The sequence below is a fragment of the Streptomyces sp. NPDC048644 genome, assembly GCF_043199105.1.
Lineage (GTDB): Bacteria > Actinomycetota > Actinomycetes > Streptomycetales > Streptomycetaceae > Streptomyces.
The window spans coordinates 115,012-227,663 of the sequence record NZ_JBICVO010000006.1 but is presented as its reverse complement, the minus strand read 5'-3'; the positions used below and the strand labels follow the sequence as shown (position 1 = coordinate 227,663).

The 112,652-nt window shown below is 70.5% G+C and carries 106 protein-coding genes, 1 tRNA gene, 1 pseudogene and 1 riboswitch (2 of these 109 only partly in view); of the genes and pseudogenes, 62 read left to right on the top strand and 46 right to left on the bottom strand.

The annotated features are described in order from the left end of the window. From ACGFNI_RS16120 to tsaD, 3 genes are all read right to left on the bottom strand, one after another. Positions 1 to 378, bottom strand: partial view of a roadblock/LC7 domain-containing protein gene (locus ACGFNI_RS16120; protein ID WP_227047172.1) — the 5' portion only. Its footprint begins 54 nt before the window's first position; 378 of the gene's 432 nt are visible here — the first part of the coding sequence; its start codon is at positions 376 to 378; the stop codon falls past the left edge of the window. Beyond that, entirely contained in the window at positions 375 to 1,949 is a 1,575-nt protein-coding gene (locus tag ACGFNI_RS16115) for a sensor histidine kinase (protein ID WP_393684218.1), read from the bottom strand. The genes ACGFNI_RS16120 and ACGFNI_RS16115 overlap by 4 nt, the downstream gene beginning before the upstream one ends. Before the next feature lie 352 nt (positions 1,950 to 2,301). Further along, positions 2,302 to 3,375 carry a tRNA (adenosine(37)-N6)-threonylcarbamoyltransferase complex transferase subunit TsaD gene (tsaD, locus tag ACGFNI_RS16110; RefSeq protein ID WP_393684216.1) on the bottom strand — a complete coding sequence of 358 codons (1,074 nt, stop codon included), beginning with the start codon at positions 3,373 to 3,375 and terminating at the stop codon, positions 2,302 to 2,304. Positions 3,376 to 3,589: 214 nt separating this feature from the next. Here tsaD and cbiE point away from each other — a divergent pair, with 214 nt between their 5' ends. Both cbiE and cobM read left to right on the top strand, forming a co-directional pair. After that, entirely contained in the window at positions 3,590 to 4,942 is a 1,353-nt protein-coding gene (gene cbiE / locus ACGFNI_RS16105; RefSeq protein WP_393684215.1) for a precorrin-6y C5,15-methyltransferase (decarboxylating) subunit CbiE, read from the top strand. Further along, the gene (gene cobM, locus ACGFNI_RS16100; protein ID WP_393684214.1) at positions 4,939 to 5,724 is read left to right on the top strand and encodes a precorrin-4 C(11)-methyltransferase; all 786 of its coding nucleotides are present in this window, start codon (positions 4,939 to 4,941) and stop codon (positions 5,722 to 5,724) included. Before cbiE ends, cobM begins: the two co-directional genes overlap by 4 nt. 50 nt (positions 5,725 to 5,774) lie before the next feature. Here cobM and ACGFNI_RS16095 read toward each other — a convergent pair whose 3' ends face one another. Genes ACGFNI_RS16095 through ACGFNI_RS16080 form a run of 4 tightly spaced genes read right to left on the bottom strand, consistent with a single transcriptional unit; the run spans position 5,775 to position 7,493 of the window. Next, positions 5,775 to 6,089 carry a DUF1330 domain-containing protein gene (locus ACGFNI_RS16095; protein ID WP_393684212.1) on the bottom strand — a complete coding sequence of 105 codons (315 nt, stop codon included), beginning with the start codon at positions 6,087 to 6,089 and terminating at the stop codon, positions 5,775 to 5,777. 50 nt (positions 6,090 to 6,139) lie between these two features. Further along, on the bottom strand, positions 6,140 to 6,637 hold the full coding sequence (locus tag ACGFNI_RS16090; RefSeq protein ID WP_393684210.1) for a hypothetical protein: 498 nt from the start codon (positions 6,635 to 6,637) through the stop codon (positions 6,140 to 6,142). After that, positions 6,634 to 7,014 (bottom strand): hypothetical protein, encoded by a 381-nt coding sequence (locus ACGFNI_RS16085; RefSeq protein ID WP_393684209.1) that lies wholly within the window; start codon positions 7,012 to 7,014, stop codon positions 6,634 to 6,636. Before ACGFNI_RS16085 ends, ACGFNI_RS16090 begins: the two co-directional genes overlap by 4 nt. Then, the gene (locus ACGFNI_RS16080; protein ID WP_393684645.1) at positions 7,011 to 7,493 is read right to left on the bottom strand and encodes an ATP-binding protein; all 483 of its coding nucleotides are present in this window, start codon (positions 7,491 to 7,493) and stop codon (positions 7,011 to 7,013) included. Before ACGFNI_RS16080 ends, ACGFNI_RS16085 begins: the two co-directional genes overlap by 4 nt. A 207-nt stretch (positions 7,494 to 7,700) precedes the next feature. Here ACGFNI_RS16080 and ACGFNI_RS16075 point away from each other — a divergent pair, with 207 nt between their 5' ends. The 4 genes from ACGFNI_RS16075 to ACGFNI_RS16060 all read left to right on the top strand — a co-directional run bounded on the left by ACGFNI_RS16075 (position 7,701) and on the right by ACGFNI_RS16060 (position 10,573). Beyond that, positions 7,701 to 8,588, top strand: coding sequence for a helix-turn-helix domain-containing protein (locus ACGFNI_RS16075; RefSeq protein WP_393684207.1), 888 nt, complete (start codon positions 7,701 to 7,703; stop codon positions 8,586 to 8,588). Next, positions 8,578 to 8,781, top strand: coding sequence for a DUF397 domain-containing protein (locus ACGFNI_RS16070; protein ID WP_393684206.1), 204 nt, complete (start codon positions 8,578 to 8,580; stop codon positions 8,779 to 8,781). The genes ACGFNI_RS16075 and ACGFNI_RS16070 overlap by 11 nt, the downstream gene beginning before the upstream one ends. 238 nt (positions 8,782 to 9,019) lie before the next feature. After that, positions 9,020 to 9,745, top strand: a complete 726-nt coding sequence (locus ACGFNI_RS16065; RefSeq protein WP_393684204.1) for a GntR family transcriptional regulator — start codon at positions 9,020 to 9,022, stop codon at positions 9,743 to 9,745. Positions 9,746 to 9,901: 156 nt separating this feature from the next. Then, positions 9,902 to 10,573: a YdcF family protein gene (locus ACGFNI_RS16060; RefSeq protein ID WP_393684202.1), complete on the top strand. Its 672-nt coding sequence runs from the start codon at positions 9,902 to 9,904 to the stop codon at positions 10,571 to 10,573. A 6-nt stretch (positions 10,574 to 10,579) separates the two neighbouring features. Here ACGFNI_RS16060 and ACGFNI_RS16055 read toward each other — a convergent pair whose 3' ends face one another. Continuing rightward, positions 10,580 to 11,725, bottom strand: a complete 1,146-nt coding sequence (locus ACGFNI_RS16055) for a cobalt-precorrin-5B (C(1))-methyltransferase (protein ID WP_393684200.1) — start codon at positions 11,723 to 11,725, stop codon at positions 10,580 to 10,582. A 65-nt stretch (positions 11,726 to 11,790) separates the two neighbouring features. Between ACGFNI_RS16055 and ACGFNI_RS16050 the strand changes: the two genes are divergently transcribed. After that, positions 11,791 to 12,558 carry a cobalt-precorrin-6A reductase gene (locus tag ACGFNI_RS16050; RefSeq protein ID WP_393684643.1) on the top strand — a complete coding sequence of 256 codons (768 nt, stop codon included), beginning with the start codon at positions 11,791 to 11,793 and terminating at the stop codon, positions 12,556 to 12,558. 20 nt (positions 12,559 to 12,578) lie between these two features. Here ACGFNI_RS16050 and ACGFNI_RS16045 read toward each other — a convergent pair whose 3' ends face one another. The 4 genes from ACGFNI_RS16045 to cobG all read right to left on the bottom strand — a co-directional run bounded on the left by ACGFNI_RS16045 (position 12,579) and on the right by cobG (position 17,484). Next, a complete protein-coding gene (locus ACGFNI_RS16045; RefSeq protein ID WP_393684199.1) occupies positions 12,579 to 12,983 on the bottom strand; it encodes a hypothetical protein in 405 nt (134 codons plus the stop codon). Positions 12,984 to 13,797: 814 nt separating this feature from the next. Beyond that, the gene (locus ACGFNI_RS16040; protein WP_393684198.1) at positions 13,798 to 15,393 is read right to left on the bottom strand and encodes a precorrin-2 C(20)-methyltransferase; all 1,596 of its coding nucleotides are present in this window, start codon (positions 15,391 to 15,393) and stop codon (positions 13,798 to 13,800) included. A gap of 2 nt (positions 15,394 to 15,395) precedes the next feature. Next, positions 15,396 to 16,022, bottom strand: a complete 627-nt coding sequence (locus tag ACGFNI_RS16035; RefSeq protein ID WP_393684196.1) for a precorrin-8X methylmutase — start codon at positions 16,020 to 16,022, stop codon at positions 15,396 to 15,398. Positions 16,023 to 16,080: 58 nt separating this feature from the next. Further along, positions 16,081 to 17,484, bottom strand: coding sequence for a precorrin-3B synthase (gene cobG / locus ACGFNI_RS16030; protein ID WP_393684194.1), 1,404 nt, complete (start codon positions 17,482 to 17,484; stop codon positions 16,081 to 16,083). Between the two features lie 124 nt (positions 17,485 to 17,608). After that, a riboswitch (cobalamin riboswitch) is annotated at positions 17,609 to 17,744 on the top strand. A gap of 37 nt (positions 17,745 to 17,781) precedes the next feature. Between cobG and cobN the strand changes: the two genes are divergently transcribed. The 5 genes from cobN (at position 17,782) to ACGFNI_RS16005 (ending at position 24,519) form a co-directional block, all read left to right on the top strand. After that, on the top strand, positions 17,782 to 21,420 hold the full coding sequence (gene cobN, locus ACGFNI_RS16025; protein WP_393684193.1) for a cobaltochelatase subunit CobN: 3,639 nt from the start codon (positions 17,782 to 17,784) through the stop codon (positions 21,418 to 21,420). Between the two features lie 101 nt (positions 21,421 to 21,521). Beyond that, entirely contained in the window at positions 21,522 to 21,755 is a 234-nt protein-coding gene (locus ACGFNI_RS16020) for a hypothetical protein (RefSeq protein ID WP_393684191.1), read from the top strand. Then, the gene (locus ACGFNI_RS16015; RefSeq protein ID WP_393684190.1) at positions 21,736 to 22,260 is read left to right on the top strand and encodes a DUF6879 family protein; all 525 of its coding nucleotides are present in this window, start codon (positions 21,736 to 21,738) and stop codon (positions 22,258 to 22,260) included. The genes ACGFNI_RS16020 and ACGFNI_RS16015 overlap by 20 nt, the downstream gene beginning before the upstream one ends. A 15-nt stretch (positions 22,261 to 22,275) precedes the next feature. Beyond that, positions 22,276 to 23,124: a helix-turn-helix domain-containing protein gene (locus tag ACGFNI_RS16010; protein WP_393684188.1), complete on the top strand. Its 849-nt coding sequence runs from the start codon at positions 22,276 to 22,278 to the stop codon at positions 23,122 to 23,124. 285 nt (positions 23,125 to 23,409) lie between these two features. Beyond that, positions 23,410 to 24,519, top strand: coding sequence for a methyltransferase domain-containing protein (locus ACGFNI_RS16005; protein WP_393684187.1), 1,110 nt, complete (start codon positions 23,410 to 23,412; stop codon positions 24,517 to 24,519). Between the two features lie 81 nt (positions 24,520 to 24,600). On the opposite strand, the gene ACGFNI_RS16000 is transcribed toward ACGFNI_RS16005, so the two are convergent. Together ACGFNI_RS16000 and ACGFNI_RS15995 are read right to left on the bottom strand one after the other, a co-directional pair. Next, on the bottom strand, positions 24,601 to 24,795 hold the full coding sequence (locus tag ACGFNI_RS16000) for a DUF397 domain-containing protein (RefSeq protein WP_393684185.1): 195 nt from the start codon (positions 24,793 to 24,795) through the stop codon (positions 24,601 to 24,603). Then, positions 24,792 to 25,652, bottom strand: coding sequence for a helix-turn-helix domain-containing protein (locus ACGFNI_RS15995; protein ID WP_393684183.1), 861 nt, complete (start codon positions 25,650 to 25,652; stop codon positions 24,792 to 24,794). Before ACGFNI_RS15995 ends, ACGFNI_RS16000 begins: the two co-directional genes overlap by 4 nt. Positions 25,653 to 25,952: 300 nt before the next feature. Here ACGFNI_RS15995 and ACGFNI_RS15990 point away from each other — a divergent pair, with 300 nt between their 5' ends. From ACGFNI_RS15990 to ACGFNI_RS15975, 4 genes are read left to right on the top strand one after another with little or no spacing between them, the layout of a single operon-like run. Further along, positions 25,953 to 26,348, top strand: coding sequence for an ATP-binding protein (locus ACGFNI_RS15990; protein WP_393684181.1), 396 nt, complete (start codon positions 25,953 to 25,955; stop codon positions 26,346 to 26,348). Beyond that, positions 26,345 to 26,587, top strand: coding sequence for a hypothetical protein (locus ACGFNI_RS15985; RefSeq protein WP_393684179.1), 243 nt, complete (start codon positions 26,345 to 26,347; stop codon positions 26,585 to 26,587). The genes ACGFNI_RS15990 and ACGFNI_RS15985 overlap by 4 nt, the downstream gene beginning before the upstream one ends. Further along, the gene (locus ACGFNI_RS15980) at positions 26,584 to 27,054 is read left to right on the top strand and encodes a hypothetical protein (protein ID WP_393684178.1); all 471 of its coding nucleotides are present in this window, start codon (positions 26,584 to 26,586) and stop codon (positions 27,052 to 27,054) included. The genes ACGFNI_RS15985 and ACGFNI_RS15980 overlap by 4 nt, the downstream gene beginning before the upstream one ends. A gap of 15 nt (positions 27,055 to 27,069) precedes the next feature. After that, positions 27,070 to 27,303 carry a hypothetical protein gene (locus ACGFNI_RS15975; protein ID WP_393684176.1) on the top strand — a complete coding sequence of 78 codons (234 nt, stop codon included), beginning with the start codon at positions 27,070 to 27,072 and terminating at the stop codon, positions 27,301 to 27,303. 105 nt (positions 27,304 to 27,408) lie between these two features. On the opposite strand, the gene ACGFNI_RS15970 is transcribed toward ACGFNI_RS15975, so the two are convergent. The 6 genes from ACGFNI_RS15970 to ACGFNI_RS15945 all read right to left on the bottom strand — a co-directional run bounded on the left by ACGFNI_RS15970 (position 27,409) and on the right by ACGFNI_RS15945 (position 33,141). Then, a complete protein-coding gene (locus ACGFNI_RS15970; RefSeq protein WP_393684174.1) occupies positions 27,409 to 28,467 on the bottom strand; it encodes an aldo/keto reductase in 1,059 nt (352 codons plus the stop codon). Between the two features lie 459 nt (positions 28,468 to 28,926). After that, complete coding sequence (locus ACGFNI_RS15965; protein ID WP_393684173.1) at positions 28,927 to 29,412, bottom strand: hypothetical protein; 486 nt, start codon at positions 29,410 to 29,412, stop codon at positions 28,927 to 28,929. A 185-nt stretch (positions 29,413 to 29,597) separates the two neighbouring features. Then, positions 29,598 to 30,926, bottom strand: a complete 1,329-nt coding sequence (locus ACGFNI_RS15960) for an LCP family protein (RefSeq protein WP_393684642.1) — start codon at positions 30,924 to 30,926, stop codon at positions 29,598 to 29,600. A gap of 192 nt (positions 30,927 to 31,118) precedes the next feature. After that, the gene (locus ACGFNI_RS15955; protein WP_393684172.1) at positions 31,119 to 31,367 is read right to left on the bottom strand and encodes a hypothetical protein; all 249 of its coding nucleotides are present in this window, start codon (positions 31,365 to 31,367) and stop codon (positions 31,119 to 31,121) included. Between the two features lie 283 nt (positions 31,368 to 31,650). Beyond that, the gene (locus ACGFNI_RS15950) at positions 31,651 to 32,598 is read right to left on the bottom strand and encodes a M56 family metallopeptidase (RefSeq protein WP_393684171.1); all 948 of its coding nucleotides are present in this window, start codon (positions 32,596 to 32,598) and stop codon (positions 31,651 to 31,653) included. Positions 32,599 to 32,601: 3 nt separating this feature from the next. Continuing rightward, the gene (locus ACGFNI_RS15945) at positions 32,602 to 33,141 is read right to left on the bottom strand and encodes a BlaI/MecI/CopY family transcriptional regulator (RefSeq protein ID WP_393684170.1); all 540 of its coding nucleotides are present in this window, start codon (positions 33,139 to 33,141) and stop codon (positions 32,602 to 32,604) included. Positions 33,142 to 33,362: 221 nt separating this feature from the next. On the opposite strand from ACGFNI_RS15945, the gene ACGFNI_RS15940 reads away from it, so the two are divergent. Next, positions 33,363 to 33,938 carry a TerD family protein gene (locus ACGFNI_RS15940; RefSeq protein WP_393684168.1) on the top strand — a complete coding sequence of 192 codons (576 nt, stop codon included), beginning with the start codon at positions 33,363 to 33,365 and terminating at the stop codon, positions 33,936 to 33,938. Between the two features lie 103 nt (positions 33,939 to 34,041). Here the strand turns inward: ACGFNI_RS15940 and ACGFNI_RS15935 are convergent, their stop codons facing one another. Next, positions 34,042 to 34,497: a tellurite resistance TerB family protein gene (locus ACGFNI_RS15935; protein ID WP_393684640.1), complete on the bottom strand. Its 456-nt coding sequence runs from the start codon at positions 34,495 to 34,497 to the stop codon at positions 34,042 to 34,044. 282 nt (positions 34,498 to 34,779) lie between these two features. Between ACGFNI_RS15935 and ACGFNI_RS15930 the strand changes: the two genes are divergently transcribed. From ACGFNI_RS15930 to ACGFNI_RS15915, 4 genes are all read left to right on the top strand, one after another. Continuing rightward, positions 34,780 to 35,019, top strand: a complete 240-nt coding sequence (locus tag ACGFNI_RS15930) for a hypothetical protein (protein WP_393684166.1) — start codon at positions 34,780 to 34,782, stop codon at positions 35,017 to 35,019. A 21-nt stretch (positions 35,020 to 35,040) separates the two neighbouring features. Continuing rightward, the gene (locus tag ACGFNI_RS15925) at positions 35,041 to 36,057 is read left to right on the top strand and encodes an acyl-CoA desaturase (protein ID WP_393684164.1); all 1,017 of its coding nucleotides are present in this window, start codon (positions 35,041 to 35,043) and stop codon (positions 36,055 to 36,057) included. A 19-nt stretch (positions 36,058 to 36,076) separates the two neighbouring features. Next, on the top strand, positions 36,077 to 36,514 hold the full coding sequence (locus tag ACGFNI_RS15920; protein ID WP_393684163.1) for a DUF5994 family protein: 438 nt from the start codon (positions 36,077 to 36,079) through the stop codon (positions 36,512 to 36,514). 246 nt (positions 36,515 to 36,760) lie between these two features. Then, entirely contained in the window at positions 36,761 to 37,333 is a 573-nt protein-coding gene (locus ACGFNI_RS15915; protein WP_393684161.1) for a DUF6344 domain-containing protein, read from the top strand. 387 nt (positions 37,334 to 37,720) lie between these two features. Here the strand turns inward: ACGFNI_RS15915 and ACGFNI_RS15910 are convergent, their stop codons facing one another. Next, on the bottom strand, positions 37,721 to 38,446 hold the full coding sequence (locus tag ACGFNI_RS15910; protein ID WP_393684160.1) for an aspartate/glutamate racemase family protein: 726 nt from the start codon (positions 38,444 to 38,446) through the stop codon (positions 37,721 to 37,723). A 342-nt stretch (positions 38,447 to 38,788) separates the two neighbouring features. Here ACGFNI_RS15910 and ACGFNI_RS15905 point away from each other — a divergent pair, with 342 nt between their 5' ends. Further along, on the top strand, positions 38,789 to 39,502 hold the full coding sequence (locus tag ACGFNI_RS15905; RefSeq protein WP_393684159.1) for a transglycosylase family protein: 714 nt from the start codon (positions 38,789 to 38,791) through the stop codon (positions 39,500 to 39,502). Positions 39,503 to 39,779: 277 nt separating this feature from the next. On the opposite strand, the gene ACGFNI_RS15900 is transcribed toward ACGFNI_RS15905, so the two are convergent. After that, on the bottom strand, positions 39,780 to 40,490 hold the full coding sequence (locus tag ACGFNI_RS15900) for a DUF4232 domain-containing protein (RefSeq protein ID WP_393684158.1): 711 nt from the start codon (positions 40,488 to 40,490) through the stop codon (positions 39,780 to 39,782). A gap of 324 nt (positions 40,491 to 40,814) precedes the next feature. Between ACGFNI_RS15900 and ACGFNI_RS15895 the strand changes: the two genes are divergently transcribed. The 4 genes from ACGFNI_RS15895 to ACGFNI_RS15880 are packed head-to-tail and all read left to right on the top strand — an operon-like array spanning position 40,815 to position 44,380. Beyond that, entirely contained in the window at positions 40,815 to 41,699 is an 885-nt protein-coding gene (locus ACGFNI_RS15895; RefSeq protein WP_393684157.1) for a hypothetical protein, read from the top strand. Then, the gene (locus ACGFNI_RS15890; RefSeq protein ID WP_393684156.1) at positions 41,696 to 42,850 is read left to right on the top strand and encodes a hypothetical protein; all 1,155 of its coding nucleotides are present in this window, start codon (positions 41,696 to 41,698) and stop codon (positions 42,848 to 42,850) included. The genes ACGFNI_RS15895 and ACGFNI_RS15890 overlap by 4 nt, the downstream gene beginning before the upstream one ends. A gap of 32 nt (positions 42,851 to 42,882) precedes the next feature. Continuing rightward, positions 42,883 to 43,275 carry a hypothetical protein gene (locus ACGFNI_RS15885; RefSeq protein ID WP_393684155.1) on the top strand — a complete coding sequence of 131 codons (393 nt, stop codon included), beginning with the start codon at positions 42,883 to 42,885 and terminating at the stop codon, positions 43,273 to 43,275. Between the two features lie 10 nt (positions 43,276 to 43,285). Beyond that, positions 43,286 to 44,380, top strand: a complete 1,095-nt coding sequence (locus ACGFNI_RS15880; protein WP_393684154.1) for a hypothetical protein — start codon at positions 43,286 to 43,288, stop codon at positions 44,378 to 44,380. 27 nt (positions 44,381 to 44,407) lie between these two features. Here the strand turns inward: ACGFNI_RS15880 and ACGFNI_RS15875 are convergent, their stop codons facing one another. After that, complete coding sequence (locus ACGFNI_RS15875; protein ID WP_393684153.1) at positions 44,408 to 45,280, bottom strand: HpcH/HpaI aldolase/citrate lyase family protein; 873 nt, start codon at positions 45,278 to 45,280, stop codon at positions 44,408 to 44,410. A 5-nt stretch (positions 45,281 to 45,285) separates the two neighbouring features. Beyond that, complete coding sequence (locus ACGFNI_RS15870; RefSeq protein ID WP_393684152.1) at positions 45,286 to 46,347, bottom strand: HpcH/HpaI aldolase/citrate lyase family protein; 1,062 nt, start codon at positions 46,345 to 46,347, stop codon at positions 45,286 to 45,288. A gap of 377 nt (positions 46,348 to 46,724) precedes the next feature. On the opposite strand from ACGFNI_RS15870, the pseudogene ACGFNI_RS15865 reads away from it, so the two are divergent. From ACGFNI_RS15865 to ACGFNI_RS15850, 4 genes and pseudogenes are all read left to right on the top strand, one after another. Further along, positions 46,725 to 47,774, top strand: a pseudogene (locus ACGFNI_RS15865) (chitinase); the annotation flags it as partial. A 352-nt stretch (positions 47,775 to 48,126) separates the two neighbouring features. Further along, positions 48,127 to 48,591: a CBS domain-containing protein gene (locus tag ACGFNI_RS15860; RefSeq protein WP_393684638.1), complete on the top strand. Its 465-nt coding sequence runs from the start codon at positions 48,127 to 48,129 to the stop codon at positions 48,589 to 48,591. After that, positions 48,588 to 49,886 (top strand): SLC13 family permease, encoded by a 1,299-nt coding sequence (locus ACGFNI_RS15855; protein ID WP_393684151.1) that lies wholly within the window; start codon positions 48,588 to 48,590, stop codon positions 49,884 to 49,886. The genes ACGFNI_RS15860 and ACGFNI_RS15855 overlap by 4 nt, the downstream gene beginning before the upstream one ends. 130 nt (positions 49,887 to 50,016) lie before the next feature. Then, entirely contained in the window at positions 50,017 to 52,089 is a 2,073-nt protein-coding gene (locus ACGFNI_RS15850) for an APC family permease (RefSeq protein WP_393684149.1), read from the top strand. 19 nt (positions 52,090 to 52,108) lie between these two features. Here ACGFNI_RS15850 and ACGFNI_RS15845 read toward each other — a convergent pair whose 3' ends face one another. The 3 genes from ACGFNI_RS15845 to ACGFNI_RS15835 are packed head-to-tail and all read right to left on the bottom strand — an operon-like array spanning position 52,109 to position 55,015. Next, entirely contained in the window at positions 52,109 to 52,819 is a 711-nt protein-coding gene (locus ACGFNI_RS15845; protein WP_393684148.1) for a DUF3558 family protein, read from the bottom strand. 10 nt (positions 52,820 to 52,829) lie between these two features. After that, positions 52,830 to 53,414, bottom strand: a complete 585-nt coding sequence (locus tag ACGFNI_RS15840; protein WP_393684147.1) for a hypothetical protein — start codon at positions 53,412 to 53,414, stop codon at positions 52,830 to 52,832. Continuing rightward, positions 53,411 to 55,015: a hypothetical protein gene (locus tag ACGFNI_RS15835; RefSeq protein WP_393684145.1), complete on the bottom strand. Its 1,605-nt coding sequence runs from the start codon at positions 55,013 to 55,015 to the stop codon at positions 53,411 to 53,413. Before ACGFNI_RS15835 ends, ACGFNI_RS15840 begins: the two co-directional genes overlap by 4 nt. 618 nt (positions 55,016 to 55,633) lie before the next feature. Between ACGFNI_RS15835 and ACGFNI_RS15830 the strand changes: the two genes are divergently transcribed. The 8 genes from ACGFNI_RS15830 (at position 55,634) to ACGFNI_RS15795 (ending at position 65,971) form a co-directional block, all read left to right on the top strand. Continuing rightward, the gene (locus ACGFNI_RS15830; RefSeq protein WP_393684143.1) at positions 55,634 to 55,762 is read left to right on the top strand and encodes a hypothetical protein; all 129 of its coding nucleotides are present in this window, start codon (positions 55,634 to 55,636) and stop codon (positions 55,760 to 55,762) included. 123 nt (positions 55,763 to 55,885) lie between these two features. Further along, positions 55,886 to 59,101: a lantibiotic dehydratase gene (locus tag ACGFNI_RS15825; RefSeq protein ID WP_393684141.1), complete on the top strand. Its 3,216-nt coding sequence runs from the start codon at positions 55,886 to 55,888 to the stop codon at positions 59,099 to 59,101. Beyond that, positions 59,098 to 60,318, top strand: coding sequence for a lanthionine synthetase C family protein (locus ACGFNI_RS15820; RefSeq protein ID WP_393684140.1), 1,221 nt, complete (start codon positions 59,098 to 59,100; stop codon positions 60,316 to 60,318). Before ACGFNI_RS15825 ends, ACGFNI_RS15820 begins: the two co-directional genes overlap by 4 nt. A 233-nt stretch (positions 60,319 to 60,551) precedes the next feature. Next, entirely contained in the window at positions 60,552 to 62,174 is a 1,623-nt protein-coding gene (locus ACGFNI_RS15815) for a BCCT family transporter (protein WP_393684138.1), read from the top strand. A 78-nt stretch (positions 62,175 to 62,252) separates the two neighbouring features. Beyond that, positions 62,253 to 62,777: a hypothetical protein gene (locus ACGFNI_RS15810; RefSeq protein ID WP_393684137.1), complete on the top strand. Its 525-nt coding sequence runs from the start codon at positions 62,253 to 62,255 to the stop codon at positions 62,775 to 62,777. A gap of 88 nt (positions 62,778 to 62,865) precedes the next feature. Next, positions 62,866 to 63,864 (top strand): ATP-binding cassette domain-containing protein, encoded by a 999-nt coding sequence (locus tag ACGFNI_RS15805; RefSeq protein WP_393684135.1) that lies wholly within the window; start codon positions 62,866 to 62,868, stop codon positions 63,862 to 63,864. After that, a complete protein-coding gene (locus ACGFNI_RS15800; RefSeq protein WP_393684133.1) occupies positions 63,861 to 64,652 on the top strand; it encodes an ABC transporter permease in 792 nt (263 codons plus the stop codon). Before ACGFNI_RS15805 ends, ACGFNI_RS15800 begins: the two co-directional genes overlap by 4 nt. An 86-nt stretch (positions 64,653 to 64,738) precedes the next feature. Further along, positions 64,739 to 65,971: a cytochrome P450 gene (locus tag ACGFNI_RS15795; protein WP_393684131.1), complete on the top strand. Its 1,233-nt coding sequence runs from the start codon at positions 64,739 to 64,741 to the stop codon at positions 65,969 to 65,971. On the opposite strand, the gene ACGFNI_RS15790 is transcribed toward ACGFNI_RS15795, so the two are convergent. Next, positions 65,952 to 66,995: an asparaginase gene (locus ACGFNI_RS15790; protein WP_393684129.1), complete on the bottom strand. Its 1,044-nt coding sequence runs from the start codon at positions 66,993 to 66,995 to the stop codon at positions 65,952 to 65,954. The two genes, ACGFNI_RS15795 and ACGFNI_RS15790, sit on opposite strands and share 20 nt — an antisense overlap. Positions 66,996 to 67,256: 261 nt before the next feature. On the opposite strand from ACGFNI_RS15790, the gene ACGFNI_RS15785 reads away from it, so the two are divergent. From ACGFNI_RS15785 to ACGFNI_RS15765, 5 genes are all read left to right on the top strand, one after another. Beyond that, a complete protein-coding gene (locus ACGFNI_RS15785) occupies positions 67,257 to 67,958 on the top strand; it encodes a GntR family transcriptional regulator (RefSeq protein WP_393684127.1) in 702 nt (233 codons plus the stop codon). Continuing rightward, a complete protein-coding gene (locus ACGFNI_RS15780) occupies positions 67,955 to 69,088 on the top strand; it encodes a P1 family peptidase (protein WP_393684126.1) in 1,134 nt (377 codons plus the stop codon). Before ACGFNI_RS15785 ends, ACGFNI_RS15780 begins: the two co-directional genes overlap by 4 nt. 109 nt (positions 69,089 to 69,197) lie before the next feature. Next, entirely contained in the window at positions 69,198 to 70,673 is a 1,476-nt protein-coding gene (gene nhaC, locus ACGFNI_RS15775) for a Na+/H+ antiporter NhaC (RefSeq protein WP_393684124.1), read from the top strand. A gap of 440 nt (positions 70,674 to 71,113) precedes the next feature. Next, complete coding sequence (locus tag ACGFNI_RS15770) at positions 71,114 to 72,256, top strand: hypothetical protein (protein WP_393684123.1); 1,143 nt, start codon at positions 71,114 to 71,116, stop codon at positions 72,254 to 72,256. A 622-nt stretch (positions 72,257 to 72,878) separates the two neighbouring features. Continuing rightward, entirely contained in the window at positions 72,879 to 73,925 is a 1,047-nt protein-coding gene (locus ACGFNI_RS15765; protein WP_393684122.1) for a fatty acid desaturase, read from the top strand. A gap of 41 nt (positions 73,926 to 73,966) precedes the next feature. On the opposite strand, the gene ACGFNI_RS15760 is transcribed toward ACGFNI_RS15765, so the two are convergent. Both ACGFNI_RS15760 and ACGFNI_RS15755 read right to left on the bottom strand, forming a co-directional pair. Beyond that, a complete protein-coding gene (locus tag ACGFNI_RS15760) occupies positions 73,967 to 74,860 on the bottom strand; it encodes a hypothetical protein (RefSeq protein WP_393684120.1) in 894 nt (297 codons plus the stop codon). Positions 74,861 to 74,939: 79 nt separating this feature from the next. Beyond that, the gene (locus ACGFNI_RS15755; RefSeq protein WP_393684119.1) at positions 74,940 to 75,692 is read right to left on the bottom strand and encodes a GntR family transcriptional regulator; all 753 of its coding nucleotides are present in this window, start codon (positions 75,690 to 75,692) and stop codon (positions 74,940 to 74,942) included. A gap of 210 nt (positions 75,693 to 75,902) precedes the next feature. Between ACGFNI_RS15755 and ACGFNI_RS15750 the strand changes: the two genes are divergently transcribed. Together ACGFNI_RS15750 and dapF are read left to right on the top strand one after the other, a co-directional pair. Next, positions 75,903 to 76,046 carry a hypothetical protein gene (locus tag ACGFNI_RS15750; protein WP_393684117.1) on the top strand — a complete coding sequence of 48 codons (144 nt, stop codon included), beginning with the start codon at positions 75,903 to 75,905 and terminating at the stop codon, positions 76,044 to 76,046. Further along, a complete protein-coding gene (dapF, locus tag ACGFNI_RS15745; protein ID WP_393684115.1) occupies positions 76,043 to 76,930 on the top strand; it encodes a diaminopimelate epimerase in 888 nt (295 codons plus the stop codon). The genes ACGFNI_RS15750 and dapF overlap by 4 nt, the downstream gene beginning before the upstream one ends. Positions 76,931 to 76,976: 46 nt before the next feature. On the opposite strand, the gene ACGFNI_RS15740 is transcribed toward dapF, so the two are convergent. From ACGFNI_RS15740 to ACGFNI_RS15725, 4 genes are all read right to left on the bottom strand, one after another. Continuing rightward, a complete protein-coding gene (locus ACGFNI_RS15740; RefSeq protein ID WP_393684113.1) occupies positions 76,977 to 77,858 on the bottom strand; it encodes a Scr1 family TA system antitoxin-like transcriptional regulator in 882 nt (293 codons plus the stop codon). Between the two features lie 98 nt (positions 77,859 to 77,956). Continuing rightward, complete coding sequence (locus ACGFNI_RS15735) at positions 77,957 to 78,232, bottom strand: hypothetical protein (protein WP_393684112.1); 276 nt, start codon at positions 78,230 to 78,232, stop codon at positions 77,957 to 77,959. A 724-nt stretch (positions 78,233 to 78,956) separates the two neighbouring features. After that, on the bottom strand, positions 78,957 to 81,059 hold the full coding sequence (locus ACGFNI_RS15730; RefSeq protein WP_393684110.1) for a TIR domain-containing protein: 2,103 nt from the start codon (positions 81,057 to 81,059) through the stop codon (positions 78,957 to 78,959). 1,029 nt (positions 81,060 to 82,088) lie between these two features. After that, entirely contained in the window at positions 82,089 to 82,826 is a 738-nt protein-coding gene (locus ACGFNI_RS15725) for a hypothetical protein (protein WP_393684109.1), read from the bottom strand. A 1,247-nt stretch (positions 82,827 to 84,073) separates the two neighbouring features. Here ACGFNI_RS15725 and ACGFNI_RS15720 point away from each other — a divergent pair. Then, positions 84,074 to 85,168 (top strand): hypothetical protein, encoded by a 1,095-nt coding sequence (locus ACGFNI_RS15720; protein ID WP_393684108.1) that lies wholly within the window; start codon positions 84,074 to 84,076, stop codon positions 85,166 to 85,168. A 573-nt stretch (positions 85,169 to 85,741) separates the two neighbouring features. Here the strand turns inward: ACGFNI_RS15720 and ACGFNI_RS15715 are convergent. Beyond that, the gene (locus ACGFNI_RS15715; RefSeq protein ID WP_393684106.1) at positions 85,742 to 86,737 is read right to left on the bottom strand and encodes a transcriptional regulator; all 996 of its coding nucleotides are present in this window, start codon (positions 86,735 to 86,737) and stop codon (positions 85,742 to 85,744) included. Between the two features lie 465 nt (positions 86,738 to 87,202). On the opposite strand from ACGFNI_RS15715, the gene ACGFNI_RS15710 reads away from it, so the two are divergent. From ACGFNI_RS15710 to ACGFNI_RS15700, 3 genes are all read left to right on the top strand, one after another. After that, positions 87,203 to 87,760 carry an ATP-binding protein gene (locus ACGFNI_RS15710; protein ID WP_393684104.1) on the top strand — a complete coding sequence of 186 codons (558 nt, stop codon included), beginning with the start codon at positions 87,203 to 87,205 and terminating at the stop codon, positions 87,758 to 87,760. Positions 87,761 to 88,266: 506 nt separating this feature from the next. Then, complete coding sequence (locus ACGFNI_RS15705; protein WP_393684102.1) at positions 88,267 to 89,361, top strand: radical SAM protein; 1,095 nt, start codon at positions 88,267 to 88,269, stop codon at positions 89,359 to 89,361. 26 nt (positions 89,362 to 89,387) lie between these two features. After that, a complete protein-coding gene (locus tag ACGFNI_RS15700) occupies positions 89,388 to 89,933 on the top strand; it encodes a class IV adenylate cyclase (protein ID WP_393684101.1) in 546 nt (181 codons plus the stop codon). A gap of 90 nt (positions 89,934 to 90,023) precedes the next feature. Here the strand turns inward: ACGFNI_RS15700 and ACGFNI_RS15695 are convergent, their stop codons facing one another. From ACGFNI_RS15695 to ACGFNI_RS15675, 5 genes are all read right to left on the bottom strand, one after another. Further along, entirely contained in the window at positions 90,024 to 91,733 is a 1,710-nt protein-coding gene (locus tag ACGFNI_RS15695) for a relaxase/mobilization nuclease domain-containing protein (RefSeq protein ID WP_393684100.1), read from the bottom strand. Beyond that, positions 91,730 to 92,074 carry a plasmid mobilization relaxosome protein MobC gene (locus ACGFNI_RS15690; RefSeq protein ID WP_393684098.1) on the bottom strand — a complete coding sequence of 115 codons (345 nt, stop codon included), beginning with the start codon at positions 92,072 to 92,074 and terminating at the stop codon, positions 91,730 to 91,732. Before ACGFNI_RS15690 ends, ACGFNI_RS15695 begins: the two co-directional genes overlap by 4 nt. A 368-nt stretch (positions 92,075 to 92,442) precedes the next feature. Continuing rightward, positions 92,443 to 93,270: a DUF2637 domain-containing protein gene (locus tag ACGFNI_RS15685; protein WP_393684637.1), complete on the bottom strand. Its 828-nt coding sequence runs from the start codon at positions 93,268 to 93,270 to the stop codon at positions 92,443 to 92,445. 145 nt (positions 93,271 to 93,415) lie between these two features. Beyond that, entirely contained in the window at positions 93,416 to 94,123 is a 708-nt protein-coding gene (locus tag ACGFNI_RS15680; protein ID WP_393684097.1) for an ATP-binding protein, read from the bottom strand. Beyond that, complete coding sequence (locus ACGFNI_RS15675; protein ID WP_393684095.1) at positions 94,120 to 95,034, bottom strand: hypothetical protein; 915 nt, start codon at positions 95,032 to 95,034, stop codon at positions 94,120 to 94,122. Before ACGFNI_RS15675 ends, ACGFNI_RS15680 begins: the two co-directional genes overlap by 4 nt. A gap of 349 nt (positions 95,035 to 95,383) precedes the next feature. Between ACGFNI_RS15675 and ACGFNI_RS15670 the strand changes: the two genes are divergently transcribed. The 5 genes from ACGFNI_RS15670 to ACGFNI_RS15650 all read left to right on the top strand — a co-directional run bounded on the left by ACGFNI_RS15670 (position 95,384) and on the right by ACGFNI_RS15650 (position 99,672). Beyond that, complete coding sequence (locus ACGFNI_RS15670; protein ID WP_393684094.1) at positions 95,384 to 95,917, top strand: helix-turn-helix transcriptional regulator; 534 nt, start codon at positions 95,384 to 95,386, stop codon at positions 95,915 to 95,917. Positions 95,918 to 96,098: 181 nt separating this feature from the next. Then, positions 96,099 to 96,332: a helix-turn-helix domain-containing protein gene (locus ACGFNI_RS15665; RefSeq protein ID WP_393684093.1), complete on the top strand. Its 234-nt coding sequence runs from the start codon at positions 96,099 to 96,101 to the stop codon at positions 96,330 to 96,332. After that, a complete protein-coding gene (locus ACGFNI_RS15660; protein ID WP_393684092.1) occupies positions 96,332 to 97,549 on the top strand; it encodes a tyrosine-type recombinase/integrase in 1,218 nt (405 codons plus the stop codon). Before ACGFNI_RS15665 ends, ACGFNI_RS15660 begins: the two co-directional genes overlap by 1 nt. Positions 97,550 to 97,670: 121 nt before the next feature. Further along, a protein-coding gene (locus tag ACGFNI_RS15655; protein WP_393684090.1) for an IS5 family transposase occupies positions 97,671 to 98,551 on the top strand; the annotation gives its coding sequence in 2 pieces (ribosomal slippage) (positions 97,671 to 98,232 and positions 98,232 to 98,551; 882 coding nt in all). A gap of 113 nt (positions 98,552 to 98,664) precedes the next feature. Then, positions 98,665 to 99,672 (top strand): hypothetical protein, encoded by a 1,008-nt coding sequence (locus ACGFNI_RS15650; protein ID WP_393684088.1) that lies wholly within the window; start codon positions 98,665 to 98,667, stop codon positions 99,670 to 99,672. Positions 99,673 to 100,057: 385 nt separating this feature from the next. Here the strand turns inward: ACGFNI_RS15650 and ACGFNI_RS15645 are convergent. Next, a tRNA-Gly gene (locus ACGFNI_RS15645) sits at positions 100,058 to 100,131 on the bottom strand. Between the two features lie 219 nt (positions 100,132 to 100,350). Here ACGFNI_RS15645 and ACGFNI_RS15640 point away from each other — a divergent pair. From ACGFNI_RS15640 to ACGFNI_RS15625, 4 genes are all read left to right on the top strand, one after another. Continuing rightward, positions 100,351 to 100,536, top strand: a complete 186-nt coding sequence (locus tag ACGFNI_RS15640; RefSeq protein WP_345089704.1) for a hypothetical protein — start codon at positions 100,351 to 100,353, stop codon at positions 100,534 to 100,536. A 232-nt stretch (positions 100,537 to 100,768) separates the two neighbouring features. After that, positions 100,769 to 101,344, top strand: a complete 576-nt coding sequence (dcd, locus tag ACGFNI_RS15635; RefSeq protein ID WP_393684086.1) for a dCTP deaminase — start codon at positions 100,769 to 100,771, stop codon at positions 101,342 to 101,344. 125 nt (positions 101,345 to 101,469) lie between these two features. Then, positions 101,470 to 101,967, top strand: coding sequence for a phosphoribosyltransferase (locus ACGFNI_RS15630; RefSeq protein WP_393684084.1), 498 nt, complete (start codon positions 101,470 to 101,472; stop codon positions 101,965 to 101,967). Between the two features lie 168 nt (positions 101,968 to 102,135). Then, positions 102,136 to 103,695, top strand: coding sequence for a ricin-type beta-trefoil lectin domain protein (locus ACGFNI_RS15625; RefSeq protein ID WP_393684082.1), 1,560 nt, complete (start codon positions 102,136 to 102,138; stop codon positions 103,693 to 103,695). Between the two features lie 72 nt (positions 103,696 to 103,767). On the opposite strand, the gene ACGFNI_RS15620 is transcribed toward ACGFNI_RS15625, so the two are convergent. The 3 genes from ACGFNI_RS15620 to ACGFNI_RS15610 all read right to left on the bottom strand — a co-directional run bounded on the left by ACGFNI_RS15620 (position 103,768) and on the right by ACGFNI_RS15610 (position 107,754). Then, positions 103,768 to 104,715, bottom strand: coding sequence for a Yip1 family protein (locus ACGFNI_RS15620; RefSeq protein ID WP_393684636.1), 948 nt, complete (start codon positions 104,713 to 104,715; stop codon positions 103,768 to 103,770). Between the two features lie 142 nt (positions 104,716 to 104,857). Next, positions 104,858 to 105,322, bottom strand: a complete 465-nt coding sequence (locus ACGFNI_RS15615) for a GNAT family N-acetyltransferase (RefSeq protein WP_393684080.1) — start codon at positions 105,320 to 105,322, stop codon at positions 104,858 to 104,860. A gap of 149 nt (positions 105,323 to 105,471) precedes the next feature. Beyond that, a complete protein-coding gene (locus tag ACGFNI_RS15610; protein WP_393684078.1) occupies positions 105,472 to 107,754 on the bottom strand; it encodes a heterodisulfide reductase-related iron-sulfur binding cluster in 2,283 nt (760 codons plus the stop codon). Between the two features lie 310 nt (positions 107,755 to 108,064). Between ACGFNI_RS15610 and dnaK the strand changes: the two genes are divergently transcribed. From dnaK to ACGFNI_RS15590, 4 genes are read left to right on the top strand one after another with little or no spacing between them, the layout of a single operon-like run. Next, entirely contained in the window at positions 108,065 to 109,921 is a 1,857-nt protein-coding gene (dnaK, locus tag ACGFNI_RS15605; protein ID WP_393684077.1) for a molecular chaperone DnaK, read from the top strand. Next, positions 109,918 to 110,595, top strand: coding sequence for a nucleotide exchange factor GrpE (gene grpE / locus ACGFNI_RS15600; protein WP_393684075.1), 678 nt, complete (start codon positions 109,918 to 109,920; stop codon positions 110,593 to 110,595). Before dnaK ends, grpE begins: the two co-directional genes overlap by 4 nt. 45 nt (positions 110,596 to 110,640) lie before the next feature. Then, entirely contained in the window at positions 110,641 to 111,819 is a 1,179-nt protein-coding gene (gene dnaJ / locus ACGFNI_RS15595; protein ID WP_393684073.1) for a molecular chaperone DnaJ, read from the top strand. A 1-nt stretch (position 111,820) separates the two neighbouring features. Next, positions 111,821 to 112,273 carry a heat shock protein transcriptional repressor HspR gene (locus tag ACGFNI_RS15590; RefSeq protein ID WP_227047113.1) on the top strand — a complete coding sequence of 151 codons (453 nt, stop codon included), beginning with the start codon at positions 111,821 to 111,823 and terminating at the stop codon, positions 112,271 to 112,273. Positions 112,274 to 112,332: 59 nt separating this feature from the next. Here the strand turns inward: ACGFNI_RS15590 and ACGFNI_RS15585 are convergent, their stop codons facing one another. Next, positions 112,333 to 112,652, bottom strand: the 3' portion of a protein-coding gene (locus tag ACGFNI_RS15585) for a hypothetical protein (RefSeq protein ID WP_393684070.1). It continues 85 nt past the right edge of the window; the window shows 320 of its 405 coding nt (coding positions 86-405); the start codon falls outside the window, past its right edge; the stop codon is at positions 112,333 to 112,335.

Sequence of the window (112,652 nt, the reverse complement as noted above, 5' to 3'; positions counted from 1 at the left end):
GAGGTAGTCGCCGATCTGCTCGACGAGTTCGTTCATGTTGAAGCCGATCAGGCCGACGTCGGCGTCCTCGACGGCCAGCAGCGCCAGGTGGGCGCCGTGCCCGGCTTCCACGATGAACAGGATCCCGCCGTGGAACTCCGTCATCGCCTGCCGGACGCCGCCGGTGCCGTCGCCGAACTCGACCGATGCGCCGTGCGACAGGCTCTGTATGCCCGAGGCGATGGCGGCGAGCTGGTCGGCCTGGTCGACGGTCAGGCCCGGCGAGTGGCAGAGCTTGAGGCCGTCCCGGGAGAGCACCAGCGCGTGCCGGGCACCCGGCGTCTTCTGGAGGAGGTTTTCCAGCATCCAGTCGAGGCTGCGGTCGGTCGTGTTCGTCATCGGATGTCGTCCTCCGGACGTGCGGGAGCGGGAGCGGGGGGTGATGCGGGCGGGCCGTCGGGGGCCGGGGTGGGGTCGCCGGGGGCGGGGGTGCCCTGGACGGCCCGGCGGAAGGTGCGGAAGCGTTCCGCGGCCTCTTCCCGGGAGCGGGCCGGGCGGGGGGTCGCGGGACGGGCCGCCGGTGCCCGGCCCGTGCCGGACGGCGCGGTGGTGCCCAGGGTCTGGCCGCGGCGCCGCTTGGGCAGGCCGCTCTCGCCGAACTCGGGCGCGGGGGTGGCGCGTGCGGCCTGGGGCGGCACGGTGGGCGCCGCCGGCGCGGGAGGCGCCACGGGGGCGGGCGGCGCGGCCGGTGCGGACGGGGCCACGGGGGCGACGGGCTCGGAGGGGGCCCGCACCGCCTGCGGCCCGGGTGCCGGGGCCGCCTCGTGCACGGTGTCCCGCACCGCGTCACGGCCCGCAGGACGCGCCTCGGTGATCAGCTGCTGCGGGATCAGCACCACGACGCCGGTGCCGCCGCGTGCCGACGGCCGGAACGAGACGTGCAGTCCGTGCTTGCGGGCCAGGCAGCCGACGACGGCGAGGCCGAGCCGGGTGCCGGACAGCGACATCAGGTCGAGGGTGGCGGCGGAGACCGCGCTCTCGGCGCGGCGCAGCGCCGTCTCGCTCATCACCAGGCCGCTGTCCTCGACGGAGACCACCACACCGGCCTGCGCCTCCTCGACGTACACGTGCACCGGCGAGGTGGGCGGCGAGAAGGAGGCGGCGTTGTCCATCACTTCGGCGAGCGCGTGCATGATGCCTTCGGCGGCGTGGCCGGCGACCGCGGCGGTGCTGCTGTTGTGCAGCTGGACCCTGCGGTAGGCGCTGATCCGGCCCATCGCGCCGCGCAGGATGCTCTCCATCGCGATCGGCTTGTTCCAGCGGCGTCCCGAGCGGGCGCCGGTCAGCACGGCTATGGAGTCCGCGAGCCGGCCGGCCTGTGCGGTGGAGTGGTCCAGCCTCAGCAGGTCGCCCAGGACTTCCTCGCCGTGCCGGTTCTCCATCTCGCGCAGGTCGGCGAGCATGCCGGTGGCCAGGGCCTGGACCCGGCCGGCGGCGTTGGCGCAGGCGGACATCGCAGCCGCCCGCATCCGCTCGCCGCGCCCGACCTCGACCGCCAGGGTCCGCATGATCCGCCGGTGCGCGGCGTTGGCGGGCTGCGCGGTGCGGCCCAGCGCGGTGTCGGCCGATGCGCCGTCGCGGAGCCGGTCGACCAGCGCGGGCAGCGTCTCGTCGGCGAGCAGTTCGGCCTCGGCCCGTACGGCGTCGGCTTCGGCCCGTACCGCGTCCGCCTCGGCGAGGTGGCGCCTGGACTGCCGCTGTCCGTGGACCGCGACGGTGACGGCGGCGCTCAGCAGGACGGCTGCCGCGCCGCCGCACCAGGCCAGCGGCGTCCTGACGGTGTCGGGCGCGGTGAGCACGGCCCACAGGCACAGCCCGCCGGAGACCAGGAGCGCGGCCGGCAGGGTGAGCAGCGCGTCGCCGAGCGGTGAGCGCGCTGCCTGATGGCGGGAGGGTGGCTGTGGTGGCATCGGACAGGTCCTCGGAGCGATGGCGGCGGCGATACGGAAAAGGGGTGTGAGGCTTGGGGTGGCGGGCAGGATGTGGCGGGCCGTCCGATGGGCTGTGGCCGGCCGGATCGCGGCGCGCGCTCACGGCGTAAGCGGAAGATCGACTGCACTTTATCCGCTCGGCGGCCTCCGGCAACCCTGTGCTCAGCAGGCAGATTCAGCGCCTGACGCGGGCCGTGCGGGGGTGGTGCACGGGGCAGTTCGGGAGCTGTCCGCATATACGCGCTGATGGCGCATCAGGCCAAGCGTCACATACGGGGTGATGCCGTATCAGGCGTTTCCCGGATCTGCTCGCGGGCGGTCCGCCCGGCGCTCACGCCCGGCGCGCGCCGGCTCCCGCGACAGGATGCAACAAGGCGTACTCCAGCGGCGCCGACGGGTCGACCGAGACGTCGAGCGGCGCCGGTGCGGTGCCCGCCTGCACCAGGAGGTCGCCGACCGCGGCGATCATGGCGCCGTTGTCCGTGCACAGCCGCAGCGGCGGCACCCGCAGCGTGATCCCGGCCGCCGTGCAGCGCTCCTCGGCCAGCGACCGCACCCGGGAGTTGGCGGCCACCCCGCCCACCACGACCAGCGTCCGTACGTCGTGCTCGGCGCAGGCGGCCACCGCCTTGCGGGTCAGGACGTCGGCGACCGCCTCCTGGAGGGATGCCGCGCCGTCCGCGAGCGGCAGCGGGCCGCCCGCCGCGCGATGGCGCTCCGCCCAGCGGGCCGCCGCGGTCTTCAGACCGGAGAAGGAGAAGGCGAAGCGGGTGTCGTGCGTGCCGGAGGTCAGCGGCCGGGGAAAGGGGACAGCGCGCGGATCCCCCGCGCGCGCTGCCCGGTCGATGGCGGGCCCGCCCGGGTAGGGCAGCCCGAAGACCCGCGCGACCTTGTCGAAGCACTCGCCCGCCGCGTCGTCGATGGTGTCGCCGAGGTGCACGATCGGATCGCGTGCCAGGTCACGGACGAGCAGCAGCGAGGTGTGGCCGCCGGAGACGATCAGCACCATGCAGGGGTCGGGCAGCGGGCCGTGTGCGAGGGTGTCGGCCGCGACGTGCCCGGCGAGGTGGTGCACGCCGTACAGCGGGACGCCCAGCGCGTAGGCGAGCCCCTTGGCGCCGGCCAGGCCCACCTGGAGCGCGCCGGAGAGCCCGGGTCCTGTGGTGACGGCGACGGCACCGATGTCGGCGGCGCGCAGCCCCGCGTCGTCCAGGGCGCGGCGCACCACGGGGGTCAGGGCGTGCACATGGGCGCGGGCGGCGATCTCCGGGACCACGCCGCCGAACCGCGCGTGCTCGTCCATGCTCGACGCCAGCGCGTGCCCGAGCAGCCGGCCGCCCTGCACCAGGCCGGCGCCCGTCTCGTCGCAGGACGACTCGATCCCCAGCACCACCGGCGAGCCCATCGGCGGTCCTCCTTCCACGTCCCTGCGCCCCCGCAAGCCCTTCTTGCCTGCTCTGCGCTCTTGCAAACTATAGGCAATAAGCCCTGCCCCGACTCCCCGGCGGCGGAGCGGAGCGCACCGCTCAGTAGAGTGCGGCAGCGTCCCCAGCAGCCCATGACGCCCCTTCCATCCCGCCCGCCGGCCCGGCGGATCCCGAGGTACGAGGTACTCGGCAGTGCCCTCCCAGGTTCCTTCCCCACCCCCCGCGCTCACCGTCGTCGGCATCGGCGCCGACGGCTGGGACGGGCTGCCCGCCGTCTCCCGTGACGCCCTGCGCGACGCGGAAACCCTGATCGGCGGGGCGCGCCAGCTCGCCCTGCTGCCGGACACCTGCGCGGGCACCCGCGTCCCCTGGCCCACGCCGCTGCGCCCCGCCGTCCGCGGCCTGCTCGCCGCCCACGCGGGCCGCCGCATCTGCGTGCTGGCCAGCGGCGACCCGATGTTCTACGGCATCGGCAGAACGCTGACCGAGGTACTGGCCGATGAGCCCGACGGGCCCGACGACCCCGACGGCGACGCCGCCCGCCCCCGCCTCCGCGTCCTCCCGCACCCTTCCTCCGTCTCATACGCCGCCGCCAGGCTCGGCTGGCCGGTGGAGGACACCGAGGTGGTCACGCTGGTCGGGCGCCCGGTGGCACGGCTGGCCGCTGCGCTGCACGACGGGCGCCGGGTCCTGGTCCTGTCGGCGGGCGCCGGCACCCCCGCCGAGGTCGCCGCGCTGCTGCGGGCGCGCGGCTTCGGGCCGTCCCGGATGCGGGTGCTGGAACAGCTCGGCGGCGCGGGCGAGGCCCTGGCCGACGGCACCGCCGCCACCTGGTCACGTCCGCCCGGCGACCCGCTCAACGTCATCGCCCTGGACTGCGCACGCGCCCCGGACGCCCCGCGCCTGTCCGCCGTCCCCGGCCTCCCGGACACCGCGTACGAGCACGACGGCCAGCTCACCAAGCGGCACGTCCGCGCCGCCACCCTCGCCGCGCTGGCCCCGGCCCCCGGCGAACTCCTCTGGGACATCGGCGGCGGCTCAGGCTCCATCGCCATCGAGTGGCTGCGCACCCACCCCGCCTGCCGCGCCGTCACCGTCGAACGCGACGCCGCACGCGCCGCCCGCATCGCCCGCAACGCCGACACCCTGGGCGTCCCCGCCCTGCGCGTGGTCCAGGGCGCGGCCCCCGCCGCACTGGCCCAACTGCCCACCCCCGACGCGGTGTTCATCGGTGGCGGCCTCACCGCCCCCGGTCTGCTCGACGCCTGCTGGGCCGCGCTGCCGCCCGGCGGCCGGATCGTCGCCAACACCGTGACGCTGGAGTCGGAGGCGCTGCTCGCCGACCACTACCGGCGCCACGGCGGGGAGCTGGTGCGGCTCGCGGTCGCGCACGCGGTGCCGGTCGGCGGCTTCACCGGCTGGCGGCAGGCGATGCCGGTCACCCAGTGGGCGGCGGTCAAACCGGCGCCCGGCCGCCCGGCGGACGTTGCGCCGCCCGCATCCCCCGCACATCCCGTCCGCCCCCAGGAGACCGAAGAACCATGACCGTCCACTTCATCGGCGCGGGCCCAGGCGCCGCCGACCTGATCACCGTGCGCGGCGCCAGGACCCTGGCCGCATGCGGCGTCTGCCTCTACGCCGGCAGCCTGGTGCCGCGCGAACTCCTCGACTCCTGCCCGCCCGGCGCCCGGCTGATCGACACCGCCCAGCTCGACCTGGACGCCATCACGGCGGAACTGGTGCGCGCCCACGAGGAGGGCCACGACGTCGCCCGGCTGCACTCCGGCGACCCGTCCGTCTTCAGCGCCGTCGCCGAACAGATGCGCCGCCTGGACGCGGCGGGCGTCCCTTACGACGTGGTGCCCGGCGTGCCCGCCTTCGCCGCCGCAGCCGCCGCGCTGGGCCGCGAACTGACCGTCCCCACCGTCGGCCAGACCGTCATCCTCACCCGCATCGCCCAGCGCGCCACCGCCATGCCCGAGGGCGAGGACCTGGCCACGCTCGGCGCGAGCGGCGCCCTGCTGGTGCTGCACCTCGCCGCGATGTACGTCGACCGCGTCGTCGACGAACTGCTGCCGCACTACGGCGCCGACTGCCCCGCCGCCGTCGTCGCGATGGCCTCACGCCCCGACGAACTGGTCCTGCGCGGCACCCTGTCCGACATCGCGGACCAGGTGAAGTCCGCCGGAGTGGTCCGCACCGCCGTCATCATGGTCGGCCGCACCCTGGCCGCTGAACAGTTCCCCGACAGCCATCTGTATTCGACGGAACGGGAACGGGGGCACGGGGATTGCGGGGCGCCGGGGACGGTCGGCGCGGACGGCTGACGGGGCGGCCACGAGGGCCGCCCGCACACACCGGCACCGGCTGGCTATAGCTAGGCCGGAAGAGAGAAGCCCTCGGGCGGCGACCCCTCGACGAACAGCATGCTCACCCGCACCTTCCCCTCCCGTATCTCCCGGGCCCGCCGGTACTCGGGGGAGTCGTACCACTCCCGGATCCGGTCCAGGTCGGGAAACTCGATGACCACGATCCGGGCGGAGTCCCAGGTGCCTTCGACGGGCTCGGGCGTGGCGCCCGCGACCAGGTAACGGCCGCCGTGGCCGAGGATGGACTTCTGAGCCACGGCTGCGTAGGCAAGCCCGGCCTCCTCGTCGAGCACATCGACGGTGATGATGACGTAAGCGGACATGGGATTCCCCGTTCCCTCGGATACGGCGTGTTCTGTTGTCACGGTGGACATTACTGACCACCCCCGCCCTGCTCGGCATCAATAACCTCAAGGCATTCATCCAACTCCGCACCTGACCGCACGGATGCACTCCGCTCCACCCCATCCGTAGCCACCAACGGCGGCCCGAACCCCTCCGGCACCCCGCCCCGCAGCGGGCACGCCGCCCCCGCAGGCCCCGCCATCCGCAGGAACCGCACCGGATGCGCCGACCACTCCACCCACGCCGCTCCGCACCGGAGGGCGAGCCCGCAGGGCAGGCCCAGATGCAGCGCGATGATGGCATCGACCCGCTCCCGCACCGTCACCTTGCCGAGCAGCCGCCGCCGGTCGAGTTCGGGGAGCCCGGCGGCCATCTCGTGCGCGTCGGCCGCTATATGGGAGAGCGCGAACACGGGGTCGCTCGCGGCGGTCGCGGTCCACGAGGCGAGCTGATCGGCCTCCACCGACCGGTACACATACCGCTCGCACCAGAACCCACTGGTGACGAGGCCGCCCGCTGCCGTCACGCCGTGCTCCACGCCACCGCCGCCTTCCTGGCGGACCGGCCCCGGAGCCGGTACGTCCGCACGGCGGTGGCCGCTTCCGGCCGCGCCAGGACCGTATACGTGCACCCGTCCCCGTCCACCGCCCGCACCGCGAACGGAATCCCGGCCGCCAGCGCCTGACGCGCCCACCGCTGCTCGGCCGGACTCTCCAGCCACACCCGCACCGCCCGGTCATACGGCGCACCCAACTGCTGCGCCACCTGCTCCGCCCGCGTCCGCGCCCAGGCCAGCACCCCACCCGGCGCCTGCGACACCCAGCCACCGAGCCCGATCTCCCCACCGTCCGGCCGCCGGACCGTGGCCTGCGCCCGGTAGCTGAGCAGTTCCGGCCTTGTCACGGCACCGGCCGGGCGGTCTGCGGGTACGTCAACCCACCTCCCCCGACGGCTACTTCCACCTCGACGGCCACTTCCACCCACACGGTCTTTCCGATGACGTGCCGCACGACGCCCCAGCCATCGGCCAGTACGTCCACCAGCATCAAGCCACGCCCACATTCCTCGTCCTCCTCAACTTGCCTGTGCAGCAAGGGCTGTTCCTCGCTCGTGTCCTGCACCTCCAGGCGCAGTCGGCCTCCCACCACCGCGCACCGCACCCCGACCACCGGAATGGCGGGCCCCGGCGCCTTGACCGCATTGGTCACCAATTCCGACACGAGCAACTCGGCCACACCTGCCGGTTCCGCCCCGACGCCCCACTCCGGCAACCGACGCCGCAACGCTTTGCGGGCGCGGGTGACGCTTCGGGGGTCTATCGGTAAGTGACAGACCAGGGGCGGGAGTTGGGTGACTGCGGCGTACGGGGCGCGTGCGGACATGGTGATCCCCTTGGTGCGCGTGACGAAGTGCCAGCAGTACGCACCGCAGTTGGCTGTGCGCACTCCGTTATGCAAGCCAAGCTAGGGGTGCGTGAGCACCATTGCAAGTACGAGATTGCAAACTTGCAGCGACTGTGTGTGATCGACGAGATTGGCTGTGTAGTACGTCAACACGGCAAACTGGTACGGCCCTTGAAAGGAGCGAGCATGCCCGCAGGTGGGAAGCCAACAGTGCGCAGCCGCACGCTTGGGACTGCTCTGAAGCGCCACCGGGAAGCGGCCGGCTTGGATCAAGCTGACGGTGCTGAGGCGATCATGAAGTCCGTCGCCAAGGTCAGTCGCATGGAGAGCGGGCAGACGTCCGCTTCGGCCCTGGAGGTCAGTACACTGCTGGACCGCTACGGAGTGCAGGACCCGGAGGAGCGGGCCCGGCTGATGGAGTGGGCGCGCAAGAGCAACCAGCGCGGCTGGTGGGTGGACTATCCAGAGGCGGGCCGGTACGGCTATGCCGACCACATCTCACTGGAAAGCGACGCCACTTACATCCGGGCCTGGGGTCCGATGCTGATTCCTGGGCTGTTGCAGACCCCTGACTACACAGAGGCTGTCATCCGCATAGGGCCCAGGTTCACCTTGCCGGAGCGGATGGCGGAGCTGGTGAAGCTTCGCCAGGAGCGACAACGCAGAATCGAGGAAGGCGGGGCGCACTTCACGGCGATCATCTGGGAGCCCGCCATTACCGCGCTGACCTGCAGCCGCGATGTGCGTGCCGGTCAGCTTGAGCACCTTCTCGAAGTGGGAGAGAGGCAGAACGTAACGGTTCAGCTCCTGCCGACGGCGGCGAACATGGCTGCGGGCATGTCGGGTGCCTTCGTGGCCTTCTCGTTCGGAGTGGAAGCGAACGTGGAGGCCGTATCACTGGAGAACCCTGCCAACACAAACTTCGTTGAAGCACCGGCGGATCTGGCCCTCTATGTCGACATCTTCGATCAGCTACGCTCGGCGGCGCTACCGCCCGATGAGACTGCCAAGCGAATCCGGCGAGTTCTTGAAGACAGCCATCAGCGCAGGGAGAAGAGGGATCGTGAAGCCTGAGATCGTCAGCGAGTTTCGGAAGTCGTCCTACTCGGGCCAGAACGGCGACTGTGTAGAGGTCGCCCACACCGCCACCAACGCCCGCGCCGTGCGTGACAGCAAGAACCCCACCGGCCCCCACCTCCTTGTCGGTGCCGACGCCTGGGGTTCGTTTGTGGAGACGTTGAAGAGCGACGACGGTGCGGCCTTCTGAGCCGCGCCGCTTTCTTCCCTGAGCCCCCGGTCCGCTTCTTGAGGGCTGGGGGCTTCTCCGTTGGGGAACACCGGCTGGTCCGAGGTGCCGGAACTTTGCCGACCACGCGGTGATGAGGCCCCGGAAGGTCTCCCGCTTTTCACCCATCTGATGGCGCCTGTCCTAGTACGCTCAACAGTCAGCCAGGACACCGCCGTTGGGAGTCGCCATGCCGGAGACCAGTCCGCAAGCGCCGTACATGCAGGTCGCCGAGCGCATCCGGCGCCGCATCCTGGACGGGGAGCTGGAAGAAGGAGCGAAGCTGCCGCCCATTCGGGAACTGGCCCGGCAGGAAGGCGTGGCCGTCGCCACGCTCGGGCGTTCGCTCGACCATCTGCAAGTGGAGGGGTACATCACGACCTCCAGGCGTGGCACGTTCGTCGCCAACGCCCCGGAAGTGGCGCCCAGTTCCTACGACCGCATCACCCGTGTTCTGCGGACCGGTTCCGTGCTGAGCGAGGGCGAGACCCTCACCGTCACCGCTGCGGAGCTGGTCGTTCCCCCGTTGTACATCGCGGACATCTTCGCCTTGGACGAAGGAGATCAGGTCGTCAGGCGTCAGTGGCACACGGGGAAGGGGCGGCAGCGCCTCATGCTCGCCGTGAACTGGTATCCGGCCGCCTTCGCCGCCTCTGTGCCAGAGCTTCTTTCGACGGCTGCCGGTAAATCGGTCAACCTGCTGCCGCGCATCCAGGAAGCGATCGGCCGCCGTGTCACCGCAGGGCGCGACGACCTCCATGGGCGCGATGCGGACGCGCGCGAAGCGAACTTCCTGGGCGTCAGGGTCGGCAGCCCGATTCTGGCCGGTGCCCATCGCCTCTGGGACGACGAGGGCGTCATCGAGTACGGGGAGTGGTGCCTGCCCCACCGCCTCGTCGTCGGATACGAGTACCGCTTCGACGCGGCCCCGGGCGAACAGGGGTGACCCTGCGGTCAGCCCGGCAGCAAGCGGCCGGGCTGACCGCTGTCGTCCGGGTCCGGATCGGCGACAGTATCGAGGGCATCCGGCGGTGGTACGACGGTCCGCCGGCCGCCCTGTCGAGGTGAGTGGCCAACAGCAACAACGAACCAGGGAGCCCCCTTGCCGGACCCCGGACAGCGCACCATCACCGACACGCAGTGGAACGACGCCCACCTGATCTGGCAGTACCACCGGATGGGACACGAGCCACGCCCCTGCTCGGCGGCGATCGGCCTCGGCAGTCACGATCTCGGCGTGGCGACGGCCGCCGCCGGGCTGTACCGCGCGGGGCTCTTCCCCGTGATCGTGTTCAGCGGCGGCAACAGCCCGACCACGGCGGCCCGCTTTCCGCGCGGTGAGGCGGTCCACTACCGCGAGTACGCGCTCGATCTGGGCGTGCCCGACGACGCGATCCTCCTGGAGACCGAGGCGGGTAACACCGGGCAGAACATCACGCTCTCGCGCGAAGTGCTGCGCACGGCAGGTGTCGAGGCCGACTCCCTGCTCCTGATCTCCAAGCCGTACATGGAGCGCCGCTCCTACGCCACCTGCCGCAAGCTGTGGCCGGAGGTGGAGGTCGTCTGCGCTTCCGCACCGCTCGCGTTCGACGCCTACGTCAAGTCCATCGGCGACGCGAAGCTCGTCGTGGACATGCTCGTCGGCGACCTGCAACGGGTGATCGAGTACCCGCGGCTCGGGTTCGCCGTCGAGCAGGAAGTGCCGGGGGGCGTGCGGGACGCCTACGAACGGCTCGTGCGCGCCGGGTTCGACAGTCGGCTCGTCACGTTCTGAGAGGGCCTACGCCCCAGGCCCCCGCGCCTCCGACCGCCCCACCACCAGCCCCGCCCGGTCGATGCAGATGACGTCGACGGTGACGGGAGCGCCGCGCAGTACGGACAGGGCCTCGTCGCGGGCGGTGAGGGCCACCAGGTCGCCGAGTGGGACGCCGGCCGCGGCGCACAGTTGGAGGGCGGCGAGGCCGGTGTTGGCGTCGGCGACGGCGGATGACAGTGCCTCGTCGGCGCCGCCGCGGCGGGCCAGTTCGGCGAGGAAGCCCTTGTCCACCTGGGAGCGGGCGGAGTGCAGGTCCAGGTGGCCGGCCGCCAGTTTGGACAGCTTGGCGAAGCCGCCGCAGATGGTGAGGCGGTCGACGGGGTGGCGCCGTACGTACTTGAGCACCGCGCCCGCGAAGTCGCCCATGTCCAGCAGGGCGTCATCGGGCAGGTGGTGCAGGGCGACGGCGACCTTCTCGGACGTGGAACCCGTACAGCCCGCCACGTGGCGCCGGCCCGCCGCGCGTGCCACGTCCACGCCGCGCCGGATGGAGTCGATCCACGCCGAGCAGGAGTACGGCACGACGATGCCGGTCGTGCCGAGGATGGAAAGACCGCCGAGAATGCCGAGCCGCGGGTTCCAGGTGCTGCGGGCGATCTCCTCGCCGTGGTCGACCGAGATCTCCACCTCGGCGTCGCCGCGCCCGCCGTGCCGGGCGGCCACCTCGGCCAGATGACCGGTGATCAGCTGCCGCGGCACCGGGTTGATCGCCGGCTCGCCGACGTCCAGCGGCAGCCCGGGGCGGGTGACGGTCCCGACGCCTGGACCGGCCCGGAAGACCACACCGGAACCGGCAGGCAGCTCGCGCACGGTGGCCCGGATCAGCGCGCCGTGCGTGACGTCCGGATCGTCGCCCGCGTCCTTCACCACCGCCGCCATCGCCCGCCGCCCGCCGTCGGCCAGCTCCTCCTTGGCCAGCGCGAAGGCGGGGGTCTGGCCCTTGGGCAGGGTGATGGTCACCGGGTCGGGGAAGTCGCCGGTCAGCAGCGCGGTGTAGGCGGCGGTACTGGCTGCCGTCGCGCACGCGCCGGTCGTCCAGCCGTGCCGCAGCCCGGTGTGCGCGAGCTGGGCGCTGCGCCCTCCCGTACCCTGCGGTTGCGCTTCAGCCATGGAGGAATCCGGAAGTGAGGAATGACGACGTGACCGACGCGGACGACGTGACCGACGGCCGTGCGGTGCCTGCCGTCCCGCGTCCCGGCCGCCACGTACTGGTGCTCGGCGGCACCACGGAGGCGCGTGAGCTGGCCGCCGAGCTGGCCGCGACCGCCCCGGAGGTGCGGGTCACGTCCTCGCTCGCCGGGCGGGTCGGCACCCCGCGGCTGCCCGTGGGGGAAGTCCGCATCGGAGGGTTCGGCGGCCCCGACGGCCTTGCCCGCTGGCTGCGCGAGCACGCGGTGGACGTGCTCATCGACGCCACCCATCCTTTCGCCAACACGATCAGTCTGCACGCGGCGCAGGCCGCCGCCACCGCCCATGTTCCCCTGCTGTCCCTGCGGCGCCCCGGCTGGGTGCCGGGACCTGGCGACGACTGGCACCCGGTGGCCTCGCTGGACGAGGCCGCCGCCGCGCTGCCCGCCCTCGGCAGCCGCATCTTCCTCACCACAGGGCGCATGGGCCTCGCGCACTTCGCGCACCTCACGGACCTCTGGTTCCTCGTACGCTCCGTCGACGCACCCGAGGCCCCGCACCCGCCCCGGATGCGCACCCTGCTCGACCGCGGCCCCTTCACCCTCGACGGCGAACGCGCGCTCATCGCCGCCCACCGCATCGACGTCCTCGTCACCAAGGACAGCGGCGCCGCGGCCACCGCACCCAAGCTCGCCGCGGCCCGCGAGGCCGGGATCCCGGTCGTCCTCGTCACCCGCCCCCCGGCGCCGGACGGCGTGCCGACGGTGGCCGGTCCTGCCGAAGCGGCCCGGTGGGTGCGGCGGCAGCTGTCCTGACCGCCGCACTCCTCCGCGGCTCAGCGCTTACGGGGCGGACGGCGGCGGCGCGGGCCGCGGCAGGCGCAGCCCAGACCCTCGTCACGGACCTGACGGTAGGTGGGGGTGACCTCGTTGCCGCAGTGCGTACAGCGGCACGGCCACGGCTCGTAGGCGCCGGGGCAGGCGATGAGCGGCACCAGACCCGCCGCGTACATGGTCCGCTCGGCGACGGTGGCGGGCTGCCCGGCCGGCGCCGGAGGCGTGGGTGACGGCGCCGGAGGGGCGGGTGACGGCGCCGACTGCGGGGCCGGGCCGGGCTGCGGCTGGGCGGTGGGCGGTTGCTGCTGGGGCAACGGGCCGGTGTCCGGCGCGGGCGGGGGCAGCGGGACGGGACCGGACAGCGGCACGGGCCCGGCCAGCGGCACGGGCGCCAGCGGAGGCATCGGGGCCGAGGTGCTCCGGGCGGGAGGCGGCAGGGGGATGCCAGGCTCCGGGGGACGTGCCGCCGGGGGACCGGCCACCGGGAGGCTCGATGCCGGGGGGCTTGGCTCCGGCTCGTACGGCTCCGGCTCGTACGGCTCAGGAACGTACGGCTCCGATACGTACGGCTCCGATACATACGGCTCCGGCACATATGCATCCGAAGCACCCGGTTCCGTCACGTACGTATACGCATACGCATACGCATCCGAAGGACCCGGGCCAGGAACGTACGGTTCCGGAAGTCGCCGCTCCAGTGCGGGAGTTCCCGCCTCCGGAACCGGTTCCGGCCTCGGCGGCACCGGCGACGGCGCCTGGGCCGGACCCGGCAACCCCGGTCCCGCGCCCGCTCCTTGAGGCGGTGGCAGGAGCCGCTGGGACGGTACCGGTGGTGGGTGGTCGCCGGCATGCCACTGGTGCAGGCAGTCGGCGCACCACCACAGCAGTGCGCCGCCGCCGTAGACGCCCTCGTCCTCCCAGAGGAGGTCGGTGCCGCCACAGGACGGGCAGGGAGTGGCCGGGGTGCGGCGTCGCCTTGCGCGAAGGCTCATGAGTGAGACCTGGTCATGGTTCTCCGACTTCATCTGTTTCGAGCCGTGATGGCAAGGGCACACCCCGCCGATGCACGTGGTGCGTGCGTGGCTTCCGTGGGGGCGGACGCGGTGGATCCGCCCTCACGGGGAGCCTGCACAGCAACAATGTGCCACCCGTCCGTGCACAACAGCCGACAGTTCGGTCAATTTGGAGAACTGGCGCCGGGCCACCGGCACACCGGGCTCACCCCTCCGGATACCGCCGCGGCGTCCACACGATCTCGGTGCCGTCACCGCGCCGTACCGCCCGGGTCTGGGACGAGCCGATCAGCAGGATCGTGCGCATGTCGACCTGGCCGGGATCCAGGTCGGCGAGCCGCACGATCCGTACGGACTCCTCGGGGCCACCGACGTCCCGGCCGAGTACGACCGGGGTGTCAGGGGCGCGGTGCTCCAGCAGGAGTTCGCGGGTCTTGCCGACCTGCCAGGTGCGGCTGCGCGAACCGGGGTTGTACAGGGCCAGCACCAGATCAGCCGAGGCCGCGGCCCGCAGGCGTTCGGCGATGACCTCCCACGGCTTGAGGCGGTCGGACAGCGAGATCACCGCGTAGTCGTGGCCGAGCGGTGCGCCCGCCTTGGCCGCCGCGGCGTTGGCGGCGGTGACGCCGGGCAGCACGCGGACCGGGACCGAGCGGTAGGGCTCCTGCGCGGCGACTTCGAGCACCGCCGTGGCCATCGCGAAGACCCCGGGGTCGCCGCCCGATACGACCGCCACCCGACGGCCGCGGCGGGCCAGATCGAGGGCGAGTTCGGCGCGTTCGGACTCCACCTTGTTGTCCGAACCGTGCCGCAGCTGGCCGGGACGGACCGGCACCCGGTCCAGATAGGTGGTGTAGCCGACCAGGTCGTCGGCCGCGGCCAGCGCGCCCCGCGACTCGGGCGTCAGCCACAGCGGCCCGGCGGGCCCGGTGCCGACGACCACGACCTCGCCCGTGCCCGTATCCGCAGCGGTATCCGTATCGGTTTCGGTGCCCGTGCCGGGCGTCGTCGCCTCCGGTACGGCCTGGGCGGCGATCCGGCTGGGTACCACCGCGACCGCGAAGTACGGGACGGAGTCCGCATCGACGTCCGCCAGCGGGCCGGTGCGCTCGCCCGCCATGGTGGCGCGCTCGACGTACCGGGCCTCCGGCAGCCGGCCGGAGCGCTCCATCGCCCCGCGCACGGCGGGGAAGGTGCGGCCCAGCTTCATGACCACGGCCGCGTCGGTGGCGGCGAGGCGGGCCGTCAGCTCCTCCTCCGGGAGGGTGCCGGGCAGGATCGTCAGGACCTCGTCGGCCTCGGCGAGCGGCGTGCCGAGCCGGGCCGCCGCCGCGCTGACGGACGTCACGCCGGGGATGACCTCGGTCGGATAGCGGTGCGCGAGCCGCTTGTGCATGTGCTGGTACGAGCCGTAGAAGAGCGGGTCGCCCTCGGAGATGACGGCGACCGTGCGGCCCGCGTCGAGGTGCACGGCGAGCCGGGCCGCGGACTCCTCGTAGAACGCGTCCAGCGCGCCCCGGTAGCCGCCGGGGTGATCGGTCGACTCCGTGGTGACCGGGTAGACCAGCGCCTCTTCGATGTGGTCGGCGCGCAGGTGCTCGGCCGCTATGGACCGCGCGATGGACCGGCCGTGCCGGGCGCTGTGGTACGCCACCACGTCCGCATCGGCGATGACCTGCACGGCCCGCACGGTCATCAGGGACGGGTCGCCTGGGCCGAGCCCCACGCCGTACAGACGGCCCGCAGGCCGCTCCCCGCGCACGCCGCCGTCGGACTGCCCATCGGGCTGCTGCTCGCTCACGCTTACTCTTCCTCGCTCGCCATGGCGTTGATCGCGGCTGCGGTCATGGCGCTGCCGCCGCGCCGCCCGCGCACCACGATGTGGTCCAGCTTCGACGGATGGGCGGCGAGCGCGTCCTTGGACTCGGCCGCGCCGATGAAGCCGACGGGGATGCCGACGACCGCCGCCGGGCGCGGTGCGCCCTCCTCGATCATTTCCAGCAGGCGGAACAGCGCGGTGGGCGCGTTCCCGATGGCGACCACCGCGCCGTCCAGCTTCTCCCGCCACAGCTCCATCGCCGCGGCGCTGCGGGTGGTGCCCAGGTCGGCGGCGAGCGCGGGCACCGACGGGTCGGCGAGGGTGCACAGCACCTCGTTGTCCGCAGGCAGCCGCTTGCGGGTGATGCCGCTGGCGACCATGTTGGCGTCGCACAGGATCGGCGCTCCGGCGTGCAGTGCCTCGCGCGCGCTCGCCACCACGCCGGGTGTGTAGGCGAGGTCGCGTACGAGGTCGACCATGCCGCAGGCGTGGATCATGCGGACCGCGACCCGGCTGACGTCGGCGGGCAGCCCCGCGAGGTCCGCCTCGGCGCGGATGGTGGCAAAGGACTGGCGGTAGATCGCCGCCCCGTCCTTCTCGTAGTCGAACACGGTGCCCTCGGTGTGGTGGGTCGGTGGTGGGTGGGTGGCAAACGGCGGGTGGGCGCGGTCAGTGGCCCGACGGCGCCGGGGAGGCCGCGGCCCTGGCGGCGGCGACGGCGCCTGCCGCCTGCCGCGCGGTGACGCCGGATGCGACCGGCGCCGGTGGTGCCCCGGGCCGTACGACGGACACCCGGTAGCCGTCGCCGGCGGCCAGGACGTCGATCCAGGTGCCGTGCGGGTGGCCGCAGCGGCGCGCGCAGCCGGACCACTGGACGGGCAGCAGCCCTTCGGCCCCGGTGGCATCGGCCGCGACGGCTGCCGCGGCGTCCGCCCGTACGTCCGTCAGGGACTTGGCGCAGCCGGGGCGGCCGGTGCAGGCGCCGATCCGGTGCCAGGGGGAGGCGGGGTCGGTGATCAGCCCGGCGGCGGCCAGTTCCGGCAGCCGCCGTGCGGCGGTGGCGGGCGCGAGGCCGGGGACGATCACCCCGCGCCAGGGGGTCAGGCGCAGCGTGCCGTCGCCGTCGGTGGCCGCCACGTCGGTCAGCAGCCGCCACTGGGCGCAGGTCAGCCGGCCCAGCGGCGGCTGCACGCTGAGCGCCGAGCCGCCGGGTCCTTCGACGATGCCGGGCGCGGCGGCCTCTCCGTACGACGGCGCCTCGCGGTATGCGGGTACGTCGCCGGGCGGCACGTACGCGGCGGCGACGCCGGCCGCCCGCAGCCGCTCGCCGGTTTCGCGGACGGTCGGCATCCGGTCGGCCGGCAGGTCGCGGACCCGCCAGGCGCCGGTGCCGTCCGCCGCCGCCAGGAAGTGCTCGGCGGCGGTGAGCGCGGCCCGCGGCACGTCGGGTCCTGCGATCCGCAGGGCAGCGGGGGAGCCGTCGGCGGTGTCCAGGACGTCGTCGGGGGTGCCCAGGAAGAGGAGGGCGCCGCCGGTCGTCCCGGCCGACTCGGTGGCTTCTGCGACCAAGGTCACATCGCCGCCGAGCGCCGCCACATCGCCCCTGCCGTCGTCCAGGACGAAGAGGAATCGGCCCGACAGCTGCGGCGCGACGTCGCTCGCGCACAGCAGCCCGTCCAGCTCTCCGGCCCAGCGCCGCACGTCAGCGGGGGTGCGGCGGTCGAGGCCCGCGAGCGGTGAGGCGAGGATGTTGCGGACGCGTTCGTGGCGGGCGGAGGGCAGCAGCCCGGCGCCTGACAGCAGTGCAGCCAGCTCCTGGCCGCAGCCGTCGGACAGGCCGCGCAGTTCGGCGTTGCCGCGCGAGGTGAGGGAGATCCGGCCGTCCCCGAGCCGTTCGGCCGCGTCCGCGAGCGCCGCCGTCTGACGCAGCGTCAACTGCCCGGCCGGTACCCGGACTCGGGCCAGCGCACCGTCCGCCGCCGCGTGCAGCCGCAGCGCTCCCGGGCAGGCGTCACCGCGGTCGCGCGGCGGCGTCGTGGCCCGCTGGGGCCGGAGGGAGGGGGAGGGCGGCATGGCGGCGAGCATACCGACGTCGGGTGCGGGTCAGGTCGTGAGCCGGGCCGCCAGGGGAGGGGGCGGACGGCCGGTGCGGATGCGGCCTCCCGCACGTCGGGCGCAGCCCTTACTATGCAGGTCGGTGGGTCAGCTGGCCCACCGGACGCCAGCGACGGCGCCAGGGAGGAAGCCCGGTGAGAATCCGGCGCGGTCCCGCCACTGTGAACCCGGACACCCTCCGGGCGAGCCAGGAACTCCCGCCGTCTCTACGACCCACCCGGGGCGCGGACACCCCGAGGAAGGCCCTGCGCTCGCATGCTTCTGCTGCTGTCGACATCCGACACCGACCTGCTCAGCGCCCGCGCTGCCACCGGTCCCGTGCCGTTCCGGCTCGCCAACCCCGCCCGGCTCGACATCGGTGAGCTGCCCGCGCTGCTGGAGGGCACCGACCTCGTCGTCGTGCGTCTCCTGGGTGGCATCCGCGCCTGGGAAGAGGGCCTGGAGGTGCTGCTCGCCGCAGGCCAGCACCGCCCGGTCGTCGTCCTCACCGGCGAACAGGCCCCCGACGCGCAGCTGATGGAGGCGTCCACGGTCCCGGTCGGCATCGCGGCCGAGGCGCACGCCTACCTCGCGCACGGCGGCCCCGCCAACCTCGGCCGGCTCGCCCGCTTCCTGTCCGACACGGTCCTGCTGACCGGCCACGGCTTCGAGCCGCCGGAGCCCGCCCCGTCCTGGGGAGAGCTGGAGCGCCCCGGCGCCCGTACGGACCTCGCAGGGCCGCTGGTCGCGGTGCTCTACTACCGCGCCCACCACATGAGCGGCAACACCGGCTTCGTCGACGCCCTGTGCGCGCAGATCGAGCAGGCCGGCGGCCGTCCGCTGCCGCTCTTCGTCGCCTCGCTGCGGGCGCCGGAGCCCGAGCTGATCGACGCGCTGCGCCCGGCCGACGCCATCGTCACCACCGTCCTGGCCGCCGGCGGCACCAAGCCCGCCGAGGCGTCCGCGGGCGGCGACGACGAGTCCTGGGACGCGGGCGCGCTGGCAGGACTGGACGTCCCGATCCTCCAGGCCCTGTGCCTGACCGGCACCCGCGCCGCCTGGGAGGAGAACGACGAGGGCCTGTCCCCGCTCGACGCCGCCACCCAGATCGCGGTCCCGGAGTTCGACGGCCGCCTGATCACCGTCCCGTTCTCGTTCAAGGAGATCGACGAGGACGGCCTGCCGACCTACGCCGCCGACCCCGAGCGCGCCGCCCGCGTCGCCGGCATCGCGGTCAGGCACGCCCGCCTGCGCCACATCCCGGCCGCCGACAAGCGCCTCGCGCTGGTGCTGTCCGCGTACCCCACCAAGCACTCCCGCATCGGCAACGCCGTCGGCCTTGACACCCCCGCGTCGGCCGTGGCCCTGCTGCGCCGACTGCGCGATGAGGGCTACGACTTCGGCACCGAAGAGGTGCCGGGCCTGGCGTCGGGCGACGGCGACGAGCTGATCTACGCCCTGATCGAGGCCGGCGGCCACGACCAGGAATGGCTCACCGAGGAGCAGCTGGCCCGCAACCCCGTCCGCATCCCGGCCGCCGACTACAAGCGCTGGTACGCCACGCTCCCGCAGGAACTGCGCGCATCGGTCGAGCAGCACTGGGGCCCGCCGCCCGGCGAGATGTTCCTGGACCGCAGCCACGCCGGCGAGCCGGGACGCGACCCCGAGGGCGACATCGTCCTCGCCGCCCTGCGCCGCGGCAATCTCCTCGTCCTCATCCAGCCGCCGCGCGGCTTCGGCGAGAACCCGATCGCGATCTACCACGACCCCGATCTGCCGCCCTCGCACCACTACCTGGCGGCCTACCGCTGGATCGCCGCGTCCGCCGACGACGGCGGCTTCGGCGCCGACGCCATGGTCCACCTCGGCAAGCACGGCAACCTGGAGTGGCTGCCGGGCAAGAACGCCGGCCTGTCCGCCGCCTGCGGCCCGGATGCCGCACTCGGCGACCTCCCCCTCATCTACCCCTTCCTGGTCAACGACCCGGGCGAGGGCACCCAGGCCAAGCGCCGCGTCCACGCCACCCTCGTCGACCACCTCGTCCCGCCGATGGCGCGCGCGGAGTCGTACGGCGACATCGCCCGCCTGGAACAGCTCCTCGACGAGTACGCCGCGATCTCCGCCATGGACCCGGCCAAGCTGCCCGCCATCCGCGCGCAGATCTGGACCCTCATCCAGGCCGCCAAGCTCGACCACGACCTCGGCCTCGAAGCCCGCCCGGACGACGACGGCTTCGACGACTTCCTGCTGCACGTCGACGGCTGGCTGTGCGAGGTCAAGGACGCCCAGATCCGCGACGGCCTGCACGTCCTGGGCGGCGCCCCCACCGGCGCGGCCCGCGTCAACCTCGTCCTGGCCATCCTCCGCGCCCGCCAGATCTGGGGCGGCACCTCCGCCCTCCCCGGCCTGCGCGAGGCACTCGGCCTCGACGAGTCCGCGGCGACCCGCACCGCCGCCGACGACACCGAGGAGCGTGCCCGCGCCCTCGTCCAGGCGATGGAGGACGCCGCCTGGGATCCGGCCGCTGCGGAGCGCGTGACCGCCGGACTCCCGCCCGCCCAGCGGGAACCGGTCACCGCCATCCTCACCTTCGCGGCCCAGGAGGTCGTGCCCCGCCTGGCCGGCACCACCGACGAGATCGCCCACGCCGTCCACGCGCTCAACGGCGGCTTCGTCCCCGCGGGCCCGTCGGGCTCCCCCCTCCGCGGTCTGGTCAACGTCCTGCCGACCGGCCGCAACTTCTACTCCGTCGACCCGAAGGCCGTCCCGTCCCGCCTCGCCTGGGAGACCGGCCAGGCGCTGGCCGACTCCCTCCTGGAGCGCTACCGCTCCGACAACGGTGACTGGCCCACCTCCGTCGGCCTCTCCCTCTGGGGCACCAGCGCCATGCGCACCTCGGGCGACGACGTGGCCGAGGCGCTCGCCCTGCTGGGTGTCCGCCCGGTCTGGGACGACGCATCCCGCCGCGTCACCGGCCTGGAGGCCATCCCCGCCGCCGAGCTGGGCCGCCCCCGCGTCGACGTCACGCTCCGCATCTCCGGCTTCTTCCGCGACGCGTTCCCGCACGTCATCGGCCTCCTGGACGACGCCGTACGGCTCGCGGCCGGGCTGGACGAGCCGGCGTCCGAGAACTACATCCGCGCCCACGCCCAGGCCGACATCGCCGCCCACGGCGACGAACGCCGCGCCACCACCCGCATCTTCGGCTCCCGCCCCGGCACATACGGCGCGGGCCTCCTCCAGCTCATCGACTCCCGCGACTGGCGCACCGACGCCGACCTCGCCGAGGTCTACACCGTCTGGGGCGGCTACGCCTACGGCCGTGGCCTCGAAGGCCGCCCGGCCCGCGACGAGATGGAAACGGCCTACAAGCGGATCGCCGTCGCCGCCAAGAACACCGACACCCGCGAACACGACATCGCCGACTCCGACGACTACTTCCAGTACCACGGCGGCATGGTCGCCACCGTCAAGGCACTCAAGGGCAAGGCCCCCGAGGCGTACATCGGCGACTCCACCCGCCCCGAGACGGTCCGCACCCGCTCCCTCGTCGAGGAGACCTCCCGGGTCTTCCGCGCCCGCGTCGTCAACCCCCGCTGGATCGAGGCGATGCGCCGCCACGGCTACAAGGGCGCCTTCGAACTCGCCGCCACCGTCGACTACCTCTTCGGCTACGACGCCACCACGGGCGTGGTCGCCGACTGGATGTACGACAAGCTCGCCCAGACCTACGTCCTGGACCCGGAAAACCGCGCCTTCCTCCAGGAAGCCAACCCCTGGGCCCTCCACGGCATCGCCGAACGCCTCCTCGAAGCCGAATCCCGCGGCATGTGGGAAAAGCCGGACGCCCAGACCCTGGCCGCCCTCCGCGAGGCATTCCTGGAGACGGAGGGGGATCTGGAGGGGGAGGGCTGACCGCCCGGCCTGCCCTCCGGAACGAGCCCTCTTGACCCGGGCCGCTCCGGAGGGCGAGGGTCGTGCAACCAGACGCAACGCGCTCGACGGCGGAGGTTGTCATGGCACTGCGGTTCGTCGGTAAAGATCCGGAGTCCGGGGATCACGGCTCTCCCGCCGTGTGGGTCGATGAGGACACAAAGGATCTCCTCTTCCAAGGGTGGAAGGCGGATGAGCGCACCACGAGCGAAAGCTCGTTGGACGTTGCGGTACCCGGCCACGAAGCGGTGATCCGGGTGCCGAAGCGGATGATCCCGCTTCTCAGGGAGGCGCTTGATGTCGCAGAGCTTGACTAGCTTTGCTGACCTTCTCCGCGCGGCCGAGCGGTCAGCCGTCCATCTGGAGATGCGGGACGCGTACGGCGTGGAGAACGAGGTCGACGGGTTCGCGGAGTGGCGGCAGGGGCACCGCCTCGACCCTGACAACCGCGAGTCGTGGTGGCGGCCATGGCTTGACCTTGTACAGGAAGTCACGAGCAAGGGTGTGGTGATGCGTCGCGCTCGGATCGTTTCGGAGCCGGTGAGCGACTACATCCGCTTTGAGCACTCGGGAACCTTCACGAACGTTGCGGCGGGTGAACAGATTCGCTGGCTGCCTCGGCGTCACGCATCAGACCTGGCCCTGCCGGGGAACGACTTCTGGCTGTTCGACGGCCGGCTGGTCCAATTCAACATCTTTGACGGGAACAGCCGGTGGGTGCACACCGACCGGTCCGATGACCCTGCGGTCGCTCAGCTCTGTGCGTCAGCGTTCGAAGCGGTGTGGGAGCGCGGAATCCCGCACGAGAAGTACAGCGTCTGACACAGCGGCCGGTTCATGTCCTCGTCCCCGCTCTCCAGCGCCCAAGCGGCACGCACCGCGGTGGCGGCCCGGTTGCACGGCATCATGAAGGACGCCGGGCTCACGGGGCATGAACTCGCCGCCCGGTGCAGCTGGCACAAGTCGAAGTCCTCGCGGATCGTCCGGGGCAAGACCCCGCCATCGGACGCAGATATCCGCGCTTGGTGCGTGGCCTGCGGTGCTGACGACCAGATCGCAGATCTGATCGCCGCGTCGCGCAATGCTGAGTCCATGTACGTGGAATGGCGGCAGATCCACCGCGACGGGATGCGCCGCGTCCATGAACAGACGGTGCCCCTCTACCAACGGACCCGCCACTTCCGCGTCTACGCCTCCAACCTTGTACCGGGGATGCTTCAGACGGCCGAGTACGCCACGGGCCTACTGCGGTCCATCACAGACTTCCAGGACACCCCGGACGACGTCTCGGACGCCGTGCAGGCCCGCCTGGACCGCTCTCGCGTAGTACGGCAGGGCGACCACCGCTTTGCCTTGGTGCTGGAGGAAGCGGTTCTCTACTACCGCGTGAGTGATGACGCGGCTTTGGCGGGACAACTCGGCTACCTGCTGTCAGTGATGGCACAGCCGAATGTCGCACTCGGCGTGATCCCGTTCGGCGCTCGTCGCACGGTCTGGCCCCTGGAAGCGTTCTACGCCTTCGATGACTCTCAAGTGGCCGTGGAGACGTTGACGGCGGAGATCAACCTCACTGCCCCCGGCGAAATCCGTACGTACCTGAAAGCCTTCGGAGAACTGTCGAAGATTGCCGTTCGCGGTCCCGAAGCACGCGCGTGCATCACGAGGGCGATCGACTCGCTCGGGTGAATCCGTGCAACCGCGTGCAACATCGTGGACCGTCAACTCCCCACATACATACCGTCGTTAGCGTCAAGGCGGTCGACGGGGCACCCCTAAGGGCGCGGGAGGAGTTCTCCCGTGCCGCGGCTTCGATCCGTCACGCCACAGCCGTGAACGACAGGAAGCGAGGCACCCATGGGCAAGAAGGGCGGAGACCACTCCGGCAGGCCCGATACCTCCGACAGCGACGGTCACCGCGACAGGCCGCCGGGGCCGACCAAGCCCTACGAGCCTCCGAAGAAGTGAGGCCCGATGACGGCGACGCACCAGCGGCTCGTCGAGGCGCTGCGGAGCAAGGGAGCGCTGCTGCCCGACTGGCAGGAGGCGGTGGCCTCGGTGGACCGCGCGCTGTTCATCCCGGAGGTGTGCGAGGGGAACGATTTCTCCACCGGCCCCGAGGGCTGGCTGCGGGCGGTCTACGCGGACGCTCCTCTCGTCACGCAGGTCAACGACGGGAGGCCGACACCCGAAGGGGAGTTCAGGCTCTCCACCTCGTCCTCCTCCATGCCGTCGATCATGCTGGAAATGCTCGGTCTGCTCGACGTACGGGAAGGGCACCGGGTGCTGGAGATCGGCACCGGCACGGGATACAACGCCGCCTGGCTGTGCCATCGGCTGGGCGAAGACAGGGTGACCAGCGTGGAGCTCGACGCAGCGGTGCTGTCCACCGCGGTGGCGAACCTGAAGCGCGCCGGCTTCCGCCCGACGGCCGCCCTCGGCACCGCGCACGACGGGTACCCGGGTGGAGCGCCCTACGACCGCATCATCTGCACCTGCACCATGCGCCACGTGCCGCCGTCCTGGCTGGAGCAGTGCCCCGAGGGCAGGATCGTCACCCCATGGGGCAGCAGCTTCTTCAGCGGCTCCTACGCCACGCTGGACGTCGAGGGCGGCGAGGCTCAGGGCAGCTTCTCCGGCTATCCGGCCTTCATGTGGGACCGCACCCGGCGGGCCGGGGCCGGCCGCATCGCCGATCTCTACCGGGGGGAGCGGGGTGAGACGAGCACGACGGACATCCCGCCGCAGAACGTCATCCAGGACGCCCCGGCCTTCCTCACCGGCCTGCGGGTCACCGACGCCTGGTATCGCTGGTGGGAGGCGGACGACGGCAGCGGCGAAGCGACGCTGTGGTTCTTCTCCGACGACGGGCGGTCATGGGCGACCGTGGAATACGTCCCCGACAGGGAGCCGTACGAGGTGGAGCAGTACGGGCCCCGCGCCCTCTGGGACGAGGTGCGAGAGCAGTTTCTGCGGTGGCACGAACTAGGGAAGCCGGAGCGGTCCCGGTTCGGCCTGTCGGTGGACGGGGACGGGCAGCGGGTGTGGCTGGACGATCCGCGCGAAGTGATCGGGCGACCGTAGTCCGGGACGGGCGGAGCGGCTGCTGGTGTGACGTGAGCCCCCGGCCCATGGGACCGGGGGCTTCCTTCTGCTGTTGCCGGCTCAGATGGCTATGGCATCGTCGCTCTTCAGCGTCCGGACGAACGAGTCCCAGGCAGCGCCGGTGAAGGCGAGTCGAGGGCCCGCCGGGTCCTTGCTGTCGCGCACGGCCGTGGTTCCGGGGACGTTCCGGGCGACCTCTACGCACTCCCCTTGGGAACCGCTGTAGCTGGACTTGTGAAACTCGAATGCAGTCACCGGTACTCCTTGATGAAGCTGGCCAGTCGGGCGCGGGTGTCGTCGGGGGACAGAGCTTGCCTGCGCACGCTATCGAACAGCCCTCGGTGCCTGTTCGCATCCTCCTCACGCTCCAGCCACAGCCTGGAACCAGCGGTTTCCACATGGACAACGTCCAATGCGGCCGGTTCCTCGAAGCCCACGATCACGAACGGACCGCTCATCGACGCGTGGGCCGCAGCCTCGAACGGCCATACCTGAAGCTTGACGTTGGGCATGGTGGATGCATCGAGGAGACGTTCCAGTTGCCCGCGCATCACCGTTGGCCCGCCGACCTGCTGTCGTAGGACGGCTTCGGAGAGGACCGCCCACAGCTCCAAGGGCTTGTCCTCCATCAGCCGCGCCTGCCTGTCGATCCGTGCCGACACGAACTGGTCGACCTCGTCCGGGTCCTCCCACACGTCATCGGCGACAACTACGGCACGGGCGTACTCGGGTGTCTGCAGGAGACCGGGGACCAACTGGTTCTGGAAGGTGCGAATCCGGGATGCCCCGGCCTCAAGCTGGATGTACTCCAGCAGGTCACCGAGATCTGTGTACTCCTCCCACCAGCCTTTTGCGCGGCGGCGTTCGCGGTCCGCCTTCGCGAGGGCCAGCAGTCGATCCCTTGCCGGCCCGACACGTTCCAGGCCGTACAGGTCACAGAGCGCGTGAAGGTCTGGGTCACGTACGGGCACGGCACCGCGCTCTATCTTGGCGACCTTGGTTTGCGTGGCCGTCAGATGCTTTGCCGCCTGGGGCTGAGTCAGACCTCGCGCAACGCGGAGCTTCAGCAGCTCTCCACCCAGCTTCCTGCCCAGCACGGTGGATTTCCGCACGGCACTTGTCTGTTGAGTCGTCACTTCTGCCCTTCCCTGAGCGCTGCGAACAGTCTGCGGTGCCGCAACTTCGCTCTGCAACCTCGAAGGGCTTGTCACTCTGGGGAATTAATTCTCCAGATCTCATTGCGCCGGGGTCGTGGTCGGTGTCACGTTAGGTGTCGCCTCGCTCACCCACCGGCTTTCGGTGGTGCGGCGGGGATCCCCAGTCGCGCTCCCGAGGTGGTGGCCATGTCCACACGCACCCGACCCGCAACATCACCCCAACTCCCCGTCCTCTCCCACTACTTACCCGCTGACGTGCGAAGCGTCGCTCGGGCCCGTAAGGCGCTGCGGCGCCGACTTCGGGAGTGGGGTGTCGGGGAGGAAGCGGCAGGTACGGCCGAGCTGTTGGTGTCCGAGTTGGTTACCAATGCGGTGAAGGCACGGGGTGCCGTCATACCGCTGGTGGGGATGCGGTGCGCGGTGGTGGGCGACCGGTTGCGGCTTGAGGTGCAGGACGGGAGTGACGAGCAGCCCGTGGTCAACGAGAAGGTCGAGGAGGACGAGGAATGTGGGCGTGGCTTGATGTTGGTGGACGTCCTGGCGGATGGCTGGGGCGTCGAACGGCACGTCATCGGAAAGACCGTGTGGGTCGAAGTAGCCGTCGAGGCAAGGTCGTTGGGCTGCTTTCGACCGTCCCCGCGGCTTCCATGAAGAGGCCGGAACCGGTCACCTATCGGGTGCACGCCATGGCCCGGTACCCGGGAGGTGGCGAGATCGGGCTCGGTGGATCGGTGGCGTACTCGCCGGGTGGGGCCCTGGCCTGGGTACGTCGGCGGGCGGAGCAGGTGGCGCAGCAGTTAGGTGTCCCGTACGACGGGACTGTGCGGGCGTGGCTGGCGGATCCGGCCGAGCAGCGGTGGGCGGAGGAGGCGCTGTGGAGCGCGGTATGACGACGGCACCGGACGGCCTCGTCGCCCCCGGATTCTGGTGCGAGCGGTACGTGTACCGCTCCAAGGAGGCCGACTCGGTCGCCTCGTGGGCATCCCTCGCCACGGACAGCCCGGTGTTCGCCGTGCTTCACATCACGGCCGACGCGGAGGAGATGGCTGCCGGTCTCCCCGAGGCCGAACAGCAACGGGTGATCGGCACGTTGGACGCGCAGGAGCGGGCGGATGCCATGGTCGCCCTGCACCTCGGGGTGCCCTGCGGACTGGCCCTCAGCTGCGGAGCGACGTGGGTGGAGTGGACGGCGCAGCCCGTCCGGTTCCTGCGCATGGCTGTGCGGGAGGGGTCGGTGTGCGGGGGCGGGAACGTGCGACCGGACGGGTTCGGTATGCCTTTGGTCGCCGGGGACGGCATGGTCGCCCTCCGTGAGGCATTCCTGGAAGCGGAGGGGGACTTGGAGGGTGAGGGCTGAGGCGGACCCGTACCTTTGGGCGCAGAGGCCGTGCGGGAACGCGCCACACCGCACGAGGCGGACGCCGACTCGTCCTCACCCCCGTCCGCTGCGCGCGGTGTCCTGCCGCGTTCCATCAAGTACGCGGCCGAGGCGAGGCACGAGATGGGGGTCGGCCACAAGAAGAAGGCCATCGCCTGCAAGAAGAAGTCGCGGGCTTACAACAAGAAGGCAGACGTCTATTACGCCCAGGCCAAGCGGTGCCGCTGACGCACCGACACGCGTGCGCAGGAGGGCCGCCGCCCCGATCGACCACCGGGGCGGCGGCCCTCGCGGCACGGTACCCCGGCGGGGCTGCGGCCGGTCAGGGGGCGGCTACTCGATCCCCCGTGCCGTCCGCCGGTACGTCGCGCGCCGGTCCTCGATGTCGGGCCAGCGGTCGCCGTAGACGTTCTCCATGACGCGGGGCTCGCGCAGGAAGGCGTGCGGGAAGCCGAGGGAGATCTCGCTCGCCGCGTCGAGGCGGGCGAGGGTGTCCGCGTCGAGGGTGACGTCGACGCTGCCGAGGTTGTCGGCCAGCTGGGATTCCTTGGTGGCGCCGATGAGGGGGATGACGGTGCCGGGGCGGGAGCGCAGCCAGGCCAGGGCCACCTGGGCGGGGCTCCAGCCGCCCTGTTCGGCGATGTCCAGGACGGCGGTGAGGGTCACGTCATCGGTGGCGTCCGGACGGTCGCCCTGGCCGTCGGCGGTCAGCCGGCCGCTCTCGCCGCGCCGGTACTTGCCCGTCAGCTTGCCGGCCGCCAGCGGTGCCCAGGCGAGGACGGCCTGTTCGAACGCGCGGGCCTGCGGGAGCAGTTCGCGCTCCGGCGTGCGCTCCAGGAGGCTGTAGCGCAGCTGCGAGCCGGCGAAGGACGTCCAGCCGCGGAGGTCGGCGAGGGTGTTCGCCTGGGCGATCTCCCAGGCCGGCCAGTCGGACACTCCGATGTAGAGCGCCTTTCCCGCGCGTACGACGTCGTCCAGCGCCCGCATCACCTCGTCGACCGGGGTGAAGTGGTCCCGCGCGTGTACCCAGAGGATGTCGACGTGGTCGGTGCGCAGCCGCCGCAGGCTGGCTTCCAGGGACTGGACGAGGTTCTTGCGGTGGCTGCCCGCCGCGTTGGGGTCGCCCTTACGGGTCGCGCAGGTGTACTTCGTGGCGAGCACGAAGGTGTCCCGCCGGCCTTCGAGCAGTTCGCCGACGATGGTCTCGGCGTTGCCGCCGGTGTAGTTGTTGGCCGTGTCGATGAAGTTGCCGCCCGCGTCCGCGTACGCGTCCACGAGGCGGGCGCTGGTCTCCTTGCCGATGCCCCAGCCCTCGGGGTCGCCGAACGTCATGGTGCCCAGGCTGAGTTCGCTCACCCGCAGGCCGGTCCTGCCGAACAGCGTGTACCGCACGGTGTCCCTTTCGGTGGGGGACGGCGGTGCGCCGTGGCGGGCCCGCCGGTGATTCGGGAGTGAGGCTAGGTGTTGGAGTGGACTCCAAGGCAAGGGGAGGAGAGGGGTGTTGGCGTGGGTATTTCCGGGATTCCCTGTCGGGAACAATGGGTTACGGGTTACGGGTTACGGGTTATGGGTTACGGGTCACGGGTTCTGTGTGAGAGGTGAGTGCGTGCGCTGAACACGCTCCTTCGGGAGGCAACTCCCGGTTGGCTTCGGGTATATACGGGACCGGTGGTCGCCTCTTCGGGGCCTTCTCTTCCCGGCGCGCAAAAAGCCTGGCTCCGCCGTGCACACGGCGGAGCCAGGTCTCGGTATTTCATGAATCCATGCCGTAAGGGAACAGGCCGTATTGATTCGGTGACTTCGGTGCTGCTGCGTAGCTTCGGCGTGCCAGCGTCGGCCGGTCCGTAAGGCTCAGAAGATGCCGGGTTCGACGGTGGCGTTGGCGGTGGCGGGCTTGTAGTCCTTGGTGCCGTTGAAGACGGCCTGGTAGCCGTTGCTGAGGGCCTTGCCCCAGAGCAGGGGATCGCCGAGGTGTGAACCGGAGTCGATTTCCGCGACGCCGTTGCCGTCGGTGATCTGCTGGCCGAGGTCCTTGCCGTCGATCTTGAAGAAGATCGTCTCGCCCTCGATCGGTTCACCGTCCTTGTCGAGGAGGGTGGCCTTGCACTTGCCGCTGGCCTGGCCGCCGATGGTGCCCTTCGTCGACGACGCGGTGAGCCTGACACCCTGCTTCTTGGCGGGGCTCGAACCGCCGCCCGACGGGCCCGACTGGCTCGGTACGGACTGCTGGTTCTTCAGGCTTGCGTTCTCGTTCCTGAGTTGTTCGTTTTCTTTCTTGAGGTCCTCGATTTGCGACTCAAGCAACTGCTGCTTCAACTGATCGGTCTTCTCCGACATGTGAAGGTTCTCCTAGTCACTTCATGCGCCACGCGCCGTGGTTGGCGCGGCGCCATCAGAGTGCCTAGGCATTCCTGCGGCTGTATATCGAACTACCACTTTTGAGTTGCCGGAGAAATCCGTATGAGTGATATCGGGTGGGCGGCTGGTTTGCCACGCCGAAAGCCCGGTCCGAACGGCGGGTCCTACCCCTCCGTCGCGGAGAAGTCCGGCCCGACGGTCAGGGTCACTTCACCCGGTGTCGCGTCCGCGGACTGCGTGGCCTTGGTGCCGGGCAGCCGGGCGGCCAGGATCTCGGCCTGGGTCTTGAGGCTCGCGGGGTAGGTGATGGCGGTGGTGTCCGTGGCCGGGCCGTTGCCGGTGGTGGTGACGGTGAAGCCGAGGGCGCGGAGGCGGGCGGCGCCGGTGGCCGCGTGGCCGGGTGTGCCGGTGCCGTTGAGTACGCGGACCCGTACGGAGTGGGCGGTTATCGGGGACTTGGCGGCGTCGGCCAGCTTCTTCTTGCCGGCCGCGCCGATCTCCCGGTCGTGCGCGAGATCGCTGAACAGGTCGCCGGCCTGCGGGTATTGCCAGATCACGTTGGCCCGGTCGGTGGGGACGTCGGCCTCGCGCGGGTAGTTGGGGACGGTCAGGAACGTGAGCCGGTCGGTGGGGATGTCCTTGACGGTCGCCGCGAGGTCGTAGAGCGGCTTGAGCCCTTCCAGGTCGCGGTCGGTGGTGATCGACTTGGTGGCCGAGTCGAGGAAGCCGTAGAGGTCGCCGGGGCTGGTCAGCTTGGACTGGGCCTTGGCGGCGATGGCCTTCATGAACTCCTGCTGGCGGCCGATGCGGCCGAGGTCGGAGCCGTCGCCGACGCTGTAGCGGGTGCGGACGTAGCCGAGCGCCTTCTCGTCCTTGACGTTCTGGCAGCCGGCGTCGAGGTCGAGGTGCGCCTTCTTGTCGTGGATGGCCTGCTTCGGGCAGACCTCTATGCCGCCCAGCGCGTTGACCATGCCCTTGAAGCCCTGGAAGTCGACCGAGGTGAAGTGGTCGATGCGCAGCCCGGTGTTCTTCTCGACGGTCTTGATCGTGCAGGCCGCGGCCTTGCCGATGTCGCCGCTGTCGCCGCCGATCGAGAACGCTTCGTTGATCTTGAAGTGGTGCGGGGTGGACCGGCTGCCGCTGCCGCGCTGGCAGGCGGGGATCTGCACCCAGGAGTCGCGCGGGAAGGACAGCGCGGTGGCCCACTTACGGTCGGCCGAGACGTGCAGCACCATCAGGGTGTCCGACTGCATGGTGGTCAGGCCCTTGCCGTACTTGGCGTTGCCGCCTGCGCGGCTGTCGGAGCCGACCACCAGGATGTTCTTGGAGCCGGGGCTGAGGTTGGCGGGCCGGTCGCCGTCGAGCCCGACGTCCACGCCGTGGATGTTGCCGTCGAGGTGCTGGTACACCCAGGCGCCGACGCCGGCCGTGCCGAGGATGACGACGCCCAGGACCGCGCCGGTCCAGACGAGGATGCGGCCTCGGCGGGTCATCCGGGACTTGCCCGACCTGCCGTTGCCCTTGCGCCCGGCGCGGCCCGCGGGGGCGGCCTTGTGGGCGGAGCGGGTGGCGCGTCGGGTCGTCTGCCTGTCATGCACGCCGGTGGCCCTTCTCGTCCTGCGGATGCTTCGGGGGAGGAACGGCGCCGGCGGCCGTGGGATCGGGAGGTGACGGCAGCGGGCGGGTCAGATGCCGGCGCTGGGGAGGGTGCGGATCGCTTCGGGGTCGTAGCGGAACCAGCGCGGGCCGGTGTCGCCCGGGTTCGTGCGCAGCCGGCACCACAACTCGCCGGTCTCGTCCGTCCACCAGGCGCTGATCCGGCCAAGCCGCCAGCGTCCGTCCGGGTACCGGACCTCCACGGGCTGGTAGACCCACTGCACCTCTGCCTCCGGAGGCAGGCAGTCGCAGCCGGGGAGTTCGCACCGTGTCGCCATCTCCCCCTCCGCCCACGCCTGTTGTGCCTGTGTGGGTGACCACCTTACCGGCAATATCTACAGCTTTGTAGAAGTTGGCTGATGTGCGACAGGTCACAGGGTGCGCGCCTTTCGGGCAGGGCATCACATACGGCGCTCAACGAGCGCGTCCGGGGCCGGGTTCCCGCTGTCGTGCCGATTTCCGTTCCCCGCACGGGAGTTACGCCCAGAGAATGGCACGGGCGGGGGCGGACGGGGCGGCCGGTACGCGCGTTACGCACCATCCCGCCCGGAGCGGCCCGTCTCACAGAGGCGTGGCGGCCTTCAGGATGAGGAACAGCGCCACCACCGAGTTGAGCGAGGCGAGCGCCGATGCCGCGGTGCCGGCCGCGGCGATCAGCGCGGCGAGCCCGGCCGGGGTCAGCGCCGGCGGCCAGCTGCGGTCCTGCGGCACGGGCGCCAGCAGCGCCGCCACCCGCCGCGGCACCGGGCCCGCCTCCGCCGCGGCGAAGTGCGCCAGCTCCGGATACGGCGCCGCCCGCCCGATCAGCGCCGCCCGGCCGACGGCGCGCGCGGTCAGCAGCCGGTCCCCGACGACGTGGGCGGCTTCCTCGTCCGCCCAGCGCTCGGTGCTGAAGGCGACCGCCGAACGCAGCGGACGCAGCAGCGGGTTGACGCAGCCGGCCAGCCGTACGGCGAGCAGATAGCGGTGGTGACGGCAGTTCAGGTGCGCACGCTCGTGGGCGACCAGGGCCCGCCGCTCGTTCCCGTCCAGGCTGCGCAGCATCCCCCGCGAGACCACGATCCGGCCGGGGCGGCCGGGCGCCGCGGGGACGGCGTAGGCGTACGGGGCCTCGTCGGGCAGCACGGCGGGGTCGCCGCCCGGCGGCAGTGCGGCCAGCGCGTGATGGGCGCGGTCGCGGATCCTGCGGTGCCTGCGCAGCGCGCGGGAGCACGCGATGAGCGCGGCGGCCAGCGCGGCGATGGCGGCGCTGCCGGCGATCTCCGCGTACGGCACGGCGGCCCGCACCTCCGGGTCCGACCAGGCGTCCGGCAGGGGATTGCCCGGCAGCTGCGCGGTGCCGACGACCATCAGCAGGCCGAGGCAGAGGGTGCTGCACAGCCCGAGCACGACGGAGAGCAGGGTCAGCAGGCGGGTGGTGGCGCGCGGGTGGAGGTGCTGTTCGGTGAGCCGGGCGATCGGCAGCGCGGTGAGCGGCAGCACCAGGGGGAGGAAGACGAAGAGGCCCACAGGTCAGTGCCCGCCGGTGTGCCCTGGGCGAGGGGGACCGGTGTCCGGCCGGCCCTCGCGGGTGCCGTCCGCTCCGTCGGCGCCCTCGGGCGGTCCGTCGGCCGCCCCGCCCAGCAGGTCCCGCAGCACCTGCTCGTCGTGTGCCGAGAGCGCCGAGACGAAGCTGGTCAGGACGGCGTCCCGGTCCGGCTCGCCGTCCAGGACCCGGCGCATCCGCAGCGCCGCGAGACCGGCTTCGTCGGCGGCCGGCGTCCACAGGTAGGCGCGGCCCGACCGCTCGCGGGTGACGGCCTTCTTGGCGTGCAGCCGGGAGAGGATCGTCATCACCGTCGTGTACGCCAGGTCACCGCCGAGCCGTTCCTGCACCCAGGCGGCCGACACCGGTCCTGCGGCGTGGTGCAGCGCGGCCAGTACCTGCGCCTCCAGCTCGCCCTGCCCGCGCCGGCGGGCGCGCTCCTGGCCGGGCCCGAAGGCGTCCCGGTGTCTGCCGGAGCGTTCCGGTGAGGGGTCGCCGAGCGCCCTCCCGAAGGACTTCCCGCCCATGCCGCCGCCTCCCGTTCGTGCCGGCGCCCCGCTCGGACGGGGCGCCGGGGCATCTTACGGGGGCCGGATTCCCGCGGTCAGGTGCGCGGTTTCCGGTCCGCTCCCCGTCGCCAACTTCTACAGTCCTGTAGATTTTAAGCTGCCGCACGCCGGCGGGCCGCCCGGCGGCGAACCGGCGTGCACGGCAGGAAGGCACAGACCGGCACACCTGGAGGAAAGCCATGGGAGTCTCGCTGGCCAAGGGCGGCAACGTCTCGCTGTCGAAGGAAGCGCCCGGACTGACGGCGGTCACGGTCGGCCTCGGCTGGGACGTACGGACCACGACGGGCGCGGACTACGACCTGGACGCGAGCGCCCTGCTCTGCTCGGAGGCGGGCAAGGTCGTATCGGACCGGCACTTCGTCTTCTACAACAACCTCGCCAGCCCCGAAGGCTCGGTGCAGCACACCGGCGACAACCTCACCGGCGAGGGCGAGGGCGACGACGAGTCCGTGAACGTCGCGCTGACCGACGTGCCCGCGGAGGTCGCGAAGATCGTCTTCCCGGTCTCCATCCACGACGCCGAGAGCCGCGGGCAGAGTTTCGGCCAGGTCCGCAACGCCTTCATCCGCGTGGTCAACCGCGCCGACGGCACCGAACTGGCCCGCTACGACCTGAGCGAGGACGCCTCGACCGAGACCGCGATGGTCTTCGGTGAGCTGTACCGGCACGGCGCGGAGTGGAAGTTCCGCGCCGTCGGCCAGGGGTACGCCTCCGGCCTCGCGGGCATCGCGGCCGACTTCGGCGTCAACGTCTGACGCCGGAAACGCCGGAAACGCCGGAAACGGCGGCGGGGGAGGGGACGGCAGCGTTCCCTCCCCCGCCGCCTTCGCGCTTCTCAGAGGCCGCGACCGGTCCGTCTCAGAGGTCGAACTCGGTGGGCGCGATGTCGAGCGCGAAGCACACCTCGCGCACCACGGCCTGCTCCGTCTTGTCGAAGTCGCCGTCCGCGCCGCCGATGACGATGCCGATCTGGATCACCGCACGCGCCTCGACCGGCTTCTTCTTCACCTTGCCGATCTCCTGCAGCACGGCGACCTTGCCGAAGTCGAAGTCGGCGGTCAGCTTGTCCAGGTAGCCGTCGAAGCGGCGCTGGAGGTCGTCGGCGGCGAAGTTCTGGAGCACCTCGTTGCTGGCGATGAGCTGGGCGACCCGGCGGCGCTCGGACGGGTCGATCGAGCCGTCGGCCGCGGCCACCAGGGCACACATCGCCATGCTCGCGTCCCGGAAGGCGCCGCTCTTGAGGTCGTTCTTCTTGGCGACGAGCTGGGTCTGCATCGTCTGTGCGGAATCCTTGATCCGGTCCCACAGGGCCATGGAAATCTCCTTGTCGTCCGGCCGGCTCGGGTCGCTGGCGCAGGTCATGTCTCAGTAAAATCTACAATGTTGTAGAAGTTTTCCGACGGGACGGGGTCCGTCGGCGCCGGGGACTCCGGCCAGTGCCATTCCGGCGATTCGGGTGATAGCCGACAAGTCCGGAGTACGGTGGAGGCACCGGAAGTCGTTCGCGTGCCGGTACGGGTGTCGGTCGGCCCCCGAGACGCACAGCCACCGGGCACGCGGACGGATACGGCGTTCCACCCGAGCGAGGTGAGCTGCATGCAGACCGTGGTGACGGTGATCGTCCTGCTGGCACTGATCGCACTGGGCGTGCTCTTCATCGCCCGGGTCAACGCCCAGCAGGCAGGCCGGCTCGCGACGCACAAGTACGCCGCCCTGCTGCCGTCCTTCCGGCTCCGGATGCGCAAGGGATCGCGCGGCGGCGCCGCCCACCCCGGAGCGCACGCGGCAGGCCCGCCGCCGCCCTCCCCTCCCCGCAGGCCGGGAAGTCAACGATGAACCCCGACCCGTGGAGTTGCCGTGGCTGACCGTCCCCCGACCACCACCTCACGGACCCCCGCACCGGGTTCCGGCCGCCCTTCACAGGATTACGACGGCACGCAGCCGTTCCCCGACGGCCCCGCGAACCCGCCCGACAGGGGCCGGCGGCTGTACGTCACGGTGACCGCCGTCATCGTCGTCGCCCCCTTCATCGGCCTCGGCCTCGCCATCCCGCTGCTGTGGGGACGCGCGGTGAGCACCACCGATCTCGTCATCGCCGCGGTGCTCTACGTCGTCTCCGGCCTCGGCGTCACCATCGGCTTCCACCGCGGCCTGACCCACGGCAGCTACACCGCGGCCCCCGCGCTGCGCGTCGCGCTCGCCGTCGCCGGATCGCTGAGCTTCCAGGGCGACGTCATCGACTGGGTCGCCACCCACCGCAGGCACCACGCCTTCACCGACCGCCCCGGTGACCCGCACTCCCCCTACCGCTACGGCACCAGCCTGCGCGGACAACTGCGCGGCCTGGTCCACTCGCACATCGGCTGGCTCTTCGGCAACGACCCGACCTCGCACCAGCGGTACGCCCCCGACCTGCTCGCCGACCGCGGCATCCGCGCGGTGGACAAGGCGTTCCCGCTGCTCTGTCTGGTCACCCTCGGTCTGCCGTTCCTCCTGGGCTGGGCCATCGGCGGCAGCGTGGTCACCGGCCTGACCGCCCTGCTGTGGGCGGGCTTCCTGCGGATCGCGCTGCTGCACCACGTCACCTGGAGCGTCAACTCGCTCTGCCACGTGATCGGCGAGCGCCCGTTCCGCACCCGCAGGCACGACCGCGCGACGAACCTCTGGCCGCTGGCCCTGCTGTCGTTCGGCGAGAGCTGGCACAACCTGCACCACGCGGACCCGACCTGCGCCCGGCACGGCGTCGACCGCGGCCAGCTCGACCCGTCCGCCGCCGTCATCCGCCTCTTCGAACGCTGCGGATGGGTGTGGGACGTGCGGTGGCCCGACCCGGCCCGCCTGGAGGCGCGCAGGACCGGGGCCGACCACGCCTAGGCTCTCTCTGGAGCACACCATGGCCACCCTCCTAGGAACCGCCCCCGGGCACCGGCAGCCCCCTGCACACCACCAGTCCCCGCCGCCCGTGGCCCGGCTCGCCATCGCCCCGCCGGGCGGCGTGCCCCGGCGCATCGACGGCGCCTGGTGGCCGCACCGCACCGACCTCGCCGCCGAACTCCCCGAGCTGCTCCCCGCGTTGCCCTTCGACTGGCCGCGGATCACCCACGTCACCGCGAACGGCGCCCTGTGGGCCCCGCTGCCCACCCTCACCCCCGTCGCCGGCCACGTCGTCCGCCTCCGCCGCATCCCCGACCGGCCGGGCCCGCCCACCCTCTGCCTGGTCGCCGCGGGAATCGGCCGCTGGGACCTCCTGGTGGTCCCGCCCGGCACACCCGAGCCGGACGCCGTACGCACCCTGGCGGGGATGGCGGCGGGCGACGTCCCCGCGGACTGAACCGCCCTACCCGCCCTTGCCCTGACGCCTGGTCAGAACCACTCGCGCACCCCGCTTTTCCGCTCCCCGCAGGGCCACGCCCCGCCCCCGCTACTGCGTACGGGTGGTGTTCATCCGAAGAACGGCTCTGCGGGGGCGTCGGTCCTCGGATCCTCGCATTGCGTACTCATCATGAGAAAGCACAACAGACCCGACACGGATTCCGGCGGTCCATCCGCCGGGACCACTCACGGAAAGCGAGGGGCCATGGCTGCGACCAAGGTCATGAAGTTCTGGGCGGTGTGCCTTGCGGTGCTCGGCAGGCTGCTGGCGACGTTCCGCTACGCCGCACCCGGCGCAGCCGCGTGCCGCCGGGCCGCTCTCTACGGCGACATGCTGCACGGTGCCGCCCCGTACAACCCGGCGACCGTCCCGGCACCCGCCGCACCGGTACCCGCCGCACCGGTACCCGCACCGGCGGCTCCGGATGCCGCACCCGTACGGCGCGGCAGCATCCCGGAGCCCGCCGCACCGGTCGGCTCCCGCGCCCGGCGGGCACCCGCGGCACTCCCCCTTGCGCCCCCCGGCTTCACCGCAGGCCCGTTCGTCCCCGCGATGCGCGCCCACGGCAGACCGCAGTTGCCGCCCACGATCAAGCAGCGGATCCGCGCCGAGGCCCACGGCTCATCGCCCACCTCACGCAGCCGCCTGGCCACCGGCGTCGAACCGCTGCCGACCGTCTCGGCCGACGGCGCGCGGCAGGGGTCGGCCGACGAGGACGAGAGTCCGGCGGCCATCCCCGCCGCCCGCAGTCGCGAACACCACGCGTGCACCACCTGACCTCCGGCCCGCCCCGCCACGGGGATCCGGGCCGCACCCCTCGCACGCACGCCGGGTGCGCGGCGCCTCCAAGCGCCGCGCGGCAGCACAACTCTCCGCAGTCACAACGGAGTTGACGGAAGAATCGGCCGCGATGGTCTACCAGGACCACCCGCGGCCCGTCCGTGTCACACGACCACCGCGCCCGGAGACGCAGCCCGGGGCGTGCAGCAGCAGCAGACGCAGCAGCAGACGGCCGACGCGGCATCGTGAGCCGCGGCAGGCCGGGCCGGCGCACCGGGCGGCGCGTGAACACCCCGCGCCGATGGAGCCGTTGCGGCCCGCAGAACGTGATCCACCCGCCCCGCCCCGGCCCCCGTCCGGCGCGCGGTCCGCCCTCCTGCCTCCTCAGCCACCGGCCGTCCCGCCCCGCCATGTGGGCAGCGGGCGCAGTCCGGTGGCGGTGTCGTAGGCGGCCCTGGCGAGCAGGCGGGTGGAGTCGAGGGTGGGGAGCGGGGAGACGTCGGGGGTGAGCAGGAGGGGGATTTCCGTGCAGGCGAGAGCCACCGCGTCGCAGCCGCGGGCGGCCAGGTCCTCGACGACGCGGCGGTACCGGATGCGGGACGCCGCGGTGAACTCGCCGTTGACCAGCTCGTCGAAGATGATGCGGTGGATCGTGCGGCGGTCCTCAGGGGACGGCAGCACGGTGTCGATCCCGTGGGAGCCGAAGGCGCGCGGGTAGAGGTCGCTGTCCATGACGTACGTCGTGCCGAGCACGCCGACGCGGCGGCGGCCGTCGCGGGCGGCGCGGTCGGCGACGGTCCCGGCGATGTGCAGGCCGGGCAGTGCGAGGTCGGCGCCTGGTACTTCCAGGGCGAGGTGCGCGGTGCTGTCGGGGCAGATGAAGAAGTCCGCCTCGGCGTCGGCCAGTCGCCTGGCGCTGATGGCCAGGGTGTCCCGTACCGCGGCGTGATCGCCGGCGTCCCAGGAGTCCATGCTGGCGCCGAAGGCGATGTAGTCGAGGGTCACGTCGGGGTGCGTGTGGCGGCCCGTACGACGGAACCCCTCCTGGCAGAAGCTGAGGAAGCAGAGCGCTGCGCCCTCCGTGCTGTGGGCGACGATGCCGAGGTGCATGCGGTGGTGCCCTCCGAGGCGCTGGGATGCGGTGGTGGTGTGCGGGGGCCGTCGGTGCCGGCGGCCCGCGCCGCGAGGCGGGACAGGAGCATGCCCAGCATCCGGGCCGTTAGCGGAATCCCGGGGGCGGGCTGAACCCGCCCTGCGGAGCGAGGAATTCCGTGCGGGCGGCGGGTGCGTACGGGATCCGGCCGGTGCTCCGCGGCGGCCAGCCGGGTGAAACACGCGCATTTCGGGCTCACCAGACGTCCCGAAAAGCATATTGCCCGTTTCTATGTGTCTGCCCACCGGCCGTGGCGAGCATCGCGTCACGGCTTTGCCGGAGCCCGGAGGAGAACTGTCATGTCGTCGCCTCTCGCCAAACGGTCCGTCGAAGCGGTCCTGTCCGTACTGCTGGTCCTGCTGAGCGCCCTCGGCATCGGCGGCCAGAGCGCGGTGGCGGCGGTCGCGCCGGCCGCCAAGTCGTCCGTCGCACCGGCCGGACCCGACTGGGACCACATCGCCCGCTGCGAGAGCGGTGGCCGCTGGCACACCAACACCGGCAACGGCTACCACGGCGGCCTGCAGATCGCCCCCTCCACCTGGCGGGCCTACGGCGGCAAGCGGTACGCACCGCGCGCCGACCTCGCGTCGAAGTCCCAGCAGATCGCGGTCGGCGAGCGCATCGCCCGCGACCGCGGCCTCGCCCCGTGGCCCAACTGCGGGCGGCTCGGCGCGACGGGTACCGCGGAGAACGGCGTCAGCAGCGCCACCCACGAGCCCCCGGCCGCCCAGCACACACCGGCGCCGCAGGCACGCAAGCACCACGGCGGCACCACACCCCGCACCTCGGGCGGCACCACACCCCGTACATCGGGCGGCACCGTGCAGCAGCACACCGGTGGACGGCTCACCGGCAAGAGCTACGTCGTGCAGCAGGGCGACTGCCTCTCCGTCATCGCGCAGCGCGCCCACATCTCCGGCGGCACCCAGGCACTCTACGAGCTGAACAAGAAGACGCTCCACGAAGGTCCTGACCACATCTACCCCGGTCAGCACCTGGTCCTGCGGGCCTGAGCGCGGCCCGGCGAGCCATCGCCCGCACCGTGGAGAGGCAGCATTCCGTGAGAAGCAGGCCGTATCCGGAGAACCGCCCGATGCAGCACCGCACCGGAGCCCTTCGCCCCGCTCCCCGCACCGCCGTTGGCTGTGCCGCGGCGGGTCGTACCACCCGACGACCGCGCCCGGACCGGCACTCCGATGGGCGGAGGGCAACGGTCCGGGCGGCGGGAGCGCTCCGGGGGAGAGCGCGTGACCGGGCCGGTCAGGGCAATCGGCTCGATCCGATGGTGGTTCAGCTGCCGTTGACCGGGTTGACGAAGGTGCCGGGGTGGGTCGCGCCGGACTGGTCGAGGATGGCGCCGCCGAAGGGCCACTTCAGCTGGAAGTTCTGCTTCTCGTTGGGCGGCGTGATCACGACGATGCCGGGCTCGACCTTCTTGTCGCTGCCGCTGGTGGTGGGCAGCAGACTGATGGTGAAGGAGGTGTGCTCGCCGGGCTTGAGGGTGCGGGCGGTCGCCGGCTTGTTGGAGCGCTGCAGGTCCCAGTCGCCCTCGCCGCCCTTGATCTGAACGCCGGGGAAGCCCTGGATGGTGCAGCTGCTGCTGCCGGTGTTCTTGAACCACACGGCCGCGGTCTGCTGGTCGTCGCTGTTCATGTCGGGCCTACCGCCACCGTCGGAGCCCCAGCCTGCCGTCATGTGGGCGGTGGTGCAGCGGCCACCGGAACCACCGGCTGCGGGCGCCGCGTTGGGCTTGCCGGTGTCGCCGCCGGAAGCCTTGGAGTCGCCGGAACCGGCGGCCGGCTTGCCGGCTTCGGCGGCGGGGGCGTCGGCCTTCGGGTCGGCCGCGGACTGCTGGGAGGCGTCGGACGCGGAGGCGGCGGGTGCGGAACCCGAGGCGTCGGCCTTGCTGTCGTTGCACGCGGTGAGCGACAGGGCGGCGGCGAGCAGCGTGGCGGCGGCAGCGGCCTTGCGTCCGTGGCGGAGAGCGGTGTGGCGCGACATGGTGGATCCCCCTGGGTGGGCGGTGGGTGGTGCGGCGGCCCTTCGTCCGGCCCGCTGAAAACAATGGTGCCGGGCGACGCTGGTGATCTGCTAACAGGCCGCTAACGTCCCGAAGACGTTCCGCTCGCCGGGCCGTGAACCGGCAGGTGAGGGAGAACGGCGCAGGTGGGGGACGGGGACGGGGAGGCGGTGCGGGCGCGTCACCCGCCGGGTCGAACTTCCCGCAACGGAAAGGGAATTACCCACACTTTGTGCGGCGGCCGTGTGTCAATGTGGACGTGGATCGCATCGCTTCACACGTTCTCAAGAGCTGAGTGGGTACCGATGATCTCCAGTGGTGCAACACCGCTCCCCGGCTGGCGGGGCGGGGACGGCAACGCCGCCTATCTGGACAAGACGCTGCGGCACGAACCGGTCGAGCTGGGACTCAACGAACGGGTCGGCGGCAAGCTGCTCATGGCGTTGGTGGGCAGGGCGGCGGTGGTCGCGGGCATCGTCGCCATGGTCTTCGGCTTCGTCGCGGCGCAACTGCTGAAACACCCGTCGGGCAGGTCCAACGCCGGCCCCCAGGGGGGAAATCCCCTGGACGATCTGTTATCGATGTCCTTGGTCGGTGCCGGCACGGTGGCCATCTGGGTCCTCGTCTTCCTCGCCGTCCTCTTCCTCAGCCGGGTGCCCGAACCGGTCGCCGAGTGGCGGGTGCTGCTGGCCGACCGGCCCGACCGGGCGGAGACCGTGTACCAGCGGATCAAATGGTCCCTGACCACTCGCAACTACCCCATCAAGGCCAAGGCGTTCGGCACCCGCATCGCGCTGCACCACAAGCCGTACGTCGCCTACGTCTCGGTCTTCAACTACGGCACCAGCCTCTACCTCGGCTGGACGATGTGGCGGGCGCGCCGCGGCACGACCCTGTTCGCCCGGTACTTCATGGAACTCTTCCGCAGCATGACGGGCGACGGCGGTATCGAGCGTCAGATGCTGCGCAGCGAAGGCGCCACGGTCATGCGCGAGGCGGTCCATCTGGCCTGCCGCGAGGGGCTGATGGTCGCCGTCGAGAGGGGGGCGGGCGCCGCGGGCGATGTGGCGCGGTCGCACCCCACGCCGCCGCCGGCCGCACCGCCCGGCGCTTCCCCGGCCCCGTCCGCCCTGCCGGGGCAGAACCGTGAGCCGTCCGTGCGGGACGGGGAGGCCGGCGCCGCCGGATGAGCGTCCTCGTCTCCGACGGGCCCGCGGGGGCGTGGGCCTGGGCCGGCATCCGGCTCGAACCTGAACCTGCGATGGCCGCCAATGGCGCCCATGTCGGCCTGCCCGAGTCCCAGCGGCGCGCCGAGGCGACCGCGCTCGAACAGGTCTGGCTGTCCCGGCAGTGGCAGCCGGACGGGCGCGCCTTCGAGCTGCGGTACGTCACGGCACCGGGCGGTGGCGTGCGCTGCGTGCTGCTCTGCCGGATGCACGGTCCTGACGGGGCATCGGCGTCCGCCGCGGCCTTGGCCCTGCGGGAGGCGGTGGCGGACACCCCGCGGCACGTCAGGTCGGAGCCGATCGCTGACGAGGACGAACTGCGCGCGGCGCTCGTCCCGTTGGCCACCCCGCGGCCCTGCCTCGCCGAGGTCCGCAAGCGCATGGCGTGGGCGTGGCTGGAGCGCCGGGACGCCGACTTCCGGCTGGGGGTGGTGTGTGCCCCGCTGCGCGGGGAGACGGTCAGCTGGGAGCCGGTGTGGGACGCCCTCGCCCGCGCGGGTGAGGGCACGGTGGCCGGCGTCTGCCTGGAGCCGTACGCGCCGTCGCCGGCGCTGCTGTCCTACCTCCGCTATCTCGCCCAGGAGTACGACAGGCTCGCCAGGCCAGGACGGCCCAACCCGGTGTTCGTGCAGGACGTCCCGCCCGATCCGTTCGCGGTGCGCGCGGCGCCGCTCTATCAGCAGGCGCTGGACGCCTGCGCGGGCCCCGGCTACCGGCTGCGGGTCTCCGTCGCCGGGGCCGGGAGTGTCGTCGGCGGTCTCGCCCAGCAGATCGCCGCCACGCTCTCGCCTGCCACCGCGACGGGCGGCGGCGCGGTGGCCGCCGCCGTCCCGGCGCACGAGTGGGCGGCTGCCTGGACCAACCTCACCGGCCTCCAGCGCGCCTGGCTCGACACCACGTACGGCCAGGACCTGCCGCTTCCGCCGGGCGAACCCGAGCAGGTCCTGGCCGACCTCGTCGACGTGCCGCAGGCCGCCGCCGCCTTCCGCTTCCCGTACGAGATCCCGGGCCGCCCACCGCTGTTCGCCACCGCGGCACGGGGCGCCGGGACCGCAGGTCCGCGTGCGGCGGGCGGCGCCCCGGCCGGGCGCGACCCGTACGCCCCGGACTTCTGACCCGCCCGCCCCACCACCCTCTGGAGCCCGCCGTGCCATCCCCCGACCACGTCCTCACCCTCGCGTTCGACGGACCCGCCGACGACACCGACGACTTGGCCCGCTCGCTCGCCGAGTGGCTGAACGACGACGAGGAACTCAGCGGCGCGGCACGGCTGCGCATGGTGCCGCCCGCGCCCGGGGAGCAGGGCGGGCTCGCGGATGCCGCCGAGGTGCTGGGTGTGGTGGGCCCGGTGGCGGAGGCGCTGGTCAGCTGCGTGGGGGTGTGGCTCGTCCAGCGGGCCAGGTCCCGGCGGGTCAGCCTGCGGGTGAGCCGTCCCGACGGCACCCGCGTCGAGCTGTCGGCGGGCAGCCCGGAGGACGCGGCGGCCGTCGAGGCGCAGCTGCGCCGGTTCCTGGATCCCGGCCCCGGCGGGCAGGGCTGAGCGCCGGACCGTGCCGTCCGATTCCTGGCCGCCGCTGGTCCCGGTGGCAGCGCGCTCCGCCGCCGTCCTGATCGGCACCGCCACGGCCGTCGTACCGGGCTCGCTGCCGCCGCTCCCGCAGGCGGCGGCGAGCGTCACGGCGCTGGCCGCACAGCTCACCGGCCCGCTCGGTGCCTTCGACCCCAGCGCCGTACACCGCCGTGTCGATCCGCAGACCCCGGCCGACGTGCTCCGGCTGCTGCCCGCGCCAGGACGCGCCCCGCTCGACGTACTCCTCTTCTTCTACGCGGGCCACGGCCTGCTGGGCGAGGACAAGCGGCTGTGCCTGGCGCTGCCAGGTTCGGTGGACGACGGGCCGGTGGTGGAGCGCACCTCGTTGCCCGTTGCCGCCGTCTTCCAGGCGATGCGGCAGGTGCGGGCCGAGCACAAGGTCGCCGTGCTTGACTGCTGTTTCGCCGGCCGGGCGCTGGACGCGGCGGGCGCTGCCGACATCCATCTGCTGACCGCGGCGGGCCGGACGAAGAAGGCGCTCACCCCCGAGGGCCACGAGCACACCGGCTTCACGGCCGCCCTGCTGCGGCTGGCCGCCGACGGGATACCCGACGGGCCTGACCACCTCGACCTCGGCACGCTCTACCGGCACCTCGCCGTCACCCTGCCCGCGGCCGGGCTGCCGGAGCCGCTGCAACGGGCCTTCGGCACCACCGGGGACCTCGCGCTGTTCCGCAACTCCGCGCACGGCACCGCGCACACCCGCCCCGGGCTGCGCGCCCGCGCCCGTTTCGCGGCGCAGGTCAGGGCACTGGGACGGCGGGGGCGCCCCGGCCGGGCGGCGCAGGCGGCGCGGCTCTTCGCGGCACTCGCCGGGGACGCCGCGGCGGCACTCGGCCCCGCCCATCACGACAGTCTGCGCTACCGCCACGCCCATGCGTCCACGACCGGTGAGGCGGGCGATCCGGATGCGGCATGTGCCTTGCTGGAGGGGATCGTTGCGGAGGGGACGCCGGAAGCCGGTGCCCAGGGGCCGGCGGCGGCCCGTGCGAGCCTGGAGTTCTGGCGGCGTGAGGCGGCCGGCCGGCCCGGCCCTGACGTGCCGTCGCCCTGACGAGGGTGGCCGGCCCCGACCGCCTGGCTACCGCCCCGCGACCGCCTCGGCGAGTGCCAGGATCCGGCGGGCGTCCTCGACGTGCAGGTTCTCGATCATCCGCCCGTCGACGGTGACGACGCCGCGTCCCTCGCGAGCCGCCTCGTCGAAGGCGTCGATGATCCGCCGGGAGTGGGCGACCTGTTCCGGTGAGGGGGCGAACACCTCGTTGCACGGGCCGACCTGCGCGGGGTGGATGAGGGTCTTCCCGTCGAAGCCCCACTGCCGTCCCTGGACGCACTCGGCCTCGAAACCGGCGAGGTCGCGCACGTCGTTGTAGACGCCGTCGAGGATCGCCTTGCCGGATTCGCGGGCGGCGAGCAGTGCCAGCGAGAGGCCGGTCAGCAGCGGTGCCCGGCCGGGTACGTGCTCCGCGTGCAGCTCCTTGGCCAGGTCGTTGGTGCCCATCACCAGCACCGTGAGTCGTTCGCTGGCCGCCGCCACCGCGCGGGCGTCCAGCATCGCCCGCGGCGTCTCGACCATCGCCCAGATCGCCGTGCGGTCCGGGGCGCCCGCCGCCTCCAGGGCCCGTTCGACGTCCCGTACCGTCGCGGCGGATTCCACCTTGGGCACGACGACGGCGTCCGGGCCCGCTTCGGCCGCGGCCCGCAGGTCGTCGGCGTGCCAGGCGGTGCCGGGCCCGTTGACCCGGATCGTCACCTCGCGGTGGCCGTAGTCGCCGGACGCCGCGGCGGCGGCCACCCGCTGCCGTGCCTCGTCCTTGGCGTCGGGTGCGACGGCGTCCTCCAGGTCGAGGATGAGCGCGTCGGCCGGCAGGGACCTGGCCTTCTCCAGGGCGCGGGCGTTGGCGCCCGGCATGTAGAGGACGGAGCGGCGCGGTCGCAGGGTCGCGTCGGGCACGGTGGTCACTCCTTTTCGGCGGCGGCGTAGGCGTCGCGCAGTTCGGGGTCGCGGGCGGCGAGGGTGTCGGCGAGGCGGGCGACGACCTGGCACTGCTTGTACGTGGCGTCGTCCTGCATCTTGCCGTCGATCATGACCGCTCCGGTGCCGTCCCCCATCGCCTCGATGACCCGGCGGGCCCAGGCGACGTCGGCGGGCGCGGGCGAGAAGACCTTCTTCGCGATGCCGATCTGCACCGGGTGCAGGCTCCAGGCGCCGACGCAGCCGAGCAGGAAGGCGTTGCGGAACTGGTCCTCGCAGGCGGTGGTGTCCTTGATGTCGCCGAACGGGCCGTAGTACGGCAGGATCCCGTGCGCCGCGCACGCGTCGACCATCCGCGCCAGGGTGTAGTGCCACAGGTCCTGCTGGAAGACGGCACGCGGCGCGTCCGGCTGCTCCGGCCGCGGGTCCTGGCGTACGAGGTAGCCGGGGTGTCCGCCGCCGACCCGGGTGGTCTTCATCCGGCGGCTGGCGGCGAGGTCGGCGGGGCCGAGCGAGATGCCCTGCATCCGGGGGCTGGCCCCGGCGATCTCCTCGACATGGGCGACGCCGGTGGCGGTCTCCAGGATCGCGTGCACCAGGATCGGCCGCCGGACGCCGGCCTTCGCCTCCAGCTGGGCGAGCAGCCGGTCGACGTAGTGGATGTCCGCGGCGCTCTCCACCTTCGGCACCATGACGACGTCCAGCTTGTCGCCGATCTCGGTGACCAGAGAGAGCAGGTCGTCCAGCGCCCAGGGCGAGTCGAGGCTGTTGATGCGGGTCCACAGCTGGGTGTCGCCGAAGTCGGTGGAACTGGCGATGTTCACCAGTCCCGCGCGTGCGGCCTCCTTGCGGTCGGCGGGGACCGCGTCCTCCAGGTTGCCCAGCAGCACGTCGACGGTGGGGGCGATGGACGGCACCTTCGCCGCCATCTTCTCGTTGCCCGGGTCGAAGAAGTGGATCATCCGGGACGGCAGGAACGGCACGTCACGTACCGGCGTCGGCGCCCCGACAGCCAGCGGGCGGAAGAAGTCCTTCGGAGAGCGCATGCAGTCTCCCTGGTCGGATCGAGGGTGGCCGGCGGCCCCGCGCCGGGTCCGCCGCGGCCTCACTCTAGGGGCGCGGAACGGCGATGCTACTGGCCAGTATGTGTGGGGTTGGTCACCGACGGCGAGCGGCGGGGCGGGAGTTGGCCTGCCGCGTCCGGGCGGGTGTGCGGGCCGCGAGGCCCGGATGAGACGCCCGTAATTGGTCCAGGGCACTCGGCGCGGTCCGGCCAGGAGTGCGGCATTCCGTCGTCCGAATTGGTCTAGTCCTATTGTGGTCCGATCCATTGACATGGCCCCGACGACCGGGCTATCCCGGTAACCGATGCCGCTGCGTACGGGGGGAATTGGCGGTCCACCTCCTCACACCTTGGACGGACATGAGACAGCTGCGCACGCTCCGAACGGCCCTTACCGCAACCGTCGCCGCCGTGGCCGCGGCGGGTCTGGCCGTGCTGGGCGGTGGCCCCGCTCAGGCGGCGACGCCCCTCCCGCACCGCGTCTTCGCCCCCTACTTCGAGTCGTGGACCGGCGAGAGCCCGGCCAAGCTGGCCGCCGACTCCGGTGCCAAGCACCTGACGATGGCGTTCCTCCAGACCACCGAGCAGGGCTCCTGCACGCCGTACTGGAACGGTGACAGCGGTCTGCCGATCGACCCCACGTCGTTCGGCGACGACATCAAGGCCATCCAGAAGAACGGCGGCGACGTCATCCCCTCGTTCGGCGGCTACACCGCCGACACCACAGGCACCGAGATCGCCGACAGCTGTACCGACGTCGACAAGATCGCCGCCGCGTACGAGAAGGTCATCACGACGTACGACGTCTCGCGGCTCGACATGGACATCGAGGTCGACTCGCTGGACAAGTCCGACGGCATCGACCGGCGCAACAAGGCCATCAAGAAGGTCCAGGACTGGGCCGCGGCCAACGGGCGCCAGGTCGAGATCTCCTACACGCTGCCGACGACCACCGATGGCCTGGCCGACAACGGCGTCGCGCTGCTGCAGAACGCGGTGGACAACGGCGCCCGGGTGGACGTCGCGAACCTCATGACGTTCGACTACTACGACAACGCTAGCCACGACATGGCCGCCGACACCAAGACCGCGGCCCAGGGCCTGCACGACCAACTCGCCTCGCTCTACCCGGACAAGTCCGCGGCGCAGCTGTGGGGCATGGTCGGCGTCACCGAGATGCCCGGTGTCGACGACTTCGGACCGGCCGAGACCTTCACCCTGGACAACGCCAAGACGGTCTACGACTGGGCGGTGTCCAAGGGCATCAACACCCTCTCGTTCTGGGCGCTTCAGCGGGACAACGGGAGCTGCCCCGGAGGCGCAGCCGCGGACAACTGCTCCGGCATCCAGCAGGGCACCTGGGACTTCACCCACCTCTTCGCGCCCTTCACCGGCGGCGACGCGGCCCCGGCCCGCACCTCCTGACACCACACCCGCGCACCTTCACGGCGATGCCCGGCAGGCTTCCTGCCGGGCATCGCCGCGTCCGGCGCCGGACGCGTCCCGGCAGCCCGCGCATGCGTCAAGAACCTGTCAACAAGCCGTAGGGATCATGTAAGTTCGCCGGTGGAGTGCCGGGAAGTCTGGTCGGCGGATGAGGGAGAACTCTCTTCACCGACCGAGGGGCGCCACTGCCATGACCCGCACGTACCGCAGCCCGGTGGCTCCGGTGGCCCGTATGTTCCGCGTCAATGACTCCGTCGGCATCGCCGTAGCGGCCGACGATGAGGCGCAGGACATTCCGGAATCCGAAGGAGCCACCATGCGCGCACGTGACCTCGCGGCCGACTACCCGTCCGTCGGTATCGACAGCGACGCACTCGACGCCGCCAGGATGATGGCCCGTCAGCAGCTGCCCGCCCTGCTGGTGGTCGACGCCGCCGGCGCCCCCGCCGCGATCCTGCCCGCCTCGCAGGTGGTCAGGACGCTGGTGCCCGACTACGTCATCGAGGACCCGGCGCTGGCCGCCCTCATCGACGAGAAGCACGCCGACCGCCTGGGCCAGGCGCTGGCCGGCCGCCGCGTCGGTGACTGCCTGCCCGCCACGGCACTCCCGCTGCCGGTCGCCGGCCCCGACGACACGGCGCTCGAAGTCGCCGCGCTCATGGCGCAGGTCCGCAGCCCTCTGGTGGCGGTGGTGGCGGCGGAAGGGCAGGGGCGCAACCGGCACCTCATCGGGGTGATCACCGCCTCGCACCTTGTGAACCGACTCCTCGGAGAGACATGAACGACTGGCAGAGCTGGGCGGCGATCGTCGTCTTCACCGGCACCTACGCCCTGATCATCAGCGAGAAGGTGCACCGGGTCGCCGCCGCGCTCGGCGGCGCGGGGCTGATGCTCGCGATCGGGGCCACCGACGACGTCTCCGCGTTCTACTCCGAGGACAGCGGCATCGACTGGAACGTCATCTTCCTGCTGATGGGGATGATGATGATCGTCGGCGTGCTGAAGAAGACCGGCATCTTCGAATACCTCGCGATCTGGGCCGTCAAGAGAGCCGGCGCCCGGCCGTTCCGGGTGATGGTCATGCTGATAGTGATCACGGCGGTGGCCTCGGCACTGCTGGACAACGTCACCACCGTGCTGCTCGTCGCCCCCGTCACCCTCCTCGTGTGCGAGCGGCTCGCGCTGCCCGTCGCGCCCTTCCTGATCGCCGAGGTGCTGGCGTCGAACATCGGCGGCACCGCCACCCTCGTCGGCGACCCGCCCAACATCATCATCGCCAGCCGCGCCGGCCTGACCTTCAACGACTTCCTCGTCCACCTGGCCCCGCTGAGCGCCCTGCTGATCGTCGTCCTGATCGCCCTGTGCCGCTTCCTCTTCCGCAAGACCTTCGTCTACGACGCGGACCGGGCCGCCGAGATCATGGAGCTGGACGAACGCGAGGTCCTGAAGGACCGCCGGCTGCTCGCCCAGGGCCTGGTCGTGCTGCTGCTGGTCGTGGCCGGATTCGTGCTGCATCCCGTGCTGCACATGGAACCGAGCATCGTCGCGCTCCTCGGCGCCGGTCTGCTCGTCGCCGTCTCGTCCGTGCGGACCGGCGAGGTGCTGACCGAGGTCGAGTGGCCCACGCTCGCCTTCTTCGCCGGGCTGTTCATCATGATCGGCGGCCTGATCGACACCGGCGTCATCGGCCAGGTCTCCAAGGCGCTCGCCGACACCATCGGCAGCAGCGAAGCCGGCGGCTCGATGGTCCTGCTCGGCGCGTCCGCCGTGCTGTCCGGCGTCGTCGACAACATCCCCTACGTCGCGACCATGGCCCCCATCACCCAGGACCTGGTCCACCAGATGGGCGGCGGCGCCGACCACGTCCTGTGGTGGGCCCTCGCCCTCGGTGCCGACCTCGGCGGCAACGCCACCGCGATCGGCGCGTCCGCCAACGTCGTCGTCCTCGGCATCGCCGAACGCCACCGACAGCCCATCGGCTTCTGGCAGTTCACCAAATACGGCCTCGTCGTCACCGCGGTCACCGTCGCGCTGTCCGCCGGATACATCTGGCTGCGGTATTTCGCGCTGGCATGAGGTGCGCCGGGCCCGCCGCGATATCCGCATGGGCGGACCTGGTGCTATGCGGCGGAAATGCAGGCGGTAAAGCGCGGGCCGGCCGCGCCGGAGCCGATGCGGGCGGTGCCGTGGCTTTACGCTCGCCGGCGTGGCCAAAATCGTGGATGCGGTAAAGCGGTTACTGATCGGGCGGGCGCTGCCGAGCGAAGGGCTCCAGGAGACGCTGCTGCCCAAACGGCTCGCACTGCCGATTTTCGCCTCCGACCCGCTGTCGTCGGTCGCCTATGCCACGCAGGAAATCCTGCTGGTGCTGACCCTGGCGGGTCTCGCCACGCTGCACCTGGCCACCTGGGCGGCGCTCGCCGTCGTCGTGCTGCTGGCGGTGGTGGTGCTGTCCTACCGCCAGGTCGTGTACGCGTATCCGTCGGGCGGCGGCTCCTACGAGGTGGTGTCGACCAACCTCGGCCCCTCGGCGGGGCTCGTCGTGGCGGCTTCCCTGCTCGTCGACTACGTGATGACGGTCGCCGTCTCCGTCGCGTCGGGCGTGGACAACGTCATCTCGGCAATTCCGTCCCTCCACGAATACCGGACGGGGATGGCGCTGATTTTCGTCGCCCTTCTCGCGACGGTGAATCTGCGCGGGGTACGGGAATCCGGCCGCGCTTTCGCCGCGCCCACCTATCTCTTCATCGCCGGGGTGCTCCTCATGTGCGCCACGGGCCTTTTCCGCTGGGCCATCGGCGACGCGCCGGTGGCGGAATCCGCCCGCTACGGCGTCGAACCCGCACCGGGAGACGCCCACTTGGCCGGGTTCGCGCTGCTCATGCTGGGCCTGCGGGCGTTCTCCAGCGGCTGCACCGCGCTGACCGGGGTCGAGGCCATCTCCAACGGCGTCCCGGCGTTCCGCAGGCCCAAGTCGAAGAACGCCGCCGCCACGATGAGCGTGATGGGCCTGATCGCGATCGTGATGTTCTCCGGCATCACCGCGCTCGCCCTGATCGCCGACGTCCACATCACCGACGACACCTGCCGCCTGACGGGCTTCACCGGCGACTGCGCGAGCACCCCGCAGCGCACCGTCATCGCCCAGCTCGCGGCGGCCATCTTCGGCGGCGTGCACAGCGTCGGCTTCTTCTACCTCCAGGCAGCCACCGCCCTGGTCCTGGTGCTGGCCGCCAACACCGCCTTCAACGGCTTCCCCCTGCTGGCCTCCATCCTGGCCCAGCACCGCTACCTGCCGCGCCAGCTCCACACCCGCGGCGACCGGCTGGCCTTCTCCAACGGCATCGTCGCCCTGTCGGTGGTGGCCGGCGCCCTCCTCTGGGCCTTCCACGCCTCCGTCACCCAGCTCATCCACCTCTACATCCTGGGTGTCTTCACCTCCTTCACGCTCTCCCAGACCGGCATGGTCAGGCACTGGAACCGCGCCCTGCGCGCCGAGCAGGACCCGGCCGTGCGGCGCCGCCACCAACTCGCCCGCGCCATCAACGCGTTGGGCGCCGTGGTCACCGGCCTGGTGCTGGTCGTCGTGCTGCTCACGAAGTTCCTCCAGGGCGCCTACCTGGCGGTGCTGGCGGCCGTCATCCTGTGGCTGATGATGCGCGGCATCCGCCGGCACTACGACCGCACCGCGGCCGAACTCGCCGTCGCCGACCCGCGGACGGAGCTGGTGCTGCCCTCGCGGGTGCACGCCGTCGTACTCGTCTCCAAGATCCACAAGCCGACGCTGCGGGCGCTGGCCTACGCGCGTGCCACCCGGCCCGACACGCTGGAAGCCCTCACCGTCGCCGTCGACCGCGGCGAACTCGACGCCCTCACCGCGCAGTGGGAGGCGGCCGGCTTCGACACGCCCCTGAAGACCCTGGCCTCCCCGTACCGCGAGATCACCCGCCCCGTCGTCGAATACGTCCGCTCCATCGTCCGGGCCGGCCCCCGCGACGTGATCAGCGTCTTCATCCCCGAATACGTCGTCGGGCACTGGTGGGAGAACCTCCTGCACAACCAGTCGGCGCTCTGGCTCAAGAGCAGGCTGCTGTTCACACCAGGGGTGATGGTCACCAGCGTCCCCTGGCAGCTCCGTTCCTCCACCCGCAGGCCCCCGCGCCCCAGCGTGCGCGCCCCGGGCTCGGTCCGTCGCGGCGAGCCCGCGCTGGCCGCCTGGGCGCGGCGCGGCACCGCGGGCCGGGGGCGCGGCACGCCACCGGAGCCCGGCGCCGGGTGACGCCGGGGACCGGCCGCGGTCAGCCCGGCAGGCCCGGTGCCAGCGCGCTGCCGAAGGCGGCGGCGAGACGGCACATGTCCTCCGTCGCGTCCGCCTGGTAGGCGCTGAGGGTGATCTGCCCGAACGACGTGGGCCACTTGACCAGGCAGCCGTTCCCTGCCTGGTTGGGCGCGGCCTCCGCGGACGGCGCGCCGCTGACCGGGATCGGCGTCGGCGTCCCGCTGATGCTGACGGCTCCCGACGAGTACACGAGAGTGAAGTTGCCGTAGGGCGACTGCCAGCGGCAGGCGCGCATTCCCGAGCCGGTCTCGGGGTCGCCGGTGCCCAGCTGCCACTGGGCGGAGACCGACGCGCCGGGGGCGCCGCACGGGTCGGCCGGCGCGCCCGACGCGCCGCCCGAGACGCCGCCCGGCTCGATCCCGGGCGACGGCATGGCGCTGGGGTAGGCGGTGGGGTAGGAGGTGCCGGCGCCCGCGCTCGGGCCGACCGGCCAGGCCGGTTCCTCGTCGCCGTGGTGCAGCAGCGACCAGCCGCCGAAGCCCACCACGGCCACCGTCAGGACCGTCGCGACCACGGTCGTCAGCAGCGTGGCGTGCGACCACTTGGCACGCTCCGGCGACTTCTGCGACGCCGTCCCGTCCGCTTCCTTCGGCCCGAAGGGCCGCCCGGGTGCCGCCGCGGGCTGGGTGCCCCGCACCCACTCCTGCCGGTCCGTGTCCCAATAGCTCATCCTGTCCCCCTCATCCCAGCAGTGCGGAGATCGCCTGGACGACGGCCACCGCCGAAGCCAGTCCGCCGGCAAGCGTGCTGCCGCTGGTCAGCAGTGCCCGCAGCCGCTCCAGGCGTCCGCGCTCGGCCTGCTGCGTCCGCGCTATCCCGCCTTCCACCAGCGTGAGCTGGTCCGTGAGCTCGGCGATGGCATGGCCGTCGCCGTGGCCGTCGGAACCGGTTGCCGCGACGGGCAGCTCGGCGCGCAACTCCGCGAGCGCCCGCACCAGTTCGGGGGAGGCGAGGACCGGGCGGCGGGACGCGTCCAGCGCGTGCGCCTCCGGGCCCGCGGCCACCGCGCCGCCCGTCATCGTCCCGATGGCGATGCCGGACGGGGGCGGCGTCGCACCCGCAGGCGCCGGGGCCGCGGGTGCCGGTGCCGGCGCGCGGTCGGACCTGTCCTCGGCCCGTGCCCGTTCGCCGGCGGCGACGGCGCCGCCCGTCATCAGGCCGATGGCGATGCCGCCCCGGTCCGCCCCGCCCGTCCGCGCGGGCTCCCCTGCCGTCCGCCGTCCGCCGTCGTCCCGCTCGCCCTGGCCGTTCGGGTCCGTTGTCACGACTTCTCGCCCCCCGGGCCGTGCTTGGCCTTCGCGCCCTGCCCCGCGGCCACCGCGCCGCCGCTCATGGTGCCGATGAAGACGTTGCCCTCGCTGACCTGGACCACCTGCCGGTCGAAGCGCTCGGTCTCGTAGCCCTTGCTGCTGAGCGCGTCGCCCACGCCGCTGGCGATCCGGTCCTGGATCGTCTTCACGTACCGGCTGATGTCCATCTCCTGGAAGAGCGAGATGTCCTTGGTGCTGCCCAGCTCCCGCACCGACGTCACCGGGCCGTCGGGCAGCGCCCGTTCCGGCTCGACCAGCCAGATCATGAACGCCGATACCAGGGTGCGCACGGCGGAGACCGCGGCGGCGAAACTGGCGGTCGGGGCGCTCAGCAGGGCCCGCACGCCGTCGCGGACCAGGTTCTCCGTGCTGTGCTCGGCGATCACGTCGACCGCCCGGTACTCGGGACGCACCGGGTTGAGCACGTGCGGCACGACCTCCAGGACGAGCATCCCGCCCTGGGTGTGGACGCGCACCAGCACCGACACCACGACCTGTTCGTCCGCGCCGACCCTGATCCGCAGGAAGTGCCGCCGCGCCTCGCCGCCCTCGTCCACCGCCTCGCTCAGGTGCCGGCGCACCGTCTCCACGTCGTAGGGCACGTCCGCCCGCGCCACCCCCGCCGGCAGGTACACGAACTCCTTGATCTCCATGTCCTTGAGCCGGTCGAGGCTGGTGGCCGCCGCGGCGTCCCGCAGCGCCTCAAGACGCGGCCTGATCAACTCGATGACCTGGGCGCTGGTGAGCGGCGCCAGGCCCGGCTCCGCACTCCCCTTGCGCTTCAACTCCAGCGCGAACGACCAGGGTTCGTAGGGCGATCCCACGCCGATGAACGGCCGGAAGGGGTCGTAGATGGTGAGCCCGGCGTGCTGCTCACGCTCCACGGACCCGCTGATCCGCCGGTAGCGGTCGTACGGAGGGAGTTCGGCGCGCGGCAGTTCGGCGAACTCCTCGCGGCTCAGCTCGCTGCGCAGCACCCCCGAGACGCGGGTGCGGTGCAGCCAGATCGTCAGCGCGATCAGTATCGGGAAGAGGACGGCGGGCCAGTTGGCCGCCGAGCCGAAGACGAAGCCCGTCAGGGCGAGCGCCCAGTAGACCGCGACCAGCACCCGGGAGCCGATCGGGGCCAGGGCCAGCAGCCGGCCGCGCTGCCCCGGTACCGCGGCGCGCAGCGTGGTCCGGTCCACGGTGTAGACGGCGGTGCCCAGGCCGCTGCTCGCCCGCACGCTCCACATCACGAGGCACAGCGCGCCGTACCCGAGCGGCCACGCCATGGACATCTCCCCCCAAGGGGAGCCGTACGCGTAGTCGACGACGAAGAAGCCCACCCAGACGCACAGCAGCAGGAGGGCGGTGGGCACCTCCAGCTTCCGGGCGCGCAGCGCGTGCGCGAGGACCGGTACCGCGTCCACACCCACCGACGGCGCGATCGGCCGCTCCTCGTGCTGCACGAGCTGTTCGATCACGGAGCTGCGGAAGGTGTTGTCGAGATAGACGCCGGCGCAGAGCAGCCGGGTGGCTTCACTGCGGGCGCAAGGCATGCCAGATTCGGACATCAGTTGTCCCCCGATCGCCGAACTCCGGCCCAGATGCCGGGAGTTGACGCACTTTCAGGCCATAGCATAGCGACTGGCGGGGTGGACAGGTAGGGGTTGCGCCGGGCCTGCCAGGCGCCCGGACGGGGTGGTTCGCGGGGCGGGGCGACGGGTGGCGAAGTGGCGGGCGGTGCGCCCTGAGTGGCGGTGATCCGGCGTGACCGATTCCGTCGGCCTCTTTACGGGGACATCCGGCGTCATGTTTATGGGACATCCACCACCGGAAATCCGTAACGTAATTCGCCTTTCTTCGGTGGCGGATTAACCCGCCCCGCAATCATCAGGATCCACGTCACTTCTTTTGAGGAATTTGTGAGAGTCCGGCGTTTACCCACTCATCGTCGCCGGTGGGTGCCGGTATATGCGCGGACGCCATTCAATTTGCGTGAAGTAAGCACTCCGTTAATCTTCCGGTGACTGTTGACAGCCAGAATCCGCCAGATCTACGGTTGCGACCGCCTGATCAAAGGGCATGCAGCACAGGGGAGTTCACCGGAATACGCCGGCCTTTCCGGCCTGCGGTGTGTCATTTCCCCGCTGTGCACCACCCCTCCCATTTCCCACGACAGGAGAGCTGATATGCCTACCGCCATGCTGGAAGACTTCGACCTCGACATCCGCGAGCTCATCGAGGAGCCGGCGGCCGACAACGGCGACACCGCCGCCAAGGCCGAGACCACCACGGTGATCACCCCCATCTGCCACTGATCCGGCAGCACCGGGGCCCGCGGCGTGCCGCCTGCGGGCCCCGGCCCTTTACCACCTCTTACTACGTCGCCGGTCGCAGGGCGCGACGCGCCGGCCCGCGCCGGAGATGAGGAGCGCCCGCAGGTGCCGCATTCCCTCTTCCAGGCCGCCGGTATCGGCATGCTGCGCGCCCCGGTCCACCCGGTGCACGCCGCCCGCATCGCCCTGCCCGCCCCTGAACCCGGGACGGACGAGGCCGCAGAGCTGACCGCCGCGCTGCGCACGCTGGCCGACGACCCGCTGGTGCGCGAGGCGGTCGAGGTCTCCAGTCCCTCCCTCGCCGGCCTGCTGCGCCGCGCCCTGGACACCGGGCAGGACGTGCCCATCGCCCAACTGCGCCGTGCCGTCCGCGCGTTGGCCTCCTACCGGCTGCGGATGAGTACCCGTGCCACGCCGTTCGGGCTGATGGCCGGGGTCGCCCCGGTGCGCTTCGCCGGCCCTGGCGAGCCGCCCGAAGTGCGCTTCGGCAGCGCGCACCGCCGCGTGGTGCGCCCCGACCGCGAGTGGCTGACCGGCCTGGTGGCCGCCTGGGAGCGGCGCCCCGGCGTGCTGCGCGAACTGCGCGTGGTGGCCAACGCGCTGTGCCGGGTGCGCGGCGGGCGGCTGGTGCTGCCGTACGTACCGCAGTCCGCCCAGGAGGAGGGCGCGGCCGGCACCGTCCAGGAGGTGAGCCTGCGGCATTCGGCCGTGGTCGCCGCCGTCCTGGAGCTGGCCCGCCGCCCGGTGCCTGGCGCGGAGCTGGCCCGTGCGCTGCTGGCACGGTTCCCCGGCGCGACCGCGGATGCGGTGGACGGCCTGCTGGTGCAACTGGTCGGCAAGGAAATCCTGCTGACCGACGCCCGCCCGCCGCTGGAGGAGACCGACCCGCTCGGACACGTACTGCGCGCCAGTGCCGGCGCGTCCCCCCACGACCTTCCCGAACGTGCCGAACTCCTCGCCGTACAGGAGGAGTTGGCGCAGTACGGCGCCGTTCCCGTCGGCTCAGGCGGCCAGGACCTGGCGAAGGCCACCGCGCGGATGCGGGACCTGCACGAGCGGCCCGACCTGCTCCAGGTCGACCTCGCGCTGGACGCCGATGCGCGGCTGCCCGCCGCCGTCGCCGACGAGGCCGCCCGCGCCGCCGCCCTGCTGTGGCGGCTGGCCCCCGACGTGGCGGGGCCCGCGCACCTGCGCGACTACCACCTGGCATTCCTCAAGCGCTACGGCACCGACCGCCTCGTGCCGCTGACCGACCTGCTCGACCCGGACGCCGGTCTGGGCGCACCGGCCGGCTACCGGCGCCCGCCCGGCCCGCGCACCGCCCCGCCCGCCACACCGGACACGGCACGCGACCGCGTCCTGGCCGAACTGGCCCAACAGGCCCTCCTGACCGGCGAGTCCGAGGTGCTGCTGGACGACGGCCACCCCGCCGTACGCCTCCTCGCCGAGGACGGCGGCAGGCCACCGGAGTCGCTGGAGGTGGGCGCCCACCTGCTGGCGGCGGACACCGACGCGCTGGCCCACGGCGACTTCCGGCTCGTCCTGGCCAACGGCTCCCGGCAGGCCGGGGCGCTGCTCGGGCGGTTCGGCTACCTGCTCGGCGACGGCGCCGAAGACGAACTCGCCGCGCTGGTACGCGCCGATGACGCGCCCGGGGACGAGGGCGCGCTGCGCGCCCAGGTCGCCTTCCGCCCCGGCAGGTCCCGGGTCGGCAACGTCGCGCAGGTCCCGCAGTGGCTGGACCACGTCCTGCCGGTCGGCTGCTTCGCCGACCCCGACGACCCCGGCGTACTCGACCCGCGCCACCTGGCCGTAAGGGCCGACCGGGACCGGCTCCACCTGGTGGAAGCGGCCACCGGACGCCGCGTCGACCCCGCCGTCTTCCACATGCTCAACCCGAAGTGGGACCTGCCCAACGCGGCGCGCTTCGTGTGCGAGATCACCGCGAGCGGGCGGCGCCGCTGGCAGATGTGGCACTGGGGCGGCGCCGAGATCCTGCCCCGCCTGCCGCGGGTCCGCTACGGGCGCACCGTGCTCAGCCCGGCGCGCTGGCGCCCCGACGCGCAACTCCGCGCCGCCGACGCCTCGTTCGACCGGTGGTGGGAGACCTTCCGCGACTGGCAGCGGCGGTGGCAGGTCCCCGACCGGGTACAGGTCGGCTGGGCGGACCGCTTCGTCTCCCTCGACCTGACCCTGCCGGGCCACCCGCAGCTGCTGCGGCACGAGCTGCAACGCACCGACCAGGCCGAGCTGCGGGAGGTCCCCACCGACGCCGCCGGGCTCCCCGACGGCTGGCTGCACGGGCCCGAAGGGCCGCACCACGCCGAGGTCGTCATCCCCCTGCGCAGCGCCCCGGCCCCGCGCCAGGACCCGCCCGCCGCCGCCCGGCCCGTACGCCGCCCCGCCCCGCCGCGCCCGCCCGGCACCGTCCACCTGCCGGGCGGCGAGTGGCTCCAGGTCTGCCTCTACACCCCCGCCGAGCGCCACGAAGAGCTGCTCGCCGCCCAACTGCCGGAGCTGCTCGGCCAGTTGCCCGAGCAGGTCGACCGCTGGTTCTTCCTGCGCTACCAGGACGCCGAAGGGCCGCACCTGCGCCTGCGCTTCCACGCCCCGCCGGCCGTGCTGGCCAGGGACCTGCTGCCGCTCCTGCACGAGCGGGCCGCCGCCCTGCACACAGGCGGCCTGACCGGCCGCGTGGTGTGGGACAGCTACGACCCGGAACTGGAGCGCTACGGCGGCCCCGATGCCATGGCCGCCGCCGAACGGGTCTTCCACGCCGACAGCCTCGCCGTCCTGGAACACCTGCGGCGCCGCTACACCCGCCAGGACCCCACCGCCCCCCTCCTGCTCGCCGCCGCCGGCTTCGCCGACCTGGCCCGCGCCTTCCACCTGCCGGGCGGCGAGGCTCACCATCCGGCCCCTTCCCCCACCCCACTCCCCGACGGCCCCCGGCTCCCCGACGGCGCGGACTGGCTGCTGCGGAAGATCCCCAAGGACGAGGACCTCCAGCGGACCTTCCGCAACCACCGCCGCCAGGCCCTGCCCCTGGTCGACCCCTACCGCGCCGGTCCTGGCCCTTCGGCCGACGAGTCGCTGCGTGCCCTGTGGGACCACCGCGCCGAGGAGACCGCCCGCTACGGGCACCTCCTGCGCGGGCTCGGCGACCGCTGCTGGGCGGATCCCGACCACGTGCTCAGCTCCCTGCTGCACATGCACCACAACCGCCTGGCAGGCACCGACCGGGACGCCGAACGCCTCGCCCACGCCGTCGCCCGCGGCGCCGCCCAGGCCCACACCGACCGCAGACGGCACACCCGATGACGCCCACCGGACGGCTGCGCGCCCGCGCCGCCGATGCGGCGGCCGGGATCGCCGCCCGGCTGGCCGACCCCGAGCACGTCGCCGCAGCCGCCCCGGACTGGTCCCCGCTGAGCCTGGACGGCGGGCACCCCGGCCTCGCGCTGCTCTTCGCCGAACTCGCCCGCCACGACCCGTCGTTGAGAGCCGTCGCCCACGCGCACCTGGCCGCGGCGGCCACCCACCTGCCGGCCCGTGCGGGCCACAGCCTCTACCACGGCGGGCCGGCCCTGGCCTTCGCCGCCCACACCGCACGGCAGGCCCCGCAGCACTACGCCGGCCTCCTCGAACGCCTCGACCCGCTGCTCGACGCCGCCCTGCACCGCGCCCTGGAGGACGAACACACCCGCCTCGCCCAGGGCCGCCCCGGCGTGCCCTGTGCCCGGTACGACCTGGTCAGCGGCGTCACCGGACTGACCAGGCTGCTGCTGGCACGGCAGGACACCCACCGGGAAGCACTGGCCGACGCGCTGTCCTACCTGGTCCGTCTCACCTGTCCGCTGTCCCTGGACGGCGAGCCGGTGCCGGGCTGGTGGGCGCCCGCAGGGCCGGGCGGCGGCCCCGACCCGGACTTCCCCCGCGGCCACGTCAACTACGGCCTGGCGCACGGCATCAGCGGCCCCCTCGCGGTCCTGTCCGCCGCCCTGCTCGCCGGCACCTCCGTACCCGGAGTCCGCCGGGCCGTGGCCGACCTCGCCGGCGAACTGCTCGCCCGGCGCACCACCGAAGGCGGCTGGCCCGCGCTGATCCCCCTGGAGCGCTACGGAAAGGAGCCGCCCCCACCAGGACGCAGCGCCTGGTGCTACGGCACCCCCGGCGTCGCCTGCGCCCTCCACCGCGCCGGCCAGGCACTCGGCCGCCCCGACCTCCAGCGGATCGCGGTCGACGCACTCGCCGCCGACCTCGACCACCCCCGCCGCGTGACGGACCCCACCTTCTGCCACGGCCGGGCCGGCCTGCTGCACATCTGCCACACCCTCGCCACCGCATCCGGCGACCCCCGCCTGGCCGCCCACCGCGACACCCTCGCCGCCCAACTCCTCACCGCCCACAGGCCCCCCGGCCCGCACGACCACCCCGGCCTCCTGACCGGCACCGCAGGCATCGCCCTCGCCCTCCACGCCTACGCGACCGGCACCCCGCCCGCCAGCGGCTGGGACGGGGCGCTCCTCCTGAGCTGACCGTCGAACCAGGAGTGATCCTCATCAACCGCCCCACCCCCGCCCGGGGCGCGAAACCGCAGGTCAGAGAGGCTGCCGAGGGTTTTGGGGCGACTGTCCGGAATTTGACCGGATCGCCCCGTGGATAGCAGCCTTCCCCCCTGACCCGCGCACCGAGCGGTCCTGCGTCTCGTGAGCGCGTGCGTCCTTGCGGTGCGTCATGCCCCTGCGCGAATGCCCCAGCAAGGAACCTCATGCCGACTTCCCCTGCCCGAACCGCCACCGCCGCCGCCCCCACCGGAACGGATCCCGCCACGGACGGCGACGAAGACGGCCATACGCCGCCCACGCCGCCGCCCGGCGACCTCAAACGCACCGACATACCGGTGCTCGCCCTCAGCGGCGGGCTGCTCATCACCTTCGTCCTGGCCGCGCTGATCGCCCCCACGGCCACCGGCGATGCCGTCAACGCCGCCTTCACCTTCGTCGCGCGCTGGTTCGGCCCGCTGTGGCAGGTGCTGCTGCTCGCCACCTTCGGCGTCGCGCTGTGGCTGGGCTTCTCCCGGTACGGCAAGGTGCGGCTCGGCGGTGCCGGGGCACGTCCGGAGTACGGCAGGTTCCAGTGGGTGGCGATGATCATGTCGACGCTGCTCGCGGGCGGCGGCGTCTTCTTCGCGGCGGGCGAGCCCGTACAGCACTACGTCTCGACGCCCCCCTTCTACGAAGGCGTCGAGAGCGGCACCCGGCAGGCGACCGAAGCGGCGCTCTCCCAGAGCTTCGCGCACTGGGGCTTCCTCGCCTGGGCCGTCCTCGGAACCCTCGCCTCGATCGTGATGATCCGCGGCCAGGAACGCGGCATGCCGCTGCGCCCGAGGACGCTGCTGTACCCCTTCCTCGGTGAGCGCATCCGGCACTCCCGGCTGGGCGCCGCCGTCGACGTCGTCTGCGTCATCGCCGTGGTGGCCGGAACCGTCGGGCCGATCGGCTTCCTGGGGCTCCAGGTCTCCTACGGTCTCTCCGAGGTGTTCGGCATTCCCAACGGCTATCCGGTGCAGCTCGGCGTCATCGTCCTGCTGACCGTCGTCGCCGTGCTGTCCGTCGCCAGCGGCGTCAACCGCGGCATCCAGTTCTTCAGCAAGGCCAACGTCTGGCTCGCCGTCGTCCTGATGGCCGTCTTCCTCGTCCTCGGCTCCCTCGGCTTCGTCCTCGACTCCTTCCTCGGCGGGTTCGGCCAGTACGTACGGGACTTCGTGCCGCTGGCGCTCAACCGGGGCGACCACGCGTGGCTCGGCTCCTGGACGGTCTTCTTCTTCGGCTGGTTCCTCGGCTACGGGCCTCTGATGTCCATCTTCGTGGCCCGCATCTCCAAGGGCCGTACGCTGCGTGACCTGGTGGTCTCCACCGCGGTCATCCCCCCGCTGGCCACCATGTTCTGGTTCACCGTGTTCGGCGGCACCGGCATCTTCCTCGAACAGCAGCACCCCGGCACCATCTCGGGCCCGCTCAAGGCCGTCGGCATGGACGCCGCCGTCATCTCCATGGCCCAGCAGCTCCCGATGGGCGCCGTGGTCGCGGTCGCGCTGCTCCTGCTGACCATCACGTTCGTGGTGACCACCACCGACTCGATGTCCTACAGCATCGCCGCCGCCGGAACGACGTCCGGCGAACCCGCCCGCGCGGTACGCGCCTTCTGGGCCCTTCTCATGGGCGCGGCGGCTGCCGTCCTCATCCTCGTCGGCGACGGCGGCATCACCGCCCTGCAGTCGTTCATCGTCATCACGGCCGTACCCGTCGGCTTCATCATGCTCCCGACCCTCTGGACCGCCCCGCGCGTGGCCAAGGAGATGGCCAGGGAGCAGGGCGTCATCCCGGAGTGATGCCATCGTGGCGCCATCAAGGATGAAATGGCACCACTAAGGCTTGTGGTGGCACCTTCGTGGTGCCATAGTGAGCGCATGGACCTCACGCCCTACGTCGACAACCTCCGGCACGAGCTCGCGGTCGCCGCGGGCGCGGGTGGCGACGAAGCCCGCGCCCTGGCCGAGCGGCTGGCCGCACCTCTGGAGTCGGCCGCCCGGCTGGCGCTGCTGAACGCGCTGTCCGACGCGATGGGAGAGGTCACCCGCGAGCTGACGCCGGGCTCGGTCGACGTACGGCTGCGCGGGCTCGACCCCGAGTTCGTGGTGACGCCACCGGTGGCACACGAGGTGTTCGAGGGGGCCGGGGAGGCCGAGAGTCACCCCGCGCCCCCGCCGGCTCCGGTCGCGGAGACCGACGAGGGCGGCACCGCGCGCATCAACCTCCGGCTCCCCGCCCACCTCAAGACCCGGGCCGAGGAAGCCGCCGGCCAGGAGGGACTCTCGGTCAACGCCTGGCTCGTACGGGCCGTCGCCGCCGCGCTGGAGCAGCCGGACGAGCGCGCCCGCCCGGCCGGCCGCCCCGCCCGGGGGCAGCAGGGCTTCACGGGCTGGGTCCGCTAGGACAGCCGCGGCGCCACCGCCCGCCAACCCCGTACGCGCATCGGCTCAGCCACTCCTTCACTCCACACAGCACTCTCTGAGGACTGTCATGCCCATGACCAAAACGACCTCCGTGCTCACCGCTGCGCCGGCGATCACCGCCACCGGACTGTCCAAGTCCTACGGCGGCAAAGTGGTGCTCGACGGCATCGACCTGCACATCCCCGAGGGCACGGTCTTCGCCCTGCTCGGGCCCAACGGCGCAGGCAAGACCACCACCGTCGAGATCCTCTCCACCCTCATCCCCGCCAACGCAGGCCAGGCGCGGATCGCGGGCCACGACCTGACCGGCGAGGTCGATGCTGTCCGCGCCGCGATCGGCGTCACCGGTCAGTTCGCGGCCGTGGACAACCTGCTGACCGCCCACGAAAACCTCGTGCTCATGGCGGATCTGCACCATCTGAGCCGCCGCGAAGGGCGGCGGCGTGCCACCGGGCTGCTGCGCCGCTTCGAGCTGACGGAGGCGGCCGACACGTCCGTCGCCACCTTCTCGGGCGGCATGCGGCGCAAGCTCGACCTCGCGATGACCCTGGTCGGCGACCCGCGGATCATCTTCCTCGACGAGCCGACCACCGGCCTCGACCCGCGCAGCCGCCGCACGATGTGGGAGATCATCCGCGGCCTGGTCGCCGACGACGGCGTCACGATCTTCCTGACCACGCAGTACCTGGAGGAAGCCGACCAGCTCGCCGACCGCATCGCCGTCCTTGACCAGGGAAAGCTGGTCGCCGAAGGCACCGCGGACGAGCTGAAGCGCCTCATCCCCGGCGGCCACATCCGCCTCCGCTTCGGCGACGCGAACGGACTCGAAACGGCCGCCGCGCTCTTCGGCTCCGCCGCGCGCGACAGCGAAGAACTCACCCTGCGCATCCCCGGCGACGGCGACATCCCCACCCTGCGCGCCGTCCTCGACGCCCTGGACAACGCGTCGGTCAAGGCCGATTCCCTCACGGTGCACACCCCCGATCTCGACGATGTCTTCCTCACCCTCACCGGCCGGGCCCAGCCGGGCGCCGGGCCCAACTCCCGCAAGGAGAGCGTCCGATGAGTTCCCTGTCCTACGCCGTCAGCGACTCCCTGACGATGCTGCGGCGCAACCTGAAGCACGCGCTGCGCTACCCGAGCATGACGGTCTCGGTCGTCGCGATGCCGCTGGTGATGCTGCTGCTGTTCACCTACGTCTTCGGCGGCGCCCTGGGCACCGGCATCGGAGGGACACCCACCGGCGGCGGTGCGTACATCGACTACATCGCGCCCGGCATCATCCTGATGGCCGCGACCTCCGGAGCCCTGTCCACCGCGGTCAGCATCTGCTCGGACATGACCGAGGGCATCGTCAACCGGTTCCGCACGATGTCGATCTCCCGCGCCTCGTTCCTCACCGGGCATGTCGTCGGCAGCGTCATCCAGACGCTGGTCAGCATCGCGCTGGTCGTCGGTGTCGCCCTGCTGATGGGCTTCCGTCCCAGCGCCACCCCCGTGGAGTGGCTCGCCACCGTCGGCATCCTGGTCCTGCTCATCCTGGCGCTCACCTGGCTGGCCGCCGCCATGGGCCTGATCGCCAAGAACGTCGAGACCGCCAGCAACCTGCCGATGCCGCTGACGTTCCTGCCCTTCCTCGGCAGCGCCATCGTCCCGCCGGATTCCATGCCCACGGGGCTGCGCTGGTTCGCCGAGTACCAGCCCTTCACCCCGGTCATCGAGACGCTGCGCGGCCTGCTGATGGGCACCGGGATCGGCAACAGCGGGCTCATCGCCCTCGCCTGGTGCGTCGGCCTCACCCTGGCCGGCTACCTCTGGGCCCGCTCGGCCTTCAACCGCGACGCACAGCGGTAACCGCCCCACCCCACAAGCCACTTCACCCTGCACCCAGCACCCGGCACGCAGCACTTAACGCTCAGCACCCAGCACCGGAGGACACCATGCACAACGAACCGTCGACGCACCCCGCCCCCGACGCGACGCCGCACTCCGAGCCGGTGACACGGCCGACCGACCGCCGCACGGGCTGCCCCTTCGACCCGCCCGCCGAGCTGACGCAGTTCCGCGCGGAGCAGCCACTGCGCCGGCTGCGCTTCCCCGACGGCCACATCGGCTGGCTGGCCACCGGGTACTCCGTGTGCCGCACGATCATGGCCGACGCACGGTTCAGCTCCCGCAAGGAGCTGATGCACGACCCGTCCCTGGACATCGGCGACATCGAGATTCCTCCGGCGGAGCCCGGCGAGTTCATCCACATGGACGGGGCGCGGCACGGCCGTTACCGGAAACTGCTGACGGGCAAGTTCACCGTCCGGCGGATGCGCCTGCTCACCGAGCGGGTCGAGCAGGTCACCGCCGACCACCTGGACGCCATGGAGCAGGCCGGCCCTTCGGCGGACCTGGTGACCGCGTTCGCCAAGCCCATCCCCGCGATCATGATCTGCGAGCTGCTGGGGGTGCCGTACGAGGACCGGGGCTCCTTCCAGGAGCAGGCCGAGACGATCTTCGTCGGGGACCTGGAGGACAAAATGGCCGCCTACACGGCGATCCAGACGTACCTCACCCAGCTGGTGGCCGCCAAGCGCACCGCCCCCACCGACGACATACTCAGCGACCTCACCGACAGCGACCTCACCGACGAGGAACTGATCGGCGTCGGCTTTCTCCTGCTGGCGGCCGGACTCGACACCACCGCCAACATGCTCGGGCTCGGCACCTTCGCGCTGCTGAGCAACCCCGGCCAACTCGCCGCCCTGCGCGGCGATCCGAGCCTCGCAGGTCAGGCCGTCGAGGAGCTGTTGCGCTATCTGACCATCGCCGACCCGATGCTGCGGGTCGCGCTGGAGGACATCGAGATCGACGGCCGGCTGGTCAAGGCCGGTGAGACGGTCGCCATCGCGCTCCAGGCCGCCAACCGCGACCCGGCGAAGTACCCCGAGCCCGACCGCCTCGACCTGCACCGCAAGGCCACCGGACACCTGGCCTTCGGCCACGGCGCCCACCAGTGCCTGGGCCAGCAACTGGCCCGCGTCGAGATGACCGTCGCCTTCCCGGCGCTGCTCACCCGCTTCCCGACGCTGCGGCTTGCCGTCCCGCCGGAGGACGTACCCCTGCGCGCCCACACGAACATCTACGGCGCGGAGAGCCTCCCCGTCACCTGGGACGAGGAGTAGGCGCCGGCGTGCGCAGATCGAGCGCCGCCGACGGCCGTACGGAGCCGACGGGTTCGCCGTGCCCGAGCACCGGGGCCGTGGCGAGCGCGGACAGTCGCGGGTCGGCGTCGACGTCGACGCCGATGTGACGCAGGGCCGCGGTCATGACGACGGGCCGGGGGCGCTGTCCGCCGTCGGCGATCTTGAGGGCGACGGCGGAACCGTCGGGCAGCGCGAGGGCGTACACGCCTTCGGCGCCGTCCTTGGCGACGGCGCCCGGAACGGCCTGCATGAGGGTGGTGACATCCCGTCCGGTACCGCCGACGTACTCGGGGTGGGCGTTCATCGCGGCGGCCACCCGCGCTTCGTGGCTGCCTGCGGGGGCGGTCGCGATCGTGGCGAAGGCGCGCGCGAGGCCGGTGAGGGTGAGCGAGAACAGGGGCGCGCCGCAGCCGTCGACGCCGACCGCGGTCGACTTCTCCCCTGCGAGGTCCTCCAGCGCTTCCCGCAGGGCGAGTTGGAGGGGGTGGTGGGGGTCGAGGTAGTCCTGTACGGACCATCCCGCGGCCACGCAGGTGGCCAGCATCGCGGCGTGCTTGCCCGAGCAGTTCATGGTGATGCGGCTCGGCCCGAGCCCGGCGGCCAGGTGCGCGGGCTGCGACTCGGTGCCGATGGGCAGTGCGGCGGTGCATTGCAGGGCGTCCTCGGTCAGGCCCGCGCCCGCGAGGATGCGGCGTACGCCATCGAGGTGGAAGGTCTCGCCGGAGTGGCTCGCGCAGGCGAGCGCGAGGAGTGCACCGTCGAGGCCGAGCCCCGCGCGGAGCATGCCGACGGTCTGGAGGGGCTTGTTGGAAGAGCGCGGGTAGACGGGTGCGGCGACGGGGCCAGCGGTCAGCGCGGCGTTGCCGTCCGCGTCGAGTACCACGACCGATCCGTGGTGCACGGACTCCAGGAAGTCGCCGCGCCAGACCTCTGCGAGCACGGGGTAGGTGTCCTGTGATGCTCGTGAGGGAGCAGGGGATTCCTCGGTGTGTGCGGTGGTCATGCTCGTCCCTCCGGTCGGTTGCGCGGGGTGTGCAAAGGGCGTCACGAGCCCGTCGAACTGTCGACAGTTATCAGTTTTTGGGGCACGTGTCGACGGTTGGCCACGATGAAAGACGATCGCGGAGAACCGTTGACAGCGGGTCCGCGCCGCCTGTCCACTGTCGTCTGTCGCCACGTGCAGTGGGGACTGTCGACAGTTCGTGACCCCGCGAGTGCTGTACTGCGAGCACCACACCGGCCCCTCGCCCCCTTGGAGATTCCCGTGACCGGACTGGTCCACCGCGGCTTGGCGGGACAAGTCGTGGAGATGCTGCGCGAGCAGATCCTCACCGGCGTGCTCCCGCCGGGCTCCCGCCTCAACGAGGTGGAAATCGCCCGCGATCTGGGCATCAGCCGAGGCCCGTTGCGTGAGGCCATCGGGCAACTGGTGAGCGAGGGCCTTCTCGTTCACGTGCCCAACAAGGGCGCTGCGGTCTTCGCCGCCCGCCCCGAGGACGTGGTGGCGCTCTTCGAACTGCGCGCGGCCCTCGAATGCGCGGCGGCACGCATGGCCGCACACCGCCGCCGGCCGCAGGAAGTGACCCGTCTGCGCAAGGTGTGCGAGCGCTCCCGCAAGGCCCGCGAGACGGGACGCAAGCTGCCGTACGACTTGGACCTGGACTTCCACCGTTCACTGATGGAGGCGGCGCACAGCCCGCGCATCGCCGAGCAGGTGTGGCTGGTGCAACAGCAGGTGATCGTGCTGCGCAGCGGCCTCACCTCGCGGACCGCTCACACGGAGACCTCGCTGACCGATCACGAAGCGATGGCGGGGGCGGTCGCGGAGGGCGACGCCGATCTCGCGGCCAGCCTGATGGAGGCCCATCTCGCGCTGGTGGAAACCGAACTGCTGCAGACCATGCAATCCGAAGCCCGCAACGAGGAGGCTCCGGGGGCGCACCGTACGGGACGTGCCGCACCGTGACGCGCACGCCCCGCCCCCGCGACCTGGGCATCGCCCCCGGCATCCTGCCTCCCGGGCCGTCGAACTCCCTCACCGACGTACCCGGCGTCCGCGTCGGCCACCGCACGCTCGATCACGACGGCGCGGAGCTCCCGGTGCGCACCGGCGTGACCGTCGTCGTCCCGGCACCCGGCTCGCTGTTCCGTGCGAAGCCGGCCGCGGGCCTGGAGGTCGTCAACGGATTCGGGAAAGCCGCGGGCCTGAGCCAGATAGCCGAACTGGGCGTCCTGGAAACGCCGTTGGCGCTGACGAACACGCTCGGCGTCGGCTCCGCCTTCGAGGGCCTGGTCCGGCACGCGCTGGACGGACACCCGGAGATCGGCACCACCACGGGCACCGTCAATCCGGCGGTCTTCGAGTGCAACGACGGCTGGCTCAACGACATCCGGGGCCTGCATGTACGCCCGGACCACATTCTCGACGCGCTGAAGGCGGCGTCCGAAGGACCTGTGCGGGAAGGGGCGGTGGGAGCGGGCACCGGCATGGTGGCCTTCGGCTGGAAGGCGGGCATCGGTTCCAGCTCCCGCCTCGTCGACGCCGGGGACGGCACCTGCTTCACGGTGGGCGCCCTGGTCCTGGCCAACTTCGGTCTGGCCGACGACCTGACCGTGCTCGGCATCCCGGTGGGCCGCACCCTCACCCCGCAACAGGCCAGGGAACAGGCCGAGTTCGCGCGCGGTGCCGGGTCCTGCGTCGTCCTCATCGCCACGGACGCCCCGGCCGACGCCCGTCAGCTGCGCCGCATGGCCAAGCGCGCGACGGTCGGCCTGGCCCGCACCGGCGGCATCGTCCAGCACGGCAGCGGTGAGTACGCCCTGGCCTGGTCGACGACACACCGCATCCCGCACCGGCCGCCGGGCCCCGTCCGGCCCGCCTCGGCCCTCGCCGAGGACGGCCCCCTGATCGACCTGTTCTTCCGGGCCGTCGCCGAAGCCACCGAAGAGGCCGTCATCGGCTCCCTGTTCGCCGCCCGCCCGGTGACCGGCGTACGCGGCCACCACGCCCCCGCACTTCCCGCGGACCGTATCGCCGACCTCGTCCACCACCCGGCGCCCGTCGAGGCGCGCGGGACGCCGCACCTCCCGACGTAACCGCCGCAGCCCCACCCCACCCCCACCACCACCTCCATCATCTTCGGCGCGCCGGGCCACCCGGCGGCCGGCTGAACCCTGCCCTCAACCACCCCGAAATGAGCGACTCATGCCAGAAACCGCTCCGGCCGAGGCGTCCCGGCGCAGGCCGACCTTCCTCCAGGCCCTCACCCCCGTCGTCGTGATGATCGCCCTTCTGGTCACCGGCACGGTCTGGCTGGACCTCGACCCCGTGATCCTGCTGATCGTCGCCAGCACCTTCGCGGGGGCCTTCGCCCTGCGGCTCGGCCTGAGCTGGGAGCAGATGCTGGCCGGCATCTGCCGCAAGATCGATTCGACGATGCCGGCGCTCCTGATCCTGATATCCATCGGGATGCTCACCGGCACCTGGATGGTCAGCGGGACCATCCCGATGATGGTGGACCTCGGACTCCGGGCGATTGCCCCGCACTGGATCATTCCGGTGTCCTTCCTGATCACCGCCGTCGTCTCCACACTCACCGGGACGTCATGGGGCTCGGTCGGCACGGTCGGCGTCGCCCTCATCAGCGTGGCGGGCGGACTGGGCGCCTCGCTCCCCATGACAGCGGGCGCGATCGTGGCGGGCGCGTACTTCGGCGACAAGATGTCCCCCCTGTCGGACACCACGAACCTCGCCCCGGTCGTCGCGGGCGCCAACCTCTTCGCGCACATCCGCCACCTCCTCTACACGACGGTCCCGGCCGCGGTCCTCTCGCTGATCATCTACTTCTTCCTCGGCCTGACCCAGCACACGAACTCCGTGCGGGAACCGGGCCGGCAGACGCAGGAACTCCTCGCCTTCCTGGACAAGGCGTTCACGTTCAGCCCGCTGCTGCTCCTGCCTCCGCTCGTGGTCCTGGCCGGCGCGGTGCTGCGCAAGCCGCCGCTGCCGACGATCATCCTGTCGTCCATGGTCGCGGCGGTGCTCGGCGGCGTGGTGCAGGGCTTCTCCCTGAGCGACCTGAGCACGGCCGCGTCCGACGGTTTCAGCGTCGACATGCTCACCGCCCACGGCGGGGCTCCGCACTCGGTTCCGGCCGCGGCCCAGACCCTCCTCAACCGCGGCGGCCTCGCCTCCATGACAAGCGTCGTGCTGATCGGCCTCGCGGGCTTCGCCTTCGCGGGCATCATCACCGAGGCCGGCTGCATGGACGTCCTGATGACCCGCCTGCTCAGGCGCGTCCGGCGCACCGGCGGCATCGTGCTGGCGACCGTGGGCTCGTCGGTCGGCGTGGCCCTGGCCACCGGCACCTCGTATCTGACGATCCTCATCCCCGGCGAGGGCTTCAAACAGGTCTACGCCGACCACGGCCTCGAACCGAAGAACCTCTCACGCACCCTGGAGGACTCCGGCACCGTAATGGTGCCCCTGATCCCCTGGAGCGAGGCCGGGATGTACATGTCGACCGCCCTGGGCGTCACGACCCTCTCCTACGCGCCGTACGCCTTCCTCTGCTACCTGGGCGCCGTGTTCGCAGTGATCTGCGGCTACACCGGAATAGGCATCACCCGAAGCAAGCCGACGCAGGGGAGGAGCGCGCCTGCTGAGCCTGCGGGCTCTTAGGGTGTGTCCGGAATCCCTTGGGGGCACCAACTCGGCCCGTGGGTCGGCCCGTTAGGGCACGCGACCCGAAAAGAGTCCAGACAACAAACAAGCCCCAGGTCACCGACCTGGGGCTTCATCATGGAGCGGGTGACGGGAATCGAACCCGCGCTCTGAGCTTGGGAATCAGGGGGCCTTCACGGGCCCAATGCGTGTCTGACCTGCGAAGACGCTGCAATGCGAGCTGGGTTCCGGGGTAACTTCCTGCCCCGTGTTGACCGTTGTTCGCCGCTCCATCTGGCACGGCAGTGGCACGGCGGGTGCATGTGCCCGAGAACGGGCTCGCGCTGTACCTGAGAGCTTGCTCGGCAGGTGTGCGCACGGACGGTGCGAAGTCGGCATTGCTGCCGCAAGTGGCAGCTTGTCCTGCAAGGCTGGGCGGTGTGACATACGCAGTGACAGTGGATACGCAGATCCCGAACGGTGCTTCGGAGCTGGACGATCTGCATCGGGTCGGTGCCGGCGCCCTCCTGGAGCAGGGTTTCGACTCGGTCGAGTCGATCGATGGCCCGGACGGAGTGGAAGCGGAGATTGCCGACACGTGGGTGGGCGTCCATCCCGGCGGCGCGTTGCTCAAGGTGTTCGTGGACGCGCCGGCGCTGGAGTTCGCGGAGCAGGCGGTACGTGCGCTGGTGGAGGAACTGCTCGATCGCTCGGAGCTGCTCGCCGACTGGACCGTCGAGCGGTGCGAGGTCGAGCTGCACCCCGATCTCGCGAAGGAGAGCCTGGAGGCGGCCGACGGCCCGGATGCCCCACCGGAGGATCTCGCCTCGCGGCGTGCCCGACTGGCCGGGCCGGCCGCGCGAGATGCTTCTGCCGGCGCGACGGGCGAAGCTGTTGATACCGAGGTGGCGCAACGCAGGATGCGCTCGATGGCCGCCCGGCTGCGGGCTTTCGACCCGGCGATGTTCGGCGCCCCCGATGAGGAGGAGAAGGACAACGACCTTGCCGACCACGGCGCCCGGGTGTCGGTTGATGATGCGGATCTGGCGGCCGGGGCGTTGGTGTGGGCGATGGATGTCCTCTTGGACGAGCTGTTCCAGGACGCATATGCGCTGGCCGAGGAGAAGACGAACGTCGCCGATTGCGACCGGCCGATGTGGCTGCTCGATGAACTGCCTCCGCGCTACGCCTTGCGGTACGACGCTCGCTTCGCCCGGCGCTTCCTGGTGACGGCCATCGCCCTGACCACACGCTTCACGGAGGGAAGCTTTGAGCAGCTGAGCTGTGTGGCGGAGGAGTTGGCGCTGAGGCTTCTTCTCGGCCGGGCTGAGGTGACTCTTGAGACGTTCGGTCTCCTCGATGACGGGGTTGCGTCGGCTCTGGAGTGCTTTACCGCGATGGTCTACGAGGACATGGACCACGAGTGGCTGTACGACGACTCGAAGGACGGCATCGACGAGAGCCCGGTGGGTGAATACCTCGGCGTCGCGCCTATGGGGCTGACGAGCTGGTTCAAGCCGTTCAACGAGGACCGGTATGTCCATCCCTACGCAGTGGATGAACCCTACGCAGTGGATGAACCCTTCGCTGAGGAGCGCTGACCGAGCGGGGGAGGGGGAGCAGGCACTGGTTGGCGGCCACGAGGCAGAGCAGTTGACGCCACCGGGGGTGAGTCGCTCCCCCCCGGGAGGACGCGTACAACCATGCCCGGCCTCGCCGCAATCACCCGATAGAGACTCCTGTTGATGAACGAACTCCCGATGATCTCCATGCGGTCGGTGGTGGGCGCGACTCGCAGGTGCCGGTCGGCCGCGGTTGGTGTCGGCGCGAGGATGGCGTGGGCGAGCCTCACGGACTTGGTCGGGACCTTGTGCTGGTCGCGGTGGGTTTCGCACGGCAGGTCGGTCCGTGCGCGAGCGCGATCTGTGGGTGCTAGGGCAGGGCTCGGTGTTCCCGAAAGACCGCAGTCTGATCCCTCGGATCTGACGTCCAGGGTCCGAACTGCCCTGCTGTGGTACGGGGGTTGTCGACGTGGAATCACGCCATGGCCTCACGCGTCGTGTGCGCGGCGTCGTCAACCCCGATCCTCGTGCCTGGCTTGATCGGCGGTCGGCCGAAGCCAGAAGGGGACCGGTGTGATTCGGCCATGCCCCGTCCCTCGATCTAGTGCACTAAATACACTCTCGGTGTTCACCGTCATCGATCCTTCACCACGGGACACCCATGTCTGCGGCCATTTCCTTGATCGTTGTCGGGCTTCTTCTCCGGCAATTCGACCGGTTCCGCCACCTACGCAAACCCACGACGTTGACAGCGGCCGAGGCAATGTCCTTGCAGAGGTCGCGTGCGACGGTGTGGGCTCCGACGCTGCTGCTGGCCGGGGAGTGGATACAGATCGTCGGCTGGTGGCTTCTGGCCGGCACGCGGCCGGTGTTGGCCGTTGTCGCCGCGGTGGCGGTCGGGGTGCACTTCAGGCACCTGCAGGAGATCAGCCACTTTGCGGTGCACGGTGTCCTGGCCCGCGGCCGACGGGCCAACACAGTGCTGGCGGAGGTCTTCGTGCATCTGCCGATGGCGCTGGGGCCCGTGGGGGAACGCAGGACCCGGCACGTGCGGGACCACCACCCGAACGCGACCGTCAGCGGTGTCGATCCGAATCTGGCGGAGTTGCGGGCTGCTGGGCTGGTGCACGGTGCGACGAAGGGTGCCGTGACACGTGCGGCGTTCCACCCGTTGACCGTTCGCGGGTGGTGGGGCACGGTCAGCGGAATCGGGCGGGCCCTGACCCGCTCGGAGGGCTTGGCCGCAGTGGTGGTCCTGGTGGCCGCGTACGCGGCGGGCGGGTGGATCGGGCTGGTCGCCGGGGTGATCGTCCCCCGACTGTGGCTGTATCCGCAGCTGGCCTGGCTGTCGTTGCTGGGGGAGCACACCTGGTTCGACCCGCAGCGTCGTACCGGGAGCCGGGTCGAGATAGAAGCGGGGCGTTGCCTACGCCTCTATCCGGAGGGTGCACTGATGTCGGCCGTGGCGGCGGTCACCTGGCTTCCTTACGGCGATCTTCACCATTACGCGCACTCCGCTCACCCGGCAGTGCGATGGAACTACCTCCCGGCAGTGGAGCGTGGGCTGGTTCCACCGCACTGCACTCCGGCGACACTCCTGATGGGGTCAGACTCCCTTCTCGCCCGCCATCGCCGGGCCCTCACCCAAGTTGAAGATGTCCCGGCCGCATCGATTTCGGGGCATCCGGCGAGCAGCAGGGAGCCCTGACTTCGTCACGCCCCGTCCTGGCATCGGATCCTGCGGCGCGTTCAGAGACCATCGACGATGGCGGCGGCCTCCTGCGGGTTCCAGGCGTCCAGCAGAGGACGGACCGCAGCCTCGTAGGTGTGCAGAGCACGGGGCGCACCCATGCCGTGCTCCCAGGCACGAGTGAAATGGCCGACGTAGGTGTCGATGCCTTTGAAGAGGACGGTGGAGCGGCCTTGGGTGTATGCCTCGTCGCCTTGTTCGTCTTCAATGAGGACAGCGGCGTTGGCGAACACCACGGTGTCGACGGTCTCTTGGGGCCGCAGGTGCTCGCGCACGGCCAGGCCGCAGATAACGCCGAACTGTCGATGATGGGTTATCAGGGACAGAAGGTCGTGGGCGAAGTCCCGGTCGATGAGGTCCTCGCGTTTCACCACGAACAGTCGGTCGATGCGCCCGCCGGCTTCGACGAAGCGGCGGTTGGCGTCGAGGTATCCACGGCGCCGGGTGAGCAGAGACGGGTTGATCGTGCGGTCGATGGCCAGGATCCGCTGCGGCTGAACCTCTGTCCCGATGAGGGCATCGACGAGCGCAACCGAAATCCAGGGCACATCGGTGCCGTGAATGCTGAGATAGCCGTCCGCGATCCCGCGGTAGTCGGAGACCAACGAGTTCTCCAGCTGGGAGCGGATCACGTCGTAGTACGAGGGCTCGTCCATGGCCTCGATGCTGTTCGTGCGGCGTAGCTGGATGTGGGTCCTGTTCGACCAGAGGCGACCGACGACGACTATCAGGATCAGGACTGTCTGCAGGACGACGATCAGCACCAGGTTTACGTGATCGACAGCCCAGGCCACGACGGGGGCGGCCAAGGAGATGATGCCGACCGCAGCGCTCAGGGCGTTGCTGTTGAGTGCGTCGATGATCCGCGTCGGCAGGTCAGGCCGCTGCGCCATGAGTTCCCCCTCCAGATATGTGCGGCTGTTATATATGCGGCTGCTCCCCCATCCCTCCCTGCGACCGGGCAGGATGCATTCACGTACCAGGTGGGGGCGCAGCGATGGTGTAGGTGATGTCCCACAGTTCGCTCGGGACGACCCAGTCGGCGGTTTCCACCGCGCGGCCGTCGGCGTAGTGGGTGCGTTCGATGAACGTGGCCTGGGCTCCGGTGGCCAAACCGAGAAGGTGGGCCTGGTCGCGGTTGAGCCGGATTGGGCGCGGGACTTCGACGACACGGGTGATCGCGATTCCCAGGTGCCGCATACGCGTGATGACGCCGGCGCCGGCGAGCGGGCCTCCCTCGGGCAGGACTACGGCGCTGCCTCCGGTGACGGCCATGGGCTCCCAAGAGGTGGCCAGGAGGACGGGGCGGGAGTCCGTGAAGAACTCGTATGTGGTGAGCACGCACATGCCGTCGTCACCGATCCCCAGTCGGAACGCGGTCTCGGGACCGGCCGGGACTTTCGCGATGCTGCGGGCTTCCCAGGTTCCTGTGAAGCCCGCCGGAGCGGGTGAGGTTGTGCCTGAGACGGTACGACGCAGGACCCGGCGTTCGCGGGGCGCACGGACGAAGGTTCCGGACCCGGCTCGCCCCTCCAGCAGGCCCTCCTCGATCAGGGCTTCCTGAGCGCGGCGCACGACGTTGTCTCCAACACCGAATTCCGCGCTGAGTGCCGCTCGGGAGGGGAGCTGGTCGCCGACGCTCCACATGCCGCTCGTGACACGGTCACGCAGCAATTGTGCGATGCGCAGGAAGGGGGCCGGACGCGCCGATCCAGATGCACCCATGCTGCTCCTCACCTGCAAGGTCAACTTCACGGGGTTGACAATTTAGCCCACCGGCTAAAATCTAGTTAACTAGCAATTCGTGCCGTGATCGGAGGAGCGATGCCAGACGTATCAGGGCAGCCCTCCGATGTTGTGCGTGCCTACGCGGCGTTGAACGATCTGGCTGGACGCCCCCCCTCTCTGTGCAGTGAAGCGGACGGGGCAGTCTGCTTGGAACTGGCCATCACCCCCGCCCTTACCGCCCGCTGGGGTGATCTCTTGGCCGTTCTCGACCTGGGCAGCACCTACGGGCTGGCCGACACCGACGATGGTCAGATGGCCTGGACGCGCTTCGACGCGCCGGGGACGAGATGACACCCCACATTCCGTTCACCAAGGGGAACGGCGCGGGCAACGACTTTCTCGTGCTGCACGATCCCGACAACCGGATCGCCCTCACCCCGGCTGCGATATCGCACCTGTGTGACCGGCGGACGGGAATCGGAGCCGATGGCCTCCTGCGTGCCGTCCTTTGCGACCGTTTACCCGAGGCCCACCGATATGGCGGGCTGGCAACGTGGTTCATGGACTACCGCAACCCCGACGGAAGCCTCGGAGAGATGTGTGGCAACGGCATCCGTGTCTTCGCCCGGCACCTGACCCATCACCACCACAGCCCGCCCGGCCGCCTCACTCTTGCCACCCGCGCCGGCCTGCGTACCGTCGACATTGCCGACGCCGGCCCCTCGGGGGATGTCACCGTCCACATGGGGCGACCCCATCTGCCCTTGCCCGACGGCGCGTTGACCGTCACCTCCGGACGACGTTCGTGGCCCGCACTGTACGTCGACGTCGGCAATCCGCACGCCGTCGCTTTCGTCGATGATCTCGACCACCCCGGCTCCCTTGCTTCCCCTCCGGCCGTCGTCCCGCCACCGCCGCGAGGCGTCACCGTCGAGTTCGTCCGTGCCTTGGCTCCCGGCCGTCTCTCGCTCCGCGTTCATGAACGCGGAGTTGGTGAAACCCCGGCTTGCGGTACTGGAGCCTGCGCCGCCGTCGCAGCCGCCCATCAGGCCGGCACCCGTCCACCTGGTGGGAGGTACCGCGTCGATGCTCCTGGCGGCACACTTCACGTCCATGTCCTGCCCGACGGAACCCACATGCTGACCGGTCCCGCCGCACTGACCACCGGTGGATCCCTTTCTCCTTCGCCCCTGTACTCCATGGACGTTGCCGCACAGCAGGGTGCCGTCGACTGAAGACGGAAGGGGCAACACCCCTCGTGCGACGGCGGGCGAAGTCCCACTACGCCTCGTGCCACTGCTTGAGAACCATCGTCATGGTCGCTTTGACGATCTCGACCGCCTGCGTACCGTAAACGGCCTGTGATTGCAGAAGCGTGAATACCTTGCCGTACTGCTGTAGGTCATACCGGGTGGACAAGTCCACCGCCGACGAGACGAGTTCAAGTTTCACCCGCTCATCGTCAAAGATCCAGAAGTCCTCCGCAGGCCATGCCGTGCTGCGGTCGTACACGTCGCGCCGAGCCGGAATGATGCCCAGCTGGACCGTCCGCATCTTCTTCATGACCTCAAGAAGATGCATCAACTGACCGAGCGACGTCTTGGGTTCCCCGAAACCCCGACGCAGAACGGACTCTTCGACGACCAGGTAGAAATTCTTACTCTTATCGGTAAGGTATTTCTGTACGTGTTCGCGCCGCGTGACAGCCAGGGCTACGTCGTCCGGCAGCCCACGCCTTTCTCGTAGTGAATTGAGAATGGTTCGTGTGTATTCGCGGGTCTGTAGTGGTCCAGGAATTACCCAACTGGCATACGCGCGAAATTGGTGCGTGGACTCCCAAAGTGGCAAGATTTCTTGTTGTGCCGCATTGAGTCCTAACCTCTCTACATCGGACCATTCGCGGAAGCGTCCCTCGGCCTCACGCAGGAATCCGCAGAGTTCCTCGTACCGATCCTCCGCCTCGCAGCCCGCCAGATACTCAGCGACATCGTCCACCGTCGTGCTGGTGCGGCGCCCGTACTCGATCCGGCTGCACTTCGAGGCGCTCCAGCCAGTCCTCCGTGCGAGTTCGGTTGACTGCAGGCCCGCGTCCAGGCGGACCTCCCGCAACCGGCGCCCCAGCTCCCGCAGCGCTTCCTTCTTGAACTTCGATACCTCAGGCATGAAGGCAGTGTGTCCAACACGAGCCACCAATGGCCAATACTCTTGCCGGACACACCTGTTGCCCCAGCTCGATGCAACGCAAGCGGCGGACGGCCGAGCTACACGCCAGGAGCGCCCTTGCCGCGCTCCACCCCGTCCTCCCGGTGGCAGACGCAGCGAATGTCGCCGACCGATCCGTCAGGGAATAGAGGGAGGAGTCGCGCGGGAAACTCCACCACAGTCTCGTGCTCAGGTACCGCGATCGGCAGCAGCCGTTCGAAATCGGTCACCTTCCACGACTGCAGAAGGTATGTCTTGGTGCTGTCGTCGTAGTAAAGCGTGGGGCTCTGTCCGATCTGACTCTCCGGGTCTCGGCACAGCTCATGCAGGGCCACGGGATCCTCCCTAAACGTGGCGGTTTCAATCCGAGAGCCAAGCGTTACCCGCCCGAACGCCCGACGGGCGCTTCTGTCAAAAATTTCAAGGCCACCCCCGAAACGCGTTCAAAATTTCAGCGAATTTCTGCATGGCCGCCCGAAATGATCTATTTTGAGATCTTAAATCACTCCTTTTGGGTCATGTCTCTCTGCCTGTACGTATGAATTCCACCGAGGGTGAGGCGTCGTACCGCCCACCCTCGAACGTCCACCGCTCCAGCTCAATACGATCATTCGTTCGGTTTACGTAGGGCGTGTCGCCGCGTGGAACGCCCGCCGCTTGTCGTAGCCCGCGGATGAACCCGTGACTGCCTCCGTGAAGGGAGGTTCACGGAGGGTGTCGCCGCGGCTGCGACAGCCCCAGATCCCAGCTGTTGGGTGGAGCAGTTCCAGGCGACGGGCTCGTTCAGGCCCGATTAGGCGGGCAGCACCGGATTTCCCATACCGGCGATCTTGTGGGCTGCCCGACGCGCCGTGGCGATCCGGTCCCGAGATGGAACGCGGACCACCGTGGCGGCGAGCGCCTCCCACATGTTGACGGTCTTTCCCTCGCCAGGCCGGCGAGCAGCGTTTCTTGTGTCAGAACCGCAGGCTGTCACTGCTGAGGGCGGCGAGAGATGTGAGAGGTCTGCTGCTCAGCGGTTGAGGCGGGGTGGTCGCCACATCACAGGCTGCGCGGCGTTCATTCGGCGACCGCGGCGAGCAGATCCGCTCCCGAAAGTTCCCCCAGACCGGTCGTGATGTCGGTGAGCGGCTCGCGCAGCGCGGCCAGGGCGCTGCGCATCTCCGCCGCTCGTTCCCAGCGACGTTCGTGCTCGATGCTGCTCATGGCGACGGGGCGGCCTGCTTCGTGAACTTCCAGCGCCGGATGCCACGTGCTGAGGAAGGGGCGCAGCAGGTCATTGACCAGGCCGGCAACCATGTGCGGGAGGCGGGAGGCGGAGGCTTGCGGGCCGAGGCGATGGAGACCGTCTCGTGCCGTCGTGAACACGGAGTGCAGCGAGGTGAGGGCTTCTCGGAGCGAGCCCTGGCCGTCGGCCAGCGGCTGGACTCCGACGCGCAGCGCCAACTCGACCTGAAGGTCGAACGCGACGGCCCGCTCCACGTCATTGGAAGGAGACGGCGGCTGGGAACGCACGGGAGACTCCTGTGCCGTAGTCGGAGTGCTTCGGGCCTCCAGCATAGGAGCCGACCACGATTCCACCAGGATGCTGAGCAAAGCCTGCCGCAGGTCTTCCTGTCGTGTGATGTCCCCGTCGTGACGTCGCACGGCCCGTGCGACGAGGGGGTGGATGCTCCAGGTGTGGTCGCCGGGACTGGGCGGCCGGACGGTGCCTTCGCCGATGAGGGCGTCCGTCCCCTCGGTGACGCGGTGGACTGCTTCAGCGGGGCGGAGACCGTCGACGCGGGACAGCGTCTGTTCCATGGGGCCTTCGCCGAGCGCGGTGGGATGTACGACAGCCAGCATGCGCAGCACGTCATTGGCCGGCGTACGCGTCTTGATGATGCGAGGCAGCAGCGGGGACGGGGGTGCCGAGCGACCGGAGTACGCCGCACGTTCCCAGCGCAGGAGGGCATCGGTGCTGTTGCTGTGCAGCAGTCGCCGCAAGCGCGCCGCATTCTCGTGGGCCATGCGCTCGGCTACGAGGTCCAGGGCGACAGGGTGCCCGCCCAGATCGCGGAGCATGTCCACAGCGACCTCCCGCTCCTCCCGGCCCGTGGGCCGACGGCGCGAGGTGAGGAGGTCGTAGGCATCCGGATCGGGCAGCGGACCCAGATCGAGCGGCTCGGCGGATCTTCCGTAGTGGCGCGAACGAGTGGTGAGAAGCGTGGCGGCGAGCATGTGCGGGCCGTAGAGCAGGGCGAGTTGTTCGTGGGAGAGCCCGTCAGGGATTCCGTCGAGCACCCACAGAAAAGGCATGTTGCGTTCGCCCAGCGCGAGGGCGAGATGACTGAGCAAGGCCGGCAACGACTCGGTGCCTGTGTGGATACCGAGGGCCGATGCCACGGTGCGTACTTGGCGGAAGTAGCCGTCCAGCGTGAGATCGGCCGCGTCGGGACCGGTCGCGTGCAGGTCGAACCAGTAGACGCCACCCGGGAAGGACGGAGCGAACTGCAAGGCGTATTCCTGCGCCAGAAGCGACTTTCCGATACCGGGCATGCCCCGCACCACCGCCGCACGCCCATGGCCGACCTGGGACACCAGCGGCGCGCGATGGCGGTGCAGCGCCGTGTGCAGATGCCATTGCTCGGCCAAGCGCCCGGTGAACCACCGGGAACCGGACGGCATGGGGGCGGGCAGCCATGTTGCCTGTGACGGACCGGGTGTACAGCCCAAAGGTCCCGTCAACTCGCCTACGTAAGACGAGACCCGGGCTGCCAGAAGGTTCGCGGCCTCGTCACCCCGGACGCCGGGCCAGTGCCTGGCGTCACGCAGTTCCAGTGGATGGACGTGGTCGGCGGTGCGCTCCGGATTGATGATCAGGATGCGTCGCCGGGGATCCCCTTCGCGTTGCCCGGCTTGGAACGCGTAGGTCAGCTCCCACTGGCATGCGCGTCTCCGTGGGTACTCCTCCGAATACAGCGCGAGCAGCGCTTTCGAACGGGAGAGGGCGTGGGAGATGGTGGCCGTGATGCCGGCGAAGTCGTCGACTGCGGTGTCGTCCACGAAGACTCGCAGACCGCGGTGGCGCAGGGCACGGGCCAGCGGCCTCAGAAGATCCGCGTCGGACCGGCTGTAGCTGACGAAGACATCCCACTCCGCCTCGCGTTGCTGCCGATCCATGCCAGTCCCTTCCTGTTGCCGTGTCTGGACGTAGTGTGCCCGAGCGGAGATTCGGTCCAGTATCGTGGCGGCCCAGTCGATGGGTGCGACACGACGTGGGGGGATGGCGTGCCGAGGCGGAAGAGCATGGGGCGACCGACGGAGGTCGCCGTCAAGTTCTCAGTACCGTTCGTCGGAGAGATCAGCGGTACCTGGCGCCCGGACGACGCGGAGCGGAAAGCTGCATGGGAGCTTTACGTCGAGTTGATCACGCGTGTAAGCGTGATCGAACTCGCTCCTTCCGAAGGCGTCTTGAGAGAGGCGCTGTCGTCGCAGTACACACTGTTCAACACCACCCGCGACATTCTGCGTCGCTACGGTCCCGATGTCGCTCCGCGGAGCAGGCAGGGCCAGATCACGTTCGGATCGCTCGCGGTCACTGTCCTCAACGCCGTGGTGCGCCCCCTTCTGACCCGTTGGCACCCCGCCCTCGCGGAGCACGAAGCGGCGAGGCTGCCCGGAGTCGCCCCTCAGCAGCACGAGCAGGGGTGGGAGCACGAAGCCGAGCTGCGAGAGCAGCTGCGGCTCTCCCGACGGGCCTTGGCGGACCTGGCCCGTGTCCTCGCAGAAGTGGCCGGAGCCGCAGACCTTTTGGCCCCTACATCACCGCGACCCCCGAATCAGCGGGGGGGGGGGCTTAGGAAGCAGGGACGGCCGGCCGCCTGGGAGGGACGATCCTGCGTAGGCAGGGGGCGTTGCTCGCACGGCCACGCTGGGAGGCGCGTTCGATCAAGAGGGTATTTGGCCCCCAGAGCAGCGAAGGGGCGGGGCGGGGGCGGTCACGGCCAGGCATCGTGGCCTGCCCTTCACGCTGGGCCTCCACTACTCCCTGAGCGCCAGGAAGAGTACAGCAGCTCCAATGCTGTCGCCAGGCCCACGAATTGGTCAGGTTGCACCCGCAACACGAGCGCAGTGGGCAGGACAGATGCGAACGCAAGCAGGTCGTGGACGCGGTGCTAATGCAGACTTCTCTTACGTTCTGCGTAGGGATCAATGACCAGTATTCTGCCATCCGTTGCGTGCCTGCCTCGTCGAGGGTATGCACTTATCAGTGGGCTTTTCCTCTGGCGTGATCCTCACTTGTTCGGCTGGGATCCGGAGCGGCCTCGCAGTGGCATGGTTCCAGAGGACGACGTACCTGTCGGCGACTCCGAAAGAGATGTACGGATCGGCGGGCTGCAATGTTCCGCCCTCTTCATTCAGTCGGTTTGTCGGGACTGTGGGGGCCACACACACCCACTCGGGTGAGAGGCCGAAATATTTGGGAGGAATGGCATTTTGAAGGGCGGCCTGCCTAACCTTTTCCGCAGCACGTTTTGGTGAATTTAACGTTGACTGAGCCGTGGAGGTGAGACTAAAGGCGAGGAGTAATGTCAGGAAGAGGCCGCCGAAGTAGCTGTTGCGGCGCACGAAGTGAAAGTAGCGAAGGATAGACCAACCAGCGGCGAGGAATAGGGTCGTGCCGAGAGAAGGCCAAATCAATTTAATTGACGAGGCAATCTGCCAGATTCCGCTGACTGATGTCTCCTCCTGGCTGAGTGATAGTTCGTCTGCATAGGCGTCGTGCAGAATGCGTCCCGTGACGGGAAGCGCTGCTATGGCGAAGGTGGCGATGAGAGGAAATGCTCCAGCCAGCAGACCCTGCCAATGCCAGCGGCGTACCAGCAATACAAGGCCGATGATGTAATAAGTGAGGGCGCTGACTCCCACGGCGGTGTTGTGCGTCATGCCTCCGTACAGCCCCGGCGCTCCGTAGACGTAGGAAACTGCCAAGAGAGTGCCCAGAACGGCACAGAATACGGAGCTGCGCCAGGTGCGTCCCATAGGTAGCGTCAGTGCCGTCCACCACGCGACGCCAGCACATGCTAGAGCCAGGAACGAAAGTGTGGCATTTGTGACGAAGCCAGTGCCGCGGGCCAATACCAGTAACAACGCCATTGCGAATAACGGGCCGATGAATAGTGCCAACCCCCTGTTGAGGGCGTCCTCGCGTTGTGGTCTTACGCCAGCGCGTCCTCGACCGTCGAGCGGTCGCACTCCAACGTCTGAACGGGGAGTGTCATAGTTCAACTTCTGGGAAAGTAGCAGCGCGGCGCCTTTACTGCTATGTATTCGCTGCTGAAGGTCGAAGAGTCCGGCTCGGACTGCCGTTTCGTATGCCCCCCTACGTAGCCACCAGATTGGCTGCTCCCAGGTGAGGGTGTCGCTTGGAGCTGCACCCCTACTAAGGTGATTCGTTGAGTGAACTTGCCATTCGGGCTGGATGACGCGATCGGTCTCTGCGTGTTGAAACACGCGGCCGTAGAGCACGATCTGGGCGCGCTTCCCGACGTCAGCGATTTGCCAGGACGCCTCACGAGCTGCGCGCCACGATGATCCGGCAACTGGTACGTCAACCCAGCGGAAGCAGGAATCTGAGACATCGGCTTCCAACGCCCGTCGGGTAACACGCTTTTCTTTGGAGGTGGGAAGCCGACATGCCCAGCCCAGCCCGTCGAAGGCCGCTACCGCTTTCCGCCACTGATCCGGACCACCCTGTATCTCGACCAGCGTCGTAACCACACAGTCGGCGTCGGCGCGGGGCATCGGCATCTCCTTTGGTCTGGTTGATGAAGCAAGGAGTATCGGCTGCAGTGCAGTATTGAGGGTCGCAAAGGAGTTACTAACCTTGCGGCTTGACGGGGGGCAAGGTCCTGCGTGAACCTCCAGTAAGGGTTGGGGTGGCAGGCTTGCAGCGCCCGGGCGCTGGGATCCCCGCTGTATCTGCGTGCGCCGCTATGACCCATGTCTTGGAGCCTGGTGGCGTTCCCTGTGATGACGGCCTTCCGCAACTGTTCGCCATCCTCGTACTCCGTCAACAAAGCGCGCTACCAATCGACATGACGCACGTTAATCCTTTCATGACCTCTGCCGCTTACGAACCTCGGCTCGGCCACACCTCCATCTCGGCGAGTGGAGAACTACCGTGTGACACCGTGCTTCTACGTGCCATCCACGCAGAAGAGGTTGGCAAGGACCACTTGCGGATCCGCACCGATGCTGAGGCGCTGGCTGGGATTGCCGATTTTCCGGAAGCTGCCCAGATGCTACGTGCGCGGCGTGGGTATCTGGCCGATTCACCACAGAACCGTGCCATGGCTGAGAAGCTGCGCGTTCGACCGTGGGACTTCGGGATCACGGGTTCCGTCGTGTTCGGTGCCGAGGCTGGGGTCTGGCACCCAGGTGGGGCGCCAGACTCCGGACTTCTCGAGTTGCTGGGTGCAGAGTGCATCGATGGGTTCCAGCGCTTGGTCATCATCGCCCACGTAGCCAGGGAGGTGCTGGCACCTGGGCATCTGAGCCAAGCCCTGATCGATGTCGACATCATGACAGGCCCGCTCCGTCACCGAGTGCGAGCCGAGCACGACCACTCGTCTGACTACTGCAACCCCGGCACAGCGCAGGACTGCCTCATTAGAGACGTGAACCTGCGGCGTGTGACGGCTCAGTTCAAGGCGGATGGAGTCTTCTTTGATGTCCGTCGTGGACATGTCGCCGGGCCCAACGCAAAGAGGTACACCATTGACGAGGCCACCATGGCGCTTGCATTCTTCAGTGCGGCCCCGAGCCTGGCTCTCGCTCATCAGATGCTCACACCCGAGGGTAGGGAAGCGCTTTGGAGCGCCCCTTCCAGTCAGGGCTATCGAAGTTTGTTCAACGAGGGAACGCAGGCTGTCGGAGTCCACCGTGCCATCGAGCTGAGCAGAGTCGTACACGAGGTTGTTGTCGGCCTCGCGAAGGTGCACCGGCGCCGGCACGAACACCTGCTGCGTGACGCGCCGTATCTGGTGCTCTGGTTGATCGCGAGGAAGCTGCCGTTGGCCGGGCTTCACAAAGATCAGGACGAAGCGAATTGCCCGAACTGGAGAGAGATTTCCGACGCTCTCGCGGATTCACTGACCGAAGAGACGGCCTTCCAGCTGATCAGAGCGTACTCATCAGCGCGTCGAAACATCAACCGCTACACGGATTTGCACGAACTTTCGGAGTGGCGCTCGGTGCTGCATGCGGCGGGGGTTGCCACCAGGTGATCAGGCGCCCACACCATGCTCCAGGCCAGCCTTGCTGACAGAGTGACCCGAGCCCGGTGTTCGCCTGCATACACGGTGATCCGTTGCATTCCGCACAGGCACAAGACTCGCTGCGGGGCGCTCGCGCTGAGGTGATGCCGGGGCCACAAGGAGGTCGGCCCTTACGTAACGGCGAGCTTCTTGGCTACCGAGACGCACGAGGAGCGCAGCTCGGTCGGCTCTGTATGTATCTCGCTGGATCTTTGCCATTGCCGTTCGTGCTCGATGGAGCTGACGTTCGCCGGGCGGAGGGCCCCATGCTTCTGGAGTGCGGGATGCCAGGGGCAGAACGTATATACCGGTTGGTAAGGGCCGAGGCGATGCCAGCAGGATGAGCAGGGTCGGAGTCTCGGCGGTACGCGGCACCGGGTGGCGGGGGATGGTCGGACCAGAAGAGGGGCAGGGCCGCAAGCGCCTCGACAGACGGGCCACCGATGGGGTGCATCTCTGCCGCAGGCATGGCGTAGAAGTTCTGCGGCATCTCACCCTTGCGGCGCCCCGACCGATCCAGGGGATCGGAAATGTGACCGCGAGCTACGCCGCCAGCGCCGCGATCCGCTCGGATGCCTCCCTGACCTTCGCTTCCCGCTGGTGAGGCCGGAACGCCCGACGGACCTCTTCGAGGCGTTCCACGCCGCGGCGGGAGTGGATGCCCTGGTCGATGAGGTCGGCGGCCTTGTGGGTGGCTTCGAGTGCGCCGTCGAGGTCGCCGGTTTGTTGGTGGGCCAGGGCGAGGGTGCCGTAGCGGACGGCGCGGTCGCGGGGTGCGGCTTCGGTGACGGAGCGTTCCAGTGCGGCGGTGGCCTTTTCGGCCTGTCCGGTGGCGAGGAGGAACCGGCCTTCGGTGGAGCGGAGTTGGGCCTCGCCGAACCATTCGAGGTAGGCGGGGGTGTCGGAGTGGTCGTCGCGGCCGAGTGCGTCGAAGGCACGGTTGAGAGCCGCGGCGGCCTGCCGTTTGTCGCCGGCCTTGCTGTAGACGGTCGTCTGGTGGGCGGCGAGGGACGCCTGCATCACGGCGGGTACGCGGTTGCGGACGGCTTCGGCGGTGTCCATCAGGCCGACAGCGGCGCGTTGTTCACGCTGGCCGGCCGCCTGGGTTGCCATGAAGCACAGGGTGTGGGCGCCGAGGGTGTCGTCGCCTGCGACCTTGGCCGAGCGGAGGGCGGCGGTGTAGTGCTGCTGTGCGGCGCTGTGGAGGCTGGCGTCGTAGCTCATCCAGCCGAGCAGGCAGCAGACCTCGGCGGCCAGGACGTAGAGACGCTGGGCGGTCTCTTGCGAGTAGCGGCTGTTCTCCAGCATGGTCGTGATCAGCCGCAGGTCCGTGCGCGCGGATTCCAGGAAGTCGCCGCCGCCCGATTCCTGCTCCATGCCCCGCAGGGATTCGACCCTGTCGCGCATGCGGTCCACGGTGGCGGGGGTGACCCGGTCGCCGGTCGCGGCAGCGGCGATCGCCGGTTCGGCTGCTGCCCATTGGGTGCCGATGCCCACGAGCGCCACACCGCCGATTCCGAGAAATGCCCTCCGGTCCATTGGTCCACTCCCAGCAAGTGAGGTCAGGGATTTCAGCGTAGCCCCCTGCGTCCAAGGGGCGGCAAAGTCGTACCCGTTCCAGGCGGGGAGCCAGCACGGCCAAGGGGCGGATGCGCGTGCCGAGTCGGGTACCTGGAGCACTCTCGCGATCACGGCTTGGGTGATGTCGTCCGGTGCGTGATCGCCGCGTTCCCATTTGAAGACGGTCGAGCGGGTGGTCCCCAGGTTGTAGCCCAGGGCTCTGCCCTGGGAGCGGACCATTTCGGCGAACTTGGTTTTCCCCAAGCCTGCTTCGGCTCGTGCGTGCGCGAGTGGATGCCGCACTGTTTTCTGTGGACGGCCGGTCATCAGGGGCTCCCGTCGTGGCCTGACTGCCGCTTCAACTTAACGCTGCGCTCCGCCTTCCGCGCTGCCGCTGCGTGGCGTTGAAACCCCCTTGAAACCTTATGAGTTGGGGGCACGCGGGTGGATGGTCGTACCTCGCCCGGACCTCCCGGGCACGGCGAGCGACGGAACGAGGTGCGATCCCCTGTGCCCCGACGACTCCTGGGAACGACTGCATACGGCTTTCGGGTGGTGCCGACCGGCGAGTCGGTCGGAGAAGCGCGACGGCGGGTTGTGGAACTCGTACGCGGCTGGTGTCTCGGCTTCACGGATGACGAGCTGGCGGACATACGGCTGCTGACCGGTGAGGTCGTCGCCAACGCCGTGACCCATGCCGCTGCGGCATGCGCGGTGTGCGTGCGTACGGCCGCCGGCGGCGGGGTGCGGGTCGAGGTGAGCGACACCCGTCCGGAGTTGCCGCACCTCACGGTTGCCGGGTCGGGGGCGGAGGCGGGCCGGGGCCTTCAGCTCGTCGCGGCCCTCGCCACTGCCTGGGGAGTGACCCCGGGCCCCGACGGAAAAGTGGTCTGGTTCGAAGTCGCGCCTGCCAGCGGGCCGCCCCGGACGCATGCATGCGCCTCGCCCAGGGAGCGCAGGGCACACACGCCTCTTGCTGTTCCACGCGGTGCCGGCGCCTAGCCAACCGCCTCGCGCTTTCAACCACCGGTCCTCGAACGACGCACCTACCTGGAAGAAGGCCGCCTCCTGTGCGGCGAATCCTCACGAGTCCTCACGAGAAAGGCTTATTTGTGAATTCCCTGGCCGTGATCGCGCAACGCGCGTATGCCCGTGCCTCCGCCCACCGAAGCGACCCCGTCGCGACTGCCCTGGGCTGGCCGTGGGCCCTCGGGGCCGGCGCGACGGTGATTCTGCTGATTCAGGTCGTCCGGAACGATCTGGGGCACCACGCAGTGGAAGCTCCCCGCGCCCCGTACGCGGCACCCGACCAGATCGCCGTCCGCACCTGATCGCCCCTGGCCCTCATCCCCGTCGGCCCCTCCCACGTAGACGTCCGTGCCGGCGGATGAGGCCGGCTTCTGCTCCCCGCCCACTCGGATCCCACCCGTGCCTCCCCGCATGGGCGCCCTGCCGGGCGGGAGCGCACGTCTCACTCTCACCCGACCGATATGGAGGAGCAACGCCAGATGTTCCAGCACCGCGCCTTACGCGGCCTCAGTAGCACCGTCCCCGTCCGCGTCGAGATGGACCGGACCCTCCGCGTCAAGGTGATCGACGCTTGCGGCATGACCTGCACGTTCTGCCACAACGAAGGAACGCCGGTCAGCGCCGACAACCACGCGGACCACGTCGGCGAGTTCGGCGCCGCGGGCCGCTCCGGACGCGTCTCGATCTACCTCGCCACGAACGGGGCGCGTTTCGCCTCGGCCCCCGTCTTCCCTGATCCGGCGTTCCGCTCGGCCCTGGTCCAGCTCAGGGACGCCCTGGGCTTCGACGAGGTCCACCTCACCGGCGGGGAGCCGACGCTCCACCCGCGATTACCGCAGATCGTCGCCCTCGCCCGGGAAGCCGGCTACACGGCCAGCGTCACCTCGAACGGCGAGAACGGGCGCAGGATCCTGCCCGAATGCGCCGCCGCCGGGCTCGACCACGTCAACTTCTCGGTCTTCGGCACCACACCGGAGGAGCTGGCCCAGGTGCAGAACCTCCGGTACCGGGCGCGGTCCCTGGCCGCGCGCAAGATCGAGTCCCTGGAGGAGTCGATCCGGGTGTCCCTTGAACTCGGGCTCGGGACACGGGCGAACGTCGTCATTCCGAATGAACACCACGTTCGGCGCGTCCACCACTTGCTGGAGAAGTACTCGCCGCAGTTGTCCGTCCGTGTCCTGTCATCACTGGCCGACGGAGACGACTCCCTCGACGCCATCGACCTGCTGTTGGACGGACTCCGTGCGCGGCCAACGGAAGTCCGGCTGATCGCCGGCACCTCCGGCTTCCGGGTCGCCTACCAGCTCCCCAACGGCCGCCCTCTCATCGTCAAGCACATCCGTCCGCTGCGGCTTCCCGAGACCTGCGTGGGCTGCCGGTTCAACAACAGCGTTGACTGCCACGAGGGTTACTACGGAGTGCGGCTCTACCGCGACCGGCATGGCAACTTCCACGTAGGCATATGCATTCAGCGCATGGACCTCTGCCTGCCTGTGGAAGAGTTCGTGACCGGCGGCGTGTCCAGCGAGATCCGAAAGATGCGCGAGCAGGACTTCCACGAACTGACCGCGTAATAACCACCGTTGGAGGAAACAGGAAAATGGCGGACCACGAGTACGAAGCGAAGTTCCTGGAGATCGACGTGGAGGCCCTGCGCGACCACCTGCGCGACGCCGGTGCAGAGCAGATCTTCCCCAAGACGATGTTCACCCGGCTGATCTTCGAGAACGACGCCGTCCAGGGCGAGCAGTGGCTGCGGCTCCGCGACGAGGGCGGCAAGACCACGCTCACCCTCAAGCAGGTCACCGACGCGAGCCACATCAACGGCACCACCGAGATCGAGATCGAGGTCAGCGACCTCAACAAGACCGCAGAACTCCTCGGGGCTCTTGGACTGCGGCAGGTGCGCTTCCAGCAGAACTACCGCGAGGAGTGGCAGCTCGACGGCGTCACCTACGACTTCGACACCTGGCCCGACCTGCCCACCTTCCTGGAGGTCGAGGGGGCGTCGGAGGCCGCAGTCCGAAGCGCCGTCGCCGCGCTCGGACTGGACTACGCCGAAGCCCGGTTCGGCAGCGTCGACCTGATCTACAAGAGCGAACTGAGCCGGGACATCCTGGCCCAGCCCACGCTTCTGTTCGCGTAGGCCGTCGGCTCTTCCGGGGGACCGTGCCTGCCTTGGGCGGGCGCGATCCCCCGGGCCGACGGTGTCCTGGAGCTGCTCGTCCTGTCGTGATCAGCGGCGTTGTTGCTGGGGCACACCCTGGCGTACGCCGGCAACAGGGGCGGCGACGGGATTGCTGTGCGGTGGCTGGTGCCGGGGCGCGGTCGCGGGTGGGGTGATGTAGCCAAGGTGGTGCAGTCGCCAGATCAGGACGTCGCTGATCGAGTCCACGCTGCCCAGTTCGCGCTGTGCGGCGGCCTTGGTCAGCAGGGCGATGGTGTCGTGGCCGGCGCGTTCGGCTTGGTCGAGGACGGCGGTCAGGGCGTCCCGGCCGGGCTCGGCTTGGAGACGGTCGGCAAGGTGGGGGATCGCGACGCGGATCGTGTGGGCGTGGCGGAGCCGGGCTTGGGCGGGCAGGTGCTGCCCGTAGGTGCGCATGGCGGCCAGTGGGGCGGTGGCGGTTGCCTGGTAGGCGGTGCGCAGGTGGTGTGCGGCCTGCTGGGCGGCCTCGGCCTGTTGGGCGTGGCCTCGGGCTGCGTGCCAGCGGGCGGCGGCGAGGACGGTCAGGATCATGATGTCGAGGACCAGCGCGGTGGCGGCGCCGTCCTGACCATGGCCGAGGGCGGGCCCGGAGTGGACGATCTGGTGGGCCGCGCGGCGCAGGGCGTACATCTCCTTCCTCTGGGCGTGGATGTGGGAGCGGGTGGCGCGCTCGAAGTGCCGTGCGGTTTCTCGTAGTTCGGCCTGGGTGGGCCCGAGTGAGGTCTGGGCGAGGGCGTCGATGACTTCGCCGGCCCCGATCAGATGGGCGGCTGCCGCGGTGTCGTCGTCGGATGCCATGGAGGCCAGGGCCGCGTCGGTGGCTTCGGCGGCGAAGTGGCGGGCGCGGACCGGTGCCGAGGCTCCGCTGCGTTCCAGGGCTGCGGGAAGCTCGGGCATGTCTGTGACGGCCGCGAACCGCTTGCGGATTTTGGGCAGGGACAGGTCGGGGGCGAGTTTGGAGCCGGAGAACCAGATGGGCTCCTGGTTGCCGTTGCGGTCGCCGGGCACGGCGACCGAGTAGCCCAGCACATCCCCGGAGGGTGCGATGCGCTTCTTGATCCGTACGCCTTCGGCGGTGAGCCGGTCGAAGAACTCGGTCTCGTCGGCGGCTCCCGCCAGGGCCCGGTGGACGTGTTCGCGCAGCAGCTCGCGTGAGGTGGCTGTCTGGCCGAGGCGTTCGGCTTTGTGCCGCTCTGCGCTGGTGGGGCGCTTGGCGGCGGTGCCGTCTCCTGGCGTGACACGGCGCAGTCCGTAGTCGGCTTCGATGCGGCGGCATTCGGTCTGGGCGCGGCGGGCTTCGTTGTGCCGGCGAGGGCGGCGGCCGTCGTCGCGCACCAGGGTGGCGATGATGTGGGTGTGGTCGTCGGCGTGGCGTATGGCTGCCCACCGGCATGCGGTCTCGTCGCCGTCGGGGGCGATGCCGGTGGCGGCGACCATGCGGCGGGCGATGGCTGCCCAGTCCTCATCCGACAGGACCGGGTCGCCGGGGGCGGCGCGGACGGAGAGGTGCCAGACGTGCTTGTCCGGGCGGCGCTGCTTGGGGAGGGCGTTGACGGGCTGGTCGAGCAGCTGCTGGAGCTGTTTGTAGGTGGCCTGGGGGTCGCGGCCGGGGTCGGGGGCGAGCGGGTCGAAGGCGGCGACCAGGTGCGGGTCGACGTGCTCTTCGTGGGTGCCGGGGCCGTAGAGGTAGCGGATCAGGCCGATCGTCTTGCTGCCCTGCTTGTGGATCTTCGGGATCATGCAGCCGCCTCACCGTCGTCGCGGTGGGCGAGCAGGGCGTCGGCGGCTTCGTCCATGCGGCGGGCCGCGTCGTGGACCGCCTGGGTGGTGGCGTCGAGGTGGGGCGAGTCGGCGCCGGAGTTGAGGGCCTTGGTGACCTGGTTGAAGAGGCCGTGGATGCGGCCCAGGTGCCGGCGGGCGGCGAAGATTTCGTTGATGACCTCCCGTTCGGTGGCGATCTCGGCGGCGGTGCGGGTCAGGTCGCGGGCGGCCTTGTCGACGGCGTAGGCGAGGAAGGCGGCGTTACTCATCTCGCACTGGTCGGCCGCCTTCGTGAGGCGCGCGAACTCGGCGTCGTTCATGCGGCAGCTGGGCTGGCGCAGACGCGGCTTCGGCTGGCGCGGGCGCTGACGCTTGTGTGAGAGGGAATCGGCCGGTCGATCCCCTCCAAGCTGCGAACCGCCCTCGGTCGCTGCCTGCCGGTCCGGTGCCCCCTGGCGCTGGGGCGCTCCCGCCACCCCCGGGGCGGGGTTCCCGGGAGCATTGCTCCCGGTACAACTTGCTCCGCCTGGGGCAGGGGTGGTGGTTGCCTCCCGACGGTCGATGTCGGGCTTGTCGTGCTGGTGGTGCATGTGCGGCTCTTCCAAGGGGTGTTGGTGGGATTGAGGCGACGCGTTGCGCCCGCCCACGCCTGAGCAGGGCATGGCCGGGCGGGGTGCGGCTTGGGGAGTCAGGCGGCGCGGGCGGGAGTGTGGTCGAGGTCGGCTTGGAGGCGGTGGGTGACCTCGGTCAGGCGGTCCTTGCCGACGGGGTGGCCCTTGGCCCGGATGGCTGCTTCGACGTTGAGGCGTGAGACGCGGCCTGCGCGTCCTGTGAGGGCGGTGCGGCCGATGGCGAGGAGTTCGTCCATGGTGGCGCTGGGCTGGCGGCCTTTGGGCTTGGCGGGCGGCGCCGGGTCCTCCGCCACCTCGGCAGCATCTTCCGCCACATGTTCGGCGGGGCCTTCCGCCACATCACCGGCTGGGATGTCCGGTGTGGCCACCGGCTGTTCGGGACCGTCTGCGGTGTGGACGGTCTGCTGCGGGGCGTCGGCGCCGAGGTGGCGGTCGGCCGGCGCGATGTGGCGGTGCGGGACGTCGCCGTCCTGCGGCTGGTGCGTCGTGAGGTGGCGGCGGATGACGAGGTAGAGGTGAACAGCTCCGGCGAGGGCGAGCGGCGCGATGGCGGAGAGCGCGCCCACGGTGAGGTCGTCGAGGTGGAGGCGGGTGCGGTGGTTGAGGTGGATGGCGTGCAGGGCGTTGGCCCAGATGCTGGTGGCGGTGGCCAGTCCGACGAGCGCCCACACGTACAGGCGGGAGCGCAGCGGGGCGGTGCGCAGGGTGATCAGGGCGCAGATGCCGATGGCGATGAACCCGTCGATGACGAGCGGGAAGGCGTAGGTCAGCAGTCCGCTGATGTGGACGGCGACGGCCATCTGCCGCAGGGCGTCGTAGGAGAGGGCGAAGCCGATGGCGCCGAGCAGGGTGATGCCGACGCGGATCGCGGCGGTGTCCGGCATCGCCGTGGGAGTGGCGGTGGGGGAAGGCAAGCGGAGGCGCTCCAGGAGGGGGAGGGACGGCCTGGTGCCGACGGAGGAACGAGGGGTAAGCGCGGCGCGGGCGCAAGGGCCTGTTAATGGCCGGTGCGCAGGGCGCAAGGGCCTGTCAACAGGTGGGGCATCGCCTGCGGTCGTCGCCGCTGAGGATGACGCGGGTGGTCATCTCGGCGAGGCGGGAGGCGACGCGGTCGCCGACGGCTTCGCGCAGGTCGGCGATGCGCAGGTTGGTGGTGACCAGGGTCGGGAGCATGTCGTTGTAGCGGCGGTTGATCAGCCGGTACGTCAGCTCCTCGGTCCACTCCGAGGTCTTGGCCGCGCCGAGATCGTCGAGGATCAGCAGCGGGCAGCGGCCCAGAGCCCACAGGGCGCGCTCGGGATCGTGGCCCTGCCGGGGGCGCAGGCTTGCGTAGAGGTCGGCGGCGGTGGTGGCTTCCCAGAGCAGTCGGACGCCTGCGGCCAGCAGGGAGCGCACCGCGCCGTATGCCTGGTGGGTCTTGCCGGTGCCGGTGGGGCCGGCGATCAGCAGCGACGGGCCGTGCGCGATGCCCGGAGCCCCGCCGGGCCCTGGCCGCCCGGTGCGGGTGATCTCCTCCACCCAGGCGGTGACGTGAGGGTGTTCGGCGAGGGCGTTGCGGTACCGGACTGGTATGCGGGCGTCGGCCAGCTCCAGCGCGGTCACCGGCTCGGCGGGCGGCTCCGGAAGGGGCGCGGTGGGATCGATGCCGCGGTCGGTGAGGATCGCGTCGAGCCGGGCCAGGGCACCGACCCGTTGCGGCTCACGGGTGGTCGTGGTGGTCGTGGTGGCTGTGGTCACAGCTCACCCCCGTACGCGGCCTCGACGTCGGTGGGGTTGGTCCAGGGCCGGTGTGCCGCCCGTGCGGGCGACTGCGTGGCGTTCATCGCCTCGTTGACGAGGCTGGGCAGCACGCTGGGGCTCAGCCCCTTGGTCCGCAGACGGTCCAGCCCGGCCCGGATGTGTGTGGGGGCGATGCGCTCGCCGAGGAGCTGGTTGACCTCGCGTCCGAGGTGACCGAGGAATTTCTCGGGCGGGCGGTGGTCGCAGTCGGCGACGAATTCGCCGATCAGCTGCTGGGCCGAGACGGTGTCCGGCGCGGGGCCGCTCGCGGCCCCCACAGGTACTGATCCTAGATCCAGGATCCTAGGTCCTAGATCCGGACCGTGAGGGCTCACGGAGGACTCGGTGAGTCCTGGGCGCGGGCTCATGGAGGACTCACTGAAACCGCTTTGACCTGCGGCTTCGCGAGTCGCTGAGGGCTCACGCGGATCTCGGGAGTGCTCACCGACCCCTCCGCGAGCGTTCACGGATGACTCCGTGAGTGCTCCCTGCGGCGGCCGTGCGGACGCGCTGCGCGGCGCTCCGTCGTGGTGCGGGCAGGCGGGGTGGCGGACCCCGCTGGGCCGGTTGATCTTTTGGTGCCTGTGGAAGGTGACGATGTGCAGGTACCGCTTGCCGTCCTCGCCCTCGTAGCGGCAGATCAGGTCGGCGCCGACGAGCTGGGACAGGTCGTCCTCGACGCCCATGGGGCCGTGCTCGGGGCGAAGGGCCCACAGCAGGCCGGCGATGACGGCGGCCTGGTCGCGGAAGCGCCCGTGGTCATCGGCCTGGGTGAGCAGGCCGAAGAACGTCCGCTCGGCGGACAGGGAGACGGCGGCGAGGGACTCGGAAGCGAAGGCTTCCGGCTTGATGGTGCGGATGCGCGCCATGTCTACCGCCCCGCCTTCGCGGACGGGCGGCACGAGTGGGATGCGGGGGCAGTACGCGGGCACGTACTGTGGGGCATAGAGCTCCTCACACGGCAGGCCATCGGGGCGGCAACCCCGGCCTTGCCGGTTGTCGTTCAGGGATGGGCGGTTGGTGGGGATGTTGCTTCGGCCCCGGTGTTCGCGCACCGGGGCCTCTTGCGTGTCGGACACCGTGGGTGCCTTGCAAGATCCAAGCGTACCACCACTACTGCGATACGCAGAAGGATGCTGCATCACGCAGAGTCCATGGTACGGTTTTACCGGTGCTGCAAATCGCAGTGTCCCGTTACCTGACGAAGAGGAGCTGGTGGTGGACGGAGGGGAAGCGCCGGGCGAGTCCCTGGTGCTCCGTGGCGAGGAAAACGTCGCGGTGCGGATCAAGCTGGAGCGGGAAGCCCGGGGCTGGAGCACCAACGCGGTCTCGGACCGGCTGAACGAAGCGGGCTACGAGATCAATCCGTCCGCGGTGTGGCGCATCGAGAACCGCAAGCGGCGGGTCAACCTCGACGAGGCGATCGGCTTTGCCGAGCTGTTCGGCATCTCCCTCGAAAACCTCGTGGGCCCGCCGAGGCTGGCCGCCCACGCTCGCGCGATGGAGCTGGTCGAGGACATCCGCCTCCGCTACCGCGAGATGCACCTGGCCAACCGCGCTGCCGCCGAAGCCCGCGACGCGCTCGACGTCTACCTCGCAGAGCACCCGGATCTGCGGGAGGAGGCGGACGTCCTCGTGTCGAACGCCATCGCCGAGGACCTCATGGCCTCCATGCAGCCACCCGGCCTCCTGCGCCAGGCACCACCGACACAGCCGGAAACGGACCACCCCGATACCGGTTCCGGCCGCTGACCACTCCCCGGCCATGGGCGCCGCGAACGCCCGCGACCGGATCACTCACACCAACCGCCCATCCCTGAACGACGACCGGCGAAACCGGGGTTGCCGCCCCGCACCGGTCAGATGAGGATCATCCTTGCCCCAAGCCGCAATACCCCCTTCCCTGCCTCCCTCCTCACGCACGGCCGGGGAGGTGAACACCCCCACCGACCGCCTGCTCACTGTCCCCGAGGCCGCTGAGCAACTGGGCACCAGCGAGCGCTTTCCGCGTCGGCTGATCGCCGAGCGACGGATCCGCTACGTCAAGATCGGCCGCCACGTCCGCATCCCGCAGAGCGCGCTCGACGCGTATATCGCGGCCCGCACCGTAGAGCCGGTACAGCCCTCCCGCTCCCGCTCCCGCTCCTGCTTCCGGCTGGCGGCCTGATGGCCCGTAAGCGCAAGCCGCAGCGGCGGCGTTACGGATCGGTGCGCCGGCTCCCTTCGGGACGTTGGCAGGCCCGCTACCCGGATACGAACGGAGATCTGCGCGCCGCACCGGAGACCTTCGAGACCAAGACGGACGCGGAGATCTGGCTCACCCAGACCGAGGCCGACCAGACGCGCGGCGACTGGATCGACCCGGATGCCGGCGCGGTCAACTTCCTTGCGTACGCCACGAAGTGGATCGACGAGCGAGGGCTCTCCGCCACCACGGACGAGCTGTACCGCAGGCTGCTCCGCCTGCACCTGGAGCCCACCCTCGGCGCACTGCTCGTGAACGAGATCAGCCCGTCGAAGGTACGGGCCTGGCGGGCCGAGCGACTGCAGGCGACGGGCGCGACCACGGTCGCCAAGTCCTACCGCCTCCTCAAGGCGATCATGGAGACCGCGGTCGACGACGAGCTGATCCGCCGCAACCCCTGCCGGATCAAGGGCGCGGGCAAGGAGGAGGCCGACGAGCGCCCGATCGCCACCATCGAGCAGGTCTTCGGCCTTGCTGACGCGATCGGCCTGCGCTGGCGCCTGATGATCCTCCTCGGTGCGTTCGCCTCGATGCGTCCGGAGGAGCTGGCCGAGCTGCGTCGCAAGGACGTGGATCTCATCGAGGGGGTGGTCTGGGTCAAGCGCGCCGCACCGGAGCTGACCACCGGCCGCCGGGTACTCGGCGACCCCAAGTCCCGTGCAGGCAAACGGGAGATCGTCCTGCCCGAGTTCGTGATCGTCGACCTGCGGCGGCACCTGGACTGGTTCGCCGAGCCGGGACCTGAGGGGCTGGTCTTCGTCGGCGAGCGTGGAGCGCCCTTCCGTCGGTCCACCTTCGGCCGCAAGTACCGCAAGGCAAGGAAGAAGGTCGGGCTCCCCGACGACTTCCGCTTCTACGACCTGCGGGGCACCGGCAACACCCTGGCTGCCGACACCGGCGCGAAGCTCAGGGACCTCATGGTCCGCGCCGGTCATTCCAGCGCGCGGGCCCAGCTGATCTACCAGCACTCCCAGAAGAGGCACCAGCGCAAGATCGCTACCGCCATGGACGCGGACGTGCGCCGTCAGCGCCAGGACGCCGCTGAGTGTGGGGAGCGGGCAGGGGAGTTGGCCACCGTCCATCGCCTGAACATGCGCACCAGCGCCCCCGACTCAGCAGGGGAGTCGGCCGAGCGATAAGGGCATGACCGGCGGCGAGGGCCGGGCCGACGAGAAGTCGGCCCGGCCCTCGCCGTAGCCGACCTTAGTGACTGTCCGGTGGGTCGCATGACCGATTCGCCGCTGTCTCGTTCCGTTCTGTGTGGGACGGGGCGACCTTACAGATAGCGAGTGGGACCGGTTGGAGCCGCACCTTCCGAAGAGCGTGGGGCGGGGCGGACGCTGGAGGGACCACCGCATGGTCATCAACGGGATCCTCTTCCGGCAGCGGGCCGGGATCCCGTGGCGTGATCTTCCCTCACGGTTCGGGAAGTGGAAGACCTGCCACGACAGGCATCGCAGGTGGTCAGCGGACGGTACGTGGGCGAAGCTACTGAGGGCCGTCCAGGCTGATGCTGACGCGGAGGGCCGGATCGACTGGAGCGTGGTGAGCGTGTACTCCACCGTGTGCCGCGTCCACCAGCAGGCCGCCGGGGCCCGGAGCCGGCCCCCACGGATACCAGGACGGCGCCGTTCTCCCGCCTGGCATCGGGACGATGAGGCGATCGGCCGTTCACGTGGCGGGCTCACCACGAAGATCCATCTGGCGAGCGACGGAGGCTGCCGACCGCTGGCTGTGCTGATCACGCCGGGGCAGTGGGGCGATGCTCCTCAGTTGATTCCGGTCATGGACCGCGTCCGCGTCCCGCGACCGGCCGGTGGACACCCCGGATACGCCCAGAGCACCTCTGCGGGGACAAGGCATACAGTTCCCGCCGCAACCGGCGCTACCTGCGGCGGCGGCAGATCCGGCACACCATCCCCGAGCGCAGAGATCAGCGGGCCCACCGCCGGCGCCGCGGCAGCGCGGGCGGCAGACCCACCGGTTTCGACCGGGAGCGGTACGCACGCAGGAACGAAGTCGAGCGCACCGTGAATGCCCTCAAGGGCTTCCGCGCCGTGGCGACACGGTTCGACAAGCGCGCTTACGTCTTCCAGGGAACGGTCACCGTCGCAGCGATCCGGCTCTGGCTCCGCTCATGATGGGGCTCCACCGCCACGGCCCGCCGGACAGTCCCTGGTCCCTCTTGATCAATCAGTAGGCGAAACGTAGCGTGATGAATCGTTAACCCACTGTTGATAGGAGAGGTCTATCCATGGGTTACCTGCGTAAGAACAGCTTCATGATCTTCTTGGACGAGGACGCGCCCCCGCCGGCGAAGGAGCTGGACCCGCAGCAGATCGCGGAGATCGAAGCCGCGCACCAGGAGGGGAAGAAGGAGCGCATCGAGGCGCTGATCCTGAAGGAGCTGGCGAGCACCGCGCCCCGGGACTCCCGTTCGCCGGAAGACGGCAACGACAGCATGCTGCTGGCCTTCGCAGACGTCGAAGTGGCGCTTCCCAGCGGCCCTTTGGACGAGGAGAACCTCAAAGCGATGACGGAGCAGGCGGAAGCCGTCAAGGAAGCGGAAGCCAGGAGGGCCGTCAAGACGAAGGCGGAGGAGGAGGCTCTCAAGGAGAGGGCTGTCGGTCCCGAGGGGCAGGCCCTGCGGTCGATCGTCCAGCGCGTCCAGGGCGCCGGTGGCGACAAGGCGGCGTTCCAGGACTTCATGACCAACGGCTTCGAGAAGAAGGACTTCCGCGACCAGCACCTGCGTGAATTCGCTTGGAAGGTCTACGAGATCGACACCTCCAAGGCCGAACTCCCGGGCACCCGGTACGTCCCGTCTCGTTCCTCCGAGACCACCGTGCGGTTCAGGAACGACAGCACCACCCGACTCGGCATCGAGATCAGGCGCTACAGCAAGACGGTTGACGGCAAGCAAGTCGCCATGACCCAGACCGAGACGCTCCACTCCCAGGGTCCGGCTCTGTGGGTGAAGGTCGCCGACGGCGCGTGGGCCAAGGACGGCAACTGGGGCGGCTACCTGCAAATCACCTGCGCCACCCAGGAAGGCAAGTGGATCGACTCCAGCGCCGGCTGGGTAACCCCCGTCTCCTCCAAGGCCGACAAGGTCACCTTCTACGACATGGGCAACTACTACGAGATCTGGCAGAAGGACCGCGAGACCGGTAAGCCCCTGATCGTCCAGGACAACTGCCTGCGCTTCGTACACGGCGCTACCCCCGGCAAGTTCAACCTCCAGGACTCCACCTGGGACTGACCGCCCCCACCCGCACCGCAGCACCCCCGGCAAGCAGTCCCGGGGGTGCTGCGGTCATTTCCATCACGTCATCTGATCGCTGGTGGATGTGGGTCGTCGACTGACCCCCAGTGCGGACAGCACGACCCATCGGACACCCCCTAGTCGCAGCAACGCCTGGGGCCGTTCGCAGGTGCATCGTTGCAGGCCACTCAGCACTACGTGACGCAGGCCACAGAAATTACGTCTCGCGATTCGAGATGACGGGCGGTCAACTCGCTCGGGAGGGCCTTGCGGACCTCAACTCGGTGCGTTAATCGGTCCCTTATGGCACGCGAATGGCACGCGACCCAAAAATGGTCCAGACAACAAACAAGCCCCAGGTCCCTGACCTGGGGCTTCGCAGTGGAGCGGGTGACGGGAATCGAACCCGCGCTCTGAGCTTGGGAAGCTCATGTTCTACCATTAAACTACACCCGCACAGAACCGCCCGAATTGAGGGCGGTGCAGCTTCGCACACTCTACCCCATGACTCGATCGCGGTGTGTTCTGCCCGTGGGGAACCCGTGAGCACGGCGGGTGTCGGAGGGTGGTCGCGGGGGTGGGATGTGGCTGCGGGGTGCGGGAGTTGGGGCGTACGGTGGGGCGGCGGAGTGCCGCGTGAAAGGGCGCCCGGTTCATCCCCTAATGTGGCGGGCGTTGTCCACGCAGTTGGGAGAGGACTTGATGGAGCGCACCGTCGTCCGTTGTGCCGAGGGGCACGTGTTCAGCACCGCTTCGTTCCCGATGCAGACCACCGACCGGCTCGGTCCCGGGCGGCTGTTGCGGTGCCCGCGCTGTGCGCGGCTGCGCAACGCGGTTCCGGTGGAGTACGCGAAGCGGTAGTCCGGCGGACCGTGCGCGGCCGGTGATCAGTGCCGGCCGGTGACGGGAAGCGGAAGGAAGCACCCGCGGCAGGAAGTGGCCGGCAGCCGCCGATGGCGGCATGCGGCCGGCAGGCAGTGGAAGCAGGAGTGGCGGGCGAGGGTCCGGTCCCGGTGGGGCCGGACCCTCGCTGTGTGCGGGGGCGGGGCCGCGCCGTGCGTCGTGGTGGGGCCGGGCGCGTATCCTCGTCCCCGTGCTTCTCTCAGACAAGGACATCCGGGCCGAGATCGACGCCGGTCGGGTGCGCATCGACCCCTACGACGAGTCGATGGTGCAGCCGTCCAGCATTGACGTGCGTCTCGACCGCTACTTCCGGGTGTTCGAGAACCACCGCTACCCCCACATCGACCCCGCCGTGGAGCAGGCCGACCTGACGCGTGAGGTCGTGCCGGAGGGGGACGAGGCGTTCATCCTGCATCCCGGTGAGTTCGTGCTGGCCTCGACGTACGAGGTCATCACGCTGCCGGACGACCTGGCCTCCCGGCTCGAGGGGAAGAGCTCGCTGGGGCGGCTGGGGCTGCTGACGCATTCGACGGCCGGGTTCATCGACCCCGGGTTCAGCGGGCACGTGACGCTTGAGCTGAGCAATGTCGCGACGCTGCCGATCAAGCTGTGGCCGGGCATGAAGATCGGGCAGCTGTGCATGTTCCGGCTGACCTCGCCCGCCGAGCACTCCTACGGGTCGGCGCGTTACGGCTCCCGCTACCAGGGCCAGCGCGGGCCGACGCCGTCGCGGTCCTTCAAGAATTTCCACCGTACTCAGGTGTGAAGGCACGCCCGGCCGGCGTGAGCGTGCGCCGTCGGGTGTGGGCGTACGGCGTGTGGGTGGCGGGGCAGCGGCCCCGGGGCGCGGCGCGCACAGGGCGTAAGAGACAGAAGGTCTGAGAGAGATACGTGAGTGACGTACGGGAGAACCTGACGTACGAGCGGTTCGGCGGGGCGATCCGCGAGCTGGCGCAGATGGTCGCCGACGACGGGTACGAGCCCGACGTCGTGCTGTCGATCGCGCGCGGCGGCGTGTTCGTCGCGGGCGGGCTGGCGTACGCGCTGGACTGCAAGAACATCCACCTGGTGAACGTGGAGTTCTACACGGGCGTCGGGACGACGCTGGAGATGCCGGTGATGCTGGCGCCGGTGCCGAACGCGATCGACTTCTCGCAGAAGAAGGTGCTGATCGCCGACGACGTGGCGGACACCGGCAAGACGCTGAAGCTGGTGCACGACTTCTGCCAGGGGACCGTGGCCGAGGTCCGCAGCGCGGTGATCTATGAGAAGTCGCACTCGCTGGTGAAGTGCGAGTACGTGTGGAAGCGCACGGACGAGTGGATCAACTTCCCGTGGAGTGTGGAGCCGCCGGTCGTCCGCAGGGACAACCAAGTGCTGGACGCCTGACGGGAGTTGGGCCGGGCGGGGTGGGAATTTCCCCGACGCCCGTCCCGTTTCCCGTCCCGTCCCCCCGCGCCGCGACCGCGCCTTTCGGCCAATACCGCTCCGGGTGTTCCGCCGGTGTCTACCTCCGAGTAGAAACCGGCGGTAACAGCAGACCGGAGGGGAGACCCCATGGCGCGTGCGAGATCGGTGAGGTCCAGGAGACGTACGGGACGGCGGCGGCTGGCGGCCGTGGTGGCGGCGCTGACCGTGGTGTTCGGCGGGATCGGCGGGACGGGCGCGGCCTTCGCGGCGCCGGCCGCGACGGCGGGCACCGGGGGCGGCGCGCCCCTGGCGCCGGAGCTGGAGGCGGTCCGGGCGCGGCAGGCCACCGGCCTGTACGGCGACCCGGCCGTGCGCCCGCTCGACGAGCGGAAGACCTCGCTGATCTCGCTGGGCGACAGCGAGATCTCCGGCGAGGGCGTGGGCACGTACGAGCCGGGGACCGACGGGCCCGACAACTGGTGCCACCGGTCGCCCGACGCGGCGATCCACCGGACCGGCATCGCGGCGGACGTCACGTACAACGCCGCCTGTTCCGGTGCGTACAGCGGCAACATCGTCATCGGGGGCGACAAGCAGTACCCCGATGAGCTGGTGCAGAGCGACAGCCTGGCGGTGGCGGCGCGCAACACCCGGCTGAAGATGGTCGTGCTGATGGTGGGCGCCAACGACGACCTCCAGTTCGGCCCGGTGATGACGGACTGCGTCACACGCTGGTTCCTGCTCCAGGGCACCTGCGAGCCGAAGTACCAGCCGGGCTGGCAGGCGCGGGTGGACGGTCTGGTGCCCAAGGTCGAGCGGACGGTCGGTGACCTGCGGACGGTGATGCGCGACGCGGGGTACGGCGAGGACGACTACCGGCTGGTGGTCATGTCGTATCCGAGCCCGATCGGGCCCGACGTGAAGGACAATCCCAACTTTCCGGGCAAGCTGCCGGGTGGCTGCACCGGTTACACCTCCGACGCCGGCTGGGGACGGAACACCGCGGTCCCGGCGTTCGAGCGCGGGGTGCGCAAGGCCGCGGTGGGCGCAGGGGCGACGTACCTCGACACCTCGCGGCTGTTCCACGGGCACGAGGCGTGCATGGAGGACACCTGGGCGCGCGGCCTGTACGTGAACGTCGCCAACCCCTTCCCGCCGGACGCGAATTCGGTGCGGCAGTCCTTCCACCCCAACGCCAGGGGGCACGCCGCCTTCGCGTCCTGCCTGACCCAGCTCTACGACGCGGGGCTGCGCGAGGCGTCCTGCGCCGACCCGGCGAGCACCGGGAAGCCGGAGCTGTACCCGGGGGCCTGGGACGACGCCTTCCGGCCGCTGCACAACGCCGCAACCGGCAGCTGCCTGGACGCGACCGGCGGCGCGAGCGGCAACGGGACGGCCGTCGGCGGCTGGGACTGCAACGGGCAGCGCAATCAGGACTGGTGGCACGACACCCGGCAGCGGTCGCTGCACGTCGGGCTGACCCATGACCGCTGCCTCGACGTGCCGGGCGGCCGGTACGAGCCGGGTGCGGCGCTGGTGCTGTGGAACTGCTCAGGGGCGGCGAACCAGCAGTTCACCGCGGGCGACCAGGGGTCGTACCGGCCGGCCGGGGCGCCGTCGCTGTGCCTGGCGCTGGGCGCGGCGAAGGACCCGCTGCGGCTCCAGCCCTGCGACGGTTCGGCGGCGCAGCGGTTCGGGGACGCGTAGCCGCACGCGAAGGCCCAGGGCCCCGCTCCGGGAAGGGGAGCGGGGCCCTGGGCCGTACGTGCGGGGTGCCGGTTACAGCGTGCCGAGCTTCACCAGGGCGAGCAGGGCGATCAGCTGGATGGCGCTGGCGCCCAGCGCCTTGGGCCACGGCAGGTCGTGCGACTTGCTCACCATCGAGGTGAGGAGGTAGCCGGAGGCGAGCCAGGTCAGCCAGCCGAGGATCGTGACGATCGGGCTGTCGCCGCCGAGGAACATCGCGAACACCAGCCGGGGCGCGTCCGAGATCGTCATGATCAGCATGGACAGGCCGATGGTCGGGGCCCAGGCGCCGTCGCCGCCGAGCTGGCGGGCGAGGGTGTGGGTGACCGCGCCGAGGATCAGGCTGCCGATGACGAACATCACGGCGGTGATCAGCACCCAGGGGATGCTGTTGGCGAGGGTGGCGTTGAGCACGTCCTCGCGGGCCTTGTCGAAGCCGAAGACCGCGAGCAGGCCGTAGACGAAGGTGACGATCAGCGCGGGGGCCCAGACCTGGTGGTCGCGCATCTGCCAGAACGTGGGCGCCGGGCGCAGCACGATGCCGGGCAGCAGCTGCTTCCAGTGCAGCCGGGGGCCGGCCGGCGGCGCGGTGGCCTGTCCGGCGCGGTAGACGCCGCCGTCGGCGTAGCCGTCGTCGGGGCCCTGTCCCGGCGCGCCGCCGTACGGCTCCGCGTAGGCGTCCGGGGCCTCACCGATGCTGAACTGCTGGGTGTGGCCTGGGCTGTTGTCGGCGGTGTACGGCGCGTACGACTGCGGCGGCTGGTAGCCGCCGTCGCCGAAGTACTCCGGTTCGCCGTGGCCGCCCGGCTGCCCCTGCGGCGGGCCGCCGTACTGCGGCTGCGGGGGCTGCGGCGGCTGCTGCTGCCACTGGCCATGCGGAGGCGGGGGCTGTTGCCCGTACGGTCCCTGCTGTCCGTACGGCGCCTGCTGCCCCTGCTGCTGCCCGTCCTGCGCGGTGCGGGGATCCCGTCCGCGACCCATCCTGAATCCAGCCACTCATCGAACGTACCTGCTCCGCGCGGCCCCGGTGGCGGCGTGGGCACACCGGAGGGCCTTTGCTGCCGAGCTGTGACATCCCCTAGGGGGAACAGGACACCGCGACCTGCGGAAACCGGCCAGGCTCCTAGGGGATCCACCGCAGGGTCAGCTCCGGCAGGCCCTCCATGTTGCCGCTGCCGTCCCCGGTGGCGACGACGGTGAAGCCGTGGTGCGCGTAGAAGGCGCGGGCCATGGTGTTGCGCGCGAAGACGTGCAGGGTGAGGCCGTCGGGGCGGTGGCCGCGGGCCGTGTCGAGCAGCAGGGTGCCGGTGCCGGTACGGAGCGCGTCGGGGTGTACGTAGAGGTCTTCCAGTACGTCGTCGTGGACGGCGGCGTAGCCGATGAGGTCGGGGCCGCGTACGGCCACCCAGGTGGTGCGGGTGGTGAGCACCGTCTCGCGGATCCAGTGGGTGACGGCCGCGTGGTCGTGGCGCTGCGGCGGGAGGTAGGGCATGGTGGCGCGCCGCGACTCCTGATGGACGTGCGCGATCTGCGGCGCGTCGGTCGTGGTGGCGGGGCGTATCAGGGGGAGCGGGGCGGCCGGGTGCATGGCGGCATGGTCGCAGGGCCGGGTGCCGTCAGGACAGGGAATTTCCGTGCGGCGGACGGTGGTTGGCGGTCGCTGCCCGGCTGCGCAACGGCCACGGCCGGCCCCGCGGTGTGCGGGACCGGCCGTGGCCTGATGGTTGCTCCGTGGCGTCACTTCACCGGTTCGGGCTCCGGTGCGTCCTCGGCCGCGGACTCGCCGTCCGGGTCGGCGGGGGTCTTGACGGAGTCCAGCAGGAGCTGGGCGACGTCGACGACCTGGACGGATTCCTTCGCCTTGCCGTCGTTCTTCTTGCCGTTGACGGAGTCGGTGAGCATGACGAGGCAGAAGGGGCAGGCGGTGGAGACGATGTCCGGGTTGAGGGACAGCGCCTCGTCGACCCGCTCGTTGTTGATGCGCTTGCCGATGCGCTCTTCCATCCACATCCGGGCGCCGCCCGCGCCGCAGCAGAAGCCGCGCTCCTTGTGGCGGTGCATCTCCTCGTTCCGCAGGCCGGGCACCTTGGCGATGATCTCGCGCGGCGGTGTGTAGACCTTGTTGTGGCGGCCGAGGTAGCAGGGGTCGTGGTACGTGATCAGGCCCTCGACGGGGGTGACCGGGACCAGCTTGCCCTCGTCGACGAGGTGCTGGAGCAGCTGGGTGTGGTGGATGACCTCGAACTCGCCGCCCAGCTGCGGGTATTCGTTGGCGATGGTGTTGAAGCAGTGCGGGCAGGTCGCGACGATCTTCTTGGCCGACTTGGGCTTCTTCGTCGACTCGTCCACCTCGCCCTCCTCGTTGAGGGACTCGCCGAACGCCGCGTTCAGCGTCGCGACGTTCTCGGCGCCGAGCTGCTGGAAGAGGAACTCGTTGCCCAGGCGGCGCGGCGAGTCACCGGTGCACTTCTCGTCGCCGCCCATGATCGCGAACTTGACGCCTGCGATGTGCAGCAACTCGGCGAACGCCTTGGTGGTCTTCTTGGCGCGGTCCTCCAGGGCGCCGGCGCAGCCGACCCAGTAGAGGTACTCGACCTCGGTCAGGTCCTCGACGTCCTTGCCGACGACCGGGACCTCGAAGTCGACCTCCTTCGTCCAGGCGAGCCGCTGCTTCTTGGCCAGGCCCCAGGGGTTGCCCTTCTTCTCCAGGTTCTTGAGCATCGTGCCCGCCTCGGACGGGAACGACGACTCGATCATGACCTGGTAGCGGCGCATGTCGACGATGTGGTCGATGTGCTCGATGTCGACCGGGCACTGCTCGACGCAGGCGCCGCAGGTGGTGCAGGACCACAGGACGTCCGGGTCGATGACGCCGTTCTCTTCGAGGGTGCCGATCAGCGGGCGCTCGGCCTCGGCCAGCGCGGCGGCCGGCACGTCGGCGAGCTGCTCGGCGGTGGCCTTCTCGTTGCCCTCCTCGTCCTTGCCGCCGCCCGCCAGGAGGTAGGGCGCCTTGGCGTGCGCGTGGTCGCGCAGCGACATGATCAGCAGCTTCGGGGAGAGCGGCTTGCCGGTGTTCCAGGCGGGGCACTGCGACTGGCAGCGACCGCACTCGGTGCAGGTGGAGAAGTCGAGGATGCCCTTCCAGGAGAAGTGCTCGATCTGCGAGACGCCGAACTGGTCGTCCTCGCCCGGGTCCTCGAAGTCGATCGGCTTGCCCGCGCTGGTCATCGGCTTCAGCTCGCCGAGCGCGACGTCGCCGTCCGCCTCGCGCTTGAACCAGATGTTGGGGAAGGCGAGGAAGCGGTGCCAGGCCACGCCCATGTCGGTCTTGAGCGCGACCGTGATCATCCAGATGAAGGACGTCGCGATCTTGAGGCCGGCGAAGAAGTAGGTGAGGTTCTGGAGCGTCGAGACGTCCATGCCCTCCAGCCACGAGATCACCGGGTACGAGATGAAGAACGACGCCTCGTAGCCGCTCACGTGGTGCTGGGCGCCCTCCAGCGCGTGCAGCATGAAGATGCAGACGCCGACGATGAGGATGACGGCCTCGACGAAGTACGCCTGGCCGAAATTGGAGCCGGCGAAGCGGGACTTGCGGCCCGCACCGCCCGGCCGGCTCAGCTGCCGGATGACGATCAGGACCAGGATGCCGAGGACCGTCATCGTGCCGATGAACTCGACGAAGACGTTGTACGGCGCCCACTCGCCGATGACCGGCAGCAGCCAGTCGGCCTGGAAGAGCTGGCCGATGGCGTTGACGATCGTCAGCAGCAGCGAGAAGAAGCCCACCGCCACGAACCAGTGCGCCACACCGACGACGCCCCAGCGGTTCATGCGGGTGTGGCCGAGGAATTCCTTGGCCACGGTGACGGTGCGCTGTACGGGTTCGTCGGTACGGGTGCCGGCCGGTACGGGCTGGCCGAGCCGTACGAACCGGTAGATCTGCACCAGGGCACGGCCGAACAGCGCGACGCCGACCGCGATGAGGACCAGCGACACGAGGATCGCGGCGAGTTGCATTTGGGGGCTCCTCGAACCTGCGAGAGCGGAAATCTGAGCGGGACTACTAAGCGGTAACTTTTCAGGTCTGCGCTGAGGTTACCCAGTATCCGCGACCCCATGAAGCCGCCCGGCCGGTGATCTGCGTCGCGCAGGCAACCCTGCGCAGCCGTCCCGGCGTCCCCCGGCGACCGGGGCGTCGCAGGCCGGAACCCTCGGTGACGATAAGGTCGACATAAAAGTTGAGCGGGCTCGACTCAGGTCTGTTGACAGGTTTGGATCCGTGTTGCACTCTTGAGCCTGTTCCACTCAAGTCACTGGAGGAATTGAAATGGCACGTGCGGTCGGCATCGACCTGGGCACGACGAACTCCGTCGTCAGTGTTCTCGAAGGCGGTGAGCCCACCGTCATCACCAACGCCGAGGGCGCCAGGACCACGCCGTCCGTTGTCGCCTTCGCCAAGAACGGCGAGGTGCTGGTCGGCGAGGTCGCGAAGCGCCAGGCGGTCACCAACGTCGACAGGACCATCCGGTCGGTCAAGCGCCACATGGGCACCGACTGGAAGATCGACATCGACGACAAGGGCTTCAACCCGCAGCAGATGAGCGCCTTCATCCTGCAGAAGCTCAAGCGTGACGCCGAGGCGTACCTGGGCGAGAAGGTCATGGACGCGGTCATCACCGTCCCCGCCTACTTCAACGACTCCGAGCGCCAGGCCACCAAGGAGGCCGGTGAGATCGCGGGTCTGAACGTCCTGCGCATCGTCAACGAGCCGACCGCCGCAGCCCTGGCCTACGGCCTGGAGAAGGACGACCAGACCATCCTGGTCTTCGACCTCGGTGGCGGCACCTTCGACGTCTCGCTGCTGGAGATCGGTGACGGCGTCGTCGAGGTGAAGGCCACCAACGGTGACAACCACCTCGGTGGTGACGACTGGGACCAGCGCGTCGTCGACTACCTGGTCAAGCAGTTCCAGAACGGTCACGGCGTCGACCTGGCCAAGGACAAGATGGCGCTCCAGCGCCTGCGCGAGGCCGCCGAGAAGGCGAAGATCGAGCTGTCGTCCTCCACCGAGACGACGATCAACCTTCCCTACATCACCGCCTCCGCCGAGGGCCCGCTGCACCTGGACGAGAAGCTCACGCGCTCGCAGTTCCAGCAGCTGACCGCGGACCTCCTGGAGCGTTGCAAGACCCCGTTCCACAACGTCATCAAGGACGCCGGCATCGAGCTGTCCGAGATCGACCACGTGGTGCTGGTCGGCGGCTCGACCCGTATGCCGGCCGTCGCCGAGCTGGTCAAGGAGCTGACCGGCGGCAAGGACGCCAACAAGGGCGTCAACCCGGACGAGGTCGTCGCCATCGGCGCCACCCTCCAGGCCGGTGTCCTCAAGGGTGAGGTCAAGGACGTCCTCCTGCTGGACGTCACCCCGCTGTCCCTCGGCATTGAGACCAAGGGCGGCATCATGACCAAGCTCATCGAGCGGAACACGACGATCCCGACCAAGCGGTCCGAGATCTTCACCACCGCCGAGGACAACCAGCCCTCCGTGCAGATCCAGGTCTACCAGGGCGAGCGCGAGATCGCGGCGTACAACAAGAAGCTCGGGATGTTCGAGCTGACCGGTCTGCCGCCGGCCCCGCGTGGCGTCCCGCAGATCGAGGTCTCCTTCGACATCGACGCCAACGGCATCATGCACGTGACCGCGAAGGACCTGGGCACGGGCAAGGAGCAGAAGATGACCGTCACCGGCGGCTCCTCGCTGCCGAAGGACGAGGTCGACCGCATGCGCCAGGAGGCGGAGCAGTACGCGGACGAGGACACCAAGCGCCGCGAGGCCGCCGAGGCCCGTAACCAGGGCGAGCAGCTCGTCTACCAGACGGAGAAGTTCCTCAAGGACAACGAGGAGAAGGTCCCCGCCGAGGTCAAGACCGAGGTCGAGACCGCCGTCGGCGAGCTGAAGGAAAAGCTCAAGGGCGAGGACACCGCCGAGATCCGCACCGCCACCGAGAAGGTCGCCGCCGTCTCGCAGAAGCTGGGCCAGGCCATGTACGCCGACGCCCAGGCCGCGGGTGGCGCCGAGGGTGCTGCGGGTGCCGAAGGCGCCGAGCAGGCCAAGGCCGATGACGACGTCGTGGACGCCGAGATCGTCGACGACGAGAAGCCGAAGAAGGATGGTGCCGCGTGACGGAGGAGACCCCGGGCTTCGAGGAGAAGCCCGACGTCCCTTCCGGCACCGAGTCCGCAGGACACCCTGACGACGCGGCGCAGCGTGCCGAGTCCGCCGACAAGGCGGGCTCGGCCCCGGCCGGGGACGACAAGCCCGACACATCCGACATCGCGCTCACGGCGCAGCTGGACCAGGTGCGTACGGCGCTCAACGAGCGCACCGCGGACCTCCAGCGGCTCCAGGCGGAGTACCAGAACTACCGCCGCCGGGTCGAGCGGGACCGGGTCACGGTCAAGGAGATCGCCGCGGCGAACCTCCTGTCCGAGCTCCTTCCGGTGCTCGACGACGTGGGCCGTGCCCGTGAGCACGGCGAGCTGGTCGGCGGCTTCAAGTCGGTCGCCGAATCCATGGAGACCGTGGTCGCCAAGCTGGGCCTCCAGCAGTTCGGCAAGGAGGGCGAGCCCTTCGACCCGACGATCCACGAAGCCCTGATGCATTCGTACGCGCCCGACGTCACGGAGACGACGTGCGTGGCGATCCTTCAGCCCGGGTATCGCATCGGTGAACGAACGATCCGCCCCGCGCGGGTCGCGGTCGCCGAGCCGCAGCCGGGCGCCCAGGGCACCAAGTCCGCCTCCGAAGAGGACAGCAAGCCTTCGGACGAGGAAAACGGTGGCCCGGACGAGGGCTGACGTGCGGACGGCAGAGAAGAAGACGCGGAAGGAGGGACGTCGGGGATGAGCACCAAGGACTTCGTCGAGAAGGACTACTACAAGGTCCTCGGCGTCCCCAAGGACGCCACCGACGCCGAGATCAAGAAGGCGTACCGCAAGCTCGCCCGGGAGAACCACCCGGACGCCAACACCGGTGACGCCAGGGCCGAGGAGCGCTTCAAGGAGATCTCCGAGGCGAACGACATCCTCGGTGACCCCAAGCGCCGCAAGGAGTACGACGAGGCGCGGGCGCTGTTCGGCAACGGCGGCTACCGGCCGGGCCCCGGCGCGGGCGGCGGCAGCTTCAACTTCGACCTGGGCGACCTCTTCGGGGGCTCGCAGGGCCAGGGACAAGGGCAGGGCGGCGGCTTCGGCGGCGGGCTCGGGGACGTCTTCGGCGGCCTCTTCAACCGCGGCGGCGCCGGGACGCGTACCCAGCCGCGCCGCGGCCAGGACGTCGAGTCCGAGGTGACGCTCAGCTTCACCGAGGCGGTGGACGGGGCCACGGTCCCGCTGCGGATGTCCAGCCAGGCGCCGTGCAAGGCGTGCTCGGGCACCGGCGACAAAAACGGTACGCCGCGGGTCTGCCCGACCTGCGTCGGCACCGGGCAGGTCAGCCGGGGCGCGGGCGGCGGCTTCTCCCTCACCGATCCGTGCGCCGACTGCAAGGGCCGGGGCCTGATCGCCCAGGACCCGTGCGAGGTCTGCAAGGGCAGCGGCCGGGCGACGAGCGCGCGCACGATGCAGGTCCGCATCCCGGCCGGGGTGTCGGACGGGCAGCGCATCCGGCTGCGCGGCAAGGGCACTCCTGGTGAACAGGGCGGCCCGGCGGGCGACTTGTACGTCGTGGTCCACGTCGACAGCCACCCCGTCTTCGGCCGCAAGGGCGACAACCTCACCGTCACGGTGCCGGTCACCTTCCCTGAGGCCGCGCTCGGCGGCGAGGTCCGGGTGCCGACGCTGGGCGGCCCGCCGGTGACGCTGAAGATCGCGCCCGGCACTCCCAACGGACGCACCATGCGGGCCCGGGGCAAGGGCGCGGCCCGCAAGGACGGCACCCGCGGCGACCTGCTGGTCACCATTGAGGTGGTCGTTCCTCAGGAACTCGGCGACAAGGCCAGGGAATCGCTGGCGGCCTATCGCGAGGCGACCGCGGGAGAGGATCCGCGGGCAGAGCTGTTCCAGGCCGCGAAGGGAGCTTGAGATGGACAGCCGGGGCGGGCATCGTCGGAACCCGTATGAACTGACCGAAGATTCGCCGGTGTACGTCATCTCCGTCGCGGCTCAGCTCTCCGGCCTGCATCCGCAGACCCTGCGGCAGTACGACCGGCTGGGTCTGGTCTCGCCCGACCGTACGGCCGGGCGGGGCCGCCGCTATTCCGCCCGGGACATCGAACTGCTCCGTACGGTGCAGCAGTTGTCCCAGGACGAGGGCATCAACCTCGCCGGCATCAAGCGCATCATCGAGCTGGAGAACCAGGTGGCCGCGCTCCAGCAGCGGGTCGCCGAACTCCAGGGCGCCCTGGAGGGCGCGGCCAGCGCGATGCAGCAGCGCGAGGCGGCGGTGCACGCCTCCTACCGCCGCGACCTGGTGCCGTACCAGGACGTGCAGCAGACCAGCGCGCTGGTGGTGTGGCGCCCCAAGCGCGGCGAGTAGCGGCATCCGAGCAGGGGAAGGGCCGGGGAGACCCGGCCCTTTCGCTTGCCCGCGGCCGGCTAGCAGCCGTTGTAGCCCGCGGTCGGCATCGACAGCCTGCGGTGCACGTGCGACTTCATCGCCGGGGTGTAGACCGGCTCGTCGAGGTCGGCGGTCGCCAGCCGCACGCCGGCCGCCGCGCACCGCTCGGCGAAGGCGTCGGCGTCGTCGACGGCGTGCTCCAGCACTCTGCGGTGCGGCGCCACGAACACGTCGACGAGGCCCTGCTCGACGTCGCGCCACAGCTGGTCGTGGTCGGCGCGCAGGCGGTGCAGGCTGAGCCGGCAGGTCAGGTGGAAGTCACGGGCCGCCGCCCACTGTCCGCACATCTCGTGCTGGC

Coding starts and splice junctions, on each gene's coding strand:
- ACGFNI_RS16115 (WP_393684218.1), bottom strand. CDS start 1,949: ATGCCACCACAGCCACCCTCCCGCCATCAGGCAGCGCGCTCACCGCTC.
- tsaD (WP_393684216.1), bottom strand. CDS start 3,375: ATGGGCTCGCCGGTGGTGCTGGGGATCGAGTCGTCCTGCGACGAGACG.
- cobM (WP_393684214.1), top strand. CDS start 4,939: ATGACCGTCCACTTCATCGGCGCGGGCCCAGGCGCCGCCGACCTGATC.
- ACGFNI_RS16095 (WP_393684212.1), bottom strand. CDS start 6,089: ATGTCCGCTTACGTCATCATCACCGTCGATGTGCTCGACGAGGAGGCC.
- ACGFNI_RS16080 (WP_393684645.1), bottom strand. CDS start 7,493: ATGTCCGCACGCGCCCCGTACGCCGCAGTCACCCAACTCCCGCCCCTG.
- ACGFNI_RS16075 (WP_393684207.1), top strand. CDS start 7,701: ATGCCCGCAGGTGGGAAGCCAACAGTGCGCAGCCGCACGCTTGGGACT.
- ACGFNI_RS16065 (WP_393684204.1), top strand. CDS start 9,020: ATGCAGGTCGCCGAGCGCATCCGGCGCCGCATCCTGGACGGGGAGCTG.
- ACGFNI_RS16055 (WP_393684200.1), bottom strand. CDS start 11,725: ATGGCTGAAGCGCAACCGCAGGGTACGGGAGGGCGCAGCGCCCAGCTC.
- ACGFNI_RS16045 (WP_393684199.1), bottom strand. CDS start 12,983: ATGCCTCCGCTGGCGCCCGTGCCGCTGGCCGGGCCCGTGCCGCTGTCC.
- cobG (WP_393684194.1), bottom strand. CDS start 17,484: ATGCCGCCCTCCCCCTCCCTCCGGCCCCAGCGGGCCACGACGCCGCCG.
- cobN (WP_393684193.1), top strand. CDS start 17,782: ATGCTTCTGCTGCTGTCGACATCCGACACCGACCTGCTCAGCGCCCGC.
- ACGFNI_RS16020 (WP_393684191.1), top strand. CDS start 21,522: ATGGCACTGCGGTTCGTCGGTAAAGATCCGGAGTCCGGGGATCACGGC.
- ACGFNI_RS16015 (WP_393684190.1), top strand. CDS start 21,736: ATGTCGCAGAGCTTGACTAGCTTTGCTGACCTTCTCCGCGCGGCCGAG.
- ACGFNI_RS16010 (WP_393684188.1), top strand. CDS start 22,276: ATGTCCTCGTCCCCGCTCTCCAGCGCCCAAGCGGCACGCACCGCGGTG.
- ACGFNI_RS16005 (WP_393684187.1), top strand. CDS start 23,410: ATGACGGCGACGCACCAGCGGCTCGTCGAGGCGCTGCGGAGCAAGGGA.
- ACGFNI_RS15985 (WP_393684179.1), top strand. CDS start 26,345: ATGAAGAGGCCGGAACCGGTCACCTATCGGGTGCACGCCATGGCCCGG.
- ACGFNI_RS15980 (WP_393684178.1), top strand. CDS start 26,584: ATGACGACGGCACCGGACGGCCTCGTCGCCCCCGGATTCTGGTGCGAG.
- ACGFNI_RS15965 (WP_393684173.1), bottom strand. CDS start 29,412: ATGTCGGAGAAGACCGATCAGTTGAAGCAGCAGTTGCTTGAGTCGCAA.
- ACGFNI_RS15960 (WP_393684642.1), bottom strand. CDS start 30,926: ATGACCCGCCGAGGCCGCATCCTCGTCTGGACCGGCGCGGTCCTGGGC.
- ACGFNI_RS15955 (WP_393684172.1), bottom strand. CDS start 31,367: ATGGCGACACGGTGCGAACTCCCCGGCTGCGACTGCCTGCCTCCGGAG.
- ACGFNI_RS15945 (WP_393684170.1), bottom strand. CDS start 33,141: ATGGGCGGGAAGTCCTTCGGGAGGGCGCTCGGCGACCCCTCACCGGAA.
- ACGFNI_RS15940 (WP_393684168.1), top strand. CDS start 33,363: ATGGGAGTCTCGCTGGCCAAGGGCGGCAACGTCTCGCTGTCGAAGGAA.
- ACGFNI_RS15935 (WP_393684640.1), bottom strand. CDS start 34,497: ATGGCCCTGTGGGACCGGATCAAGGATTCCGCACAGACGATGCAGACC.
- ACGFNI_RS15930 (WP_393684166.1), top strand. CDS start 34,780: ATGCAGACCGTGGTGACGGTGATCGTCCTGCTGGCACTGATCGCACTG.
- ACGFNI_RS15920 (WP_393684163.1), top strand. CDS start 36,077: ATGGCCACCCTCCTAGGAACCGCCCCCGGGCACCGGCAGCCCCCTGCA.
- ACGFNI_RS15915 (WP_393684161.1), top strand. CDS start 36,761: ATGGCTGCGACCAAGGTCATGAAGTTCTGGGCGGTGTGCCTTGCGGTG.
- ACGFNI_RS15910 (WP_393684160.1), bottom strand. CDS start 38,446: ATGCACCTCGGCATCGTCGCCCACAGCACGGAGGGCGCAGCGCTCTGC.
- ACGFNI_RS15905 (WP_393684159.1), top strand. CDS start 38,789: ATGTCGTCGCCTCTCGCCAAACGGTCCGTCGAAGCGGTCCTGTCCGTA.
- ACGFNI_RS15900 (WP_393684158.1), bottom strand. CDS start 40,490: ATGTCGCGCCACACCGCTCTCCGCCACGGACGCAAGGCCGCTGCCGCC.
- ACGFNI_RS15895 (WP_393684157.1), top strand. CDS start 40,815: ATGATCTCCAGTGGTGCAACACCGCTCCCCGGCTGGCGGGGCGGGGAC.
- ACGFNI_RS15890 (WP_393684156.1), top strand. CDS start 41,696: ATGAGCGTCCTCGTCTCCGACGGGCCCGCGGGGGCGTGGGCCTGGGCC.
- ACGFNI_RS15870 (WP_393684152.1), bottom strand. CDS start 46,347: ATGCGCTCTCCGAAGGACTTCTTCCGCCCGCTGGCTGTCGGGGCGCCG.
- ACGFNI_RS15860 (WP_393684638.1), top strand. CDS start 48,127: ATGCGCGCACGTGACCTCGCGGCCGACTACCCGTCCGTCGGTATCGAC.
- ACGFNI_RS15855 (WP_393684151.1), top strand. CDS start 48,588: ATGAACGACTGGCAGAGCTGGGCGGCGATCGTCGTCTTCACCGGCACC.
- ACGFNI_RS15845 (WP_393684148.1), bottom strand. CDS start 52,819: ATGAGCTATTGGGACACGGACCGGCAGGAGTGGGTGCGGGGCACCCAG.
- ACGFNI_RS15835 (WP_393684145.1), bottom strand. CDS start 55,015: ATGTCCGAATCTGGCATGCCTTGCGCCCGCAGTGAAGCCACCCGGCTG.
- ACGFNI_RS15830 (WP_393684143.1), top strand. CDS start 55,634: ATGCCTACCGCCATGCTGGAAGACTTCGACCTCGACATCCGCGAGCTC.
- ACGFNI_RS15820 (WP_393684140.1), top strand. CDS start 59,098: ATGACGCCCACCGGACGGCTGCGCGCCCGCGCCGCCGATGCGGCGGCC.
- ACGFNI_RS15815 (WP_393684138.1), top strand. CDS start 60,552: ATGCCGACTTCCCCTGCCCGAACCGCCACCGCCGCCGCCCCCACCGGA.
- ACGFNI_RS15810 (WP_393684137.1), top strand. CDS start 62,253: ATGGACCTCACGCCCTACGTCGACAACCTCCGGCACGAGCTCGCGGTC.
- ACGFNI_RS15805 (WP_393684135.1), top strand. CDS start 62,866: ATGCCCATGACCAAAACGACCTCCGTGCTCACCGCTGCGCCGGCGATC.
- ACGFNI_RS15800 (WP_393684133.1), top strand. CDS start 63,861: ATGAGTTCCCTGTCCTACGCCGTCAGCGACTCCCTGACGATGCTGCGG.
- ACGFNI_RS15795 (WP_393684131.1), top strand. CDS start 64,739: ATGCACAACGAACCGTCGACGCACCCCGCCCCCGACGCGACGCCGCAC.
- ACGFNI_RS15790 (WP_393684129.1), bottom strand. CDS start 66,995: ATGACCACCGCACACACCGAGGAATCCCCTGCTCCCTCACGAGCATCA.
- nhaC (WP_393684124.1), top strand. CDS start 69,198: ATGCCAGAAACCGCTCCGGCCGAGGCGTCCCGGCGCAGGCCGACCTTC.
- ACGFNI_RS15765 (WP_393684122.1), top strand. CDS start 72,879: ATGTCTGCGGCCATTTCCTTGATCGTTGTCGGGCTTCTTCTCCGGCAA.
- ACGFNI_RS15760 (WP_393684120.1), bottom strand. CDS start 74,860: ATGGCGCAGCGGCCTGACCTGCCGACGCGGATCATCGACGCACTCAAC.
- ACGFNI_RS15755 (WP_393684119.1), bottom strand. CDS start 75,692: ATGGGTGCATCTGGATCGGCGCGTCCGGCCCCCTTCCTGCGCATCGCA.
- dapF (WP_393684115.1), top strand. CDS start 76,043: ATGACACCCCACATTCCGTTCACCAAGGGGAACGGCGCGGGCAACGAC.
- ACGFNI_RS15740 (WP_393684113.1), bottom strand. CDS start 77,858: ATGCCTGAGGTATCGAAGTTCAAGAAGGAAGCGCTGCGGGAGCTGGGG.
- ACGFNI_RS15730 (WP_393684110.1), bottom strand. CDS start 81,059: ATGGATCGGCAGCAACGCGAGGCGGAGTGGGATGTCTTCGTCAGCTAC.
- ACGFNI_RS15725 (WP_393684109.1), bottom strand. CDS start 82,826: ATGACGCACAACACCGCCGTGGGAGTCAGCGCCCTCACTTATTACATC.
- ACGFNI_RS15715 (WP_393684106.1), bottom strand. CDS start 86,737: ATGGACCGGAGGGCATTTCTCGGAATCGGCGGTGTGGCGCTCGTGGGC.
- ACGFNI_RS15705 (WP_393684102.1), top strand. CDS start 88,267: ATGTTCCAGCACCGCGCCTTACGCGGCCTCAGTAGCACCGTCCCCGTC.
- ACGFNI_RS15700 (WP_393684101.1), top strand. CDS start 89,388: ATGGCGGACCACGAGTACGAAGCGAAGTTCCTGGAGATCGACGTGGAG.
- ACGFNI_RS15695 (WP_393684100.1), bottom strand. CDS start 91,733: ATGATCCCGAAGATCCACAAGCAGGGCAGCAAGACGATCGGCCTGATC.
- ACGFNI_RS15690 (WP_393684098.1), bottom strand. CDS start 92,074: ATGAACGACGCCGAGTTCGCGCGCCTCACGAAGGCGGCCGACCAGTGC.
- ACGFNI_RS15685 (WP_393684637.1), bottom strand. CDS start 93,270: ATGCCGGACACCGCCGCGATCCGCGTCGGCATCACCCTGCTCGGCGCC.
- ACGFNI_RS15675 (WP_393684095.1), bottom strand. CDS start 95,034: ATGGCGCGCATCCGCACCATCAAGCCGGAAGCCTTCGCTTCCGAGTCC.
- ACGFNI_RS15660 (WP_393684092.1), top strand. CDS start 96,332: ATGGCCCGTAAGCGCAAGCCGCAGCGGCGGCGTTACGGATCGGTGCGC.
- ACGFNI_RS15650 (WP_393684088.1), top strand. CDS start 98,665: ATGGGTTACCTGCGTAAGAACAGCTTCATGATCTTCTTGGACGAGGAC.
- ACGFNI_RS15625 (WP_393684082.1), top strand. CDS start 102,136: ATGGCGCGTGCGAGATCGGTGAGGTCCAGGAGACGTACGGGACGGCGG.
- ACGFNI_RS15620 (WP_393684636.1), bottom strand. CDS start 104,715: ATGGGTCGCGGACGGGATCCCCGCACCGCGCAGGACGGGCAGCAGCAG.
- ACGFNI_RS15615 (WP_393684080.1), bottom strand. CDS start 105,322: ATGCACCCGGCCGCCCCGCTCCCCCTGATACGCCCCGCCACCACGACC.
- ACGFNI_RS15610 (WP_393684078.1), bottom strand. CDS start 107,754: ATGCAACTCGCCGCGATCCTCGTGTCGCTGGTCCTCATCGCGGTCGGC.
- dnaK (WP_393684077.1), top strand. CDS start 108,065: ATGGCACGTGCGGTCGGCATCGACCTGGGCACGACGAACTCCGTCGTC.
- dnaJ (WP_393684073.1), top strand. CDS start 110,641: ATGAGCACCAAGGACTTCGTCGAGAAGGACTACTACAAGGTCCTCGGC.
- ACGFNI_RS15590 (WP_227047113.1), top strand. CDS start 111,821: ATGGACAGCCGGGGCGGGCATCGTCGGAACCCGTATGAACTGACCGAA.